The organism is Affinundibacterium danionis (assembly GCF_042432465.1).
Classification (GTDB): Bacteria; Pseudomonadota; Gammaproteobacteria; order Burkholderiales; family Burkholderiaceae_D; genus Undibacterium; species Undibacterium danionis.
In genome coordinates this window covers 57,672-152,589 of the sequence record NZ_JBHLXJ010000035.1, presented here as the reverse complement: position 1 = coordinate 152,589, position 94,918 = coordinate 57,672, and the positions used below count along the sequence as shown (strand labels likewise).

General features: G+C 45.4%; 72 protein-coding genes (1 of these 72 running past the window's edge). 45 read left to right on the top strand and 27 right to left on the bottom strand.

Features of this window, described 5'->3' with window-relative positions:
- The first annotated feature begins 856 nt into the window (after positions 1-856).
- From ACFFJH_RS19535 to ACFFJH_RS19485, 11 genes are all read left to right on the top strand, one after another.
- A complete protein-coding gene (locus tag ACFFJH_RS19535) occupies positions 857-1,225 on the top strand; it encodes an ArsR/SmtB family transcription factor (RefSeq protein WP_390214748.1) in 369 nt (122 codons plus the stop codon).
- Positions 1,226-1,303: 78 nt separating this feature from the next.
- Positions 1,304-2,005 carry an aquaporin gene (locus tag ACFFJH_RS19530; protein WP_390214747.1) on the top strand — a complete coding sequence of 234 codons (702 nt, stop codon included), beginning with the start codon at positions 1,304-1,306 and terminating at the stop codon, positions 2,003-2,005.
- Positions 2,002-2,481 carry an arsenate reductase ArsC gene (locus ACFFJH_RS19525; RefSeq protein WP_390214746.1) on the top strand — a complete coding sequence of 160 codons (480 nt, stop codon included), beginning with the start codon at positions 2,002-2,004 and terminating at the stop codon, positions 2,479-2,481. The genes ACFFJH_RS19530 and ACFFJH_RS19525 overlap by 4 nt, the downstream gene beginning before the upstream one ends.
- A 104-nt stretch (positions 2,482-2,585) precedes the next feature.
- Positions 2,586-2,954, top strand: a complete 369-nt coding sequence (gene arsD / locus ACFFJH_RS19520; RefSeq protein ID WP_390214745.1) for an arsenite efflux transporter metallochaperone ArsD — start codon at positions 2,586-2,588, stop codon at positions 2,952-2,954.
- A 76-nt stretch (positions 2,955-3,030) separates the two neighbouring features.
- Entirely contained in the window at positions 3,031-4,794 is a 1,764-nt protein-coding gene (gene arsA / locus ACFFJH_RS19515) for an arsenical pump-driving ATPase (RefSeq protein ID WP_390214744.1), read from the top strand.
- 405 nt (positions 4,795-5,199) lie between these two features.
- Complete coding sequence (locus ACFFJH_RS19510; protein WP_390214743.1) at positions 5,200-5,943, top strand: FadR/GntR family transcriptional regulator; 744 nt, start codon at positions 5,200-5,202, stop codon at positions 5,941-5,943.
- Between the two features lie 665 nt (positions 5,944-6,608).
- On the top strand, positions 6,609-7,520 hold the full coding sequence (kdgD, locus tag ACFFJH_RS19505; RefSeq protein ID WP_390214742.1) for a 5-dehydro-4-deoxyglucarate dehydratase: 912 nt from the start codon (positions 6,609-6,611) through the stop codon (positions 7,518-7,520).
- Between the two features lie 143 nt (positions 7,521-7,663).
- Complete coding sequence (locus ACFFJH_RS19500) at positions 7,664-9,247, top strand: aldehyde dehydrogenase (NADP(+)) (protein WP_390214741.1); 1,584 nt, start codon at positions 7,664-7,666, stop codon at positions 9,245-9,247.
- Between the two features lie 104 nt (positions 9,248-9,351).
- Positions 9,352-10,782, top strand: a complete 1,431-nt coding sequence (locus ACFFJH_RS19495; RefSeq protein WP_390214739.1) for an MFS transporter — start codon at positions 9,352-9,354, stop codon at positions 10,780-10,782.
- Positions 10,783-10,853: 71 nt separating this feature from the next.
- Positions 10,854-11,792 (top strand): SMP-30/gluconolactonase/LRE family protein, encoded by a 939-nt coding sequence (locus tag ACFFJH_RS19490; RefSeq protein WP_390214738.1) that lies wholly within the window; start codon positions 10,854-10,856, stop codon positions 11,790-11,792.
- Positions 11,793-11,891: 99 nt separating this feature from the next.
- Entirely contained in the window at positions 11,892-13,589 is a 1,698-nt protein-coding gene (locus tag ACFFJH_RS19485; protein ID WP_390214737.1) for a glycoside hydrolase family 43 protein, read from the top strand.
- Between the two features lie 343 nt (positions 13,590-13,932).
- Here the strand turns inward: ACFFJH_RS19485 and ACFFJH_RS19480 are convergent, their stop codons facing one another.
- From ACFFJH_RS19480 to ACFFJH_RS19460, 5 genes are all read right to left on the bottom strand, one after another.
- Positions 13,933-14,337, bottom strand: a complete 405-nt coding sequence (locus tag ACFFJH_RS19480) for a hypothetical protein (RefSeq protein ID WP_390214736.1) — start codon at positions 14,335-14,337, stop codon at positions 13,933-13,935.
- 160 nt (positions 14,338-14,497) lie between these two features.
- Positions 14,498-15,880, bottom strand: a complete 1,383-nt coding sequence (locus ACFFJH_RS19475; protein WP_390214735.1) for an MFS transporter — start codon at positions 15,878-15,880, stop codon at positions 14,498-14,500.
- A 95-nt stretch (positions 15,881-15,975) separates the two neighbouring features.
- Positions 15,976-17,178: a glucokinase gene (locus ACFFJH_RS19470; RefSeq protein WP_390214734.1), complete on the bottom strand. Its 1,203-nt coding sequence runs from the start codon at positions 17,176-17,178 to the stop codon at positions 15,976-15,978.
- A gap of 6 nt (positions 17,179-17,184) precedes the next feature.
- Positions 17,185-18,528 carry a GH1 family beta-glucosidase gene (locus ACFFJH_RS19465; RefSeq protein ID WP_390214733.1) on the bottom strand — a complete coding sequence of 448 codons (1,344 nt, stop codon included), beginning with the start codon at positions 18,526-18,528 and terminating at the stop codon, positions 17,185-17,187.
- Positions 18,529-18,808: 280 nt separating this feature from the next.
- Positions 18,809-21,256: a TonB-dependent receptor gene (locus tag ACFFJH_RS19460; protein ID WP_390214732.1), complete on the bottom strand. Its 2,448-nt coding sequence runs from the start codon at positions 21,254-21,256 to the stop codon at positions 18,809-18,811.
- A gap of 173 nt (positions 21,257-21,429) precedes the next feature.
- On the opposite strand from ACFFJH_RS19460, the gene ACFFJH_RS19455 reads away from it, so the two are divergent.
- Positions 21,430-23,019 carry a tryptophan halogenase family protein gene (locus ACFFJH_RS19455; protein WP_390214730.1) on the top strand — a complete coding sequence of 530 codons (1,590 nt, stop codon included), beginning with the start codon at positions 21,430-21,432 and terminating at the stop codon, positions 23,017-23,019.
- Positions 23,020-23,332: 313 nt separating this feature from the next.
- Positions 23,333-24,451 (top strand): LacI family DNA-binding transcriptional regulator, encoded by a 1,119-nt coding sequence (locus tag ACFFJH_RS19450; protein WP_390214729.1) that lies wholly within the window; start codon positions 23,333-23,335, stop codon positions 24,449-24,451.
- A gap of 26 nt (positions 24,452-24,477) precedes the next feature.
- On the opposite strand, the gene ACFFJH_RS19445 is transcribed toward ACFFJH_RS19450, so the two are convergent.
- The 7 genes from ACFFJH_RS19445 to ACFFJH_RS19415 all read right to left on the bottom strand — a co-directional run bounded on the left by ACFFJH_RS19445 (position 24,478) and on the right by ACFFJH_RS19415 (position 39,350).
- Positions 24,478-28,596: a response regulator gene (locus tag ACFFJH_RS19445; protein WP_390214728.1), complete on the bottom strand. Its 4,119-nt coding sequence runs from the start codon at positions 28,594-28,596 to the stop codon at positions 24,478-24,480.
- A gap of 133 nt (positions 28,597-28,729) precedes the next feature.
- Positions 28,730-29,653, bottom strand: a complete 924-nt coding sequence (locus ACFFJH_RS19440; RefSeq protein ID WP_390214727.1) for a diguanylate cyclase domain-containing protein — start codon at positions 29,651-29,653, stop codon at positions 28,730-28,732.
- Positions 29,654-29,962: 309 nt separating this feature from the next.
- A complete protein-coding gene (locus ACFFJH_RS19435; RefSeq protein ID WP_390214726.1) occupies positions 29,963-31,861 on the bottom strand; it encodes a glycoside hydrolase family 28 protein in 1,899 nt (632 codons plus the stop codon).
- 80 nt (positions 31,862-31,941) lie between these two features.
- On the bottom strand, positions 31,942-34,695 hold the full coding sequence (locus ACFFJH_RS19430; RefSeq protein WP_390214725.1) for a pectinesterase family protein: 2,754 nt from the start codon (positions 34,693-34,695) through the stop codon (positions 31,942-31,944).
- Positions 34,692-35,528 carry a rhamnogalacturonan acetylesterase gene (locus ACFFJH_RS19425; RefSeq protein WP_390214724.1) on the bottom strand — a complete coding sequence of 279 codons (837 nt, stop codon included), beginning with the start codon at positions 35,526-35,528 and terminating at the stop codon, positions 34,692-34,694. The genes ACFFJH_RS19430 and ACFFJH_RS19425 overlap by 4 nt, the downstream gene beginning before the upstream one ends.
- Before the next feature lie 209 nt (positions 35,529-35,737).
- On the bottom strand, positions 35,738-38,434 hold the full coding sequence (locus ACFFJH_RS19420; RefSeq protein WP_390214723.1) for a TonB-dependent receptor plug domain-containing protein: 2,697 nt from the start codon (positions 38,432-38,434) through the stop codon (positions 35,738-35,740).
- A gap of 226 nt (positions 38,435-38,660) precedes the next feature.
- Positions 38,661-39,350 (bottom strand): FadR/GntR family transcriptional regulator, encoded by a 690-nt coding sequence (locus tag ACFFJH_RS19415; protein ID WP_390214722.1) that lies wholly within the window; start codon positions 39,348-39,350, stop codon positions 38,661-38,663.
- A gap of 453 nt (positions 39,351-39,803) precedes the next feature.
- Here ACFFJH_RS19415 and garD point away from each other — a divergent pair, with 453 nt between their 5' ends.
- From garD to ACFFJH_RS19380, 7 genes are all read left to right on the top strand, one after another.
- Positions 39,804-41,399, top strand: coding sequence for a galactarate dehydratase (gene garD / locus ACFFJH_RS19410; RefSeq protein WP_390214721.1), 1,596 nt, complete (start codon positions 39,804-39,806; stop codon positions 41,397-41,399).
- 127 nt (positions 41,400-41,526) lie between these two features.
- Positions 41,527-42,351, top strand: coding sequence for an NAD-dependent epimerase/dehydratase family protein (locus tag ACFFJH_RS19405; RefSeq protein WP_390214720.1), 825 nt, complete (start codon positions 41,527-41,529; stop codon positions 42,349-42,351).
- Between the two features lie 699 nt (positions 42,352-43,050).
- Complete coding sequence (locus tag ACFFJH_RS19400) at positions 43,051-43,782, top strand: hypothetical protein (protein WP_390214719.1); 732 nt, start codon at positions 43,051-43,053, stop codon at positions 43,780-43,782.
- Positions 43,783-43,850: 68 nt separating this feature from the next.
- Positions 43,851-44,411 carry a papain-like cysteine protease family protein gene (locus ACFFJH_RS19395; protein ID WP_390214718.1) on the top strand — a complete coding sequence of 187 codons (561 nt, stop codon included), beginning with the start codon at positions 43,851-43,853 and terminating at the stop codon, positions 44,409-44,411.
- 249 nt (positions 44,412-44,660) lie between these two features.
- Positions 44,661-45,764, top strand: coding sequence for a sensor histidine kinase (locus ACFFJH_RS19390; protein WP_390214717.1), 1,104 nt, complete (start codon positions 44,661-44,663; stop codon positions 45,762-45,764).
- Between the two features lie 91 nt (positions 45,765-45,855).
- Positions 45,856-46,659: a LytR/AlgR family response regulator transcription factor gene (locus ACFFJH_RS19385; RefSeq protein ID WP_390214716.1), complete on the top strand. Its 804-nt coding sequence runs from the start codon at positions 45,856-45,858 to the stop codon at positions 46,657-46,659.
- 45 nt (positions 46,660-46,704) lie between these two features.
- Positions 46,705-47,160, top strand: a complete 456-nt coding sequence (locus tag ACFFJH_RS19380) for a GNAT family N-acetyltransferase (protein WP_390214715.1) — start codon at positions 46,705-46,707, stop codon at positions 47,158-47,160.
- Between the two features lie 315 nt (positions 47,161-47,475).
- Here the strand turns inward: ACFFJH_RS19380 and ACFFJH_RS19375 are convergent, their stop codons facing one another.
- A complete protein-coding gene (locus tag ACFFJH_RS19375; RefSeq protein ID WP_390214714.1) occupies positions 47,476-49,779 on the bottom strand; it encodes a carbohydrate binding family 9 domain-containing protein in 2,304 nt (767 codons plus the stop codon).
- 369 nt (positions 49,780-50,148) lie between these two features.
- Between ACFFJH_RS19375 and ACFFJH_RS19370 the strand changes: the two genes are divergently transcribed.
- From ACFFJH_RS19370 to ACFFJH_RS19335, 8 genes are all read left to right on the top strand, one after another.
- A complete protein-coding gene (locus ACFFJH_RS19370) occupies positions 50,149-50,730 on the top strand; it encodes a hypothetical protein (RefSeq protein WP_390214713.1) in 582 nt (193 codons plus the stop codon).
- Between the two features lie 286 nt (positions 50,731-51,016).
- Positions 51,017-52,774, top strand: coding sequence for a glutamine--tRNA ligase/YqeY domain fusion protein (locus tag ACFFJH_RS19365; protein WP_390214711.1), 1,758 nt, complete (start codon positions 51,017-51,019; stop codon positions 52,772-52,774).
- A gap of 49 nt (positions 52,775-52,823) precedes the next feature.
- Positions 52,824-54,008 (top strand): RNA-binding domain-containing protein, encoded by a 1,185-nt coding sequence (locus ACFFJH_RS19360; protein WP_390214710.1) that lies wholly within the window; start codon positions 52,824-52,826, stop codon positions 54,006-54,008.
- Positions 54,005-54,991 (top strand): ParA family protein, encoded by a 987-nt coding sequence (locus ACFFJH_RS19355; protein WP_390214709.1) that lies wholly within the window; start codon positions 54,005-54,007, stop codon positions 54,989-54,991. Before ACFFJH_RS19360 ends, ACFFJH_RS19355 begins: the two co-directional genes overlap by 4 nt.
- 158 nt (positions 54,992-55,149) lie before the next feature.
- Positions 55,150-55,368, top strand: coding sequence for an addiction module protein (locus ACFFJH_RS19350; RefSeq protein WP_390214708.1), 219 nt, complete (start codon positions 55,150-55,152; stop codon positions 55,366-55,368).
- Positions 55,365-55,652 carry a type II toxin-antitoxin system RelE/ParE family toxin gene (locus ACFFJH_RS19345; protein WP_390214707.1) on the top strand — a complete coding sequence of 96 codons (288 nt, stop codon included), beginning with the start codon at positions 55,365-55,367 and terminating at the stop codon, positions 55,650-55,652. The genes ACFFJH_RS19350 and ACFFJH_RS19345 overlap by 4 nt, the downstream gene beginning before the upstream one ends.
- A 330-nt stretch (positions 55,653-55,982) precedes the next feature.
- Positions 55,983-56,159: a hypothetical protein gene (locus tag ACFFJH_RS19340; RefSeq protein ID WP_390214706.1), complete on the top strand. Its 177-nt coding sequence runs from the start codon at positions 55,983-55,985 to the stop codon at positions 56,157-56,159.
- Between the two features lie 97 nt (positions 56,160-56,256).
- On the top strand, positions 56,257-57,021 hold the full coding sequence (locus ACFFJH_RS19335; protein ID WP_390214705.1) for a hypothetical protein: 765 nt from the start codon (positions 56,257-56,259) through the stop codon (positions 57,019-57,021).
- 333 nt (positions 57,022-57,354) lie between these two features.
- Here ACFFJH_RS19335 and ACFFJH_RS19330 read toward each other — a convergent pair whose 3' ends face one another.
- From ACFFJH_RS19330 to ACFFJH_RS19320, 3 genes are all read right to left on the bottom strand, one after another.
- Entirely contained in the window at positions 57,355-58,116 is a 762-nt protein-coding gene (locus ACFFJH_RS19330; RefSeq protein WP_390214704.1) for a tRNA(His) guanylyltransferase Thg1 family protein, read from the bottom strand.
- Positions 58,106-58,579: an AAA family ATPase gene (locus tag ACFFJH_RS19325; RefSeq protein WP_390214703.1), complete on the bottom strand. Its 474-nt coding sequence runs from the start codon at positions 58,577-58,579 to the stop codon at positions 58,106-58,108. Before ACFFJH_RS19325 ends, ACFFJH_RS19330 begins: the two co-directional genes overlap by 11 nt.
- 195 nt (positions 58,580-58,774) lie before the next feature.
- On the bottom strand, positions 58,775-59,287 hold the full coding sequence (locus ACFFJH_RS19320) for a hypothetical protein (protein WP_390214702.1): 513 nt from the start codon (positions 59,285-59,287) through the stop codon (positions 58,775-58,777).
- Positions 59,288-59,727: 440 nt separating this feature from the next.
- Here ACFFJH_RS19320 and ACFFJH_RS19315 point away from each other — a divergent pair, with 440 nt between their 5' ends.
- Positions 59,728-60,429, top strand: a complete 702-nt coding sequence (locus ACFFJH_RS19315) for a hypothetical protein (protein WP_390214701.1) — start codon at positions 59,728-59,730, stop codon at positions 60,427-60,429.
- Positions 60,430-60,766: 337 nt separating this feature from the next.
- On the opposite strand, the gene ACFFJH_RS19310 is transcribed toward ACFFJH_RS19315, so the two are convergent.
- Both ACFFJH_RS19310 and ACFFJH_RS19305 read right to left on the bottom strand, forming a co-directional pair.
- The gene (locus ACFFJH_RS19310; protein ID WP_390214699.1) at positions 60,767-61,786 is read right to left on the bottom strand and encodes an OmpA family protein; all 1,020 of its coding nucleotides are present in this window, start codon (positions 61,784-61,786) and stop codon (positions 60,767-60,769) included.
- Positions 61,787-61,945: 159 nt separating this feature from the next.
- Positions 61,946-63,487, bottom strand: coding sequence for a hypothetical protein (locus ACFFJH_RS19305; protein ID WP_390214698.1), 1,542 nt, complete (start codon positions 63,485-63,487; stop codon positions 61,946-61,948).
- 455 nt (positions 63,488-63,942) lie between these two features.
- Here ACFFJH_RS19305 and ACFFJH_RS19300 point away from each other — a divergent pair, with 455 nt between their 5' ends.
- The 5 genes from ACFFJH_RS19300 to ACFFJH_RS19280 all read left to right on the top strand — a co-directional run bounded on the left by ACFFJH_RS19300 (position 63,943) and on the right by ACFFJH_RS19280 (position 70,492).
- Positions 63,943-64,914 (top strand): hypothetical protein, encoded by a 972-nt coding sequence (locus ACFFJH_RS19300; RefSeq protein ID WP_390214697.1) that lies wholly within the window; start codon positions 63,943-63,945, stop codon positions 64,912-64,914.
- Between the two features lie 322 nt (positions 64,915-65,236).
- Entirely contained in the window at positions 65,237-67,204 is a 1,968-nt protein-coding gene (locus ACFFJH_RS19295; RefSeq protein WP_390214696.1) for a DUF4214 domain-containing protein, read from the top strand.
- Between the two features lie 346 nt (positions 67,205-67,550).
- Complete coding sequence (locus ACFFJH_RS19290; RefSeq protein ID WP_390214695.1) at positions 67,551-68,270, top strand: CPBP family glutamic-type intramembrane protease; 720 nt, start codon at positions 67,551-67,553, stop codon at positions 68,268-68,270.
- Between the two features lie 352 nt (positions 68,271-68,622).
- The gene (locus ACFFJH_RS19285) at positions 68,623-69,681 is read left to right on the top strand and encodes a phytanoyl-CoA dioxygenase family protein (RefSeq protein WP_390214694.1); all 1,059 of its coding nucleotides are present in this window, start codon (positions 68,623-68,625) and stop codon (positions 69,679-69,681) included.
- Between the two features lie 205 nt (positions 69,682-69,886).
- Positions 69,887-70,492, top strand: a complete 606-nt coding sequence (locus ACFFJH_RS19280; RefSeq protein ID WP_390214693.1) for a hypothetical protein — start codon at positions 69,887-69,889, stop codon at positions 70,490-70,492.
- Positions 70,493-70,635: 143 nt separating this feature from the next.
- On the opposite strand, the gene ACFFJH_RS19275 is transcribed toward ACFFJH_RS19280, so the two are convergent.
- From ACFFJH_RS19275 to ACFFJH_RS19260, 4 genes are all read right to left on the bottom strand, one after another.
- Positions 70,636-71,274, bottom strand: a complete 639-nt coding sequence (locus tag ACFFJH_RS19275) for a CatA-like O-acetyltransferase (protein ID WP_390214692.1) — start codon at positions 71,272-71,274, stop codon at positions 70,636-70,638.
- A gap of 368 nt (positions 71,275-71,642) precedes the next feature.
- Positions 71,643-72,320, bottom strand: a complete 678-nt coding sequence (locus ACFFJH_RS19270) for a hypothetical protein (RefSeq protein ID WP_390214691.1) — start codon at positions 72,318-72,320, stop codon at positions 71,643-71,645.
- Positions 72,321-72,427: 107 nt separating this feature from the next.
- Positions 72,428-72,967, bottom strand: a complete 540-nt coding sequence (locus tag ACFFJH_RS19265) for a PH domain-containing protein (RefSeq protein ID WP_390214690.1) — start codon at positions 72,965-72,967, stop codon at positions 72,428-72,430.
- A 138-nt stretch (positions 72,968-73,105) separates the two neighbouring features.
- Complete coding sequence (locus tag ACFFJH_RS19260) at positions 73,106-74,560, bottom strand: eCIS core domain-containing protein (RefSeq protein ID WP_390214689.1); 1,455 nt, start codon at positions 74,558-74,560, stop codon at positions 73,106-73,108.
- A 469-nt stretch (positions 74,561-75,029) separates the two neighbouring features.
- Between ACFFJH_RS19260 and ACFFJH_RS19255 the strand changes: the two genes are divergently transcribed.
- From ACFFJH_RS19255 to ACFFJH_RS19235, 5 genes are all read left to right on the top strand, one after another.
- Positions 75,030-75,626: a DUF3667 domain-containing protein gene (locus tag ACFFJH_RS19255; protein WP_390214688.1), complete on the top strand. Its 597-nt coding sequence runs from the start codon at positions 75,030-75,032 to the stop codon at positions 75,624-75,626.
- 14 nt (positions 75,627-75,640) lie between these two features.
- The gene (locus ACFFJH_RS19250) at positions 75,641-76,174 is read left to right on the top strand and encodes a glycosyl-4,4'-diaponeurosporenoate acyltransferase CrtO family protein (RefSeq protein WP_390214686.1); all 534 of its coding nucleotides are present in this window, start codon (positions 75,641-75,643) and stop codon (positions 76,172-76,174) included.
- Between the two features lie 75 nt (positions 76,175-76,249).
- Positions 76,250-76,963, top strand: coding sequence for a hypothetical protein (locus ACFFJH_RS19245; RefSeq protein WP_390214685.1), 714 nt, complete (start codon positions 76,250-76,252; stop codon positions 76,961-76,963).
- A gap of 192 nt (positions 76,964-77,155) precedes the next feature.
- Positions 77,156-78,097, top strand: a complete 942-nt coding sequence (locus tag ACFFJH_RS19240) for a phytanoyl-CoA dioxygenase family protein (protein WP_390214684.1) — start codon at positions 77,156-77,158, stop codon at positions 78,095-78,097.
- A 187-nt stretch (positions 78,098-78,284) separates the two neighbouring features.
- Positions 78,285-80,066 (top strand): eCIS core domain-containing protein, encoded by a 1,782-nt coding sequence (locus ACFFJH_RS19235; RefSeq protein ID WP_390214683.1) that lies wholly within the window; start codon positions 78,285-78,287, stop codon positions 80,064-80,066.
- A 159-nt stretch (positions 80,067-80,225) separates the two neighbouring features.
- Here the strand turns inward: ACFFJH_RS19235 and ACFFJH_RS19230 are convergent, their stop codons facing one another.
- Entirely contained in the window at positions 80,226-80,702 is a 477-nt protein-coding gene (locus tag ACFFJH_RS19230; protein WP_390214681.1) for an Lrp/AsnC family transcriptional regulator, read from the bottom strand.
- A 193-nt stretch (positions 80,703-80,895) separates the two neighbouring features.
- Between ACFFJH_RS19230 and ACFFJH_RS19225 the strand changes: the two genes are divergently transcribed.
- Positions 80,896-81,561 carry a glutathione S-transferase family protein gene (locus tag ACFFJH_RS19225; RefSeq protein ID WP_390214680.1) on the top strand — a complete coding sequence of 222 codons (666 nt, stop codon included), beginning with the start codon at positions 80,896-80,898 and terminating at the stop codon, positions 81,559-81,561.
- 233 nt (positions 81,562-81,794) lie between these two features.
- Positions 81,795-83,123 (top strand): NAD(P)/FAD-dependent oxidoreductase, encoded by a 1,329-nt coding sequence (locus ACFFJH_RS19220; protein ID WP_390214679.1) that lies wholly within the window; start codon positions 81,795-81,797, stop codon positions 83,121-83,123.
- Positions 83,124-83,261: 138 nt separating this feature from the next.
- Here ACFFJH_RS19220 and ACFFJH_RS19215 read toward each other — a convergent pair whose 3' ends face one another.
- Positions 83,262-84,461 carry a hypothetical protein gene (locus ACFFJH_RS19215; protein WP_390214678.1) on the bottom strand — a complete coding sequence of 400 codons (1,200 nt, stop codon included), beginning with the start codon at positions 84,459-84,461 and terminating at the stop codon, positions 83,262-83,264.
- A 4-nt stretch (positions 84,462-84,465) separates the two neighbouring features.
- On the bottom strand, positions 84,466-85,605 hold the full coding sequence (locus ACFFJH_RS19210) for a carboxylate-amine ligase (RefSeq protein ID WP_390214677.1): 1,140 nt from the start codon (positions 85,603-85,605) through the stop codon (positions 84,466-84,468).
- Between the two features lie 273 nt (positions 85,606-85,878).
- Between ACFFJH_RS19210 and ACFFJH_RS19205 the strand changes: the two genes are divergently transcribed.
- The 3 genes from ACFFJH_RS19205 to ACFFJH_RS19195 all read left to right on the top strand — a co-directional run bounded on the left by ACFFJH_RS19205 (position 85,879) and on the right by ACFFJH_RS19195 (position 91,027).
- Positions 85,879-87,039: a threonine aldolase family protein gene (locus ACFFJH_RS19205; RefSeq protein WP_390214676.1), complete on the top strand. Its 1,161-nt coding sequence runs from the start codon at positions 85,879-85,881 to the stop codon at positions 87,037-87,039.
- A 711-nt stretch (positions 87,040-87,750) separates the two neighbouring features.
- Complete coding sequence (locus tag ACFFJH_RS19200) at positions 87,751-89,913, top strand: metallophosphoesterase (protein WP_390214675.1); 2,163 nt, start codon at positions 87,751-87,753, stop codon at positions 89,911-89,913.
- A gap of 415 nt (positions 89,914-90,328) precedes the next feature.
- The gene (locus ACFFJH_RS19195; RefSeq protein ID WP_390214674.1) at positions 90,329-91,027 is read left to right on the top strand and encodes a DUF3108 domain-containing protein; all 699 of its coding nucleotides are present in this window, start codon (positions 90,329-90,331) and stop codon (positions 91,025-91,027) included.
- Positions 91,028-91,205: 178 nt separating this feature from the next.
- Here the strand turns inward: ACFFJH_RS19195 and ACFFJH_RS19190 are convergent, their stop codons facing one another.
- Entirely contained in the window at positions 91,206-91,757 is a 552-nt protein-coding gene (locus ACFFJH_RS19190; protein ID WP_390214673.1) for a porin family protein, read from the bottom strand.
- A 541-nt stretch (positions 91,758-92,298) separates the two neighbouring features.
- Here ACFFJH_RS19190 and ACFFJH_RS19185 point away from each other — a divergent pair.
- Positions 92,299-92,790, top strand: coding sequence for a GNAT family N-acetyltransferase (locus tag ACFFJH_RS19185; RefSeq protein ID WP_390214671.1), 492 nt, complete (start codon positions 92,299-92,301; stop codon positions 92,788-92,790).
- A 107-nt stretch (positions 92,791-92,897) separates the two neighbouring features.
- Here the strand turns inward: ACFFJH_RS19185 and ACFFJH_RS19180 are convergent, their stop codons facing one another.
- Positions 92,898-94,918, bottom strand: partial view of a S9 family peptidase gene (locus ACFFJH_RS19180; protein ID WP_390214670.1) — the 3' portion only. It continues 97 nt past the right edge of the window; only the last 2,021 of its 2,118 coding nucleotides appear in the window; its start codon lies beyond the right edge, outside the window; the stop codon is at positions 92,898-92,900.

Below are 94,918 nucleotides of genomic sequence, written 5' to 3'. Positions count from 1 at the left end.
GAAACCCAAGGGTGGGCTCGTCGTCCCATAGCAATTCCAAATAACTTTTACGCTGCAAATAATTGCATCGTAATCATTCAATTCTAACGGATTGGATGAACTGTTAAGATACAAGGGTGGGCACGCTCTTTGTGCCCACGCGAATCGACCAAAACCATTCGATGAGCTTCATACGCTATGCCATTCTGAACCGTAACGCGTGGGCACGATGAGACCGTGCCCACCCTACGCATCCGCAAAATAATTCGCATATTATTCCAATGCAAGCTGATTTTGCATCACATCCCACCTCGGAAAAACACAATTACTCGTAAATCGGTAAGGCAATTTTTCGTAGGACGTCAATAGCCGTAGGCGTATTGCGCCGGTTAGCGCGTAATCACGGCTAACTGACACTCATCAAAAAAATTTTGATTACGAATTAATTTCTCCGCCGTTTTTCGAGATGACGTCGGATGACGCAATATGTCTGCGGATATTGACGCCCTACTTCCGTGATCAACGCGCTAACGCGCGGCATTCCAGATAGCATTAAAATCCAATGACAGTTGGCGGTGATGTTTAATGAAGAGCAGATAAATGTGCGATTTGCCCTTTTTCGCTATCGGTGCATAGAAAATTAAATCTAACGCAAGTTGAATCCATTCTGGTCAAAGAAAGTCGCCTTGCTCTAATGTCACACAAAGCATGAACAAGCTTAAATCTTATGCGTCCCTTCCCCATCCCTAAAAAGGACAGAGTTCGTCACAAAATTCGCAATATGAAAGATCATTTGAATCGCAAATACGTCACTTGCTTCTATATTTCCATAAATATAGAATTATGGAAATGACTCAACGATTAGAAATTACAATTCATGAAAACCACAACTGCCATCACCGCACTAGCCGCACTAGCACAAGAATCCCGTCTCGCGATCTTTCGCTTACTGGTTGCTGTCGGCCCAGAAGGCCTAGCAGCGAGCAAAATCGCGGAAGAACTCGAAGTTCCTTCGTCGTCGTTGTCGTTTCATTTGAAAGAGCTATCACATGCCGATTTGATCGTGGCACGGCAGGATGGGCGATTCATTATTTACTCAGCGAATTTTTCTGCAATGAACGATTTGATAGGATTTTTAACTGAGAGCTGTTGCGGCGGTAACCCATGTGGACCAAGCGTCGCACCAAGATCAGCGACGAAAAAATCAGTACCCAAATCGGTCTCGAAGTCTGTGGTGAAGGCTTAATTCTTTTCCTCGTTTTTTACTATTTTTTTCTTTGAAACTTGTTCGATATTTCTTCAATACTTCTTTGACCACGCTTTTATGTCTTCAAAAAACATTTTACTGAAACGCATCGTTGCCGAGTTCCTTGGCACTGCCTTTTTACTCGCTGTCGTCGTTGGCTCTGGCATCATGGCGCAGACGCTTTCTGCTGGTAATGCTGCCATCGCTTTGCTCGCCAATGCACTCGCCACTGGCGCAGGTTTGATTGCCTTGATTTTGATGTTTGGCAATTTATCGGGAGCACATTTTAATCCTGTGGTGACGCTGTCTGAAGCGTGGCAAAAAAATCTTTCTGCACATTTCGTTCTTCCTTACATCATCGCGCAAATTGTTGGCGCTTTTGCAGGCGTCGCCGCCGCACATGGCATGTTTGATTTGCCGCTATTTTTCGCATCGACGCATGCGCGTACTGGCGTCTCACAATGGTGGAGTGAATTCATTGCGACCTTTGGTTTGATTGGCGTCATCATCAGCACCTCACGCACACGTCCAGCAACCACGCCATTTGCGGTGGCGGCGTATATCACGGCAGCGTATTGGTTCACTTCTTCAACCTCATTTGCGAATCCCGCTGTGAGTTTGGCGCGGGCAATGAGCGATACCTTTGCCGGAATACGTCCTAACGATGTGCCCGGTTTTATTGTGATGCAGTTGTTAGGCGCGGCATCTGCGACTGTGCTGTTTAACTGGTTATATCCATCATCTTCCCCATCTGCATCAGCTGAGGTCAGCTCATCATGAACGTCTTATTTCTTTGTACAGGTAATTCTTGCCGCTCTATTTTGGGCGAGGCGACTTTTAATCACCTAGCACCTGCTGGTTGGCGCGCAATGAGTGCAGGTAGCAAGCCAACTGGCCAAGTGCATCCACGTTCACTCGCTTTATTGGCGCGCGAAGGCATCGCGACCGATGGTTATTTCAGTAAATCCTGGGATAACTTGCCAGCGACGCCCGATATCGTGATTACGGTTTGTGCGAGCGCGGCGGGCGAAACTTGCCCTGCCTACTTAGGTCCTGTATTACGCACCCACTGGGGCGTCGAAGATCCGGCACACGCCACAGGCACCGATGAAGAAATTGACGCTAGCTTTATGCAAGCCTATCGTATTTTGCGAGCGCGTATTGAAGCGTTTTTTGCCTTACCACTTGCAAGCTTGCAAAACGATAAAGTGGCTTTAAAAGTAGAGATGGATAAGATCGCTAATCTCATGGCTTAAGTGAGTAAAAGCGAACAAGTATACGCCAGCGCAATGCGTTGCGTGCAATAAGTGCTGTAATGTAGTTGATAGTCACACCTCATCATCGATACTAGAAATAACATATGAAAACCCTACAAATATTTGATCCCGCTATGTGTTGTAACACCGGCGTTTGTGGTGTCGATGCAGATCAACAACTTGTCAGTTTTGCTGCCGATGTGGATTGGGCGAAAAAACAAGGCGCACAGATAGAGCGATTTAATTTGGCACAACAGCCAATGGCATTTGTTGAAAATACGGTAGTTAAAAGTTTTTTAGAGCGCTCAGGTCAAGAAGGCTTGCCCTTGATTTTGCTTGATGGCGAGATCGCGTTGACCAATCGCTATCCGCGTCGCGCAGAATTGGCGCGATGGTTGGGCTTAAGTATTCTGCCTGTTGCTGCTGGCAACGCGAGTTCTAAGCCCTGTTGCGGCGAAGGTCAGACTTGCTAAAGACCAATTTGCTAGCTGCTATTTTCGCTTTATCAATTCGCTGTATCAATTCGCTTTATGATGATTGGATAAGCTCGTGAAATTTCTTGAACAGACTCCTAAGTTTTTATTTTTCACAGGCAAAGGTGGCGTTGGTAAAACATCGCTGGCTTGCGCGACAGCGATGCATTTTGCTGATCTTGGTAAACGAGTGCTATTAGTTAGTACCGATCCTGCATCGAATGTCGGACAAGTATTCGGTATCACGATAGGTAATCACATTACCGCCGTGAGTGCGGTGGCGAACTTATCCGCTTTAGAAATTGATCCGCAAGCGGCAGCGCAAATCTATCGCGATAAAATCGTCGGTCCGGTACGTGGTGTATTGCCCGATGCGGTAGTCAATAGCATAGAAGAACAATTATCCGGCGCCTGCACTACCGAGATCGCTGCGTTTGATGAATTCACTGGCTTACTGACTAATCAAGCTGTGATCAGCCAATTTGATCACATCATTTTTGATACCGCACCGACAGGTCATACCATACGCATGTTGCAATTGCCCGGTGCGTGGTCTGACTTTTTAGAAGAAGGCAAAGGCGATGCGTCGTGCTTAGGTCCCTTGGCTGGTTTAGAAAAACAACGCGAGCAATATCATGCTGCGGTGGAAGCCTTGGCTGATCCGCAACGTACGCGCATGGTCTTGGTCGCTCGTGCGCAAACAGCTGCCTTGCGCGAAGCCGCCCGAACTCATGAAGAGCTGGCTGCGATTGGCTTCCAACGGCAATACTTAGTCATCAACGGTGTGATGCCTGAAGCCGAAGCGGTACATGACAAATTAGCTGCCGCGATTGCGCAACGCGAGCAAATCAGTTTGAATGCCATGCCTGCTGTGTTAAAAGAGGCACCGTGTGATCAACTTCCTTTGCTTGGTTTTAATTTAGTTGGTTTGTCGGCCTTGCGTGCCTTGCTCAATCCATCGCCTGCGGTGTCGTCTTCCAAGTCGATTACGGAAGCACCAGCCTGCCCAGATTTGTCGAGCCTGATTGATGATTTAGCGGCAGATGGGCATGGTTTAATTATGACCATGGGCAAAGGTGGCGTTGGCAAAACCACGGTGGCGGCGGCACTCGCAGTCGAATTAGCGCGGCGCGGTCATGCAGTGCATTTAACCACCTCGGACCCCGCCGCCCACGTGTTAGCAGCGCTAGGTGGTGAGGTTGAAAACATGAGCGTCAGTCGCATCGATCCACATGCAGCAACAGAGGCATATCGTGCGCAAGTGATGGCGAGTAAAGGCAAACATTTAGATGAGGCTGGGCGCGCTTTGCTGGAAGAAGATTTACGCTCGCCTTGTACCGAAGAGATCGCCGTGTTCCAAGCGTTCTCGCGCGTGATCCGTGAAGCAGGTAAAAAATTCGTCGTGATGGATACCGCGCCGACTGGACATACCCTGCTCCTACTTGACGCAACGGGTGCCTATCATCGCGAAATTGCGCGACAAATGGAAAGCACAGGCGTGCGCTTCAATACGCCAATGATGCAGCTACAAGATCCACAGCAAACTAAAGTGATCATCGTGACACTGGCAGAAACCACGCCGGTATTGGAGGCGGCTGGTCTACAAAAAGATTTGCGACGCGCAGGCATAGAACCATGGGCTTGGGTCATTAACAATAGCTTGGCACTAGCGCATCCGACGTCTGCTTTATTGCAAGAACGTGCGCAGAATGAATTAGCGCAAATTCAAACAGTCGCCGAACAACATGCCAAGCGTTGGGCGGTGATCGCTTTGCAAGAGCAAGAGCCGGTTGGGGTTGCGCGTTTGCAGGGCTTGTTGAGGAATGATGTGGCGGGGTAATGATCACGCCCCTCTCCTCCGTAGATTCCCGCCTCTTCAAGGCATAGGTATCTACACAAATTCGGGTTCGGTTAACAAAACTCATTCTCCCGCAAGCGGGGTAAGGCTGGGATGAGGGTGATTCAAGTTTGCGAAATCCAATTTCAATGTTAAATCCGATTTTGGAATACGTAACACAAACATGCTTCTCGCTTGTCAGCCGCCCTCACCCCAACCCGCTCGCGGGAGAGGGAGTATTAGTCATCGTACAACCAATACTCTTTAATCTAAATTTTCTCTTTTTCCCTAACATTCAAACCCATTTCAATAGTAAGGCCTTATCGGTTATCATACGAGAAACAACTCTACTACACGTGATCGCTCTGTAGACCACTAGATCACCTTCGACAAAGAATCGACACCGTTATGAATGCCTCAAACATCAATCCTATTCCCATCCGCAGCAAGCCACGCAATCTTGCCAGCGCTGTAGTTGAACATCTGACCGCGCGCATCAAAAGTGACGATTTACAAGTCGGCGAAAAGCTTCCGACTGAATCTGAAATCATGCAAGTGTATAGCGTCAGCCGGACTGTAGTACGCGAAGCGATTTCCCAATTAAAAGCTGCTGGATTGGTTGAAACCCGTCATGGCATAGGGACCTTTGTACTCGCGCCATCACATCATCTAGGTTTGCAAAATTCTTCTATCGTCACGGTCAGAGATGTATTGGACGTTTTGGAAGTTCGTATCAGCTTAGAAACCGAAGCCGCTTGGCACGCCGCAACACGTAGAACCGAATCCCAGGTTGATGAGCTACGTGAAGTATTGCAACAAATGCGCGACACGGTTGCAACCGGCGCGCATTCAGTGGAAGCCGATGTTCGTTTTCATTTATTAATCGCACGAGCCACTGGCAATCAATATTTTATGGAGTTATTAGGACACCTAGGACATACACTGATTCCGCGCGCGCGCTTGAATACAGCGCAGCTCAATCACGATGATCCGGGTGCGTATTTAGGTCGAGTACAACATGAGCACGAAGCTATTTTTAATGCGATTTTGCGTAAAGATTCAGAAGCTGCACGGGCGGCTATGCGTACTCATTTGAGTAATAGTCGGGAGAGATTGCGGTTGGCGCAGGAGGTGATTGAGGGTGGGGCTTGAGTTGATTTGTGTCTTTCACCTTATTAAATTCTGATTCTGCACTGGCAGCATATTTGTCACACATCATTCGTTCTCATCGTCTTTTGGTCGGCTGTGGCCCGACAGCTAATTCCCTTTTTTTCAGAAAAGAAGCGGCCTTAGATTCACACTATCGAATTCCATTTCTCCGCCTGCTGAAGTGAAATTTACCTTCATCCTTTCTCATCGTTTGCAGGTCGGGTGTGGCCCGACAGCCAATTACCTTTTTTGGCGAAGCAAAAAAGGTGACTAGCTGTTGGTCTACCACCGACCTACAGACCAATCAGCAACCAAAAAAAATTCACTCAATTCCCGAAAAAAAACCCATCCCCATCCCAGCCTTCCACCGCGCCGCTTGCAAGCGGCTTAGAAATTGGTGGCGCGAACCATGCTTTGTGAAACCCCACCAATTTCCCCTTGAAGGGGAAGGTGTAACGCCAATCACGCCACACATACAAAGCATCCGCTGGCAAATTCCCGTCCAATAGAATATTTCATTAAATACAAAAAAAGCCCCACTAACAATAAAAAACCAAAAACCCTTTGCAAATTCCAATTTTAAGTTGTACGATGACGTATCACTTAAACGTAATCACATAATTTTTTCTAACTCAACCCAATTTCCTGCCTTTACTACTGGAGACACTATGCATCCGCAAGACCTCAAAAAAATCCTCTCATCTGGACTCTTATCCTTCCCTATCACCGACTTCGATGAAAACGGTGATTTCCGTGCTGATACTTATGCTGAACGCTTGGAATGGTTGGCTCCATATGGTGCTAGCGCTTTGTTTGCGGCGGGTGGTACTGGTGAATTTTTCTCTTTGACACCTAATGAATACACGGATGTAATCCGCACTGCGGTCGAAACTTGCCGTGGCAAAGTACCTATTTTGGCAGGCGTTGGTGGACCTACTCGTACCGCGATTGCATTGGCTCAAGATGCGCAGCGTTTGGGTGCGCAGGGTTTGTTATTGTTGCCGCACTATTTAACTGAAGCTAGCCAAGACGGTTTGATCGAACACGTTGCCGAAGTCTGCAAATCCGTCAGTATTGGCGTGGTGGTATACAACCGTGCTAACTGCCGTTTGACACCGGATTCTTTAGAAAAATTAGCAGCACGTTGTCCAAATCTGATCGGTTTTAAAGATGGTATCGGTGATATCGAATTGATGGTATCTATCTGGCGCCGTATGGGTGATCGTTTTAGCTACCTCGGTGGTTTGCCAACCGCAGAAGTTTATGCGGGCGCTTACAAAGCGATCGGTACACCGGTGTATTCTTCTGCGGTCTTTAATTTCGTGCCAAAATTGGCGATGGATTTTTATCACGCTACAGCAGCGGATGATTTCGCAACGACTAATCGTCTGATCGATGAATTCTTCTTACCTTACTTAGAAATTCGCAACCGCAAAGCTGGCTATGCCGTGAGTATCGTAAAAGCGGGTGCGCGTTTGGTTGGTCATAGCGGCGGTCCAGTACGTGCGCCATTGACTGATCTGACAGCAGAAGAAGATGAAATGCTGTTGAAATTAATTCGTGCACAAGGTGCGCAATAGTTTCCTAATTGCTGGTAGTTGCTGGAAGCTGATTTACAGTTTTCAGCGCCTACATCAAGCTAAGTCGTAACAAAAACAGAAAACGGGCTCGCCCGTTTTCGCCACATTTTAAACAAGCACATAGGTTTTATCAGGAGTAATCAATGCAAATCACAGGAAGCATGATCATCGGTCAGCAAACAGTTTTTGGTAGTGCTGGTTCGGTCAAAGCGATTAATCCCGCCACCAATAGTGAATTCGAACCCGCCTTTGGCCTCGCTACTAATGCAGATGTCGAACGTGCATGTCAGTTGGCCAACGCCGCATTCGACACTTTCAGAGAAACCAGTCCAGAACAACGTGCGAGCTTCTTAGAAAAAATTGCCGACAATATTTTGGAATTGGGCAGTAGCCTAATTGACCGCGCAACCTTAGAAACGGGATTGCCAGTAGCGCGCTTAGAAGGTGAACGTGGTCGTACCATGAATCAATTGCGCTTATTCGCAAAAGTCGTTCGCGACGGTCGTTATTTGTCTGCGACTCTTGACTCAGCTTTGCCAGAACGCGCACCACCACGTCCTGATTTGCGTTTACGTAAAATTGGTTTGGGACCCGTCGCGGTCTTTGGCGCAAGTAATTTTCCTTTAGCGTTTTCTGTGGCGGGTGGTGATACTGCGTCTGCCTTAGCGGCTGGTTGCCCTGTTGTCGTCAAAGCACACAGCGCCCATCTTGGTACTTCAGAATTGGTTGCTACAGCGATCCAAAAAGCGGTGCGTGACGCTGGTTTGCCAGAAGGCGTATTTTCAATGGTGATCGGTGATGGCCGCCAAATCGGCCAAAGCTTGGTATCACATCCTGCAATTAAAGCGGTTGGTTTTACCGGTTCTCGTCAAGGTGGCATGGCGCTGGTTCGCACCGCGGCACAACGTCCTGAGCCTATCCCAGTTTATGCAGAGATGAGTAGTATCAATCCTGTGTTTTTGTTGCCAGGTATTTTGGCAGAAAAAGCGGCGGGCATTGCTCAAGCTTTTGTAGATTCACTGACGCTGGGTGCAGGCCAATTCTGTACTAATCCTGGCATGGTCATTGCAGTTGATAGTCCTACTCTACAGAGTTTTATTCAAGCAGCATCAGCAGCAGTTGAAGGCAAACCTGCCGCAACTATGCTGACACCAGGTATCCATCAGGCCTACAGCAGTGGCGTTAGCCGCTTGCACGAGATCGATGGCGTGACAACTTTAGCGCAAGGTCAGGAAAGCACAGGTAGCGCATGTGCAGCACGTGCTAATTTGGTGCAATGTAGTGCGCAACAATTTTTGTCGAACACCGCTTTGCACGACGAAGTATTTGGCCCGTCTTCTCTGGTCATCGTGTGTGCCGATCAAGCTGAAGTATTAGCGATCGCTGAACATCTAGAAGGTCAGTTAACGGCGACGGTACATGCTAATGCTGCAGACTACGCCGCGGCAGGGAAATTATTGACGATCTTGGAACGTAAAGCGGGCCGTATTTTGTTCAATGGTTTCCCAACCGGTGTGGAAGTTGCACATGCCATGGTGCATGGTGGCCCATTCCCATCCACTTCAGATAGTCGTTCTACCTCGGTAGGCGCGTCTGCTATTGATCGTTTCTTGCGTCCAGTTTGCTATCAAGAGGTGCCAGCTGAGCTGTTACCCATCAGTCTGCAAACCAGTAATCCACTCGGTATCCCGCGCGTTATCGATGGCGAATTGAAATTGCCTGCCTAAATAAAGAATGGCGCTGATACCACCCCATCAGCGCCATTTTTTACTGGTCTTGAGAAAAACATCCCAAAGAGCAAGCAGACAAAAATAAAACCGGAGACAAGAAAATGTCATCATCAACAAACGCAGACACAAAACTAGCAGAAAAAGACAGCGCACAACAGCAAACCACCGCGCAGGGTATAGGCAAATATCGCTGGACCATTTGCGCCCTGCTATTTTTTGCTACCACCATTAATTATCTGGATAGACAGGTATTAAGTTTGCTCGCGCCAGATTTAAGTAAAGAATTCGGCTGGACCAATAGCGATTACGCTAATATCACCGCCGCATTTCAATTCGTCTACGCGATCTCTATGTTATTTGCAGGTCGCTTTATCGACAAAATAGGTACTAAAAAAGCGTTTGTACTTGCGATTACGATTTGGTCTATCGGTGCCATTATGCATGCGTTTGCCATCGCATTTGGTACTGCCATTAACAGCGTATTTACCACACTAGGATTGGCAGCAGTGCCGATTTCTATCGCTGGCTTTATGATTTCTCGCGCAGTTTTAGCTTTGGGCGAAGCAGGTAATTTTCCTGCTGCAATCAAAGCGACCGCAGAATACTTTCCGAAAAAAGAACGCTCCTTCGCCACCGGTATTTTTAATTCAGGTGCTAATATCGGCGCGGTATTGGCACCCATCACCGTGCCTATGATTGCCGACGCCTGGGGCTGGCAAGCAACGTTTATTATCATTGGTGCTATCGGCTTTTTATGGCTGGGTGCTTGGTTGGTTTTTTATGACAAACCTGAGCAACAAAAACGCTTGTCCTCTGAGGAACTTGCATACATCAATCATGATCAAGTACGTGACGGCGTGATTGATAGCGGAAATGATGAAGGTCGAAAATTCTCATGGTTTCAATTACTCGCCTATCGTCAAACTTGGGCCTTCGCTTTTGGCAAATTTATGACCGATGGTGTTTGGTGGTTCTTTTTGTTTTGGTTGCCGAAATATCTCGCTTCCCAATATGGCATGAAGACAACTGATTTCGTTTTCCCTTTAGCGGTTTTATACAGTATGACCATGGTTGGTAGTATTGGTGGAGGTTGGTTACCAACTTACTTTATCAATCGTGGTGACGCTCCATATGATGGTCGTATGAAAGCCATGTTGATGATTGCTACTGTGCCATTGCTGGTATTGTTAGCGCAACCTCTAGGCTATCTGAGTTTTTGGGTCCCAGTTATTTTGATTGGTATCGGTGCGTCAGCACATCAAGCATGGTCAGCCAATATTTTCACCACAGTCTCCGATATGTTTCCGAAAAAGGCAGTCGCTTCTGTCGTTGGTATAGGCGGCATGGCAGGTGGTTTAGGTGGTGTCTTAATCACTAAGCTTGGCGGCTGGTTATTTGACTATTACGGTAGCCAAGGTCAATTGCAAACGGGCTACACTATTATGTTCGCCATTTGCGCACTCGCCTATTTAGTAGCATGGAGCGCAATGAAAACACTGGTTCCCAAATATAAAGTCATTAACGATTTGTAGATTCACGACCTTGTTATCTACCAACCAAGTATAACTAAGTTTAACTAAGCTCACACAAGCACGGAAAATTCATGTCAAACACCGTAGAACTCGTCGACATCACACGCGTTGGTAATTCATCTCACACTATCCGTTGTGGTGTTGGCGAGAGCCCGGTTTGGCTGGATAGTCATCAGGCTTGGTTTTGGGTTGATATTATCGGTAGAACGATTTGGTCATCTGACGCAACTGGAAGTCATCTACAAAGCTGGCAAACAGCGGAAATGATAGGCTGCCTGACGCCTACGCGAAGTACAACGGCAAACGCGGGGCAGCCCTTAGAATTTATTGCGGGCATGGAGAGTGGGATATTTACCCTTGTGCTCGAAAAAGAAGGCAAGCTTAGCTCACAGCATCTAGCCGCGCCTGCAGAATTACAGCCGGGCATGCGTTTTAATGATGGTCGCTGCGATCGTCAGGGGCGATTCTGGAGCGGTACTATGCTAATCGATATGAGCGAACCGCGCGCCGCAGGACATCTGTATCGCTATTCTGCAGAACAGGGAGTTTCAGCACCGGTAGTCTCGAATTTATTGGTACAAAATGGATTGGCATGGTCGCCCGATGGCCGCACTATGTATTTGTCCGACTCCCATCCCAATAGCCAACTAATATGGGCATTTGACTACGATACCGATAGTGGCACGCCACACAATCAACGCGTATTGGTCGATATGAAAAACTATGATGGCAGACCAGACGGTGCGGCAATTGACGTGGATGGTTGCTATTGGATTTGCGGAAATGATGCTGGGCGAATTTTACGCTTCACACCCGATGGCAAACTAGACCGCCAAATCGCTGTGCCTATGGCGAAACCTACCATGTGTTGCTTCGGTGGAGCCAACATGGATACTTTAATGGTGGCATCCATCGCGGCAGGCCAGTCTCAAGATGATGTTTGGGCTGGTGCGACCGTATTACTTCGGCCGGGCGTACAGGGTTTCGCTGAAACTGCGTTTGCGACTTAGTCTATAAGTGCTAACTGCACTCACAAGCCCCGCCGAACACTAGCAAGCACTAACGAGCGCTAACTCATTCCAGTTTTTAAAATAGGATATCCCATGATCATGATGGATAAAGTACTGCCCTGCCTGTTCCTCTCTTTACTATTACCAGCATTGAGCGACGCCGCACAAACTAACGGTCAAGCTGTGAGTCCTGCGCTATCCAACACGCAAAAAACCGTATGGGAACCCGACCTTGGTAATGGTCGCTACCGCAACCCCATCATTCATGCTGACTATTCAGATCCTGATGTCATCCGCGTAGGTGATCAGTATTATATGACCGCATCCAGTTTCAACAGTGCCCCAGGTCTACCTTTATTACAATCATCAGATATGATCCACTGGTCACTGGTCGGTCATGCTCTCCCCAATTTAGTACCAGCAGAGATGTTCAGTACCCCACAACATGGCAAAGGCGTGTGGGCGCCCAGTTTGCGTTTTCATGATGGGAAATTTTGGATTTTTTATCCCGATCCGGATGTCGGTATCTATGTCATGACGGCGAAGAATTTTGCTGGGCCTTGGAGCTCCCCGCACTTGCTCATCGCAGGGAAGGGGCTGATTGATCCCACGCCTTTATGGGATGATGATGGTAAAGCTTGGTTATTGCACGCTTGGGCCAAAAGTCGTGCAGGCTTTAATAATCAATTGAGCCTCAAAAGTATGAGCAGCGATGCTAGTCAAATTTTAGAGGACAAAGGCGTCGTCATTGATGGCAATCAATTAGCAGGCTATACCACGCTAGAAGGCCCTAAATTTTATAAACACAATGGCTGGTATTATGTGTTTGCACCTGCTGGCGGCGTTGAGCATGGCTGGCAAACTGTGTTTCGCGCTAAAAATATTCTAGGCCCGTATGAAGAAAAAATCGTTTTAGCGCAAGGTAATAGCAGCACCAACGGACCGCATCAAGGCGCCTGGGTAACAGCACAAGATGGCAGCGATTGGTTCTACCATTTTCAAGATAAACGTGCATATGGGCGCATCGTGCATTTGCAACCAATGACTTGGGAAAATGATTGGCCTGTCATGGGTGTGAAGAATGCAAAGACAGGCATAGGTGAACCCGTTGCTGAATGGCGGAAACCTCTCGGCAATGCGCTCGCTGCTGCAGTATCCAAAGCGACACCGGCTGAGTCTGATAATTTTTCACAACCACAACTTGGCTTGCAATGGCAATGGAATGCCAACTGGAAAGCTGAATGGTATTCACTAAGTGCACACAAAAATCATTTAAGACTGTATCCACAGACACTGGTAGAAAGCAATTCGCTAATTGATTATCCTGCGATCATTTTGCAAAAAATACCCGCACCAGAATTTGATGTAAGCGTCAAAATCAATTTAAACACGAATACAGACGGAGATCGTGCGGGCTTAATCTTGTATGGATTAAATTATGCGTGGCTAGGGATACAGCGACATCAAAGCCACTATGAATTACGTTACACGACTTGCACAGGTGCTGGTAAATGCCAGGAGAAAGTTTTGGAACAAAAACCGATAAGCAGCTCAGAATTACACTTCAAACTGAGTATGCGAGCTGGTGGTATCGCACAGTTTTATTACAGCGAAAATGCCGATCCAAGTGCTAAAGATTTCACCGCAATTGGTGCGCCTTTCGTGGCGGCGCAGGGGCGTTGGGTGGGCGCTAAAATTGGGCTATTTAGCACTACACCTGCTGCCATAGCTACTACCGCAAGTAATAAAAATAATTATGCTGACTTTTCAAAATTCATGATCAAAGCGGCAGACTAAGAAAATTGTAGGATAGGTTAGCTTTAGCGTAACCCGCCGCTCACACCTTAAAGCACGTATATCATGTGCTGAATTTTTATCGAATAAGGTAATGAGTTTTTTTGTTTCTAATTTATTTTTGTACTCCCTTGGCGTTCACAGGTCGGGGGTGGCCCGACAGCCAATTACCTTTTTTGCTTCGCCAAAAAAGGTAATCCAAAAAAGACGACCGTAGACTCGCCCCTTTGGGGTGCTTACGCTACGCTTCAGCATAATTTATGCATCACAAAAAATGGGAAAGTGTTGAAACTCGCCTTCGGCTCAAACAGCAACACTTTCTTATCCATTTTCTGTGAGGCACAAATTACATCGTCTCAAACGGGGGTAAGTCAAAGTCAAAAACAGAGTCAAAAGCAACACCAACACCAAAACATGCAGTCTCGACGAACGCATATTTTTCTACGGGCTTCTCGGATTCGCTGGTTTCGACTTTGTTTTTGACCTTCACCCACTTCTGACACTGCCAATTGTGCGGGACAGAAAATGGATAAAGAAAGTGTCGTGTTTGAGCGTAGCGAGTTTCGACACTTTCCCATTTTTTGTCTTGCTCAATTGGGAAGCCGAAGGCCAGTGGCAGCGTGGTCGCCTTTTTTGGATTACCTTTTTTGGCGAAGCAAAAAAGGTAACTGGCTGTCGGGCCACTCCCGACCTGTGAACGATGTGAACGTTTACTGGTCAGTATTGGGATGAAGATAAGTGACTTATTCACAAATAAATTGGCTATTTCTAGATGGGTAATGAAACCAGCCCACCTTACCGGCTACGTCACTGACTTTTAGCCAAGGGTTGGATGCAACCCGCACCGCCAGTCCGTCAAGTGTCTGAACAGCACGGGTTGCACCCGCCCTACGAGATGAATAAAGCTAAATCTAATTTGTATGCGCGACCGCCAAATTCTTACCATCTGAATTCTTCTCCGCCTCCAAACGCGCTTTTTCATCTTGATCTGCTACACGATCCGACACATGAAATGGTGCGAACCAGCAGGCTAAGAAAGAAGGAATCGTCGCGACCATCACCAAGACAAAATAACTAATGTAGCCGAGTTGCTGTTGTAAATGTCCACTTACCACGCCAGTCACTAAACCGCACAATCCCATAAGCCCAGTGCCGTAGGCATAATGCGTCGTCGTATATTTTCCGGGTGCGAGTTCTTGCATCAAATAAATCATAAAGCCGACCGAACCAAAGCCAAAAAAGAACTTCTCAACGATTACACCCGCACCTATCCAATACAAATTTTCGGGCAAGTAAATACTCATCAGAAGAAAAGTGACATTCGGAATATTGACCGCGCAGCACAACCAAAACAAGGTCGATTTCAAACCACGTTTTGCCACCAGCCAGCCACCGAGCAAAGAACCTAACAAGACCGCGGCCAAACCATAGGTGCCATAGATAATCCCCAGCAATTCATTGCTTAAACCCAAACCACCTTTACTGGCCGGATCGACCATAAAGAAAGGCCCAATTTTTTCTAAAAAACCTATGCTTAAGCGGAATAGGAAAGCAAACGCAATCATGCGCCAGACATCACGTTTTTCAAAAAAGCTCACAAAAGAATCCGCAATAATTCTGCCCGTCGCAGCAACGCTGGTCGGCGTGTTACTGGCGCGTTCGCCATCGGGCATTACACGCGCGTGCCATACCGCCATCAATAAAGTCAAACCTGCAACCAAGAAGAAAATGACGCGCCAAGATTCCATCCATTCTTCACCAAAACTGCCACTACTGTGATGGAATACACCCGTATGTAAGTGTCCACTGAGGTAAACCAAACCGCCTGCCGCAACGATGGGGCCGATATTCCAACTCAGACTTTGTACGCCACAATATAAAGATTGACTGCGCTGATCAAGCGAAGTCACATACACGCCATCACAAGCGATATCTTGCGTCGCACCGACAAAAGATAAAATCCAGAATAAAGGAATCAAGATTACCATGTAATTCGGCAAAGACATGGCTAAAGCGACACCGGCAAAACCCAAGCCAATTAACACTTGTGCACACAAAACAAAGAATTTTTTGGTGCGATACATTTCTACAAACGGCGCGAATAAAGGTTTGATTGTGTACGCCAAAATAAACATGCTCGAATACTGCGCCGCACTTCCATTATCCATGCCCAGATTCTTGAACATGATGGCACTGACATTAGTCAGCATCATGAAGCCCAGCGCCATGGTGAAATAACCGGTTGGCACCCATAGTAATGGAGAGCGTGTATTAAGTTGGTTTTGCATAATCATAGACCTCTTCTTTTTGTGCTTTTTGTATAGCCTGAACACCGATAGCGTCCGGCAAAGAGTGGTTGGCTACAAGTGTCTCTTCTTGTAGTGTGTTTTTAAGATTTACGAAAAACAGGCGATGACGTTATTGTGCTCGCCTCACCGTGCAAATGCACAGTCTTCGGCGCTACACTTAATCCACGCAATTTTACATAAGTCTCATTTTTCTTTGGCGCAATCTGCGAACTTATTTGCGAGCTCGTTTGCTGATTTTTCTGTAAATGCTGATTCAATAAAGCGGCTGCACCAATAAATGCAGGCTGTTGAGCGGTAATGACATAGGTAGGAATTTGTGCGGTGAAATCTGAAAAACGTCCCTTCTTTTCGAAGCGACTACGAAATGAAGAACGCGCAAAAAAATGACCTAATCGCGGCACCACACCACCACCAATATAAATCCCACCTTGGGTAAATAAAGTCACCGCCAAATTGGCCGCGAAAGTACCGAGCATACCGCAAAAACATTCTACGGTCTCTAGACAAATTGCATCACCATTGAGCGCGCGACTAACGATCATTTCAGTCGTCAAGGTATGATCCACAATCCGTCCGGCAGCCGCGGCTAAAGCGGCATGTATCAGACCAATGCCCGGGCCAGAAGCCAAACGTTCAGTCGATACATGTTCGTATTTTTCCCAGCAATAACGCAAAACCGTGATCTCTCGTTCGTCGCTAGGTGCGAAAGCAACATGTCCACCTTCACTTTGCAAAGAACGCCATCCACCAAGCTCAGGCACTAACATCCCAACCCCTAAACCCGTACCTGCTCCCAATATGCCGATGACCGCATCTGGCTTAGCCGAACCGCCACCAATTTGCTGCAATTCGTGAGGCGCGAGACTTGGCACCGCCATTGCCAAGGCAGAAAAATCGTTCACCATCAACAAGGTTTGCAAGCCCAATTCAGCTCGCGCTGAATTGACTGAAAATGCCCAGTGATGATTCGTCATCTTGATGGCATCCTGACCGACAGGATTCGCAATCGCGATGACAGCATGTTTGATAATTAGTCGCGCTTTTTGGTCTAACTTTTGGCCTAATTGTTGACCTAACTGTGGATCTAAATTCGGATCAGTATTCAAATAAGTAAGCTGCGTCAAATAGCTGAGTGCAGCATCTTCAAACCTCGGAAAATCTATCGTGGCCAGGGTTCGAACATGACTAATTTCACCTGAAGGCATTTCCAATGCAAAGCGCGCATTAGTGCCACCGATATCTGCCAGCAAACGTGGCTCATCAAGATAATCGTGCATAGGCATGATGATTTACCTCGCGACACGTAATTGTTTGACGTCACGCTGCTGTTGACAATAATCGCGATACCATAGAGCGCTATCTTTCAATGTTCGTTTTTGCGTTGCATAATCAACGTGCACGATACCAAAACGTTTTGAATAGCCAGAATTCCATTCGAAGTTATCCAACAAACTCCATAAGAAGTAGCCACGTACTTCAACCCCTTGCTCCATCGCGGCCGCCAAGGCAGACAAGTGATCACGCACGTAAGCGATACGTTGTTCATCAGCGATTTTTCCGTGCTCTAACTGATCCGCGCTTGCCATGCCGTTTTCAGTAATATAAATAGGAGGTAATGTATATTCCGCCTTCAGCGCCAATAGCAATTCGGTTAAACCTTGCGGGTAGATTTCCCATCCCATATCGGTCACTCCGTGTACAGCAGGTGCTGAACGCGGTGGATTTTCCGCGGAGCAGAACGCACGGAAATAATAATTGACACCTAAAAAATCGATTTTTTGCTGTATCACCTGCATATCCCCCGGATAAATAATAGGCGCTTTATCTCCATGTGCACGTAGTGCCAGTTCAGGATAATGTCCTTTAAAAATCGGGTCCATAAACCACTGCACAGAGCACGCATATTCCAATTCCGCCATATCACGATCGGCTTGGCTGTCGGTCGCAGGGTCGGCGGTCCATTGATTTAACACGATACCCAGCTGTGCTGGGACGTTCAACTCGCGCATGGCTGTCATCGCCAAACCATGCGACAGCAATAAATGATGTGAGACTTGAATCGCACTTTTAGCGTCGGCCACACCTGGCGCAAACTGCGCATTGCCATGGCCTAGATTGGCGGTACACCAAGGTTCATTATGGGTTGCGATACTGGCTACTCTATGCCCAAAACGACGTGCCACTTCACGCGCATAATCAGCAAAATAATAAGCTGTGCTACGTGCAAGCCAACCGCCTTCATCTTGCAAGGCCTGCGGCAAATCCCAATGATAGAGAGTTAAATGTGCTGCAATTTTCTTTTCGTCTAAGGCGTCGAGCAAGCGCTCATAAAAAGCGAAACCTGCTTCATTCCAAGCGCCTTTTCCTTCGGGTTGTACCCGCGCCCATGCCATTGAGAAGCGATAAGTATCTAGGCCTAGTGAGGCGATAATCTCCACATCTTCACGATAACGATGATAGTGGTCGCAAGCAATCAGACCATCACTTTGATCTTTAATATTCGTTGGGTCTTCACAAAACTTATCCCAGATGGATGGGCCTTTACCATCTTCGTAAGCAGCGCCCTCGATTTGAAAGGCACTAGTGGCAACGCCCCAGGCGAAGTCGGCAGGAAAGTGTGGTGCATGCGTCATAATAATAGTCAACTTCCAAATACTTGCGTACACCACACCACCATCAAACCTACTCAGCTAATAAATTGCTGATGTTCAGCTCATATTCAGCTCATAATTAGTTCGCAAGCTATCCTCCAGAATCATTTTGCATTCTGGAACACACTTGTCGAATATTGATGTATGGCGAGTGACGCGGATAATAAAAATAAAGACCTATCCAGCTACCCTGCATCGCCAGTAAAAGAACGATGCAGAGTGCTGAAATAAAAACTACCGAAAAGTAGTGTCAATCACCTGCTTAGAAATTAAACCCTGCATTCACACCAAAGGTACGTGGTGGCAGATATTGAGCAACCCAAATACCGCCAGTGTTACCATTCTGTGCGCTGGTTTTAACGTTGCCATTACCCACATTACGTACGAAGAAATCCATATAGAATTTATCGCCTTCATAGCGCAGGCCAAGATCGGTACGTGAGTACGCGCCTTGTTTATCCGGTGCACCAAAATAATCAGAGAAGACACTCAGATTACTTTCAGATTCGTAATGCACACTGATGCGTGGCGTCAATGTTGCGTTACCTAACTGTATCGTGTGCTGATATTGAATCTGCATTTGAATTTTAGGTGTATGCGCCATCGTGACACCCGTGACATCGACGCAATTTGATACCGTTTTATCGGCCACACAAGTAGGGATCACATAGTCATTGGAACCCGCCAAGAGCTTGCCCAATTTAGCTTTTGGTGTGTACGCTAAGGACACTTGTATCTTGTCATCCTTAGTCAACTTCGCAGCGATCTCAGTTTCAAAACCAGTGATCTTGGCACCTTCGGCACTGGTCGTTGCCAAAGTACGGCTACCATCAGGATTGGTCACAGGTGCAGAGAATTGGTAGTCTTTGAAGTTTTCATAGAACAGCGCATTGCTGATCTTCACAGCGCCATCCATCAAAGTGTGTTTAGTTCCGAACTCATAGTTGGTCAGGGTTTCTGCTGCATAAGTGCGGCCACCATCTTGTAAACCACCGGATTTATAACCGGTAGAAACGCTGGCGTACCACATATTATTTTTGTCCATGTCATAGCTAACACGAGCAAGACCCGTCAACTTACTTCCTGAATATACACCATCATTCAAACCTGGAGGACCAAAACCAGAATTGGGATCCCATGGATTAACATTTTGATTCACAGGAATCTGTGCCACCGTTGCTGGTGTCGCTGGGTAATTCGCCCAACCGTAGCCACGACCACCAATATTAGCGCGATCATCTTTGGTATAACGAGCACCACCAGTTAAATGCAGACTATCAGAGAGATTCCATGTTGCCTGACCAAAAATCGCTTTAGAGGCGACTGTTTCTTTTGGCTGAATGAATGAACCTTGCCAACCCACTGTACCTTGTTGCGTGCCGTTCATGATAGGTAAATCAAAACGGATGTCATTGGTTTCTGCCGCATAGTACAAACCGAGCAGCCAATCTACTTCTTTCTTGCCAGTCGATTGCACTTCCAATTCGTGACTGTAGTTCACATAATTAGATGAATTCGTATTATGTTCACGATGACTACCGCCAGTCGCAAAACTAGTTGGCACAACCACACCAGCATCACCATCAAAAGTTTGTGAACCGCTGAATTTTGCATAGCCAGCGATATAGGCCAAGGACACATCGTCGCTTAATGCGGTTTCGAAACGACTGCGCAGCGAATCAGAATCACGTTTAATGCTCGGTGCTGTATCAATCAAGGCTGACCACATTTTTTGTCCAGCACGTGGTGTTTGCATCAAGTTCATATTCGGTGCACCACGATCTGCAAATTTTTCGTATGACAAATCCCATTTGCTGGTGCTAGTTGGCTTCCACAACATAGATAGGCGCACAGCACTTTGTTTTTGCGCGCCGTATTTCATACCACCTGTCAAAAACAGATTGGTATTAATAGGTTGAAAATCAGCAGCTGCACCGCCACCCGCGATAAAAGCAGCGCGTTGGCTAGCCAAAGGAATGCTTGGCATAGTTTGGTAATCGACATAGCCATCATGCTGCTCATTGACGAAGGCAAAACGTAAAGCCATGGAATCGCTCACAGGTACATTGAACGCACCGCGCATACCCAAACGATTGTAACTACCTGCGCCGCCTTCTACTGTGCCGAAGGATTTGCCAATCACAGGTTTAGCTGTTTGCATATTGACGGCACCGACCGTTGCATTGCGTCCCCACAATGTGCCTTGAGGCCCACGTAATACCTCAATCGCTTCTAGGTCGAATAATAAAGCGGTCGCGCCTTCCGGACGCGGTGAATAGATACCATCAATAAACGAGGCAACCTCTGGATCGGCATATTCAGTTTTTGCACTGTCATTACCCACGCCGCGCATAGTCATGGTCATCACACCATGATCACCTTGCGCTGTCGCGGAAAATCCGGGAACCAAGTTGACGATGTCTTGCAAAGTCTGCACATGGTTATCTTCAAGGGAGGCCGCGCTTAAGGCGGTAATCGCAACAGGGGTACGTTGCAAAGAAGTCGTGCGCTTGGTACCGGTGACCAAGACTTCTAAAATTTTGTCTGAATTATTTGCTGCTGCGGCTGCTTGAGCGGCAGTAGGCTTTTGCGTATCGGCGGTAGCCGCATTTTGCGCTTGGGCGGCAGTGCTACCTGCCATTAAGACGAGCACGGCAAACTGTATGGGGGTAATCGCCCGCTGCTTCGTTTTTAATACGGTGGTTTTCATTGTGTCTCCATTAGGAAATTATTTTGTTTACAGGGTTTTAACAACTAAATTCGTCGTGAAAACGATTTCATTTACTGTGAAAACGTTTTCATGATACATTTGGCTTAAAAATGATGTCAACAGAAATTTCAAGTGGTATGGAAATTCATAAAAAATAATTTAGGAGATCTCTCATGCGTAAATGCAGCAATATACTGATCGTAGGTGGGGGCACAGCAGGCTGGTTGACGGCCGCTTTTTTAGCAAAAACACTGTCAACAAATGACAACAATAGTATAAAAATTCGCTTAATTGAATCGCCCGAAATCGGCATTATCGGTGTTGGCGAAGGTAGTTTTCCGTCGATACGCGGCACATTGGCAGCGATAGGCATCAGCGAAGCGCGTTTTATTCGCGAGTGCCATGCCACCTTTAAGCAAGGCATACATTTTTGCGACTGGGTACGCCCTGCTGGCGCGGATTCCCACCTCGGCGCCGATCATTATTTCCACCCATTTAGTCAACCTAGTCAACGGTCCGACACACCCGAATTACTCCCCTACTGGTTGCACGGCTTAGCCGGAAAAGAGTCAGCTTTTGCCCAAGCGGTCACTATGCAAAAGCGGATTGCCGATGCGAGTCGTGGCCCGAAACGCAGCAGCGATAAAGACTTTCTGGGGCCTATGAATTACGCCTATCATTTTGATGCGGGTCGCTTCGCGCTCTTATTGGCCGACCACGCACGCGAATTGGGTGTACAACATTTGCGCGGAAATGTGGACGCAGTACACTTAGACGAAACTGGCACAATCGCCAGCGTACAGACTAAAGAATACGGCGAATTACACGCCGATTTGTTTATAGATTGCACCGGTTTTCGTGCGCGCTTAATCGGTGAAGCCTTAGGTTCAACATTCAAGAGTGTCAGCGACGTGTTGTTTGTTGATCGGGCATTGGCAGTACAAATTCCCTATGCCAAACCAGATCAAGCGATTCCGTCCTATACGATTTCCACTGCGCATAAAGCGGGTTGGACTTGGGATATTGGATTACAAGAAAGACGTGGTATCGGCTATGTTTATTCGAGTCGTCATAGCAGCGATGAGGAAGCGGAACAGGTCTTACGTCAGTATGTAGGTGCTGGCATGGATCACCTGCAAGCACGTCAGCTCAAACTACAAATTGGTTATCGTCCAACTCAATGGATAAAAAATTGCGTCGCCATCGGTCTCTCCGGTGGATTTTTAGAGCCCTTAGAATCTTCTGGCATAGGTCTGATCGAAACCGCCGCTTATCTAGTCAGCTTTTTATTTCCCTACAACGGTGATTTTGAACCCATCGCGAAAACCTTTAATCACCACATGAATGAGCGCTATGAGCGCATCGTCGATTTCATCAAAATGCACTACTGCCTGAGTCAAAGACGTGACTCAGCGTTCTGGATCGAAAATACCGCCAATAACTCCATACCAGAATCGCTACAAGACAAACTACGCATGTGGCGCTCCCGCCCTCCTAGCCGCCTTGATTTCATTACTGATCTCGAAATGTATCCGCCATCTAGCTGGCAATATGTGTTGTATGGAATGGAGTTTTCTACCCAATTGCCCGCCAACCTCATCCACCCCGATCAGGTGGCGACTGCCCTACAAGAGTTTAAAAATATCGCACTGGTAGCGGAACATGCACTAAAAGATCTGCCCGATCATAGACAATTAGTCGACCATTTCTGTCGTAAGGCTGATGCTGAACAGCAGAATAAGAAAACGTTTTCAAACATTTAGAATTGAGATAATGCTGGGCTCAGATTCAAAGAAAAGCGGAGTTAAAGTGATTTTTATACAAATTATTCTACTTTTAACAGAAATTAAGCTCAAAACACTACCAAGAAAATGTTTAAAAAACATCACATCAATAATTGCTGCCAAAATTTTGTGGTATTCTTCAAAAAAAGCGCTTTGAAAAGGATTTCATTTGAATCTGACATAGATGCCAATTGAGTTCCGAGTGCATTTTTGTATGCTTAGTACCAAAATGATGTAAATCTAGCTACATCAAGTATCAATAAAGCAAGTAAAACCCCACAAGGAAGCAGCTTTGAGCGAGAATCACGACAGTCCGTCCAACCCACATTTGAACGATATGAGCACGCTCGATAAGCCAGACAGTAATAGCACTAAGCTAGGTAGCCCAAGCACCCTCGCCAGTGGCGATAATGATGCGCCCACTACCTTAATTGAAGTCGCACGCACGGCAGGCGTCTCCCCCAGCACGGTATCGCGTATTTTGAATGGCACGGCCAAAGTCTCAGACGAAAAACGTCAAGCTGTCATGGACGCCATTGCCAAGACCAACTTCGCACCAAATCAAATGGCGCAAGGTTTAAAAAAAGGTAAATCCATGACCATAGGGATTGTGGTGCAGGATATTTCCAGCCCCTTTTTCGATGAAACTTTGCATGGTGTTGACGATGCTTTAAAAGGCACAGGCTACGCCTCGGTGATTGTCAGTGGCCACTGGAATGCAGCGGAAGAGATAGAAAGAATACGCTTATTATTAGCGAGAAAAGTTGATGGCATTATTCTGTTATCAGGTCGCATCACGGATGAATCGGTATTGCAGTTTTCCCAGCATCGCCCTATCGTCTCCACGGGTCGCGACATTCATACCGATAAGGCGCTGGGATTTAAACTAGACAATGAATATGGTTCTTGGCTGGCGGTACGCCATTTAATCGAATTAGGTCATCGTCGTATCGCCTTCATTACCGGACCATCAAATAATTGCGATGCTGCCGAACGTTTAACGGGCTATCAACGCGCCCTACAAGAAGCGGATATTCCCTTTGATGACAAACTCGTAGTCGAAGGTGATTTCCATGAGAGTAGCGGTATGCGTGCTATCAATCATTTATTCGACACACAGCAACAATTCACCGCCGTTTGTGCCGCCAATGATTTAAGTGCCTACGGCGCACGCCTCAGTTTGTACCGCAAAGGGATACGTGTTCCTGAAGATATTTCTTTGGTCGGTTTCGATGACCTGCCTGGCTCTTCTTACACTACGCCACCGCTCACCACCGTCAAACAACCACTGTACGAGATTGGTCGAATCGCGACTAAGGCCTTACTCAATATCATTAACGGAGAAGTCGTCGAGACCAGCATCCCACCGCTAGAGTTAGTCGTTCGCGAAACAACACGCCGCACGCGCTAATTACTGATCGATAATGCAGGCGATAGCTATAGAGAAAATTCAGCCAATATTGCCAGCGCGCCTTGAAAATCTAAATCTTGTATTTGCTGTGACAGTTGCGCAAGACTAGTCGCGGGAATTTTATGGCTGAGGTTTTCTTTCAGCTCGGCAAACACATCTACCGCGGCGATATCGTTCTGACTCAAACAAGCGATTAATCTCTGCATTAATATTTGCGCTTCTTCAGTCGCAAGTATCGCTACCGATGCTTGCTTGTTATCGGCGCGCTTTTGCGCCAACCATAGTCCAGCAGCTGTCATGGTTTTTTGCAATTCCTGTTCTAAGTCATGTAACAGCTCGGCTATATGATCATCCTTGCCTTCACGAATTTTATTCTCAACTTGTAGACTTAAAACGGCAAAATCTTTTGCTCCCAAAGTCCCAATTGAACCGCGCATGGTGTGCAACAATCTGGCGGCATCATCGCTTCTACGCGCTTCCAAGGCTTGTTTCACCTCACCCATTTGAATACCAGCGCGCTCTACCAACGCGTTGATCGATGACAGAATTTTTTGCTGATTTTTAGGATCGGCGGCGGCCAACATTTCAAGCGAACGTGGATTAAAGCAAGCAGTGTTATCGGCACTTAATTGAACAGCTTCTAAATGAACAGCGTCTGAATGAGTAGCTTCTGAATCAGCTGCCCCTAAAATAGATGGGTCTGATTGATAGACGAGATTATCTGGAGAAGCTTCGGCAACTTGCACGACTACATTTGCAGCAACTGCTTGAGCCGGCTGTTCAGCGAGCTGACTTTTTTCAGTTAGTAATTCGTTAGGTAAAAATCGAATAATCGCAGCAAACATTTGTTCGACATCAATCGGTTTTGCAATGAAATCATTCATGCCTGATTGTAAGCAACGATCGCGCTCGGAATACATCACACCTGCGGTCATGGCGATAATGGGGATAGCTAGATGCAGCTCATTACGTATCATTCGAGTCGCACTGATACCATCCATAATAGGCATTTGAACGTCCATCAACACCGCATGATATTGGCTGGCATGACTGCGCAAATGTTCGACTGCGAGATAACCATTCTCCATGACCTCAACTTGAGCGCCGCCCTGTTCCAAAAAGCCCTTGGCAACAATTTGATTAAAGGGATTATCTTCCACCAACAGTAAGCGCGCGCCCATTATTTGATTGGCCCGCGTCAATACCGCTTTACTATAACGTGGCATGGCCTCCACGCCGGAACACAGCATAATCGCTTCATGCACAGTATCAAACACACTGGAACCGGTAATCGGTTTCATCAAAATCGCATCGGCAAATTCGGAAGCCTGCTCTTGCAACATGCGGTCGCGACTAAATGCACTCACCATAATAACTAGAGGAGTACGGCCAGCAGGTAATATCTCGCGTAATTTTTTTATCGTGACTAGGCCATCCATCATAGGCATCTGCCAATCAACAATGATCGCATCAAAATGTTGTTGCGCCGCTAGACGTGCACTCACTATATCAATGGCCTGCTGTCCATTACTGGCAGCCTCTACTTCCCAATTCCAGGATCGTATAGTGCGACAAATATAGTTATTACTGGTCGAATTATCGTCGACTACTAAAATCCTTAATCGCTTCTTCGTTACCTCACTAATTTCAGCTATGCCGCTACTGCACTTTTTCAGAGGCACTACAATTTGAAACTCACTACCGCGCCCGACCTGACTCAGTACACTAATCTCGCCCCCCATCAGATTCAAGATACTTTTTGATATCGACAAACCCAGACCAGTACCACCGTACTGGCGCGTAGTGGACGCGTCAGCCTGAGAAAACGGCTGAAATAAGCGCTGTAACTGCTGCTCATCCATTCCTATACCAGTATCGCGCACGCTAAATTTGAGATTAACTAGCGCATCGTCGGCTTGATTAAATTCGCTGCTGTGCTGACCGTTGCTGTGCTCGCCACTATCAGGCGCGATTTCAACGAATACGGACACTTCACCTTGCTTGGTAAATTTCAAGGCATTCGCTGTCAGGTTAGTCAAAATTTGTTGCAAGCGTAGCTGATCGCCGAATAGGCGTTTAGGTACATCGACATCCACACCGATAGCGACTTCAATGTCTTTATCGCCGACCGACACCGCCATCATACTGGCCAAAGCACCTAGCAAATCATCCAAGAAAAATTCGTTATTAGACAACTCCAAACGATTCGCTTCAATCTTAGAAAAATCCAAAATATCATTCAATATTCCCATCAATGATTGACCTGAAATTTTGATCATCTCAAGATATTTGCGCTGCTCAGAACTTAAATTAGTGGCCGCTAATAGTTGCGACATACCCAGCACAGCATTCATTGGCGTTCGGATTTCATGGCTCATATTGGCAACAAAATCACTTTTCGCACGGCTAGTTTGCTCTGCATTTTCCTTGGCACTGATTAATAATTTTTGTAATTCACGCTCAGCAGAAATATCATTCGCGATGCCCAAATAACCTGTCACCTGCTTCTGAGTATTGATGATAGGTGTTACCACCAAACGCACAGGAATGTGCCGTCCTGACTGATGAACATAAGTCCATTCACGGGTTTCACTAATACCTAATTTAGCCTTGGCCACAAACACTTCAAACCCAGTCACTGGACGGCCCAATTCACTGCTTATTTCAATTGCACGAGTCTCCATTTCACTTTTCAAGTGCAGGATCGCGGGTACTTTTTTTCCGACAAACTCATCCGCCGTATAACCCAACATTTTTTCCGCACCTTTACTGAATAAACTCACCACGCCACTCAAATCGGTTGTGATGATAGAAAATTCGGTCGCGGAATCAATGATCAATCGCAGCTTCTCTTGGGCTGCCCGCTCAGCACCTTGCGCCGCCTTGACGCCGCTAATATCACTAAGAATGGCATAGACACCATCAATTTTCCCATCTTGATAACATGGTACATACGAAGCCAGCGTCTCTTTTAATACACCGTTAGAGTCCGTAATTGTGCGTTCAAACATCTGCGGCTCACCACGCAGAGCCGCCTGCATATAAGGTAGATTTTGATTAAACAGAGCATCGCCCACGACGTCACGCACATGCATGCCAAGAATTTGATCGGCTGGCCAACCAAAATAATCAAGATACAGACGATTAGCAAATCGATTTCTCAAATTGAGATCCCAGCAGCCTATCAATGCAGGCACATTGTCCACGATAGTCTGGATTTCCATATGCTTACGCTGTAGCTCTTGCTCGATCTCACATTTTTGTTTGTCTTGCAAGCGGAATAAATTCATACTCGCAGCCAAAATTAAGACAGGGATAATGCTGATCAAGATGGGCAAATAGTTGAGAAAACTTAGACTACTTCCAGTATTTGGGACAGGACCAAATGCCCCCACATGCATCATCCCGCCTATCACTAATGACTGTAGAAAAACCACCCATGTGACGGTGCGTGTATCTGCCTCAACAGCTGCCAACAACAGAGGTATGATCAGATAAATAAATGGAAATGGCAGGCAATATAGGGCAATCACACTGGTAGCAAAAGCCACAAGGGTATAAAAAAGTGGGGATCGTTTAAGGGTAACAGATGAACTTTGCAATCGAAAGTCAGGGTTAAGCGTCAAGAGGAATGGCAGTAGCGAAACAGTACCTATCGATGAACTGACAAACCAAGAAGGTAATGCTTGTAAGAACTGTGTGTAGCCGGAATTTTCTAAAATGCTTGCACCAGCAAACGCGCCTATCCCGCATGGCAATAAACAAACGAAAAATATAAAGCGCAGCATACGCTTGGGGGACTGGTCAAAATCCTGAACGATATTAAAATGTCGAGCAATCCAAGTGGCAGTCAACATTTCTAGTACATTCGGTATTACAAATGCGATTGACAACCACCACGAGCTACCTGCCAACCAATTTGCACCTAAATTTGCGATGGCTAGTCCTGCGGCTAAAGGCCAGATATTTTTTTTGTCAAAGCGCAATAAAAAGAGAATTCCGATCGCATTCGGGTACCAAAAATGCGCTATCGTTTCGGCACCTCGCGAAAGATAGATAGAAATGAGTGCTAAGCCAAAATAGGCAAGCGCGATTAATAAGATCTGCACAAAAAAGAAATTACTTGAGGGGATTTTGTTCTTCATTTCTGAGCATCACTGTATTCATCATCTACGCGGTTTGATCATTGACCACCTCAGCTAACACGGAAAGTTCAACTATTAGATGGTTTCAATTTTGAAGCTTATTTTAAAATTGACATCTCGTCCGAACTCAAACCTAAGCTAGCTCAGCAAAAAACTGACAACGATTTCTACCATTATTTTTTGCCTGATACAAAGCTCGATCAGCTTGTTCTAAAAGCTTGCTCGGGGAGGTATCCTGACTAGGAGTCATCAAAGAAAGGCCTACACTGATAGTGATATGTTGAGAACAACGCGAGGCGGTGTGTGGTATCTGCAAGGCGCGTACTGTTTCGCACAGCATCAGTCCATATTGCAACAAAATGGATTTATCGACCTGAGGTAAAAGCACGACAAACTCTTCACCACCATAACGCGCCACCAATTCTCCGGGTCGCTTAGTTGCTAACTCTAATGCTTTTGCAACGGCTATTAAGGTTGCGTCCCCAGCTATGTGCCCGTAACTATCGTTGTAATTCTTAAAGTAATCAATATCAACTAGGGCGATACCCAAAGGTAGGTGATGTCGTTGCAAACGGCGATACTCCGACTCTATCGCCTGATTGAAATAACCACGGTTATACAAACCGGTCATGGCATCATGCTGAGCCAAAGACTCCAGTGCGGCTGAGTTGTGTTTTAAACGTAAATGAGTACGGACGCGCGCACGCACAACAGGAGGGTTAAACGGCTTGGCAATGAAATCAACTGCGCCAGCGTCGAGGCAAGCAACTTCTACTTCCATGCCCACATTGGCTGTCATAAAAATGATCGCACAATTACCAAAAGCGTCATCATGTTTTAAGCTGCGACAAACTTCGTAGCCATCCATAGGCGCCATTTCTACATCCAGCAAAATCAAATCTGGCTTTTGCTCTTTGGCGATTTCCAGTGCCTTTTCACCGCCAGTAGCAAATAAGATGCGACCAAAATCCTTCAGTATTTGACTCAACATATGAATCAAATTGATATCGTCATCAACAATAAGGATTGAACTTTGCTTGGATAAATAAGCCGGCATTGTATTAATTTTGTTAAATAAAAACTACAAGGTAGCTTTTAGAAATTAGGAACAATGTCGCACCAGAACGGTCAACGCAACACTAGTGTCGGTATTGCATAGGTCCTAGATTTAATTTCTAAAATTCAACAATACCTCAAGCCCCCCTTTTTATCCAATTTTTTTTAAGCAAAGCCAATACAAGTGATCGCAAGATCACCCAATAGCTCAAGTCATACCCATATGTTTATACTAATACAGACCTAGAGACCCAGCTGAGCTAGGAGCACTCTGCACCAGACAATAGATGGCAGATACTTTGCGCAAAAACTAAACACTGTGCACTTTATTTAATACTTCTCCATTGATCATCACATTTTTCAAATTCAAATCCTGGACGTTGTACAAATACAATGGATGTTCTCGATTGGCAGTGTTACCAAAATCGCAGTTTTCTATATGGACATCGCTCACAGGTAAAATCTTAGGTGTAGGAAGACTGCCGTTATAGTCAGAAGCTACCGGCCCTAGAATGACGATAGCCTGATAGCAAGAATGCTGACCTGTTTTAGATTTCACATTACCGACTTTGACGTTAGAAATATGCACATGACTCACCTCGGGCGGGCGAGTGCGCACATTATCGGCAACAGGTGCGTAATCACAATCGAAAGTCACCACCGCACCAGCCGCGGTCGCAACTGTGCGGGAGGCTATCGGAGAACCGGGCAAGGTGGCATAAAATGAAGGACTGGTTTGCACTCCATTTGGAATAGAGATGTTTCGGACGTAGAAGTGACGCAAAAATCCACCACGATTCATATTGGTTTTTAGGCGGATCGCTGTATTGAGTGGATTGGTCGCCCAATTGATATTTTCAAATAAGAGATTTTGCGCATAGACGTTTTGTATGCCACCCGCCATCTCACTGCCCAGAGTCACTGCACCGTGACCGCTTTGCATAGTGCAATTTTGAATCACGATATTTTGTGAAGGACCGTATTGGGTGTCGCGATTTTTACCTGCTTTAATCGCTATGCAATCATCACCCGAATCAAAAGTACAAGACTCGACCAACACATTATCGCAAGCCTCGGGATCGAAGCCATCGCTGTTGGGGCCATGACTTCTCACTAGCACTTTATCAATCTTCAGATCGCGACAATTCACTGGATGATGTACCCAAAATGGCGAATCCTTAACCTGATAGCCTTGCAGTAAAACTTTATCGCAAGCTATCAGCTGTATCATCGGTGGACGCAAATAATGGCCCTGACCAAAAACACGTTTTGGCAAAGGAACATTCGCTTCCGATAAAGCGGGTAAGTAAGCCGCATCAGCGCGCCAACGCTCCGCTTCACCCTGTATCAAAGCGGCGTCGTCTTTAGCTATCGTAGTGATGTCTTGTAGTGCTTTTGCATTCAGTGGGTTCACCGTATTTTCCGACATCTTTCCCGCCGTGAAATTCGGAGTCGTGCCCTGACCTATAGAATTAATGGTGCGCTGTTTGCCTTTCCAAGTCCACCAACAATCGCCGGCCTCATTAAACGGCACGCCACCCTGACCATTCAAAATACTAGTCCAATCTTCGCCAGTTATGGCGATATTGGTTTGACCAAAGGCATACACTAGAGGTGAATAATTCAAACAATCATTGCTTTGCCAGCGCGAGATAACGAGACGGCCTTTTGCTCCACAATCGACGCTCCCATACTTAGCGTAATCACTCGGTTGATTACTAAAGTAGATATGAGCACCCGCCAGCAAATGCACGTGTACATTCGAGAGCAAGACGATAGGCCCGGCACAATACCAATCGCCTTTGGGGATCACTACCCGACCACCGCCTGCTGCATGGCAAGCCTTGATTGCAGCCGTGATCGCCGGATATACATCGAATGACCCAAGCTTAGGACTAGGTAAAGAAGTTTGCTCTTCAAATGAGACCCAGCCTGGCACTGAATGCAACTCACAAGTCTTGGCACCGAATTCGGTAATCAAGAAATCTACATCGCGAAATTTTAGGGGTTGCGCGAATCGATCAACGATAGCTTGCGCAGCAGCCCACGGATCAGCCAGTGTCACATTCTTTGCTGAGGCAGTTTGCAATCCTAAAGTCGTGCTAGCAACACCGCCCAAAGTCGCTAGTGAAGATTGACGTAAAAAACGACGGCGACGTAGGTTAGTCGTCTTGGATAAATTGGATAAGTTCTTTGCTATATCTGACATCGTAGTTCTTTCGTCGAAATTATTTAGCTCAAATGTAGGGTGCGCCGTGCGCGTCCTACTTCATTAACACTTCAGCTTTTTTATTCTTGCGTATTATTAAATTCAGCTAAAAAGATAGCGGCGCTGCCACTCGCCAGTTGCTCAGGCGATGAGTAGCCGAGTTGCTTGATTGGATCAATGCCAACCTCACTCAAATTGCGCCAGTAGTCTGCAATCGCAAATTGCGCAGGACGGAACGCCAACACACTTTTCCGATTCCAATCCGCCCAAGGATGCTCTTTTTGAATATGCGCACCAATTTTTGAATTCAAGATCACCGATTTACCCACAGTCTCTAAAACATTTTTTGAGATCGTCCCACGTGGTGCTTGATAGCCATCGGTTTCAGCCAAAGTACAGCTATAACCGGGAACATTAATACCTGCGTATGGTGTGCATTTTTGAGTATGGAACCATTGACGCCCTAAATAGAATTTACCTGCTAAAGCATTAGCACTGCCGTCATGGGTGAAATTGCATTCATTAAATACGAAACCATACGGTGTCTTCACATTGGTATTGGGTGCGGTAACGTAGGAAGTGGTGCGATCACCCAATGACTTAATTTCTGAGCGATAGAAATAAGCGGTGGTATCACCGAAGATAAAATCCACGTTCCCTTCGACATAAGAACGATGAAAGAAACTACGCGAGGTATGCGCAATCGCACGTGATTTTAAAAATAAAGTATCTTGAAAACCGTGTACGCGAATATTTTCAAATTGCACTTTATCAGCGCCATCCACCATCAAAGCAACGGCTTGATGCTGAACCACCACCACTGGCGCGGTACCCGCGGTTGTACCGCAACTGGTGTTAGGGCATTCCGCCTTCAAATCCACTTTATCTTTGTTATAGGCGTTTTCAAATGTAATGTTCTTAGCTTGAAAACCATCGCCTTTAATCCAAGCAATGCCGGTACCGCTAGTACCGACCACAGGACGGTCTTTGAGCGATTGGAACATGGCTTGTATCGCACTATCAGCTTTTGCGAACTGTGGACCAAAACGCTCTGTGTAGACACTACCCAACAAAGCGGCATGAACACTGGCGGATATCTTGGTTTTACGCGCATCGCTCTCGTTCGAATACAAAGTAATAGGCAAGGCAGTCTCTGGGACATACATCAGTTCGTTATAGGTGCCTGGCTTTACTAAAATATACAAGCGGCGTTTGGAAGATTTTTCAGCGACGAATTTTCGTCCATCCAATAAGGCTTGATTAATGGCAGCCTGTACTGTTGCAAACTGGGTTTTACCATCGGCCACCGCATTCGCATCAACCACATAATCGACCGGCAGATTGGAATTAATAACCAAATCATCACTGAGCGGATTCCAAGGATCAATCACTTCTTTGCCCGCTGCACCGGTGGTACGCAAGACTTGTTCAATAGAATAATATTTGGCTTGTTCAGCGCTGAGCTGAGGTCTGAAATTAACGCTGGTCTTTTCTGGAAATGCGACAAATTTGGCCTGACATTCAGCCGAGGCAGGCGCCATCCAGCGTAATTCAGTCGCAGCTTCTGCCAATGCAATCTTTTGCTGATCCAACTCAACATTTGCAAATTGCAACGTCTGCGGTGACTGAGCCGCAACCGCAACTTGTTTGAATTGAACTGCCAGTGGATAGGCGACATTGTAGCCACGCACGATAATTTGTCCTGGGGTCAAACTACTGACGCGTTCGAATACGATATCGCGATACTGAGGAATTTTATTTCCCACTGCATTTTTATCATAGCGCGTATCGAGATCAATCGGACGTTTGCTGTTACGTATACAAACATCTTCATAACGCACTTGTTCAACCAAACCACCACGTGAGACATCGCTCTTAATTCTCAAGCCAGAAGTGGTGCCATCTAAACTCAGATCTTTAACCAAAATACTACGTACACCGCTATTGGTTTCGCTGCCTATCGACATGCCATGGCCGCTGTAGAAATGATTATGCAAAACCGATACATTTTCAGTTGCACCATTATTACCGCCCTTGATCGCGATATTGTCATCGCCAGTGCGGATATAACTATGTGCAATGGTAATGTTGCGCGAAGAAATAGGATCGATACCATCGGTATTTCTGGCGTCTGATGGTGTATCAATTTTTACGCCCCAAGCGGTGAAGCCATCAACACGATTTAAGGTCACATGAAAATTAGGCGAATTACGTAAAGTAATTTGATAAAACGTGATGTCTTCGGAGCGTATCACTTCAATAAAACGCGGAACATTATGTTCGTTCTTTTCTTTCTGAGCGCGTCGTGCCATCTGCCACCAGCTTTCGGTTTTACCGACCACCGTTTGCCCACCTTGACCATCAATCACACCGCTACCATAGATGCCGCTACCACGAGCATTTTCTATCGTGATAAATGGTTTGCAGCTACGTCCTTTTTCAGCATTCACACCACAAGTCTGATTACCTTTATCGTATAGCGCCGCATCATTACTCGCGTATAAAGTCGCATCACGATCGACTAATAAACTGACACCGCTAGGGATACGCAGAGGACCCGATTGAAAACTATCTTTCTCATTGTTGGCCGCCAATTGCACCGCCTGACCTTGTGGGCAGCTATCTAATGCGCTTTGTATCCTTTGCGTATCACTCGCTTTGCTATGCTCAGCTTGGGTCTGACTGGCCGTTAAAATCGTACAAACAGTGGGAATACGAGGCTCAATGACATTACGACTGTCTTGCGCGGAGGCGGATGTGGCAACAAGGATTGATATACCGAGACTCACTGCCGATAGCAGTGAATATTTAAATTTTTTTGGTAAGCATTTCATTTCGCGTCCTCCGTTTTAAATGCAGAACGAAATGCAGAACGAATAGCAGGTACATATTGCTTCAATTCTTGCTCTACCATATTTGCAAAAAAAGCTGCGCCTTTAACACCCACATGAGTACGATCAAAGGCAGACTTGGCTGCGCCTTGTGGCTCCAATTTGGCGATATCAGTGACATTGGATGCAGCAGTGGTTTCGACTTTAGGTGGCGGTGGTGCGACTGCCAGCGTATCTGCTTCCGCCTCGCCCATCGCTTGCACTGCAGCGTGACTTTCTGCATTCAAAGGTAATAAAATCGTCTTGGTTTCAAGGGCGACTTTCTCAGTCGCATCCGCCCAAGGTTTTAAATTATTTTCTAATACGCCGTCTTTAAAACTACGACGTGTCAATGGCGTAACCAGCACAGGAATCCCATTCAAGGCTTTTACTTCTGTCACATAACGCGCCATATTGACGGGAAACTCTGTGACTAAATCCGTAGAACGTCCAGGCTTACCTGGTTGATCATTGTGACCAAACTGAATCAAGACGTAACTTGTTGTGGTCGGGCTATCCGCTTGGCGCAATAGTTCTTGCACCTTATCCCACAAACCTTCGGCGCGAAAGCTACCAGAGCTGCGCCCACCGCGTGCCAGATTAATGCAATCCACATTAGGTTGAAAACGCTGGCACAAAGCATCACCATAACCGCTCTTAGTCGCCATGGTTGAGTCACCGACCAAGATCACGCGTACTTTGCTGTTTTCAGCATAGGCGTTTTGTGGAGATGAGAGTAAAAAACTAAGGGAGAGGGAGGCGCAAGTCAGCAGACTTACGATAGAAAATTTATTCATTGCATTTCACTTTTTCGCTGAAAGTTTCGCTGAAACTAAATAAAGGCGTGAAAATGGGCGGGTACTCACCGCGCTACTAAGGTTGGTACACCTGAGCAGCGCGGGCTTCACCCGCCCTACAAAATACGTAGCTCCCTCTCTCACTTACAGGAAAGGAAACTTTGATGCCTATCATCTGAGACAATCAGCCTCAGATGATCCGATTTCACTTAAAACGTATAAGTAAAACGTGTGTTGAAGGCGCGGCCTAAAGGACTAGCCGCACTACTCAAATAGCCGTTGTAACCACTGTGATTAGTGACTGGCGGATTGACATCAAACAGATTATTAACACCCAATACGATGGTGATATTTTTGAAGCCCTTATACGTCATCGTGAAGTTATACACGGTGTAAGGTTTGATATCACGGAAGTACTGAGCTGCCACCAGATTCTGATCGTGGTAACCGGTATTGTAGTTCTGCGTCAACTGGGTATTCCAATCGCCTTTAGCCCATGACAATGCGAGGTTATGTTTCCAACGGAAAGTGATGATAGGGAAACTGCTAGTCGTACCATTACTCGCTAAGCCGAAACGACCAATGTTGGACGCAAACTCCCCACCCTTTTCCAACTGATTATCAAACTGCGTCAAATAAGTACCATTCAATTGAACTTTGAAAGTACCCAAATCCGATGTTGGGAAAGTGTAGTTAGTCGCAACGTCAATACCAGCGGCTTTTTGTCCACCCAAATTCATCGTGGTATTTTTGATGTAGAGCAGCTTGCCAGTTTCATCACGCACGAATAAATTCGCGTATTTAACTGGATCTAAGAAGTAAACTTGCTCAGGCAAGTTGGCCAACATCTTATCCATATTGACACGCCAGTAATCGAAGGACATAGTCAGATTCTTCATAGGCTCAATGACCATACCTAAAGTACCGCCAACCGATGTCTCTGGCACCAATTCTGGGTTACTACCTGTTTGTTTTGGTAATTTCACATTACATACTGTGGACGCAACCAATCCTGGTAAAGGTTTACCTGTATTAGCGATCGCTGGCGTTGCACTTGGACATTGTAATGGATCATCCCATGCAGATGACGTGGTAGTAGTCGCACCTGGCAAACGATAGCCATAGCGATCAAACAGAGTCGGCGCACGGAAACCAGTATTCGCTGAACCACGGAACATAATGGTCGAATTTGGTTGATAACGGAAACTTGCCTTGGGGTTAATCGTATTACCGAAATCACTAAAATGATCGTCACGTACCGCCAAGTTGACGTTCAGTTCTTTACTGACAGGAATGTCCAATTCTGCGAACAACGCTGCTACATTGCGTGCACCCTGACCACGTGAAGGAGACGATGATGCGTAAGTAGCAGCGAGGCCGACATCCGTTTTCACGTCTTCTGTCGTATCGCGATGGAAATCAGCACCCAGCGCCAAACCCACTTCACCCGCCGACAATTTCATAATCGGCTTGTTCAAGGTTAACTCAAGGCCCGTAAATGTACTCTGCGAGATACGTAATTTTTGTCCGTTTAAAGAAATACTATCCAAGTAGGCTTTACCCGTTGAATCTTGTAATCCAAAAGGATTCAAAGTCCCATTAGTGATACCCGCCAATAATTTAGGACCATCCAAAGAGCCTGAATGCAAATAACCGACACGATCACTCACACCTATCACTAATCCTGCTTTGTAATCCCAACCGCCGATCTCACCTTCATCGGTAAAATTTAAACGCTGATTCGTTTGCACATCGCGAGTAATGTACATTCCCGCCTCACCTACGCTCCATGTAACTAGCAGCGGAGCACCTGTGACGCCAGCTACCGCAGGCACACCTCCTGCTCCACCAGGATACCATTTGCTAGTGGATGGCAATAATGCTGTGACGCCATTGGCTGCCAAGCTTGTAGTCGGCACTTTAGTACCAAAAATTTCTGCTTGTCCGCGTGAATAATCGACGGAGAATGTATGATCTTCACTAATTTTCTTGGTCGCTTTTGCAAAGAAAGTCAGCTGCTCACGACCATAAATCGCGGTGTTGTAGGTACTATTATCAATAACACAGGTATTCTTTCCGCCTTGTATGGAATACGGTGCCAAACATCCAGATGCATAGTAAGGATTCGCTGCAGCGAAATTTTTATTGCTTGGAATCGTAAAGTTAGCTGGAGTTGCGAAGCCGCCACTCGCCAAGGAAGGCGCGCGACCAATACTGGTCAACAACTCTGTCGAGGTCAATTCGGCACGATCAGAAGCTGCTAAACGACTGCGGCGCAAACCATCTAGAGTGGCATACACATTCCAGCCATCTTTTTGCAAATCGCCCGCACCCGCGATAAAGCTAAAGCGTTTTTCATCACCACCACCATCACGCTGTGGCTGCAATACTTGCGCCGTAATTGCGGCACCTTTGTAGTCACGTTTTGTAATGAAGTTAACGACACCACCAATCGCATCAGAACCGTAGATGGACGACGCACCATCGTTCAAAATCTCTACACGAGCGATCGCACTCATAGGAATTACGTCCAAATTGGCGTAACCGTCGGCAATCGCCTCATTCGCGAGACGACGTCCATTCAATAGTACCAAAGTACGGTTCACACCCAAACCACGCAAGTTGATGTTAGTGCCAGAACCAGCATTCGAGGGTGCCAAAGAATTTGACTGTGGTAAAGCCATCATCAAATCGGCCAAAGTAGTCATACCACGCTTTTCCATTTCATCGCCAGAGACTGCTGTGATAGGCAATGAGGCCTCGCTGGCTAAGCGCTTAATAGACGAACCTGTCACTTCCACGCGCATCGGTTCCTGTGCTGAAGCTTGTTGCATCAAGCCCAAAACAGCTAAGGTGATAGCAGATAAGCCTAATTGCTTAATCTGAGATTTTTTACTAGTTTGCATTACTGTCTCCTGCTCATTTTTGAATTAAAGTTCTCATACCTCAGAACTATGATCTTGGTCGGAATACCTCGCGTACCCGATGCCGTCACGACGAGGGTCAGGCGTCGCCTGTACCGAGGTCTGAACCGGTCAATTTACTCAACTCCATACTACTAATTCTTACCGCCAACTTTTACTATTTTTCTCTCAGCTTACTCAGCCAAACCGAGCCGACATACCAATTAACTTATCCACGAGAAAAAGTTCTGGTCACTCGTTCCAAATGGGCGCGCATTGCGCGACGCGCTGCCGCTGGATCATGCGCCACGATCGCCTCCAAAATATTCCGATGATCAGTTAAAGTTAATTGGCGCAACTCTTCCGTTTGAAAATGTTCTTTTAAGCGATGCCACAAACGACCACGCTGATTCCATAAATATTCCATCGTACCCACCAAGGCGCTGTTACCGGTGGCTCGTGCAATGGCCAGATGAAAATCACGATCTGCGTTTTCATTACTCGCGTAATTTTCGTGATGCTTTTCCATTGCCAATACGGCTTTCAAAATCGCGTCAATCGAGGCATCGGTTGCTACCCGCGCAGCAATCGCGGCAACTTCCGCTTCAATTAATCTACGTGCAGATAACACTTCGAAAGGACCAGGTCCAACTTCAGGTATATCTTCTTCAATTTTTTTCTCGCATATATACACACCTGAACCGCCACGCACCTCGACCACACCGCCTAGCTCCAGTGCCAAGACTGCTTCCCGTAACGAAGCACGACTAACACTTAATTTGGTAGCCAAATCGCGCTCAGACGGCAAGCGCTCACCCGCTGCAATACCTTCATCCTGTATCAAGGCCAGAATACGATCCGCCACCACGCGGTAAAGTCGCGGCTCATGTTCGCTGGTCGAATGTAGTTTCCTGCTCATCGCGGCATCTGTCTTTCTGTGCTGAATTTCTGCGCTGCTGTGCTACTGCGCTACGCCCGCACCTACTTTCAGGTGCTTTTACTCTATGACGTGTCGCTAATTTGCCGCATTTGGTAAGACCATTCTAATGTGGTTAGACCAATTTTGCAATGTGGACTAGCCAAATATTTTTTTTGGTGGCATACTCGCCACATATAAAAGCCCAATATAGGGTTGAAATTGATGTGCCTACGTGCTCATCTCTTTCTGAAACGCCACAAAAATTCACCAAGAAATAGCTCTAACAAGTATCAAAGAGCGAAAGAAAAAAGAGAAGAACACCAGCTAAATAGTGACTCGAATACATGGCATATATGGCATTAAAGACTCAATTAGATTTAGCAAAACTGGTCAGTCCAGTTACTGGTGAAATAAAGGCAAAGAAAAATAAAGAAACAGAACGAGAGGAACAAAATGGCTAGCGATACGACAACAACACCAAGCACAGTTAGCGCCCTATATATACGCATGCATGAGCATGATAATGTCGCGATTGTCGTCAATGATGGTGGGCTGCCGGCTGGTACCCAATTCGCGGATGGCTTGACGCTACTCGAAGCAGTGCCACAGGGTCACAAAGTTGCGCTAAGTAACATCTCACAAGGGGCTGCAATTACCCGTTACAACGTAACGATAGGTTACGCCCAACAAGATATTCCCGCCGGTAGCTGGATACAAGAAGCACTGGTGCAATTACCACCTGCACGCGAGCTAGAAAATCTCCCCATCGCTACCCGCAAAGCGCCTCAACTCCCTGCACTGGAAGGTTATACTTTTCAAGGCTTCCGCAATCCTGATGGAAGCGTTGGAACCCGCAATATTTTGGCGATTACCACCACCGTGCAATGCGTCGCTGGCGTAGTTGAGTATGCGGTCAAACGTATTAAGGAAGAATTGTTGCCTAAGTTTCCGAATGTGGACGATGTAGTCGGACTTGAACACACTTATGGCTGCGGTGTCGCGATTGATGCACCGGATGCCATGATTCCAATTCGTACGGTACGTAATATCAGTCTGAATCCTAACTTCGGCGGCCAGACCATGGTCGTCAGCTTAGGCTGTGAAAAATTACAACCGACCCGCTTATTTCCCAAGGCCGCAATTCCAATTCAACATCTGCAAAATCAACAAAATCTAGCTGCACAGCTAGAACCCGATGTAGTTTGCTTGCAAGACGCAGGACATGTCGGCTTCCAAAGTATGATTAATTCCATACTGCAAACCGCAGAAAAGCACCTGACCCGTCTCAATCAACGTCAGCGCGAAACTTGCCCCGCCTCGGACTTAGTGGTCGGTGTGCAATGTGGTGGCAGTGATGCGTTTTCTGGCGTGACCGCCAATCCCGCAGTTGGCTTCGCCACCGATTTATTAGTTCGTGCTGGCGCAACGGTAATGTTTTCAGAAGTCACCGAAGTACGCGACGGCATTGATCAACTGACCTCACGCGCCGCCACCCCAGAGATCGCCGAAGCAATGATTCGCGAAATGGATTGGTACGATAATTACTTAAAGCGCGGTGGTGTGGATCGCAGCGCGAATACGACGCCAGGTAATAAAAAAGGTGGCTTGTCAAACATCGTAGAAAAAGCCATGGGCTCCATCGTGAAATCGGGTAGCAGTGCCATTACGGGCGTACTGTCACCCGGTGAAAAATTAAGCCAAAAAGGTCTGATCTATGCAGCGACACCTGCCAGTGATTTTATCTGCGGTACGCTACAAATGGCTGCGGGTATGAATTTGCATGTATTTACGACGGGTCGTGGTACGCCTTATGGTTTAGCCGCGGTGCCGGTAGTCAAAGTCGCGACGCGCAATGATCTGGCGCGTCGTTGGCATGATTTAATGGACATCAACGCAGGTCGCATCGCTAGCGGAGAAGCAAGCATAGAGGAATTAGGCTGGGAGCTATTTCATTTCCTGCTTGAAGTCGCGAGTGGAAAGAAAACCTGGGCGGAATACTGGAAGCTGCGTAATGCACTAGTCTTATTTAATCCAGCGCCGATTACCTGATTGAATATCCCGAGGTCGCGGCGTACCTCGTTCATTAAAGCAAAGACAGATTAGACCCAATAAAGCGATCAATTCAGATTAAAGACCTTTCAGATTTAAGACATCATAGAGATCAAAGAGAAATATCATGACCACCACCACACCAACGAGTAAAGCCTTCAATCGCATCCTATTAACCGGCGCTGCGGGCGGCTTAGGACGCATCTTGCGTGAGCGTATCAAACCCTGGGCGAATATCATTCGCCTGAGCGACATCTGCGATATGAGCCCCGCACAAGAAGGTGAAGAAGTCGTGCAATGCGATCTTGCCGATAAAGCCGCCGTTCATGCTCTAATGGAAGGTGTAGATGTCGTGCTTCATTTTGGCGGTATTTCTACCGAAAATAGCTTTGAAGCGATCATGACAGCGAACATTCAAGGCACCTACAATATCTACGAAGCCGTGCACAAAGCAGGCGTCAAGCGTGTGGTATTTGCCAGCTCCAATCATACGGTCGGCTTTTATAAAACGACTGACTATATCGACGCCAATGATCCACGTCGTCCTGATGGCATGTACGGCATTAGTAAATGTTTTGGTGAAGATTTATCGCGCTACTACTATGATCGCTTTGGCATAGAAACCGTTTGCTTGCGCATAGGTTCATCCTTCCCAGAACCGATCAATAAACGCATGATGGTGACTTATTTTAGCTATGACGATTTAGTTGAAATGCTGCGTTGCTGTTTATTCACACCGCGCGTAGGACACACGATTGCTTTTGGAGCCTCCGATAATGCGGCAAGCTGGTGGGATAACCGCCTTGCTAGCCACCTTGGTTACAAAGCCAAAGACAGCTCGAGTCAATTCGCTCATAAATTCCCTGACAGTGGTGACTACCCTGAGAAAGACGACATCACAACGATTTATCAAGGTGGTGGATTTTTGTTGACCGGACCGCAGTACAAATAAGCGCAAGAATCAAAACGCAAAGCGACCGCGCTGCCCTCCAAAAAAACAGCGCTGCGCTGAAGCATCAGAGCACGGAAGCACAAAGAAAAATAGGCAAGAAGAACTCCCAAGACTTCCCTATTCCCCACACTCTTTGTGTTTCTGTGCCCCCAAAGTTTACATACATCGACACGCTATTACGATCAACTCGATAACATCGCATGTTTGGCATTTAGTTATTTCACGGTTATTTAGCTATAATGCGGCTGAAATAAAGAGTCATTCAAATCACTTAAGTTAAAGACCTAATCTGGCAGCTCAGCAAAGTCTGTTTGTATTAAAATTGAATCTCGCTCGCATCGCTCTCTGTCGCAAATCCGCCTCGTCCCACACTTAAATTTTCAGTAAAAATAGCTGTACCAAATAGTGACGAATAACGATTTTAATTCGGCACACTCTGCTCTTTCTACGCCTAATTCCAAACGATCACGCTAAGCTGCATGCAAATGATCGGTACCTCTAATTCCGACGCTAGCACTTCATATAATTCGTCACAGATCTTTTTCCCGCAAGGCGCACTCTGCGTTTTGCAAAATCACATCTAATACTTCGGCAGTTCATTTTTTCAATATGAGCTGCGACATCTTTCTGACTTCCGCGCTCTTCTTTCTCGGCATAGTGAAGCTCAGGATTTTCTGACATCCATCATGGAAAGAAACTATGAAAAATACATTCAACACCGTGCTGCTTGGCCTCGCCATTACGACCGTCTACGCCGCAAGCAACTCAGCTATAGCACAAAATACTTTACGCCCAACTTACGATGCCAAAGCCGTAGCACAGGCATCAGCAGCAAAAGAACCAGCAGGCTTGCGCAGCGCAGCAGAAGCAGGCCTGCGTAGCTTGATCACAGATATAACCAAGGATTTAAAGGCCAACAGCTTACCGGATGCTTTTCCATTCGATGTGAATGATTTATCCGAGTTAAAGAACGCCAAATTGGGTTTAGGTTTTGAAGTATTTAGCGCCCATCCACAAACTCTACTAGCTGGGGGGCGCCCTTTCGAACAAATGTTATTAGGCACTGGGGTTTGGAACTTCGTGGTGCTGAGCGATGACCATCCTATCGCTCTACTTGAGATGGAAAAAGTGAATGGTAAGTGGCAAGTGAACGGCGCTGGTGCGTCCAAGCTAGCCCAAGATGTACAAGCCACTAGCGTAAGTCATGCTGGTAAAAATGCCTTCCGCTTTGTACGCATTTATCAGGCAACTGCTGATTTTATGGAAGTCAAAGACATAGAAGGACGTGCCCGTTACGCGCCTTTGCTAGCCGCTCGCCAATCTTTACGGATGAGTGCGCCTAGCGCAGAGGTCTTGCCCGGTGCCAGTGCAGACGTTCTGCCAGAGCTACAAGAAGCGGTACGCGGTCATTTAGCGCGCTTTGGCAAATGATCCAACTACTCTGACCACCCACAACAACAGTAAAAAAATATAAATCACACTGTCTAGGAGACATAGCAATGAAAAAAATGACGACAATGAGTTTCCAAGCACTGGCATTCGCCAGCTTATTGGGTTTGAGCCAATTCGCTTCGGCTCAAACTTACAATCTAAACGTGCCATTAAAAGTTCAAGAACACAGCCAATGGTGCTGGGCCGGTACTAGTCAAATGGTGCTGAATTTTTTCGGCAAAACACCTAGCCAATGCGCCGAAGTGAATTATGCCAAAGGGATCAACTACGCCTGTGGCAACAGCACTTTCAATTGGAATAGCAATGCCAACCAGCCCAACACCACCAATTCCATCGCCTACATTCTGAACGGTTGGGGAGTTAGCTCCTCCGTTGTAGGCGTCTTATCGCAATCCAATTCCACCTCCCGCATTAACGCCAATCGTCCTTACATCATCTTATGGCAATGGACTGGCGGTGGCGGACACTTTGTCGTGGTCAAAGGCTATAGCGGCAACTACTTGTATATCAACGATCCATGGCCAGGCAACGGCGCCTACACCCGTACCTACGCCAGCACAGTGTCCGCCTCTGATCGCTATTGGTATAACACAGCGGTAACCAATTAATTTTTATCAGGTCGGTACCGACTCCCCTCTCTGTACCGACCTGTAATCGCAAGTATCAGATACTTCCAGCGTTCCCCTCTTCGCTCCAATCACGTCAATTTAAGCGAGCCTCGCGGCGAAAACACGCTACTTGGTCGCACACCACTTTATCCGACTCGAATTCTTGGCTAAGCTTTATACTTAGCGACAAAGATTCACCGTAAGACTTCGCCATATAACAAACTCAAATCAAAACCGGATATTCAAAGCATGACCACCAATTCAGTCCAAAAGCGATCCAAACCGCGAATTTTTACCCTGATGTTCGATATTGGCCAGCTTATTTTTGTCAACACGGCCATCGCCATCTTTTTGACATTCGTGATGAAAGTTGGACCTAGTTTCAGTATGACTTGGGTGTTTTCTATGTTGATCGGTACTTCTATCAACTTGACTATTACCACCATGCGTTGGGTTATCTGGCGTCACAACAAACCACATAGACCCAGTTTTTTACTCATGTGCGCGGCGTCCGCACCGATAGGCTATTACCTAGGTGGCGCGGCTGGCATGCTGATCTATGGTCAAAAAATCCCTAGCTTCTTTTCCATCATGAATCGCGGTAATCTGCCTATCGTCATCATGTGCGTTTTTATTAGTTTATTTGCTGGTATCTTTTTCTGGAACCAATCTAAACTTGCCGAGCTACAAGCAGAACAAGAAAAAGAAAAAGCCCGTACAGCCGCCGTGGAAAAACAAGCATTACAAGCGCAACTGCAATTACTACAAGCGCAAATTGAACCGCATATGCTGTTTAACACGCTCGCGAATCTACAAGGATTGATCGCCATTGATACAGCACGTGCACAACATATGTTGGAGCAATTGATTCGTTATCTGCGTGCTAGCCTAGATTCTTCTAGAACTAAAAAAACCACGTTAAAACATGAATTCGAACTCACCAATTCCTACTTAGAATTGCTAGCAATACGCATGGGAAAGCGTCTCAGCTATCGCACCGACCTACCCGAAACATTAGCCTCACAAGAAATTGCACCTATGCTGATACAACCGCTGGTGGAGAATGCCATTAAGCACGGAGTAGAACCCAAAATGGAAGGTGGCAGCATACAAGTCAGTGCCAGTTTAAAAGGAACAAACCTACAGATTCTGGTTATCGATACCGGTCTAGGCCTACCACCAGATTACAATGAGGCGTACGTCAGCAGTGACAATCGCAGCCATGTTGGCAATGCCAACGTGAGAGAACGCATACTCGCTTTATATGGTCCCGACGCCAGCTTAATTCTGCGCCCCAATCAAGTCGCGGGCGTGGTCGCGCAGTTGACCTTACCAATTACAGAAACCAACTAAATATAGTCGAACAACTCAATCAATCGCTCACTCATTTAATTTAAATTAAATTCAGTCTTACTCTGACCATCCTATTTTTCACACTACCATCATGAATAAAATACGTGCACTGATCGCCGAAGACGAAGAAATTCTCTCATTCACTTTAGTCAAAACTTTAGAAAAACTCTGGCCAGAATTAGACATCGCCTATGTAGCTGCGAATGGCGTAGAAGCTGTTAATCATGCGCTCAAAATTTTTCCTGAAGTGATTTTTCTCGATATTAAAATGCCGGGCAAAACTGGCTTAGAAGTAGCGGAAGAATTAGCAGAAGAATGGCCGGGCGATAAGCCTTTTCCATTGATCGTCTTTGTCACGGCGTATGATGAATTTGCGATTCAAGCTTTCGAACATCAGGCCACCGACTATGTCTTAAAACCGATCAACGACGCACGCATCGCCAAGACCGTGCAGCGTCTGCAAGCCAAGCTAGAAGATAAACAAGAGCGCCCATCTGAACTGGAACGCATGATCGCACAATTGGGCCAACTCAATCCCGCTTTTGCTGGCTTGAATAATCCCTCAGTAGAACGCTTGACCATGATACGCGCAGCGGTCGGCAATCAGATCCGCATGATACCGATAGGCGAGGTGCTGTATTTTGAGGCAACCGACAAATACATCAATGTCGTGACAGCCGATCAATCCAGTTTGATACGGATGAGCTTGCGCGAATTATTGCCGCAACTCGATCAACAACTGTTCTGGCAAATTCACCGCAGCTACATCGTCAATACCCAGCACCTACAATATGCGAGCCGCGATGAAACGGGCAAACTCAGCTTGCATCTCAAAGGCAGCACACAAAAACTACAAGTTAGCCGAGTCTATGCGCATTTGTTTAAGCAAATGTAGAATGCCACTTACCCATAGAACTTACGCACCATATAAAGACTTTTTATGCAAAATATCACTTGGCAGATCTGCCGTTTTCAAGAGCTTACAGTTCAACAACTGTACGCCATCTTACGCGCCCGCTCTGCGGTTTTCGTCGTTGAACAAAACTGCCCTTACCTAGACATGGATGACGCTGATCAAGACTCTCAGCATTTGATCGCTTGGAGCGACGATCAACAAGTCGCCGCGTATTTGCGTATCGTTCCACCTGGTTTGAAATATCCAGAAGCGTCCTTAGGTCGCGTCATGACTAGCCAATTTGCACGTGGTACTGGTATCGGTAAAGAGTTACTGAGACGCGGTGTCGCAGCTTGCCAGCAACTACATCCTGAGCATGCAATCCGCATCGGCGCGCAGCAATATTTGGAAAAATTCTATCAATCGTTTGGCTTTGTCACGGTCTCTGACATGTATCTGGAAGATGATATTCCCCATGTAGAAATGCTGTTGTCGGCTTAAGTAAAAATTTAATCCATGCATGATTTTGCATGAATGAGCTTAGTTGAAATTAACTTGAACTTTCGCAGTTTGTCATGAGAGTAATTTGAGAGATAAATTCCCTCCTCGTCTTTAATGGTAGGAGGAGCGCTAGGGTGAAGTTGGGTTTTATCGATGAATGTAAATCTAGCGAGCAAATGACTGAAACCCATCCCCATCCCAGCCTTCCCCTTGAAGGGGAAGGGGTTGCTTGAGAGTACTGCAGAGAGCGCTTCAGAGAGCACCTCAGAAACCACAAAGTCATCCAAGTCGCCTCAATAAGCAAGGAATCTGATCTTACAACTGGTACAAATAATTCAGCTTAATAAATGCCCTACGTCCTGTGCGCAAATTCACATCTTCTGTGCGTTGTACCTGTAACGGGTTTCCTATTAAAGCCAAGTTCTCCTGACGATTGCCATAGCCTGCAATCACACTGGTACCAGGACTCAACAAATAATTAATCTGAAAATCGGTGTTAAGTTGCTTGCCTGACGTGAGCGTGCTCAAGCGCGGATTGCTATCGAGCAGATGATAATCAACAATCAAACGCAAACCCAAAAAGCGATTATGCTGATAGCTCAATTTTGATCGGAGCATCAAATTTCGATACACCAATGCGTCACGACTCGTGGCGTCGGCGGAATTGCGTAAGTCATTCCACAATACTTTTTCTTCAATACGCCATTGCGCATGCGGCTTCAAGGTCACTGTCAAATCCACACTACGGCCTTGCCCCATGAGCCCAGAGATACCATTGGCGGGCGTGTAATTGATGCTATCCATCACGCCCACTTGTGTCATGACACTAAGCCAATCCCACCAACTGGTTCCTGCGTCAAGCATCCATCCCTGCTTACGATAATCACGTCCGGCATAAGTCTCAAAACCGCGTTTAGCGAAGACCTCAAACCAAGAATTGCGACTAAAATCCAGAAATCCTCCAGCACTCATCAACCAATCTTGCAACTGCCCATCTTGATTGCGCGCCGCCTCAGTATTAAAGACTGTACCGACTCTTTGTAAATGCTCGTAGCCCTCTAAATGCCATACATATTTGCCCTCTTGCTGAATTTGCTTCACGTCAGTACGCGGCAAAAATGCCAAGCTCGTCGCAAAATCAGCACTGACATCCAAATACTTCGCCAGCAGCTCTAAATGTTTGCCCTGATGTTTGGCTTCCAGATAATTGAGATGTCCGCTTTGCTTCTGATCACGCTCGTTGAGCTTGGTCTGGCGTTGGCTGCGCGCCAACTGACTTTGAAAAATCCAGTTTTCATCTAGTTGATAACGACCATCCAAACTCAACACTGAATCACGCTCCGCCAACTCGGCATGTTCACTAGATACACGCCTGTCCGTCGCCAGCACACCCACACTCACATCATGCGTCAGGTCATTTTGCACCCGCGCCATTGCAATATGCGCGTTGGCTTTCTTAAACTCCTGATCCTCACCTGCGGCCTGATCATCAATTAATAATCCACCATACGCCCATTGATCAACTCGACCCGTCACTCGCAAACCCGCTTTAGGTTGACTAATGCGACGCGAAAAAAACAAGGGATTTGGCGTCTGAAAAAAACTAGCATTTTCTAAAAAGAAGGGACGCTTTTCAGGGAACAGAACTTCATAACGTTTACCCACCACAATCTGTGGTTCGTCAGAATCAACTTCACTAAAATCAGGTTTAAGTGTGAGATCTATCGCCGTCGAATCACCCAAGACCCATTTCGCATCGAGCCCCACTTGCGCTTTATTATCTTGCTGCCATTGAGGATGTTTAAAATCCTCAGTATTGAGCCAACGAGAGTTACCTAAAAAGACAAAGGGATTAATTTGCGCATTGCGCCCTGCACTCAATTTCTCCGGTATCTGCATACTCGCAAATTGCGGTACGATGCCCGCAATTTTTCTACTAATAGGCGGCCAAAAAGACTCTTCATTCAAGCGTGAAATGATGCGACCTACCGCTACGCCCCAAGTTTGCACATCGCTAGTTTTAAATCGCAAACTCTTCAAGGGAATCGCCATACGTGTAACATAACCATCACTAGTTAGCTCGCCTTCAGATTCCCACTGCGTATCAAAATTATTGTCAGGATCTAATCCCTCGGTGCGCCTAGAATCTAACTGCACACCATAAGGATTTACAAAAAAAATGAAAGAACGGCGCTTGTCATGAAAAGTATCTAGCTCCAACACCACCAAATCATCGCCATCAAAATCCTCACGCTTGGCAATTCGTGCACGTATTAAAGAAGGATCATCCTTCGCCACAAACACCGCATAAAAATGCGTATCGTCATACGACAAATAAGCGGTAGTCGCTTGTGTCGCCGGCGCCCCGTCAGTGGGTGATCGCTGCGTGAATTCACTAATCGCAAAGCCAGCATCAGCAGGCACACCACTCGCATAGTCGCGCAATTGAGGCGGCGTTTTTGCACGCGGTATCGTCACCTTATTTTGCGTCGGCAATTGTTCCGCTGCTTTGGCCTTGGCCTCTGCCCTAGCCTCTATCGTTTTCTCTACCTGCGTCTGCGCATCAGCGCACGCACCAGCGAAACATAGATTCAACGCAATAACTAACTTTTTCAACATAGAATTCTCAACTCAAAATCGGCACGAACCGAAGATATCTCGCGCCCAACATAAAAGGCTGGCATTTTAAAGGATGTGATTAGAATATAAAAAAATATTAAAGTTCAAACAAGGACGTACTCCGACAGTGCAAGTGGCGTAAATAAGTCGTGTCGAACCAGAAAAAATCAAACTTTTAGGGCGGGTAGCGAATAGATTACAGATTGATTATCAGGTTGACCGTGCATATTAACTAACGCTACGATGCAGTGCGACCACATCCGCCTGAGTGTTGTATCGATTCAGTACGTCGCTACCCAAGGATGACTTATGGAAAGCTAAGTGCGTAGACAATTTAGCCCAAACTTAGCGAAATAAAGTGGAAAAATCATGAAGAACATTATCAAATTGATCGGGCTAATATACCTACTTCCGGCCTCGCTCTTGGTCTGTAACACAACATTCGCACAGAACAAAAGCTTCAGCCTAGGTGGCCTGCGCTTACACAGTAGCACAGCAGAGCTCAAAGCCAATTTTCCACATTCCGCGATTGATACACAAGAAAGAAGCACCTATATCCGCATCGACAAACGCGACGTCAAAGACAGCGTCACCAGTGCCAACTATACGATCCAAAACAAACGAGCAACCCACTTACAGCTGCGTTTTGAATACCAATTCGAAACACCCAAATCGGATGCCTTTCACCACAACGACTTCAACACCCATCCCCCCTGTGAACCACTGCTCAAGCAACTCACCCAGACTTACGGCAAACCCTACGGCCCATTTGATGGCAACGAAGAAGGCTTACGCTACAAGGAATATGTTTGGGATAATGACACAGAAAAATTGATCTACTTTTGCGCCCGTCACTTCCAAGACAGCAAGAAAAACCTATGGGCAGCGGGACTCGTCATTGCGCCCAACAAACCTGGTAACTGCATGCACAAGAGTTGCACGGAACCATAAACAAGCGCTTGATTTGAACGCTATTGTCCCAACTGCATTCGACTCTATTGCATCAAGCCTTCAAATTTCTGCGATTAAGGACGCTAAACAAGCGTTGAACAAGCGTTGAACATGCTTTAAACAAGCTTTAAGCGCAATATCTCAACAAAAAACCACTCAAGCCCCCAAGCAATACGCGTCAAATCCTGCCAAAAGCGCCTAAATTTGCTGCGCTACGGTAAAATGCTTGCCAATATTCAATCTAAACTTACCTCTAATTTGTATCCTTTTTGTAAAGAATTAAGCAATGAGCAACGACAAAAAAACTGATAACAAAAACACGGAAGCCCCAGTCATCTCCAACTTCTTACGCGGCATCATCGACCGCGATCTAGCCGAAGGCAAATACACACGCGATGGCTTACCGAATGTGATCACGCGTTTCCCGCCTGAACCAAATGGCTATTTGCACATCGGCCATGCCAAATCGATTTGCTTGAACTTTGGTTTAGCACGTGACTACCAAGGTCGCTGCCACTTGCGTTTCGACGACACCAATCCAGAAAAAGAAGATCAAGAATACGTCGACACCATCATGGACAGTGTCAAATGGTTGGGCTTCGATTGGAACTATGGCGAAAAGAATGGTGACGCATACACGGGCGGCAGCCACCTCTACTACGCCAGCAACTACTTCGACACCTTCTATGCGATTGCCGAATACTTGATCGAAGCAGGCCACGCCTATGTTGATAGCCAAAGCGCTGAAGACATGGCCGCGAATCGTGGTGACTTCTCCAAGCCAGGTGTGAACTCACCTTTCCGCGATCGCCCAACAGCTGAATCTCTAGATTTATTCCGCCGTATGAAGGCTGGTGAATTTGCCGATGGTGCTCACATCTTGCGCGCCAAGATCGATATGGCATCACCGAACATGAACATGCGCGACCCAGCGATCTATCGTATTCGTCACGCGCACCACCACAATACCGGCGACAAATGGTGCATCTATCCGATGTACGATTACGCGCATCCACTCGAAGACGCGATTGAAAACATCACGCACTCGATCTGTACTTTGGAATTCCAAGATCACCGTCCGTTCTACGACTGGATCATCGCCCGTGCCGCCGAAGGTGGTTTCTTCAAACAACCGGTGCCACAACAATACGAATTCGCGCGTTTGAATTTGACCTATGTCGTCACCTCCAAACGTAAGCTGCGCCAACTCGTCGAACAAAACATCGTCAGCGGTTGGGACGATCCACGCATGCCAACCATCGTCGGTATCCGTCGTCGCGGCTACACACCAGAAGCGATTCAACTCTTCTGCGACCGCATCGGTGTTTCCAAGTCGGACGGCTGGATCGACTACAGCACTTTAGAAGGTGCACTGCGTGACGACCTCGACCCAAAAGCACCACGTGCCACCGCCGTCTTGCGTCCACTCAAACTGATCATCGACAACTTCCCAGAGGGTGAAAAAGTCGGATGCACCGCACCTATCCATCCACACCACCCAGAGCTCGGCAACCGTGAATTCACGATCAGCAAAGAACTGTGGATAGAACAAGAAGATTTCATGGAAGAACCAACAAAAGGCTACTTCCGCCTCTTCCCTGGCAACAAAGTGCGCTTGCGTTACGGCTACGTGGTCGAATGCACCGGCTGCGACAAAGATGAAAACGGCAACGTTATCGGCGTGCATTGCAACTACTTCCCGGACAGTAAATCCGGCACAGAAGGCAGCGCCAATTACAAAGTCAAAGGCAACATCCACTGGGTTAGCGTGTCTGATTCCTTAGAAGTCGAAGTACGTTTGTACGACCGTTTATTCACCGATGCAAATCCAGATGCAGGCGGCAAAGACTTTATGGCTTTGTTGAATCCGTCATCGTTAGAAACGATCCGTGCTTATGTTGAACCAGGCATGGTCAACGTCGAACCAGATACCCGTTTGCAGTTTGAACGCCATGGTTATTTTGTGGCAGATCGTGTGGATTCTGTGAAGGGTAAGCCTGTGTTTAATCGGGTTACTACTTTGAAGGATTCTTGGGGGAAGTAAGAATAGTTAATTTATTCTCGATAAGCCAACGAAATTGATAAGGACGCATATGTTATCTCAGAACGAACTCCAATTATTGCTTACCGATATGGAGTCGGATCGAATCGAGCGAACAGAGTCGGTGAACAATACTGAAAAATTTTGCCAAGCTATCTGTGCATTTGCAAATGATCTTCCAAATCATCGAAAAGCAGGATACCTTTTGATCGGAATTAAAGACGATGGCAGTTTTTCAAACTTGAAGGTCACTGACGAATTATTGAAGAATCTTGCAGCAATCAGAGCCGATGGAAATGTCTTACCTCAGCCAGCATTAACGGTCTCCAAATTTTCTTTTGATGAAGGTGATATTGCAGTCGTTGAGGTGCGGCCTTCTGATTTGCCCCCTGTTCGATATAAAGGGCGCGTCTGGATCAGGGTGGGGCCACGCAAAGCAATTGCAAATGAACAGGAAGAACGTATTCTCTCTGAACGCAGGGTCGCATTAGCTAGGTCATTTGATGCTCGACCTTGCGTGGAAGCGAAGATAGATGATTTAGCCTTGGGTCAATTCGACGCATATCGTAGACAAACCATCGATCCCGAAACAATTCTCGCAAATCATCGCCCTATCGAGCTACAGTTGAGTTCCCTGAGACTCTTTGACCCAGATCGAAATTGTTCGACTTTTGCGGGCATCCTATTGTTTGGAAAAAATCCTAGATATTTCCTTCCCGGAGCATATATCCAATACTTGGAACTGAGTGGAACTAGCTTAACGGACATACCAAAGCAACAAGCGGAGATATCTGGCGACCTCGTTTCTGTGATGCATGAACTTAGCTTGCGACTTAAATCGATCATAAAAACAAAGATAGAGAAAGTTTCAAATATAAAAGAACGGCAAGTGTCAAACTATCCCGAAACAGCTGTGAGAGAATTACTTATGAATGCTGTGATGCATCGCAATTATGATAGTAATACGCCTATTCGATTCTATGTATTTAGCGACCATATTGAAATACACAGCCCAGGAGGGCTTTATGGCGAAGTGACAGTCGAAAATTTTCCAAATAGAAATAGTTATCGCAATCCAATTATTGCCGAAGCAATGAAATCCCTTGGTTTTGTTAATCGATTTGGGTATGGCGTACAAAGAGCACAAGCGGTACTTGCGGATAACGGCAGTTCACCTGCGGAATTTATTTTTGATGAACATACCGTCTTAGTGAAAATAACCGAGAGACCAGAATGAAAACGATTGCTTTTTTTAACAATAAAGGCGGTGTGGGAAAAACCTCTCTGGTTTACCATCTCGCCTGGATGTTCGCCGACCGTGGAATCAGGACAATTGCTGTAGATTTGGATCCCCAAGCAAATCTAACTGCAATGTTTCTAAACGAATCAAAACTCGAAAAAATATGGCCAGACAATGGACACCCTGAAACCATTTTTGGTTCTATTGAGCCGATTCAACGGGGGTTGGGAGACATCGCGAAACCTAATATCGAAAAGATATCTGACAAATTAGGTCTTATCCCTGGCGATCTAGCACTCTCTAATTTCGAAGATAAATTGTCTGAAAGCTGGCCTAAATGTCATAATCGCGATGAGGCTGCATTTCGAGTTATGACAGCGTTTTATCGACTAATTAGCGCAGCGTCTGATGAATTTAATGCTGAACTAGTTCTTATTGATGTCGGCCCCAATTTGGGCGCAATCAACCGAAGTGCAATTATCGCTTCGGATCAAGTTATTCTTCCGTTAGCACCAGATCTATTTTCATTGCAAGGTCTAAAAAATCTGGGGCCAACACTTAGGGCTTGGCGAAGTGCTTGGAGTGAACTTACTCCAAAAGCGCCAAAAGACCTCTTAATTCCAAACGGATCAATGGCTCCAGCAGGTTACATAGTCATGCAACATGGAATTCGCGATTCACGTCCAGTGAAAGCCTACCAAAGATGGTTAGATCGAATACCTACAATTTATCGGTCCGCGGTGCTTGACACTGATTTTTCTACTGTCCCAGCCATCGAAAACGACGAATTTAGCTTGGCGAAATTAAAACACTACCGAAGTCTGATGCCGATGGCAATGGAAGCCAATAAACCGATTTTCTTTCTAAAATCATCTGACGGAGCTATCGGTGCACATATGGAAGCGGTGAATGATTGTTATCTTGATTTCTTGGAATTAGCAAAAAAAATTGGTAAGGGTGTAGGCATCACTGTTAATTGAGAATATCAACAACCGCGATCAGAGTCACCCATTAACTCCCAGCCATGTACGAACGGGGTCAGTTCTAACATTACGACAAACCCCAAATAAATCGCCTTGTTCTATCCCAAGAAAAACCTTCTATAATCAAAAAACGCAGTGACAATCTAGGTGAGAAAATGAGCACTTTACTCGGCAAAATTAAACAACTCGATATCGCTGAACGGATTCAGTTAGTAGAAGATTTGTGGGATAGCGTTGCCACTCGTAGTTCTGACTTTCCGATTACCGAAGCACAAAAAACAGAGCTTGATCGTCGCTTAGCTAAGCGTGCATCAGCAAAGCCTGTAGGTATCAGTCTCGATCAAATAGCCCAAAAACTTGGCGTCAGCATATGAGTTTTTCGGTCGTTTTTGAACCGGATGCAGAACTTGAAATCATTGAAGCTTTTCAATGGTATGAAGAACAGTCCTTCGGCTTAGGCGGCGAATTTCTCAGAGCGGTAAAACAAAACGAAGCAGTGCTGGCACGTAATCCATTTCAATACCAAATTCAATACAGAGAAGTACGCCGCGCCTTCCTTCGACGTTTCCCAAATGCTTTGCATTATGTCGTTGAAGAAAATACGGTATCGGTGCTGGCGTGCTTTCATTTTCGTAGAGATCCTAAAAGCTGGGACTGATTTTTTGGATTTATTCGACATTTTCGAACCGCACTTTTTCAGCGTTCTTAATAAAGCTCCAGACTCAGGGTTATCTTAGCAATGTTTGTTAAGTTTGGCTCAGTAACATCGCATTCACTCAGGAGCTTATTGCCTTGGGAGTGAAGATGGGCGGCATAATTTTCCACCTGATGTGATTGCACGATGTTATGTGCGTAGTATACAAAACTTCCGTGATTTGTATTTGCCGCTTGTAGACAAGTGAAGTGTGTTCGACAACTCCGGCATTGATCATACAAAAATAGCAGCTGAAGCAGAAAATGGCGAGTTGAAAATTTATGAGGAAACGCTATGGAACAGCATCAAAAATCAATAGACGCCCCTATCGCAGCCAAGTTGCGTGATACCGCAGCACTTGAAAAAGTGATGCAACAAGCGGTCGCTGAAGCAGTAGAAAAAGCACGCAAACTATACTATCGACAGTCGCCTTCTGTTCAGGAAGATGCGACTGAATACAAACCTAATTAAGTCATGCAGAAGAGACAAGGACCGATATCGACTTAAAACGATGCAGCCCCTTTTTAATCATTTGCATATCCGGATTTCAATCGAGGTAAAAATTTAAATGAATAAAATTCTATTCGCATTTAGCTCACTTCTCGTCTTATTAATATCTGGTTGTTCAAGCATGCAAGACAACTATTTCCAGATAATTTGCCACAAAGATGCAGGCATAAAAATTCATCGAGTTGTGGAAAATGTCGATTCTATTTTCCTGATGCAATTACCCGATCAATATGGAAATCGTAGTTGCCCATTTTTATATGACAAACATGGCAATTGGAACGGTTCAATTAGCTGCTGGAACACCAGATATGATCGATGGCTGTTTGACTACCCGAGCAACATTCTGGTCACCAAACTACAAAACGGACGTTACGGAGAATTAACACCCGCTACTGGATATGTTTTTGAAAGCGTGGCCTTAAAGGAAACTATTGAACAATACGTTCGCATAGAGTCAGAAATTGTACTGACTAAAGAATGTAAAACTTTTTTTTGTTATAACGAACTTGAAATAAGAAAGGAAGTGTTTCCCCTTAAGGAAATATCCAGCAAATATGGATTTACGTGGAGGGAAATCCATCCGCCAAATTTCTCAAAGCGAATTGTTGGTATTGAAATGAATATTCTCGAAATTCAATCTGGCGAGGTCTTAGCTACAGCAAAAGACTACGTCTCAGACAGCGAAATCTTAGGTTACGGAAAAAGAGGAGGAAGTAGATCATCTTGCAAAAAACCAGACGGCTCCTATACACCGATACATGCAGAAGATTTAATATTACAAGTCCTTAAGCCACCATTGAAGCCGATGAGAAAAGTCTATTAATCCGAGAATCAGTCATGTAGGGCGGGTGCAACCCACGCTGCAACTACGCTCAAGGATTTATCGCTCCAATTTTCTTTCATGGTTCAAAGTCACCAATCGGCATTTTGAACCTGCTGGCGGCGCGGGTTGCACCCGCCCTACATTTTTCATCTTCATTTCACTCCCAGCTAAATTCGCTCATCTTTGTGTCGAGGACGGAAAGATTCACACAAATTTTGAGAAGCACGGGGTCAGGCCTTACATTTGACATTTCAAGTAAACCGACCCAGGCCCAAGTCTTGAAATGAAATGCGTTGGCACAAAGGCTGCCCGGATTGAGAATGAAGCGTGCACCTATATCGACGCAATGATTTTCGTCAAATAATCACGATACGCCTCGCTCAGAGGCAGTGCTTCATCTTTCACAAGCGCACGTCTAAGTACCGACACGGTTTCGCCCGTTTTTTGATTGACTCCTGAACTCACCTGCTCTTGCCAATAAAAACCCGTGCCGCGTTTTTGCCAAGCTGGTAAATCTTCGAAACAAATACCACGCTCGCTGAGTAAGTCACACTTCTGTTCTAAAGTGAGTTTGGCTATTTGCGCTTGCGCGACATTCGGCGCGACGCCTTCCGACCTTAGTCGCCAATAACAATGGGCATTGAGGCAGTTTCGATGCGCATCCTCGTGGCGCCAACTGAAATAATCCATCACCAAGGCCGCGTCATCCAACTGGCTCACACGCGAATCAAACGCCGCATGGACACCCATCGCTAATGAAAAACATGCGCTGGCTTCGCCTGCGGTGACCGACAATATTTTTCGTAACTTACGACCATAGGTATGGTCCTTGGGATGAAGTAAAATCGAAATCTCATCGCTTTGTACGTAGCCATATATTGCACGAAATCCCGCTTGCATCAGATGTGCGGTGGTGTGCCACATCGCGTCGCGAAATCGTTCATCGAAAGGTATCGTTAGCGGCAGCGTTTCTTTCGTTAAGCGTGTGAAACCACGACCATCTAGACGCACCACCATCCAGACATCAGCGGCTACCGTTTGATCATCCTGCGTCTCAAACAGGCGCATTTTTTTATCAAGATCATCAAACTTCATGTTTTACCTCAGAGATGCTCAGATCAATCGAGCGTTCCAAATTGTAACGATGGTGATCCAAAGTATGTACGCGGTGGATCTCATGAAAACCTTCTTCGTAACTCGGTGTTATAAATTGTTTGGCAATCGATGCGATACCGACACGAGACACCCTCGCCGTACCGGTTCGTAGATCATTGCGCGCGAGAGCTTCTTCAAATGGGGCACAGAACCAATAACAAATCACTTGGTAACGAGCCTGCAACGCCGCTTGAATATACAAACTTCGACTCAGCACATCAGGATTTGTATTATCAATCACCAGTTTAGCCTTGGCCTGAAGCGCCGCCTCCAACAGCAAGCGCTCGCGCTCACGCGTCTTCAACATATCGAGATTGAGACGAATGTGTGTGTCGACGTGATGTAATTTGTAGTAAGTCGATTTACCAGCCCCCGGCAAGCCGCAATACAGTAGGAGTTCCATGGGTACATATTAGTTTTAAATACGCCATCATATCTTACTAAAGCGTGTTTGAACGTGTCTTAGCGGGCTTTAACAAGTCCCATTCTCGACACGCTACGATATTTTTAGTCTTCATTTCACTCGCGGCTAAATCCGCTCATCTTTGTGTCGAGGACGGAAAGATTCACACAAATTTTGAGTGCTATAAATTCAAGGTTATTGGTAATACTTAACCACCGCATGTGACTCGACGAATTGAAGTTTGCCCCAGTTTGCTTTCACCACGTCGCGTTGGGTACTACGTGCATCGAGTAACGGTCTCTGCTCGGTTCCAATGCGCATCTCTAATAAGACTTCAACCTCTGCCGATTTTTTATCGGCCGCGACATTGACAGACTGTACTGTCATTTCCAAGTTGGTATAGAGCTCCTGCCCAACTTGAGCTTCTAACTTCTGTTTTGTCTCGCGAAATTCATCCACCGCTGCACAGGCCTTGGCTTTATTCAAGGTTTGAATCGCAGGGGTGACATGTGATTGATAACGTGCCTCACCAGTTAATTTTTCATGAAAAAAGTCACACACTGCCTTCGCATCACCACGGTCAAAGGCGGACATGTAGTCGCGATACATGGCTTGCACTTTGTCTTCATCGACTTTTTTTCCACCAACTAAGCCATACCATGCTACGGCGGCCGCACCCGCCAATACCAAAATCAACTTCGCAATCATTTACGCTTCTCTCACTTTTCAAAAAACATGATCATCAGACTTTCACTATTATGTTCAAGCTACACGATTTAGTGCTATCCGGCAACTGAGCACATACTTTATATCTCAGATCTGACGCTGCAACCGGTCAAAATAAGAAAGTAGAAGCATATAGAAAGTCGGGGCAGATTTTGGCATATAACATTTAATCAAAGACAGTCAATTTAAGACTTGATAGCACGCTCTTCCAGAGATGCTCTGCTAGCAGTTGGCTAGCATCAATGGTAGAACTTGACTAACATCAGAAATATCTTAGATCTGCATTACCCGACTGCGAGTTGCATTACCCCAGGAGATCAATGAGCATTTTTTGCTGGCTGGTTCACTAATGACTTTTTTATATTTAGCAATTAAAATGCCAAAAAATTTATTTTCACTCTCTTCATTTAACCGGAGTCAATATGAAATTGTTTCATCAACTTGCTGCTGTTTCGTTTGCGTTAAGTGTTACCAATCCTGTATGGGCAGCCGAAAAGCCTAGTGACATTGTTGGTGTCAAGCTAGGAATGACTGCTGATCAAGTCAGAATGGCTTTAAAAGCACACGACCCTAATATGAAAATTGTGGACTATGCGAGTTGGAAAGCTGCGCCAGGCGTGCCAGCTTCTTTGGCTAAAATTCGTGGCTGCGGCACACCTATGCCCGGCGGTGTCGGTCCATACGACGTTTGCAAGGATGCGGTCGACGTAAGTTTTGGTCACATATCTAAAAAAGCTATTTTTATTAAGCGCCAAGTTCGCTTTGATAACAACACCATGCTAGTAAAAAATGTAGTAGATAGCTTAGTTGAAAAATTTGGCGCGCCAAGCTTTACCAGAGACACTTCACATATATGGGCCTATGGCACCGATGGCGCCGCCATTAAAAGCATCGATTGTGCAATTTCAGATTTGAATCTTCCTTTCGCAGAGCATCGAGCATATTGTGCCAATGTTTATTCGGCCTACATCAGACAAGGCGCAGGCAACTTTGCTACGGAAATGCACGTCAATATCTACCAAAGTAAATTATTCTTTGAAGAACAAGCGGCATTCAATAATGCAGTTAACGCTGACCGAGCCGACAAAGAGAAAGCAGCGAAGGAAAATAAAGTTAAGCTCTAGGCTTTAGACTTAAAGCAGCAAGTTACAAACGAGAGGGTCAAAGCCCCTCTCTATCCATTCTTAGACTAGATTCTTGATCAATTATCAGAACCAAAAACTTTCGTTGAAAGACACAAACAACGATTGATAGCGACAAGATATTTAGATGAGTTTTGCGCTTGTCACAGTTCATTTTCTACCCCAATTAACCTAAACTCCGAGTACGATATTTCACGCTTTCCACAGGTTTAGGCCAAGCTGAATCTAGCTTGGCCATTTACATCACGCATACTTTTCAACATGCTCCCAGATTGCCTTAAGAAATTCAAATAAAGCTGAACGTAATCACTACGCAAATTTATTGCACCACAATCTCAACCCGTCGATTCATTGCACGTCCTTCTTCGGTTTTATTCGTCGCAATAGGTGCGAAGTTAGCCACGCCTTTGGCGATGAGGCGGCGCTTATCTATGCCAGCTTGAATTAAGGCCTGCACAATGCTTTGAGCTCTGGCTTGGCTTAAACTGAGATTGCCATCTATGCTGCCGATATTATCGGTGTGTCCGACAACGATGATATTCAAATTACTCTGCGCTTTGAGCGCATTGGCGAGCTCAGTTAATTGTGTTTGACTTTCTGCCTTCAACTCCGTCTTACCTGTATCAAACATCAATCCGTACAAGGATACATGGCCACTATTGACTAAGCTTTGTTTTAAAGCCTCAGCATTCACGTTGACCTGTCCCGTTGGCTGGGCTTTTTCTTCGATAATTTGGATAAAAGTTGACACCATAGGATCGACTTTTTTGCCACCACCGAATGCGAGCGAGTTATACACGAGCACATGGGTCTTCGACACTTTACCGCTGGCCGGAAAACTGCCGACAATCAGGCGCCCTTCTTGATTATCGATCGCATCATAATGACTAAATCCATTGTGATGTCCGTTATCCCATTTGAACTGACGCTCAAAGGGTTTCGCTTGATCACGCCAAGCACGGTACAGGTCTTCACATTTTTGATCGCAGGTGACGCTGACTTGCATACCCGCTTTCAGCAAAGCATCGCGATAATTACGATGAACTTCTAGCGTTGTCTTACCTACAGGCGAAAGATAATGTAGGCGCGTTTCTTTGCCTTCTAGCAGTTTCCACTCCGCCGTTTTAGCACCATCTAGCTTAGCGACCTTAGCTTGAGGTATCGCCGCTTCAGTCCATTCTGTCTGTAAATACCCTGTCATACGAGAACCCTGAAAGCGCTGTATTAACGGATGATCTTGCCCTTTGGGGATATCGCCAATCTGGGCAAAACTTAAAGAACTTACCGAGGCAACAGAGGCCAGTACTACGATTAACGATGCGGTACGCACAACATTCATTATTTTCTTCTTCATAATCAAATAGAGAGTGAACAATGTGGTTATTTTAACAAAATATTTACGATGCTATCATTGTGCATTTAATTAAAAGCCTTAGTGCGTAAAAACATAAAAGACAATGCGAGTTTGAACACAGCGAATTGCTTAAAAACGTCTGACTTAATCAAGCGGATCCTCGAATTCATCAGAGCCATCGTAAAAGTTATCATCGTCGCTAAGGTAGAAATTTTCCTCGTCTTCCTCGTCTTCCTCGTTTTCCTCATACTCATCACCGCCAGACATTACGCTAATGAGTTGCTCGGCCGCCTCTTTTTCTTTTAAATTAGCGGCAAAAAGATTTTGCAAAGTCTCGTCATCAAGTTTTTTTTCACCTAAGGCATCGCTCACAAGCGCAATCACGTTCTTCTGCCAATTGGAAAAAGATCTCTCCTCAAGATCCCCTGCAAGCATGTCCTCCATCTCAAAGTCTCCTTCTTCCTCGAAGATATCTTCCTCCTCCACAACCGTGGGTAGGGAAGTGCTAACTTTTCTCTTCTTGTTGACGTGCTCTTCGATATCCGACCCCTCAGATAAATATGCATTATCTCCGTATTGTTCTTTATTTACCTTTCGCAAAGCATCTACTCCACCAGGTGCTTTGGCACCAACATACTTATTTTCTTCTCCTAACAATTGGGTAAAACTAAAATTCCCTGAGGTAATGGTTTCTCGAATGTATTTAGTGGCGTCAGGGACACGGCCTTTATCTAGGCGAAGAATGGCCGCACATTCGTTCATGATTTCGAGTTCATCTTTTTTGTACTCGATGCTGCCTTCGACATTAGAACCTCGAGTTAGTCGATCTAAGTCTTTCCCAATTCGAATACGCGTCTCCTTAGAATCATTTTCCTCGGTAATACAGCGATCAACGATTTGATCGATTTTTTTTCCAAACGACTTATAGGTCTGCGCTTTTCCATCGCGTTCCATAGGAAGGATTTCATTACCTTCTTGCAGACTAGGTAGTATCCGCGTTGGTGTTAATCCTATATCTGTTCCTGGCTGTAGAACGTAGTGATGGCTGCCTAATCTCATCACTTGCGTTTTAAATTGACTGCGCTTTCTGTCGCTAAAAATTTTCTCGGAATAACTTTTAGCGTTGTCAATATCGAGTTTAAAAATATTTAAGTCACTGAACTCTCTCTTGTTATTTTTTTTCGAGGTCTTATAGACCCGCGCTTTACTGGTAGTGGGGGGCACATAATCATTATATTTACTACCTATTTGTTCTTCGTATTTGCGCTTTTTTTCATTCTTAAGTTGCTCTTTTTTTTCGTCCTCGCGTTCAAAGCAAATCTGTAGTTTTTCCTCTTTTAATCTGAGATCGTGGTTCTTCGCTTCTTCTTCTGTAACAAAAAATTTACCAACTTCATGGCTAGAATACCAAACCGCGTCCTCTTTCGTTTTTACACGATCACGATTCCTATGTACCGTACGTTGAATGACCGTTTGACTGTTTTTTTGCATCTGCGCATACGCTTGCAATTGCGCTGTTTGCGGGCTAGATCGCTGTAAATCTCTCTGTGCCTGCAAAGTGGATTGGGCAGTATTGAGCGTACTAGAATCGAAAGCCGATGCCTGTGATTGCTCAGCCGGAACAGCAAGCGCAGTTGGTGTCACTTGCGTGGTCCCCTGAGATGGAAGCGGGCGTAATGAATACATCTTAATCTTCCTTCACTTATTCACCTAATACCGTAAAATAACTGTCTAAACCGGAAATGCTCATGATCATTTTCTCTTCTTCATCGTCCATGTCAACATTTTTCAGGCACCTCGCCGTATCGCTCAGCAGCTCGCGCTGATATCCCTACAAATAAATTACTTAACTGTTATTAGCGCGAGCCGCTATGGGTGCCATATACCTTAAATTATTGCACACTAGTCGATCCATAGCATATGAACGCACACAAGCAACTCGTTCTGCCTTGGTAAGCCAAGAAACATGAAGCGCAACAGCAGAAACCAGTCTCGTCATAATAGATTTCTAAACAAGACATTATTTGGCCCAATGTAAACTATTCAGTGTAGGCTGAATTCCGAGTCAGTTTGCGAGCACAAAAATGTGAGCATAGCAGGCCATGTATTTCAATCCTAATCAACCTACCTCTCGACATTAAATGAATAACACCGACAACGACATTGAAGTAATTGGCTTTGACTCCGAAGGCGAACCTAGTATCGGACTGCAAGACGATGGCAGTATTCATATCATGTTTAATTTCATGCCGCCTTCCTACGCACATGAAACAATTTACGCACGTAACTTCGAAGATTTTGAAGAACAATTAACTGCAGCAGTCGACAGCAAAGTCAATTGGGAAGATAGAGAACTTTTCATCATTGAAAAACCGAATACCGACACCCAGCAAAAGTTGATCGAATTCCTTTCCACCTATGAAGCGCAAGAATCTTATAAGAATATCGAACGCAAACTATTAGGACACGCAGCTTTTCGCCTCATACATACGGAACTAGAAGATACCGTTTTCAAGAAACTTCTCCAATCAGGGTTTCATGAGCGCCTTCCTCGTGACGGTGTATCACGCACTTACAGGAAAGAAATTAACGGCTGCGAGCAAAAGTTCTATTTCACTTACGATTCGAGATATCGTGAATATGCATGTTCACTTGAGATGCGAGTTGAAGCAGTCGAAAAAATTTACTATCAATTCAAAGGATTTTTCATGAGTGGAATGACTGAGCAAAACACCTGCACACTGCGCCCCAATTTGGAGCACTTCCTTCCATCAGTAAAACCGAGTTCTTACCCACAGAGCATCCGCGCTGTCGATTCCACTCTGGCCGATGTTCGGGCATTAGTCTTGGATTTTGGCATTCCCTTTTTCAAGCAAAACAACAACTTAAAAAACGTCGAAGAAACGCTCAACGGCAATCTCGACTTGCCCATAGATGCGAGAAAGAATTTCATGAATGGACAAGCGATTCGTGGTGCGATCTTAGCGACGCTGGCAGGCGGCGCAAGACTGGAAGAGGTACGTACTTACTATGAAAAAGATATGCCCAACTGGAGCGAGGCAGCAATTGAAAACTGGAACCAACTTCTCGAACATCTCGAGAAAGGTTGTTGACAGTTTCAAAGTACCGGCCTGCGACAAAGCTAATGTTAGTCAAAATCGGTTATGTCTTAAATTTGCCTTACTCGAATACTCTATATTAAGTCACATTATGCGCGGACTGCTCGAATCTAGTATCGTTAGAGTTGATCTTTTAAGCTCGGTACTGAGATCAAAGAGAAAGCTTCACTAGCGACCAACAAAGATATAATGTCTAATATTTTTATTATATTTCTTCGTTTAGCAGGAATCTCCTACGCAATTATTCGTCGAATATTGCACTTTAAAATACTTCTCGATCAATACGTAATCAACTCTCAGTATAGGAATTGCACTAATGGGCACCAATGCCAGCACAATACAAAAAATTTATATTGCCTACTTTAACCGTCCTGCGGATGTCGCTGGATTGGCGTATTGGGAAGGGCAACTTAGTGCAAATAAGATTTCGATGGAGGGGCTTGCTCAATCATTTAGTGAGCAAGTCGAATATCGGAATACCTACGGAGGAAAGAATACTTATGACGTAGTTAGCGCCTTATATCAGAACTTATTTGGCCGTGCACCAGATAGCGCAGGATTGGCGTATTGGGTAGGGCAAATTGATAACGGCACGATTAATCTAGGAATAACCGCATTGGCTATTCTGAATGGTGCCTCACCTAGTAGCAACGATGGTATTTCGATTGCCAACAAGCTTAGCTTTGCTCAAAATTTCACAGCTAGCCTCGATACTCAAGCAAAAGCCGCGAGCTATACGACCTCATCAGGGATAGACGCCATCAAATTAATCATGTCCAAAGTGCTCGCTGGAACGCCAGTTCCCACACTGACCTCCCATTCCAATTTGAGCTTTCCTTCTGGCCACAATACAGTTAACGCGATTGAAGCTTTACGAGGTTTTAAACTTGACTTAAGTCTGAGTGACTTAGCTGTCTCAGTAGGCTATAAACTTGAACTCATGATCAATGGAGAGCCACTCGGCACACCTGTTATACATACATTATCGATGGCTGAAATACAGGCGCAGAAAGCAAGCATCCTAGTACCAGCCTCCATTTTCTGGGGGATCGATGGAGATAAACGCGCAAGTATCAAAGTCAGCGATATTTTCGGAAATACCGGTGAAATAGGCGCCGAAACAAAGTTTCTACTTGATAGAGTATATCCGGAGAAGGGAAGCTCCTTTACAGTGAGAAAACAATCCGACAACCTATATCACCTAGAAATGATCATTCCTCAAGGCCAATTGAATGGTGGACATATCACCTTGGGACTTTGGGAAACAGATAATTCGGTGAGAGTCGATACGATCTCAGCTACTGACAAAAAAGTTACTTTTAAACTCAATGAAGATCAATATAGGGATATGCACTTCAGCAGTCACTTTGTACGTGAATATGATCTTGCAGGTAATTCCATCATGTTCGATATTTGGGATTTACCCAATGCGCTGCTAAAAGGATCAGACACCGAATTAACAACCCCAAAAAATATCAAATTCACCGCGGTAGGTGGAAAAGTGGATGCCGACGCCATCAATGCAAGCAATTCTAGTCTCATCGTAACCGCTGATATCGTTGCGGGAGAAGCAACGGGCGGTCACGCTGAACTAAGCTTCAATGGATCTTCAAGATATTTTTTAGTGTCTGACTCAGAAATTCTCGCTACAGATACAAAGCTCACATTTGAAATAAAAACAGATAGCCCGTTCGCATTGAAAAGCCTGTTGGGAGATGGTGGAAAGGCTTACGTTACCTTGTATACGGCGGCAGGTTCCTCTTCACTCTCGTTGAATGGATTGACATTGACAACCAAATATATCGCTGGAGAAGCAATACAAGGCAGCCTAAGTGCTCCGACTAACATAAAAATAACGCCACTAGGAGGGATAGTAAGTAATAGTAATCCTGGTTCTGTGGTCTTAAATGGCACCAATGTGGCATTCACTGCAGAAGCAACAATAGTCCCAGGACAAGTTACCTCGGGTTATGCTGAACTATGGATAAATAATAAGCTAATGGCTAAGGATCAATACATTTCACTCACAGATACACAGGTGACATTTAGTGTTACATCGGCACCTCTAAGTGCTTACAGTCCTTGGTACCTACAATCGATTGTACCCAGCGGAGGGGAGGCTGTCGTAAAACTATTTGATCTGGCTGGGCATGAAGTAGTTAGCGTTGATAATTTTACTGTGATTACAAATTATTCTTCCTTAACAGGCTATGACGCATCAAGTGACTTGCCTACTTCTGACTTAATTCAGATTATCGGGAGCCAGCAAGAGACGATATTCTGAAAATTACTGGTACAAGTAATGGCCAATAGCACTCCCGAGTTTGCGCTTGTTAGTGAGGAAGTCGAACACAACAATCGAAAAGCTCGGAGTCAGGTCTCACATTTAATATAGCCTCATAATTGACACGTTAAGACGCTCCCACAATAACAAAGCGCAATTCAACATCGGAAAGCATTGGAGTCAGTTTTGACATTCGACAGTGACATATAACCTCTTCCCACATAGGCACGATCACAAAATCTGCGCCACCACTTCCCTCAGCTAAAACGAAACCAAACAAAATATGATACCGCCGCGGGATATTAATTCGACTGTAGAGAAAAATGTACAGAGTGACTCAACCACAATGACGACAGCACCGACAAAACAAAGCTGGCTGGGGCAACACAGTACATTTATCAGAAAAGAAATTACCGAATTACGCCATTTCTTTGCGAAACCGGTTCGACGTTTTTCTAGTAAGTCTAATTTTTATGATCGCTGGAAACGGATAATCCTCATCGCAGGTATAGGTTTAACATTTAACGTCATCTACCTTATGTCGATCGGCCTAGCCTTGCATAATTGGACAACCATAGAGAATGTTCAAGATGTAACCAGTACCAGCGCAATATTTCTTGTGCTTGTGTTTGCGCCATTGATGGAAGAAATAATTTTTAGAGCTGGACTAAGAAAGTTGCCTTACACCCTGTTTGTGGGCCCGGCCTTGATCAGTCTACTTTTCGGTCAATGGCAAATTGCAGCAGGATTGTTTTTCTTAACTACGTCTATAGCAGCCTATCTCTATATGCTTGGTGTAGACGGAGGGGGAAAGTTTCGTTTAGGCCGACAGTTTATCCAGCATTATCCTAAAATCTTTTGGTTATTTGCCGGAGCTTTCGCGATCACCCACATCACCAATTTCAGATTCAGTGATGCCAGTGGATTACTCGTTATTTTTGCTGTAATGCCTCAATTGTCCATGGGGATGCTATGGGGCTATATAAGACTAAGAGACGGCCTGAGCAGCTCGATTACACTACATTTTGTGAACAATCTGACGATGTTGTCTTTGATTTTTATTTAATAAAATTTTATGTAAAACATTGGGACAGTTAGCGCATTTCTATGATTTGAAAAACTATTCTTCAGTCTTCAGTTTAGGCGACGAATTTCTTAGATCGGTAAAACAAAACTTTTTTAGCACATAAACGGTTTCGACATTAAATCTAAATCAGAAACATAGCATCACCGGATAGCCCAATGCGGGCGCCTCAAAAACGCGGTCAAGTATGTATGAAGTGCTACATTGCTCGACTCTCCGAGCGAGTTACAACTTAAAATTACTGTGCTTTTCCTGCCTCACAGTTATACTGATAACAAGACCATTCCGGGCGATTAGCATCGTTCGATTCAAATAGACTTGACTCAATTAATATATGAATCAAAATTCTGTATCTAATCTCCGTCGTTTGCTACCGGGTGTACCGAACATTGAGTCACCATTTTTTGAGTCTCTATTTGCTAACGCGGAACCTCACGTACAACAAATCGCCAAACAACTACACACTAATGGTGTTGCTGCCTTCAAGTTTCCAGAGGCAGAATTTGACCAACTAGCAGCCGATATCAAAGCGTCCCTGAGCAAAAGTTTTAACGAACAGAGTTGGGCGCGATTTCGTGCTGGAGGTGGGGCGGATCTGCGCCTGCTCAATGCTTGGCAAGTCGATGCGAATGTACGTCGTATCGCTGCCAATCAGAGCGTCATTAACTTATTGAGTAAGCTCTATGGCGCACAAGCATGGCCTTTCCAAACGCTGAATTTCCCAGTTGGTACGCAACAAGCACTACATTCTGATGCAATTCACTTTAATTCTGTGCCTGAGCGTTTTATGTGTGGCGTATGGGTGGCATTTGAGGATGTGACGGTTGACAATGGCCCGCTATTTTATTATCCAGGCAGCCATCGCCTGCCCATCTACACCAACGAACACCTAGGGCGCTGCGTTTCGACTTTGCCTACCAGACCTGATCAAACCATGTATGAGCCTATGTGGCGAGCCTTAGTAGAGGCACATGGTATGAAGCCCAAACGCTTTCTTGCAAAAAAAGGGGATGCACTGATTTGGGCGGCCAATTTATTGCATGGTGGCAGCCCACATATCAATCGTGAAGCGAGCCGTTGGTCGCAAGTAACCCACTACTTCTTCGAAGATTGTGCTTGGTATTCACCTTTATTTTCTGATCCATTTTACGGGCAAATTTATTTCCGAAAATTGATCAACATTCAAAATGGGCATTTCATGCCGAATCGCTATGCGGGATGGGATATTCCAGATCAATTTATTGATTCGACGCGCTCAACTCAACCAGACGGCCCCTATCACTTTGATGCGAATGCCTATTTAGAAGCCAATCCAGATGTAGCACAGGCTGGGGCAGATGCCTTACAGCACTATATACTTCATGGACATGCAGAAAGACGACGCCTACGCTAGCCAACCAACTTCTAGCTTAGTGTTTCTATAGACTTACGGGCGAAGGCTGGTTCAATACAGCACAAGCAGTGGTCAGGCATACCTTTAGCATTTCCACATTTTCGGTGAGAACCTAAATTCGAATTCGCGGCGAGGCCTACACATTTCATTCGTCAAAACCACCATTTACTGCTAGGATTTAGCCCTATTCTTCTAGGTTACTCTTATGTTAAAAAATATCGCCCTCCTCGCATTGTTATGCTCTGTAATCGCTCAATCAAACGCCCAAGAATATATGGATAAGATTGCAAAGCGAGCTTGTGAATGCTCAGAAACCATCATCAAAAATAACAATGAAAAAACACGTAATATGGAAGTCGGCTTTTGCATTTTGAACGCTGCCGATGCCGAAGATAAAAAGAGATTTAAAAAAGACTTCAACTTAGATTTCAATGAGATTGATAAAAATGGCGAGAAAATCGGCAAACTGATAGGCATGAAAATGGCGCCAATTTGCCCAGCTACCATGATGGCTTTAGCAAATACCGAAGCAGAGAAGGATAAAACGAGCAATCCTCTCCAAGTTATTGTTGGTGAAGTCATCAAAATAGAAAAAGACTTTTTTGTTTCATTTGTAGTGCGTGAATCAAACGGCAATTCGAGTAAGTTACTTTGGACCAGTCCTATCGAGACCAATATCGATATGGCGAACCAATATCTTTCATTACAAGGCAAGACTTTGCAGTTTTCATTTGAGAACCAAAATATTTTTGATCCAAAAATCAGCGAGTATCGTGCATTTAAGATCATTAAGAAAATCAACACGAAGTAAACGCCTTATGCGTTTATAGAAGATCTCGTCTTTTAATCATCACCATTAGTATCATTAAGTGTGATCAAACTCACGGACGAGATCTTCGATGAGCCTTTGCTCATCGAGAAGTTAGCGCTAATTAGGTCAATTCAAAAATCAACTTAGCTCGACTCACTAAGGCACTTGAGTTGTTTAGCGAATTCTTCAAAAAAACGACCTACGTGCAAGCCATCAACAAAAACATGATTAACACGAATATTAAAAGGCAGCATCGTTTGCCCACCATTATTCACATATCGCCCCCATGAAACCCGTGGGATTGCGTCGTCTCTATCGAGGCTCAGAGTGTGGTCTAAACCAGTGAACGAAATCCAAGGCAAAGACGACATGAACACTAAATCATCGCGCCCCGCCGCCTTACTAAAATCAAAATAACCACTGGATTCTTCGACCGCTTGTTTTAGCTTGCGATCAAACCGAATCACATCACTGTCCATATCCATCGTGATGATTCTAAACAGCTCTTCGCCTTTTTTGAGATGCGTAAAAGATGGATGCACTGCGTCGTGTAAAACCACTTCATCGTCACGAATCCGATACCGAAAATTATCAATCTGATTCATCGCGTGTATCGTCAAAAAAATCAAAGTGCTATTGAGAGAAATCGATTTTGACTTCGCCAATTCGGGAAGTCCAGTGATATCAACTTGCGTGTTGACATTGTAAAAAGGCAGATCGACCTTTCTAAAAAAGACAAAATGTTCGCGTCTATTCCAAGTGCTGATATCAATTTTTTTCATGTAAGTTTTATGCTAGTAGTAGTCATCAGAACTCTTTTTATCTTAAGAGCACGACATTAAATATAGTTGTACGATTCCATCATACGAATCTGCCGGAGCGAGCAAGCGCATTATGATACCGAAAAGTTCTGAGGGATGACACACACTAGCTTATTTAAGGTTCAGCTCAGAACTATGACCCGCATGATGAATTTTTTTTATGCTGTGTGGGGTAGGAGAGGAAAAAATTTACAAGAAACTCAAATATAGAATGGGTATCAAAACGTATACTTGAGCAGACTCAAAAAATGGTTCACGTAACCCGTACTAGGTCGAACCGCTGGGCATCAAATATTTGCTTCCTAAATGAATGGTAGCAAAATTCAACTTTACACAAAAAGATTTTTAGACTCTTTCTCAAGCTTACCAAATGAAATATCATCGCCCATCAAGGCGGCTTCAAATTTTACTTCCGTATCCTCGTCTGCAACGTCAAGCGCTCGTCTCATTGGATTTTCAAAATAAGTTCGATATGGGCCATTGTTGACACCGCCATCTTGAGCGAAAACGTTATTCGGATCACTTCCTTTACCACCATTTTGTTGCGCTAAAATATGGCCGGATTGGGCGACAATAAATTTATTATTAAATGTGCCGCCAGGCGCTATCACAGTGTCTCCAACTTTCGCTTTTACCATATAGGTTTCTACACCATTCCAACCGTAATCACCCGCATCATCACCATCCTTAAACTCAGACGCTAGCCCTTCCGCCTCCACATACACATTTCCTTCATATTGCATTGCGTTGATGTTGACAGCACGTTGGACTGGAAAATTGGTAGAGGGCGCCTGTTGCTGTATGCCGTTCTTCATTCGCAATTGAAGTGCCTGCAAATTTTTTTGTTGTGGGCTACTTGTCATCATCGCCCCTTGACTTTTCAACTGCACAGATACATGACGAGTATCGTCATGATGTTGAGACCATGTATCTGAATCCACATGCTTTGTTTGCGCTGTGTCGCTTTGCCGCGGTTGAGCTTGAGACGCCAGTGTAAAAGTTTTCATGACAAACGATCCTTTTTTCGAAATCAAAATGCATGGGTAAATCGAAGCACATACTATTTTTCTTCAATCAACATTAATATGCTCAACATCAAAACCATATCTGTCATTTAAGGCTGAATAATAGCAGTCACCCGACGTCTAGCGCGTTCACGCATGGAGCATTCGCGCAGTGTGTCCGAGAGCGCTTCTAGGTTCTTCACACCATATAAATGTAGCTGTGGATAGCTGGTATCAGACGATCTGAGTTGCAATATGCAATAGCCTAGCAAGCGCATGCCGAATGGCGAATTTAAATCAAAATGTTCTATCGTAAAAAGCTCAACATTATCTTTGACTTTAGAAAAAATGCCGCGCTCTAACTTGACCCTTTGCGTGGTGATTTCATAATGTAACCCGCGTGCTTTAAACCAGTAAAATGCATAGCCTATGCCTAGTGTTAGTACGACCACTATCCATTGCCAAGCGCTAAAAATGGTGGCGGGACGACCAGCGAATAAGATTTTCTCCGCATCATGTTCAACATGCGCGGTATATGCTTGCAAGTCGGTATTACAGAAGCGGCACTTAATCGCAACGGCTTTGATGGTCTCGCCACAAACTGGGCAGTCTTTGGTTTCGCGATTATCGGGGGAAAGATTGGCACTCATGGTACTTTCTTATCGTGGCTAGGCTAAATAAAGTGGGTAGTCTGTCATAAAGTTTTGTTGATAGCTAATGCGCTGGACGACCAGTTGACAATAATCATGCGTAGTTTGTGGTGCGTAGTGCTGACGATATGACTGGGCTTAGGCTTTGCCGAATTTCATATTGTTTCCATTGTCTACCTTTTTTCCAGTCACGAGCGCCTTCAATTCGTCGGACTGTACCGCAGGCGCAGTGCCTGTGAAGCTTACCTTGGCCGTGATCGCAGGATCATTGATGGCAGTGTCTTTTGCCGTTTTAGTATTATGTACTTTATCAATTGAGTTACTATAATCAAAACTGCAAGCATAGGTAAAACCATGCGTTGCGGTACCACCGCTAAATAGCTCATCTTTCACGTACTTTTCTGCTTGATGTAGATGACGGGAATTGAGATATTGTGAGCCTGGTCCAATATTGCCCTCAGTCGGACCACCGTCTCCACCTAACAGACGATTGACGACATGAAGTTGCGTCGCGTTGTTGAGCGTGCCGGCATCAGTAAGCCATCCTGCCCAAGAAGCAGTCCCGGTTCCAGATCCGGTTCGCTTGGCATCATTAGCTGCATACGTGACAGAATTATTGGTGCAAACGTCAATGTCGGTCTGACTTGTTCCATTCGCATTGATTAAGGTGACTTTTTTAGTCGTACCAGGAGCATAGGCATACAGCTGTGCGATAGGACCGTTTATTTTCCTTTGCGTCAAGTTACTCGCCACATCAACACTTTGACTCAGCTTCTTCGCGTGAATCAGACTGCCAGAATTAGCTTTCGCCCCCATCACATCAGCTTCGTGCTCCAATCCAGCATCATCATTCACGGGCACACCTTCTTTCATCTGCATGGTTGGCTGTACTCGTCCTTGCGCCTGCTGCACAACATGCCAGGCCTCGTGCGGCACATGATGCTCTTGCCCTGGTGCTACATGAATATCACTACCTTGCGCATAAGCGTGGGCATTCAGTTGAGCGGGTTGCGATGAGTTGTAATGGACTTTGACGTGATCCATGCTCATACCTGATAGTGATTCAATACCGACTTTAAGTTGATTGGGGAGACCTGTGTTATTCGGTTTTGCTTTTTCTGCTAGCTGTGCTGTGCCAAATTTACCTTGTAATAAAGCTTCGTCTTCAACACGCTGCGTAGTCGCCAGTTTTGCTTGAACGGTTGACGGTTCATCCTCTTCGACTCTTTGCGCTGTGTCGAACTTCCCTTGCAGTGCCTCCTCGTCCTCTGCACGTTGTACACTAGCAAACTTGCCCTGCAAGGTTTCATCTTCTTCGACGCGCTGTACTGTGCAGAATTTACCCTGTACCAGCTCATCTTCAACACGTTGCGTGACCTCAGCTTTAGCTGCCATTTTTGTCTGTAGGAATTTAAGTTGGCTCACCGCCGAACTTTGACTGGCAATACTTTGTACTTGGCGTTGTATGGATTGGGTTTCACGGGTATCGAGGACTTGCGCCGCATTCGCTTGTCTTAACTGAGTCGCCGTTGTGACACGCGCTGGGTGCCGTCCAAATGATGGATCTGCTATGCGAGATGTACGCGTTTGCATGTTGTTTCCTTTCAATTTCCGTGTATTTAGACTACCCAGACTTATCTTAGGTCAGTATAACCAGTTCACATTTATAACAAAACAGTTATTTTTTTACATGTAAATTAGTGCTAATCCCTAGTCATACCGCCTCTCTGTGAGTTATGCATAATCCGCGCCAGCTCATGAAAGTTGTCCTCATTTCTATAAAGCTCGTCTTGCGCTGATGCAATCTATGAACAAAAACTATTTTTTGACGGTCAATGAAAAATCCCTCACACTTCGACGTAATGACAATATTTGTAAATCATTCCGGCTAAAGCTTCTTAGAAATTGCCAATAAGAACACTCAAGGCTACGCGACCAAACAACTATGAACTGTAAAAATTGTACAAGTAAAATCCACGGCAACTATTGTGCTCAATGCGGACACGCGGTAAAACTAAAGCGAATTGATAGCCATTTTATTTTGCATGAAATTGAACACGTTTTGCATTTGGAAAAAGGCTTCTTTTTCACCATCAGAGAATTACTGCTTCGCCCCGGAAAATGCGTCAGAGAATACGTCAATGAGAACCGTAGCCGCTTGGTCAAACCGATTATTTTTATTATCGTCAGCTCCCTAATTTATACCCTAGTAGCACACTACTTTCATATCGAGAAAGGGAATTTGGCCGCGAGTGACAACAAAACCATCACCGCAGTTGCCATTTCAAATTGGGTACACACGCACTATGGCTATGCCAACATTATCATGGGCTTATTTATCGGGTGTTGGTTGAAAGTTTTCTTCAGAAAGCACGATGTCAATTTTTTTGAAATCTTGATATTGCTATCTTTTGTGATGGGCATAGGTATGCTTTTTTTGGCCTTAGGCGTTTTTTTAAATGGTATAACTGGATTCAATCTTACCCAAGCTTACGGTGTCATTATCTTCCTTTACCTAGCTTGGGCAATAGGCCAATTTTTCGATCCCCAAAAAGCACTCAGTTATATTAAAGCAGGTAGCGCCTATGTTTTAGGCTTTGTCACATTTAATGGCGGTGCATGGTTAATAGGTCTTGGCTACGATACCTTCATTAGATAGCAAAACATTGAACAATGAAAAAATATCTCACTCTGATTTTGATCTGTGCAATAACGATAGGATTAACACTCGCTCTGATGCGCTACATGCGGCTCGATAGTTTTGCCTTCGCGTGGGCACTCAATTTCATGTTGATGCTGTGCGTGCATATCTTTATAGATGCATTAAAAAGCCAGCTCAAGCTTACTTATTTCGATGACAGAAAGTGGGAAAGAAAGGGCAAGATATACGAATACATTGGAATCAATTTATTCAGGAAATTATTGGTTTTAATCGGTTGGGAAAAATTAATTCGAAAGGGAATTCCCATAGAAAAAAGCGCCGAAGCTATGGCGAATTTATATTACCAAACCAAAAAATCTGAGTTGGGCCACCTAATTATTTGGTTCATCGTTTTAGGATTTACTATTTTCGTTGCAGTGGAATTTGGCGTGATCAAATCTTTATGGTTATTAAGTTTTAATACCCTGTTCAACCTTTATCCCGTGCTATTGCAGCGCTATAACCGACCACGTATTGCACGAGCGATCAAACCCGAGCATAAGTAGAATAATCCGCAAGGATAATCAAACTCGCATAGATAAGCATCTCACATAATTGCTAAGATTTTTTAGGAAGCCAGCATGAAAGATCGTATTGAAAAATTAGGCCAAATAGCAAAGCAATCCGCCAATAGCGCGGGGCGTAATCTACTACAAGTGCAACATCTGGCGCACGATGTTACTCAGACAATTAGTCAGACTGTTTCTAAAACTGTTTCTAAAACTGTTTCTCAAACGCTCTCTCGAACCCTTAATCAAAACACTAAACAAGAAGCCATAAATAAAATCAGCGCGGCTACCAATGCCACCCTCTCCACAGCAATTACAGCGAGCAAATCCTTACAACAATCTGTGCAGCAATCTATCAGTGACGTGATCGAACATGAAACAACACAAGCACTAATGGTACAGGTTAAAGAAACTAGTCAGCACATCGCTGAAAGCGCCAGCGAAGGCGCAAAATTTGTCAGCCACCAAATCGTAGATGGTGTCAAAAAAATTGATGACAAACTAGAAGAAAACCATATTGAGATCAAAGAAAAAACAGAAACTGTCTCTATGGGTTTAGGAATCGCTGCCGGCGTTGCAGCAGGTGCGGCGATTGTAGGACCACCTATAGTCGTCGCGGCGGCACCGGTAATCGGCGCAGCCGCAACGATGACAGGTGCGGTCGCTGGCACTGCTTATTTTTATTCCAAATGGAAGAGTAAAAAAGCGCAGGAACAAATGAATGAAAATAGACAAGACGACACAGTGGCATCAAAAAATCTTACTCAAGATGCAGATCAGAAATAGCTGACCCCAGTTCTAATTCAATTACTTGCATGATCCACACTCGACTTCCTATTGCTGTAGGGAAAAGAATTAAGTGAATATATCTCGAAAAATATTTTCACGATTTTCGACTTTTGCATGCCCCTTCCGACTTGCACGCGGCACCAACTATCCTTACACTAGCCGCCGACGAATCACAATAAGAGGCAATATATGCAAGATTGGTGGGCTTTAGAAAAACTGTGGCAAAAACATTGTGATCCTGCCCATCAAGAAGTTGCGCACGACATCAAGCTATGGCATCAACAACTCAAAGCGCTTTACGCCAATCATTTAGCACACCCTGCAGTCATCAAATTCCTACTAGAAATAAGACCAAGCTTGCCAGAGTTTAAGGATTGGCTGCTACAAATGCGCGAAGCCTATCAAATTTTAGAAAGCGCAGAACAGGCCGCTGACGCTGATGCAGACGATAATCTGACTCAAGAACAAATCGATTTTTGGAACAAAAATGGCTATCTTGTTTTATCCAATGCGATTGATGCAAAGGCCTGTGCAGCAAGTCGGGACGCTATTTGGCGCTTCTTAAATGCAGATATCAACGATCCCGCCAGTTGGTACCGCGCTCAGCATTTACAGCAAGGGTTAATGCTGCCTTTTTACAATCACCCTCAGTTAAATACCAATCGTGCGTCCAAGCGTATCCGCACTGCCTTTGAACAACTGTACGGCACCAAAGCCATCTATAAAACCATAGATCAGACCAGCTTTAATCCACCTGAAACGAATAACTTTTCATTTCGGGGTAACGGCCTGCATTGGGACGTGAGCCTCACACTCCCTATTCCAGAACGCTATCAAGGCTTACTCTATTTGAGTGATTGTGATGAGATGGACGGCGCGTTCCACTGTGTACCTGGCTTTCACCACCAAATCACACCATGGCTGGAGCAACTCGCGCCGCACGAAGACCCGCGTGAATGCGCGCTTCGAGATCTACAAGCGCAGGCTGTCACAGGCAAAGCTGGAGACTTCATCATATGGCATCAGGCTCTTCCCCACTGCGCAACCGCCAATCGCGGAAAGACGCCACGCATGGTGCAATATTTAGCCTACATCCCCGACGATCATGTCGATCAAAGTGTGTGGCGTTAAATAAAACTTGGGAACTGCCGGCGCATGAGTCAGAAACATAGAGGCAATACTGCGAAAAACCGTCTTAGATGGAATGGCCAAATATAATTTCTACCAACCCTAGTTATAAGCTAAGTTTATAGCTAAAATAGATATTCACTTCAAACACTCCGTTGTTCTTCCCATGTAAGAAACTAAGAGGCAAGTCATGAACTCCAGCGCGACATCGCAATACGCTAGATCTAAGCACCGTCAGAACATCATACAAGCCCAGAATAAGAATAGCCGTGTCGATACACATGAGTCAGCCACGGATCTTCGTTCGCAAACTCAGCAATTACGCGCCATCCAACGGATGACACAAAATAGTCTGCAGACACAACAACTCCAAGCAAAAACAGCATTCATGGGACGGCCAGTTGCACAAAGAGCCGAAGATGAAGAAGCACTACAAGCAAAATTAAACACCACACAGTGTGTCGCTGATGAGGAGCTCACTCAAAAAAAATCCGACGCTGACAGCAGTCACACCAACCACACAGGCCTCCCCCTACAACTCAAAGCCGGTATCGAATCCATTTCTGGTATGAATATGGATCACGTCAAAGTTCATTACAATTCAGCCCAACCGGCACAGCTCAACGCTCACGCTTACGCGCAAGGCGGCGATATACATGTCGCACCGGGGCAAGAACAGCATCTCCCCCACGAGGCTTGGCACGTGGTTCAACAAGCGCAAGGCAAAGTCAAACCGACCATGCAAATGAAAGCAGGCGTGCCTATCAACGATGAAGTGAGCTTAGAGCACGAAGCCGATATGATGGGTGCACAAGCGATGCACGTTGGACTGAGCCACGCAAATACAAGTCAACACAGTGTGAGCGCCATCTCAGCGCCGGCACAACTCACAAACAAGACAGCCCTACAACGTAAAAGGTATGACCCCAATGGTGCCACCTATCAAAATGATTCAGAAAATGTGTGGCTCGACAAGAACCTCGCAAAGATAGGTCATGTGTTTACACAAGATGCAGGAACTCAGGGCACCCGGGTTGAGCTAATAGAAAAGTTCGCTGATGCTGGAGAAGCCGTAGGTAGCGCTGTCGCTGGCAGTACCTGGATCACTGCCGCAATCGATTATGACAAACCAGAAATTGACAACAAAATTGACCCTTTCCGTTTGCGTGTATCGGGTGTCCATTCTGTCAACAAGAATCTGGCACTTGATTATCATTTTGGCCCCTACAATTTAGGTTACGTGGTCAAGGTCAATGACAATGGCAATGTCAGCAGTATGGCGACTCGTGACCAACTCACTGGCAACAAAAAAGGAATCGCAGCCAGCTATAGCAATCAACATCACGATACGGGCGACAGCGATTTAGAAAATACCGCAAATGCAATCGCCGTAGGTCGTAAGCAATCCGACAATGAAGCGAGCTTGGATGCCAACACCAAAATGGCAGGTGAGGCGGCTCGCTTTAACTGTGTCAAAAATCAACTCCTTAACCTGCGAGATAACACTTATTTCTTCACGCATACAGACAAACGCGATGTACAGTGGGTGACATTTGCAGATCTTTGGCTGACCTGGTCAGCTACCTTCGATAAAGACTTTGGCATCAGCGACGAGCGGGTGAAAACCGCCGTTGCTTCCGATTCTCTAAAAAAATTAGCTGGAAAAATTGCGAGAGGCAGCGGCGAGCCAAATAAAATCACCACACTGGTTGATTACAATCTAGATGAATCTAGACAGGCCAACGAGACTGATAGACATAAGTTCGTAGAAACAACCGTCACAGACAATCTAGGTAAAATAAACGCTACACGTAAAGCGCTGGTAACCAGAGCCCTTACTAACTGCGACGCCGTAGTTTACTTGCCCACCGTCTCAAAAACAGGAAAAACCCATACGATTACGATGTGGCAGGATGGCGCAGCTCAAGTCAAGGCGGCCTTGCCTGAAAATACGACCCTAAATGAAGTATGAAAAACTACAGGATTATAAAAATAATGGCGAATAATGGTGAATAATCGCTGAAACATCACCACATAAGTACAGGAAAGCAAATAGAAAGCGATGCAGAATACCGCTATGAATGAGGCAAGCAGAAGCGCCTTACTTTCTGTTTCGAGAGATAAATTCGCGTTAATCGACAGCGATAGGCACGGGTATTTGTAAGCCTACTTTAACGGTCTCCATCACCACGGTGGTGTGAAATTTTTGTACCGCCTCATTACTGTGGAAAAGACGATGCGTCAACACTTCATATTCGTACATGTCCATCACAGAGATAATGAGGATGAAGTCTTGATCCCCTGCCACCGCGTAGCACTGCTGAACTTCTTCAGCCGCCATCATAGTAGATTTAAACTGTTCATTAATTGAGGCGCGTCCTATTTTCAGACTCACCGCAACGATTAAAGTAAGCGACCGCCCCAGCGCTTTAGGATCAAGCACTGCATGTTCGGCGACAATGACGTGCTCATCACGTAATCGCTTAATACGCCTTTGTATAGCCGTCGTTGACAAGGCAATTTTTGCAGTCAATTGTTCTGCACTTTGACGACTATCTCTTTGCAATTCACGCAATAAAATTAAATCAAAATTATCTAGCTTATTCATTTTTGCAGTGGGACGGCGTTTATCAAGAAAATCAGAGGGGAAACAGCGTTTTAGGCTATCTTTTTGCTGCACACAAGCGACGCTCGCCAATTATGCTTACGCTGTAATTGACTGCTCCATTTGGGATACATCGCAAATTGTACCTTGCACTTTTCCCGCCTCATTAAATTATTAAACACAGGATGAACATATCATGAAGTTGACACTCTATTCAGGTACCAAAAACGCATCTAGTTGGGCCATGCGTGCCTGGCTCGCTTTGAAAGAACAAAACTTAGCATTTGAAGAACATGTCGTCGATATCCGAAGACCGCAGCGCTTTAAAAATCTTGCGAAAATCGGTGAGTTTTCTCCCCCTGCTGCAGTTCCAGTCTTACTTGTGGATAGCCAAGTCATTTTTGATTCATTGGCGATAATGGAATTCGCCAACGAAATAGGTTCTAAATCTCTACTCCCGCCTGATTCGCCGACTCGAGCGCGTGTTCGATCCATGGTTGCCTGGCAACATGCTGGGCTCTCAAATTTATGTCCTCATTTATTTTTTGAAAGTGCCTTTTATCCCGACAAGCGCGCACTTAGTGAAAATGAGAAAAAACAAATCAAGTTCCTCTTCACGGTCTGGGAAAAACAATTAAGTGCTAGCAACGGACCATATTTATTTGGCGACATATCTCTCGCAGATCTCTCATTGGTTCCAACTATAATTCGAATATTCCGACATCAACCTGACTTCACGCTCTTTCCTCGAGTAGCGAGCTGGGGTAGCCAATTAATGCAACGTGCTAGCGTACAAGAATGGCTCTCGGACGCGGATCGACTTGAGCCGGTCTGGTATGACGATTATTTGCTCTCTGACTAGGGCGTATAGACCTACTATATAAACCTATTATTTAGACCTACTATTTGGGCTATCCACATAATCTTCTCAGCAGGAGTAGAATTCTGAATCAGATGCCACCAACGATAATTCGCTAGTGGCATAGACTCGTCGTAACTTGAGTCGAGAATCTATTTCAAGAAGATATTATCTTTACCGGCTCGCGCTCATCGTAGTGCTTCTTGAAATAGCTTTTTAAACTTCAAGGAAATGAGATGAACGCACAAAGAGGAGAAGCACTGCATCAAATCGTGATTGTTGGTGGTGGCGCAGGTGGTTTGGAGTTGGCCGTACGTTTAGGTAAGCGGCTCGGCAAAAAAGGCAAAGCCCGCATTACCTTAATTGACGCCAGCCGCACGCATTTATGGAAACCTTTATTACACCAAGTCGCTGCTGGCACTTTGGACAGCCATGCTGATGAACGTGAATATTTCGCTTTGGCGCGCAGTAAACACTTTGAGTTTCGGCTCGGTCGCATGCAAGGATTATCGCGTGAGAAAAAAGAAATCTACCTCGCGCCCACTTTAGATGAAGACGGCAACGAACTCTTGCCGCAACAAGCTATTCATTACGACCAATTAGTGATTGCCCTAGGCAGTCAGACCAATGATTTTGGCACTCAAGGCGCCAAAGAAAACTGCATCATGCTTGACTCGCTGCAAGCCGCAGAACGCTTCCATCACAAACTGATTAATTGCTGCCTGCGAGCACAATCCCAAAACCAACATGCAGGCGAAGGACGTTTTACCGTGACCATTATTGGGGGTGGTGCAACCGGTGTCGAGTTGGCGGCAGAGTTACACATGACCACCAAAATTCTATCCAGCTATGGATTGGTAAATTTCCATCCTGAAAAAGAACTCAAGATCGTCATCGTTGATGCCTCTCCTCGCCTACTACAAATGCTGCCAGAACGCTTGTCGGATGCTGTAGCGAAAGAACTGCGTAGCATTGCGATAGAAATTCATACCAATGAAAAAGTAGTCGAAGTCAGTAAAGAGGGCGTGGCGATGGCCAGCGGAAAATTTATTCCTAGCGGTATCGTGGTGTGGGCGGCAGGAATCAAAGCACCAGACTTTTTGAAAAATCTCGATGGCTTGGAAACCAATCGGCTCAATCAATTAGTCGTGCAACGCAATTTACAAACCACACTGGATCCCTCTATTTTTGCAATCGGCGATTGCTGCGCCTGCCCGCAAGGCGAAGGCTTACCTAACGTACCGCCACGCGCGCAATCAGCGCACCAGCAAGCCACTTGCCTAGCCGATTCTTTGTGTCGTTCATTGGCAGGAAAATCACTCAAAGACTTCGTGTACAAAGATCATGGTTCACTGGTCTCGCTCGGTAACTACAGTACCGTCGGTAGCTTAATGGGAGCGATTGCCAGCGGCTCTGTATTCATCGAAGGCACATTGGCAAAATGGATGTACTGGTCACTGCACAAACATCATCAAGTGGCAGTCAACGGCTGGTTTCATACCTGGTTATCAACTTGGGCGGAGACTATTGATAGAGTGCGCAATCCTAGGATTAAGTTGCATTGAGTATTTTTATTTAAGAGCAAGCCGCGCAATGGTAGTAGTGCTCACAATGACCAAGTAACGTGGTCATTGTGAACACCACCACTCTCGACTTACTTCCAACTGATGCTTTCGCCCCGACATCGGTGCGCATCGCGCACCCTACGCACTTGGTGGTCTGTGAAGAATATTTGCGCCTTCACCTTCGCGCCCTTGAAAGAAACTCGCTGATGCTTGCTCTGCGCAATACATGCGCACAATTTGCATCGCGATCCAAGGTTGCGCCTCTGCTCTTAGCTGCACGATCAAACGTAGCTCGGCATAAACTTTTTCACCTGCTTGACTCGTCATAACAGGATAAGGTCGATAACGTGGTTGTATCAGCCAATTCTCAGGCTGATCAAGTTGATCTAACTCTTGGGCGCCGACACCGATGCGTAAATCCTTGCCACCACAAGAAAAAATATTCTTCGCTACCAGATCATGGGCAGGCAAATTTAAATCACGCCATTGATGTCCTCTAACATTAATAGGTTCAAACGGTATCTTGATTTCTGACGCCAATCCCTTATGTACCAAAAAATACCAAGCGGGGTGACTATGCCATTTGACGTCAGCACTTTGTAGTTGATAAGCAAACCGTCCGCCATCTTTTAGCTCACTCAAAATCAAACGATTGAGCACTTTGTCGTGCAAAGTTCGCTGACCGTTCTGATTTGAGATGAGGCGCCCACTTTTATCGATTTCGATTTGATGCGGCTCTATGATAGGTAAATTCCATAGCACTGAGCTCGCATGTAAATCAAATAGCGTCCCACGTTGCCAAGGCTGATATTCCAACAAGGCTGGATTATTCCCACCCGCCAGCCATGGCCGACAAGCGTTTAACCAATCTTGATCTTCAGCATAGGTTTGCCACGGTGGACAACTTGCCAATTGTGGCCACAATTGACTATGCGCTTGATGCAGTCGATAGCCCATAGTCAATAAAGAAGTAAACGCTTGAAATTCGACTAAGCGTATATCCCACCCATCGGTGCCGTGCTCTCCGTCAACGATGATCGCGTAATCGACGGTCAGTACATCTGCCGCCTGCGGGTGTTGCCACCCCTGCGTTTGCACAAGCTCGGCTTTTAACTTAGGTTGAAGAACCTTACATAAGGCAGTGACCCGCTGCGTCAATTTGTCTTGCAAACGCTGCGAGGCAATCAGCGGCCATTCAGAAAATAACACGGGTTCGGCAGGTACATGGCTGGTAGCTGCCAAGTTAGCCCAAAGTTGATGAATGCGCGCTTTCGACTGTGGTGCTTGTTTTTGAAGCTCAAACGTCAAATCATGAAAAGGATGCTGGTTTGTCGTCATCAGCTTATTGCAAGTAAGGTGTGGGAGCAAACTGTGCTTCTTCAGTCTGATGGATCAAATGCTGCACCAAGGTCTGATAATTCTCGGAACGCTTAAAAATTCCACGTTGGATATCGGCGGAAGCGCCGTGGATAAACAAAGCCGCAACTTTTTCGTGCAAACCTTTTAGCAAGTCTAATTCCTCCGCCGCGGGAGTCAGGCGCACCAGCCATTGATCGAAGTATTCATGCAAACTGACTGGCACCTCACTATGCCAGTCAATCAGCGAAGCTCCCAGACCGCGCCGACGCACTCGCCATTTATTCTCTTCCAAACAAGCACGTGATAAGGGTTTTGGCAGGCGTCCACGTTGATAATCCTGTACCAAAGTAGCGACCTCACATTGCAACAGAGCGGTGATTAGCCAGATGTGTTCCAAGGACGGCGTAGCATCGCAAATCCTAACTTCTAAAGTGTGATAACGATGGTGCAAACGTAAGTCTTCCCACATACCGTGTTGGGCTTCCAAAGTGCCCACTTTACGCAATAATTGTATGTGTTCGAAATAGGCCTCTTCGGTTTGCCAGATATCAGGCGTTCCCATACGTGGTAAGCGATCTAACATAGAATGACGCCAACTCTGCATGCCCGTATCACGGCCTTCGTAAAATGGTGAACTCAATGAAATCGCTAACACAGGCGCCAGACTATTGCGCAGAGAATTAAAAATTGCCATTGGCGGAATGCCTTTAGGCAAACCTAAATGCACGTGAAATCCATAAGACACTAGGCTACGCATAATGTCGGCATACTCATCAACCAAACGGATGTAGTGTTGATGCTTGTCGAAGTCTTTATTGATCTCTTGCTCTTTCCAATTCGAAAATGGATGCACGCCAGCCGATAAAATTCTCTGCCCCTGAGCTTGGGCGCGCAAACGAATAATCTCACGCATATCACTGACACTAGCGACGATCTGATCGGGCGTATGACAAATCGGTGTCTGTAATTCAACCACCGCTTTATGTAACTCGCAAGAAGAACTACCGTTCCGATCGGGAAAATCAGACTGGCCTCGTTCGAAATCATGCGTAGCCAACTCCAAGCTGTGCTCGTCAACAATCTGTAATTCTTCTTCCGCGCCTAATGTAATCAAATTCCTCATCTCTCATGCCCTTACGCAAGCTTATAAACAGTGACTAAACAGTGACATCGCTTTCAACTATGGCTATATTCCAAAAGGTGCAGATAAATTTAATTAGCTGGCTCGGAAAATGAGCTTTATATGCATAACAAACATGGAAATAGTCTTTGCAACACTTTAGATGCTCTACGGCAAAATCAATTCGCGTATTAAAGGCGCATTTAGCTTCTTGTTTGTGCTTTTGAATTTCAGGTTTTCCATTTGAATACAACTACTTAACAACCTATCCACGCCATGACACTTAATCGCCGCCAATTTTTAGGGTCCACGCTACCGCTCGTTGCGCTTGGCTCTAGTTCCCATGCCAATGCTAATATCTACTCGTTTGCAAAGCCACCTATCGCCTCCGATGCTGACACGCAAATATGGTTAGTGGGTGACTCGCTACCTTACCCCGCTGAGAACGAAGCGAACCGATTACAAGCTTTATTAATCAAACACGCTAGGGTCAACGACTCTTATTTAAGCGGTGGAGCGGTTGCTGCCTTGGAAGAAAAATTTTCTAGCTTGTTAGGAAAAGAATCTAGTGTATTTATGCCGACGGGAACAATGGCAAATCACATTGCCATCCGTATTTTGTGCGGCGAAGCAAAACACGCATTAGTACAACAGGAAAGTCATGTGTACCGCGATGAGAGCAATTGTGTCACGACACTGAGCGGTATCAATATGGTGCCACTGGCAGCAGGAAAAACGGCTCCCACTTTAACGGAACTCAGTGATGCGATTAGTCGCGCAGAGATCGGACCTTACCCCATCAAGGTCGGCGCAATCTCGCTGGAAAGTCCGGTACGCCGCACCCAAGGTGGAACTTTGCACATGAGTCAGATTGAAGAGATCGCAAAACTAGCGCGCAGCAAACGTATTCCCATGCATCTGGATGGCGCACGTCTGTTTCTGATGTTTGGCATGCCAGGCTTTGATATCAAAAATTATTGCGCTCCGTTTGATACGGTCTATGTCTCACTCTACAAATATCTAGGCGCAGCGTATGGCGCCATACTTTCCGGAACTAAAGCACAAATGGACAAAGCACGCGAGCTGCGACATATTTTAGGTGGTACGCAGTCGTCTGGATGGCAAGCAGCACTGCCAGCCTTGGATGCATTGGAAGGAGTTGAACAACGCTTTACCGCCGTCCGTCATGCAGGTCAAAACCTGCTTTCTCGGCTAGAAAAATTAGAGGGATTCAAAGTGCATAGAATCGAACAAGGCAGCAATATCGCGACCTTAGAAATATCGGCTCAGCGTCAATCGGGCTTAGAGCAAAGACTCAAAGACGCCAACATACGCACCAGAAAAATTATTGATGGCAAACTACCTCTTCAATTCAACGAAAGCCTATTACGGCGCGACACCGATTTTCTAGTGGATGCGTTCGCAGGAAAAAATTAAAAGCCCTATCTACTACAAAATCGGACATAGGGTGCGCACTAATAGGCGCTCAGCAAAATCAGAATATCCCTGACATTGCCTGCGGTTTAGAGTCGGAACACCCTTTCCCGCTCCTTGGAAGCATGGATATCTACATAATTGGAGCACTGATAACACTCCCTCTCCCGCAAGCGGGAGAGGGCTGGGGTGAGGGAGCTTGGCAAGTGAGAAAAAATCTCGATTGCATGAGTTCTAAATACCGAACGTGGCTTTAGAAAATGCATTTCCTTAATCTGAACTGCCCTCATCCCGACCTTCTCCCGCTTGCGGGAGAAGGCGCTTTATACACATTTCAACTTATGTAGATACCTATGCCTTGAAGTGGCAGGAATCTAAGATCTACCATCAACAACTATCACATCTTCCGATAAAAAATCACACCAACCAATCACACGATACGCGATTGAATCTCCCTGCTTGCCCTCTCATTTGTATGACGTCATAAGTCTGTCATGAAGCCAAACTAAAATGCCACAAGGCAATCATGGAAAGCTTTCCTTATTTGCTGTAACTCACACTTTGCCCGAACAAAGTTCACACGCTATCTAGCTCAATACAGACGCATGTGCGCTCAGCGTGCTCGGGGCAGTGTGCCTACTATTTTTTAAAAAAACTGATTTTGACAAACTTCTTGCACCGCGCTTTATGGGATGCAAGCTATTGAGGTTGACTATGAATTTTGATTTTTTTTACGCGAGCAAAACGACCAAGCACTTGCTCACACTATGTTTACCACTCGCGCTAATCGCTTGTAGTAACAACAAAGACAGCGCGAGCACCCTCGCTCCCGAGGCTGAAACGCCTGCTGTCGCAGTCATGTCCGATGTCCACTTTGAAAACGTCTATGGCGATTTGAAGAATGCAAAGTTCTCCGGCATCCCTACTGGCGACGGTAAGTTTGCGACGATACGGACGATGTATGCGCAATTGACTTCAACCCGTTTATTTAACGAAAACTACTTTGCATTTCGCGGTGCTTTGGATGATGCGTACAGCAAAGGCATACGCTTAGTCGCACTCTCCGGAGATTACTCCGACGACGCGCAACCTATCAATATTGATGGTATCGCCGCTATCATGAAAGAGTATCAAGCCAAGGGTATGCGCTTCTTCATTGCACCTGGCAATCATGATCCAAATGAACCCTACGATGATGATGAAGCTGGTAAAAATGATTTTTTAACGGCTGAAGGAAAAGAGCAAAAAGTCTATGCGACAGGCTACAGCGCTTGTAAAAATCAAGATGCCAATGTGACTTGTACTAACCAGTTAATGGAATTGGGCTACGAAAAACTGATCTCACAACTGGGTGAATTTGGCTATATGCCAAATAAAGCGGATGTCCATTGGGAGACACCGTTTTCTACCTACACCACATCCAATTATAGTTATGACGCCGCAGTAGTCAGTGCAGAGGCAAAAAACCGCCAGTTTGAAATTTGTGCCGAAGGTGAAGGCGGTAACTATAAAGCTGAAGGTGAAAAGAAACTCGGCAAGCCATACACCAAATGCACTAGCATTATCGACTCCAGTTATTTGGTAGAACCCGTTAAAGGCATTTGGTTATTATCAATCGACGCCAACGTGCATATTCCTAATGCCGCATTCGATCCATTTAATCCTAAGATATTTAAAGGGTTTGATGGCGCAGGTAATGCTGGCTGGAATAAGGTATTGACACACAAGAAGCATTTATTGGATTGGATAAAAACCGTCAATGCTCGTGCTAAAGCGCAAGGCAAACGCCTGATCGCCTTTTCGCATTATCCGACGATGGATTTTTATGCTAACCAAACCGACGCCATGAAAGCGGTTTTTAAATCAGGTGCATTTCAAGTTGCTCGCGTACCAGAGCTAGCAACCACTACGGCATTAACTGCTACAGGCTTGCAATTACATTTAGGTGGTCATATGCATTTTAATGGCACCAATGACTACAAGGATGCATCGGGAAATTACCTAGTCAACGTACAATCGCCGTCCCTCGCGGTATTTGGCGCATCCTACAAAATCGTTAAATATAAAGATCAAGACACGGTCGATATCGAGACGATTTCATTGAACAATGTTGCACGCTATAACGAATTATTTAAGTTTTACCAAACTGAATATGACTATCTGCAAAACAGCACGGCAGCGGCAGATATTAGCAAACGTTGGAGCAAGGATATTCTGAATACAAAATCGTACGGCGAATTTACCCGTTACTATTTTGGTGAATTATCACGCTTACGCTTCATGGATGAATACTGGCCCTGCGAAATGAAAGAAGCAGCAAGCATGCTCGACGCTAAACAGATGCTAATTCTGTCGCAATTGCAAACTCAAGTAAGCTTCGCTCAATTAAAAGATGTCCCAGGTGTATTGCCACTGACTGCTAACTGCATGTCAAAAGGAAGTGCAACTGGAACACCAGTACCAGCGACACAATTGAGTGCAGATTGGGCCACAGCCACGGCCAAAGCAACGCAACTCGCAACAGCGGCTGGATTTAAACTGGATGATTTTGCCAAGATTAGCGCCTATGAATTTTATGGTGACTTCCATCGTACCGTCTATGCAGGTGAACTTGCACTGCGCGACATGGGCATAGATAGAGTCAAGCAATATAAAGTCTTAATGAATGCCTTTCCTTCTGCTCCAAGCAGCATTAGCATGTTAGACGGTAAGCCATCAGATCAAAATCTAGTGCATGTACTGTTCCAAAACCAATTCAAACAAGTGTTTGCTATTTTCAAAGGCTTAGGCTCAGGAAAACCTAGCGACAAATTCACGATCAATTTCAAGACACAGACGCTCACCAACACTAATAGCGCTGCCGCTAGTTTCAATTAAATCAGTGCGCAGTTAGCAACTAGCCGAAATTGATCCACTTATCTTGATCCACCTATCCTTCCGTTTATTTCTATATGATATGAACGGAAGGATTGTTACTTATTGACTGTTAATTATTGATCGTTGATTATTGATCGTTGATTATTGATCGTTGATTATTGATCGTTGATTATTGATCGTTGATTATTGATCGTTGATTACTGAGTCAGCACAAAACCTCCACCTAATTCTGTCCCATAAAACAGCCATTTGATACGTCAATTCAGATGGTTTATCACATCATAGCCATACGCTGATGCAGTGCATTACTATGCCTAACATCCTTGTCTCTACAAGGCGAACTATCCACCTTAGATTTTGATAGAGAACTGTGAATAATTAACAGCAGTTCTCTCACCAACTTTGAAAGAGAATCATGCTTATAGCACCCCTACTCTCAGCCCTGCTCTTAAACTCACTCTCGACAACGCCTAACGGCGCGCTAATCCAGAACGAAACGACCTGCTACACCACGACGGCGCAAAAGGGCGACAAAATTGAAGTGATCGGTTATACCTTGCAATCGATTGAGCGCGGAAAAAAAGAGGATCGCGACATTTTCAAAATCGTCATACATCAACGCATGTTCGGCAGCAAATTCGATATGCGCGACAGCTTTATCGTCGATGCACTAGATCTCCACGCGATTGAATTTATCAATGAGCGCCAAGGCAAGCAACACGTGCTTTTGAACTATGGTAGCAACAAAATCAGCGGTACACGTATCGCATCAGACGGCTCAAAAGAAAGCATAGAAGTGGCGACTCAAGGGCCGATTTGGGATGCTAATTTATGGGGTGTCACATTTGCGGCGATGCCACTTACATCTGGTGCACAATTGCGGCTTCCGACTTTTCATTACGATAAGGGTCTGGGTGAATTTAATATCCAGGTTAAGGGCTTAGAGGCCAATATCTGGCAACTCGACATCGGCGAAGAAGGCAAACCAAAGGCGCACTATCAAATTGGACAATCGCCCAGACGCGAACTCGGTGTCAAGGCAGGTTTTTATACCACTTTTATCGGAGGCGATTGCGCCGAATTAGCTCGACCAGCAAATCCTAACAACAAGTAAGCTAAAGTAGAAAAATCGCTACTGCACTTACCCAATATGCCGCGCAATAAAAAAGGCACTTAACAGCGTTAGCCCACTATTATGTGCATTCAACTAGACCTCAATCGCTTGCAGATAAAACTTATAAGTTCACCTCAGCACACATCAACATATCTACATCGCAATCCCGTCGAGTGAATTAGAATTTAAATCTAATAGACGCCGTCAAGCTGCCGTTTTTAGAATAAGTAGAACTTTGTCCGTAGCGCTCCCATTCTAGCGACAAACCCGACTGTTTATTCAATGCGAATTCAGCTCCCACTGAACCGTACAATCCTGTCTTACTTTCATCGCCACCAGATGGAAAACCACTTTGCTTGAATTTGCTATGCGCTACACCCAGCTTGCCAAACAATGCGAACTGATCATTGATCGTTGCCGTTCCCTTTCCCGCGGCATAAAACGATTGCACATCCAATTTGGCGGTCCCGTTCCTACCAGAAAATGCCCACGCAATATTACTCGAACCCAAGTCAGCATAGCCTGCCTCAACCGCCCAAGTTTTATCAAGCTCATAGCCAGCAAATAATTTAGCGCTGACGCTGGTATTACTCGTATGATTGGCAAAAGACCCTAAATTGATATTGACTTCATATCGACTAGAAGTCGCACCCACACCGACGTAAGAGTCACTCGCATAAACTGCCATCGCGAAAGATGAAGCCAACAAGGCAAAAATAATTTTTTTCATAGTGATCCTAGAATGTTATTTAAATAAAGATTTTTTTACCTGGTAGTATATTATCAAGCACAACTTGCATGACCGTACAGCTGATTTTCTATTTATTTACTATTTACAGAATACAGAAATAAAAGTTTAAAAACTCATCTAAAGCATTTTGATAGACTAGGGTCTGTTAACATTTAAATTGGGAAGTGCGTTCGAGCCAAAAGGTGGGATGGCAAGGCGTAGTTCGACGCCGAGGCTGATGCCTCGGCAAGGGCTACAACGCTGTCCATCGCGCGTTTTGGCTTGAACCCTTCGGGAATGGGTAAAATGGGCACATGGCGTTGTTGCAAGCCGCTTACAGTGCTCGCAATGCAGCGCGTCTTGACGGTAAAGTCAGGGTTTCGAGCAGCATGCTGCTCGCTGACGTAACGAAGCATCTTTGCAAAGATGCTTTCCTTCAGCGATAGCCTAGCCCTGCGCCCATTTTTCCGCATTCGCACTCCCAATTTGAATGTTAACAGACCCTAAGCAAACCGATCAGCACACTTAGAAAGCACAAGCTATGATACGCCCCGCTCAAATGGATGATTTTGATTTCATCTATGCGCTTTACATGCATCCAAGTATCAATCCGTTTTTACTGTATGAGTTCATGTCGGCTGACAGCTTTAAGCCGATTTTTGAAGCGCTATTAGCGGACGAGGTACTGTATATCTTTAGCGTGTCGGATGAGCGCCAGAACACACCAGCGGGTATGTTCAAATTAATTCAACTCAAACATCGCACCTCGCACATTGCCTACCTAGGTGGTGTTGCCATAGACCCCACATTCGCGGGCAAAGGCCTTGGTCAAACCATGATGCAAGAAATTATCAGTTTAGGCGCATCTAAAAATTTGAAGCGCATAGAATTAAGTACCAGCGTACACAATCTACGAGCAGCGGCACTGTATGAAAAATGTGGGTTTGAACGCGAAGGTATTTTGCGTAATTACACCTATCTCAAACATGAAGATCGTTACCTAGATGAGATTCTGATGTCGTATATATTTTAAATGACACACTTCATAAAAAAGCATCATAAAAATCCACCATAAAAAAAGGGGCTACAAAGCCTTGTAGCACCTGCACTTAATTCATCAATCAAAAATAATCGAGTTATCTAAAACTTAGGCTGCGTCAAAGTGGGCGTACCTCCGATATACCTTTGCAGCCAGTTTTGTACTTCCCAATTCCAATGTATAGAATTTTGTGGTGACAAAATCCAGTGATTTTCATTTGGAAAAATCACTAAGCGCGAAGGAATTTTCATGCCTTGCAGTACGCCGTATAAGGCGGTGCTATTCACATAAGGGACACGATAATCCATTTCTCCATGAATCAGCAGCATAGGTGTTTTGAAATTTTTAGCATAGCTCATAGGATTATTCTTTTGCATAATCTCCGCGTTACTCCAAGGATTACCGCCCAAAGTAATTTCGAAAGAATAATTGGTCGCATCTGAGCCATATTGCGCCACCAAGTCATTCACACCGGCGTGATCAATAATCGTCGCAAATCTATCGGTATGCCCTGCCAACCAAGCAGCCAAATAGCCACCATAACTCGCGCCTGCTGCGGCGATACGCTTTGAATCAATAGTGCCCAATTTCTGTATCAAATAGTCCGTAGAGCGTAATACATCTTGAGTCGGCATTTCTCCCCACTGATAATTAATACTACGTGCAAATTTTTCACCAAAGCCGGTCGAACCATGGCGATTGACCCAGCTCACGATATAACCTGGCGCTGCCATCACGTGCGCGTTCCAGCGGTAGTTAAACGCATTGCCGACCATAGTGTGCGGCCCCCCATGCATCAATTGAAGTAATGGATAAGATTTTGTTTTATCGTAATCGGGTGGCAGTATTAGCCAGCCTTGCACCTGTTCGTCATTGGCACCTTTAAAGGTATAAGCCTCTACTTGACCCAATTTAAATTTGGTCATTAACTCATCATTAAAATGGGTCAGTTGACGCAAATTTTTGCCGTTGAGGTCCATACTAAATAATTCATTCGGGCGATCAAAACTGCTACGCAAAAAAATTAGTTGATTACCTACTTGTTTGAGCTTAGACAAACCTGCATCACGCAAGACGCGCTCAAATTGCGTGCCATCTGATTTACTGGTAAAAATACTAGTTTCACCCTGATCTTCTGCCACGCTCCATAACTTATTATTATCTTTGCTAACAACAAACTCGGCGATGGCATAATCACGCGTCTCTGTCACGGGTATATTTTTTCCTGTAGCCAGATCATAACGCCACAACTTACTGGAGCTACCATCATAAATTGGGGTAGCAGTTCGCGTGTAATAAAGACTTTTTCCATCCGAAGAAAAACTAGGAGATGTATCGGGCCCGCGATTGTCGATAGTAATATTTTTAGCTACACCACTTTCGCTTAAGCTAATCAAAACAATATCGGCATTATCAGCATCATGATGCGGTGCTGGAATACTATTCTTGCTCAATGCAATAGTGCGACCATCCGGCGAAATGTGGAAATCAAAAGCACCCGCCACATTAAAAAGTTCTTGCGAAGTAGGTGTCAAATCTTTCAAAGATCGACTGTCTAAATCGAATTGCAACAAATGACTAGAAAGCCCATCAGTCAACCAATGATCAAAGAATCGGTAGGTCCTATCTTCAGTCACTTTGGCCGTCATTTTACTGTCGCGACGACGTTTAATTTCTTTTTTCATATTGGCCAAATCATCCGCACGCCAATTAGCTTTCAAAGCAGGAATCGCATTGCTACCAATAATCAAGCTATTGCCATTTGGCAGCCATTGGGGATTCGCAACACCGTAAGGTAGCTCCAACACTTTCTCAGCTTCGCCGCCATCTAGACGCAAAATATATAAGGCCGCAGCTTCATCATCGGCACGCTTCGAGGTAAAAGCAATGCGCGTACCATCGGGACTCCAAACTGGCGCACTATCGTTCGCATCGGCAGTAGTTAAACGGCGTTGATTGCCACCTTGAACATCCATCAACCAAATATTGGTTTGCGGGCGATTTTTCTCTATGGACCAACTTTGCACCGTGAAGGCAATACGTTTTTGATCAGGTGCGACCGTCGGATTATCAATACGCTTAATTGCCCACAGATCTTGAGGCGTTATTGCACGTTGCGAGG

What these genes read in the sequence shown, in the direction of transcription:
- ACFFJH_RS19535 (WP_390214748.1), top strand. Translation starts at nt 857, where the DNA reads ATGAAAACCACAACTGCCATCACCGCACTAGCCGCACTAGCACAAGAA.
- ACFFJH_RS19530 (WP_390214747.1), top strand. Translation starts at nt 1,304, where the DNA reads ATGTCTTCAAAAAACATTTTACTGAAACGCATCGTTGCCGAGTTCCTT.
- ACFFJH_RS19525 (WP_390214746.1), top strand. Translation starts at nt 2,002, where the DNA reads ATGAACGTCTTATTTCTTTGTACAGGTAATTCTTGCCGCTCTATTTTG.
- arsD (WP_390214745.1), top strand. Translation starts at nt 2,586, where the DNA reads ATGAAAACCCTACAAATATTTGATCCCGCTATGTGTTGTAACACCGGC.
- ACFFJH_RS19510 (WP_390214743.1), top strand. Translation starts at nt 5,200, where the DNA reads ATGAATGCCTCAAACATCAATCCTATTCCCATCCGCAGCAAGCCACGC.
- kdgD (WP_390214742.1), top strand. Translation starts at nt 6,609, where the DNA reads ATGCATCCGCAAGACCTCAAAAAAATCCTCTCATCTGGACTCTTATCC.
- ACFFJH_RS19500 (WP_390214741.1), top strand. Translation starts at nt 7,664, where the DNA reads ATGCAAATCACAGGAAGCATGATCATCGGTCAGCAAACAGTTTTTGGT.
- ACFFJH_RS19495 (WP_390214739.1), top strand. Translation starts at nt 9,352, where the DNA reads ATGTCATCATCAACAAACGCAGACACAAAACTAGCAGAAAAAGACAGC.
- ACFFJH_RS19490 (WP_390214738.1), top strand. Translation starts at nt 10,854, where the DNA reads ATGTCAAACACCGTAGAACTCGTCGACATCACACGCGTTGGTAATTCA.
- ACFFJH_RS19485 (WP_390214737.1), top strand. Translation starts at nt 11,892, where the DNA reads ATGATGGATAAAGTACTGCCCTGCCTGTTCCTCTCTTTACTATTACCA.
- ACFFJH_RS19475 (WP_390214735.1), bottom strand. Translation starts at nt 15,880, where the DNA reads ATGATTATGCAAAACCAACTTAATACACGCTCTCCATTACTATGGGTG.
- ACFFJH_RS19470 (WP_390214734.1), bottom strand. Translation starts at nt 17,178, where the DNA reads ATGCCTATGCACGATTATCTTGATGAGCCACGTTTGCTGGCAGATATC.
- ACFFJH_RS19465 (WP_390214733.1), bottom strand. Translation starts at nt 18,528, where the DNA reads ATGACGCATGCACCACACTTTCCTGCCGACTTCGCCTGGGGCGTTGCC.
- ACFFJH_RS19460 (WP_390214732.1), bottom strand. Translation starts at nt 21,256, where the DNA reads ATGAAAACCACCGTATTAAAAACGAAGCAGCGGGCGATTACCCCCATA.
- ACFFJH_RS19455 (WP_390214730.1), top strand. Translation starts at nt 21,430, where the DNA reads ATGCGTAAATGCAGCAATATACTGATCGTAGGTGGGGGCACAGCAGGC.
- ACFFJH_RS19445 (WP_390214728.1), bottom strand. Translation starts at nt 28,596, where the DNA reads ATGAAGAACAAAATCCCCTCAAGTAATTTCTTTTTTGTGCAGATCTTA.
- ACFFJH_RS19440 (WP_390214727.1), bottom strand. Translation starts at nt 29,653, where the DNA reads ATGCCGGCTTATTTATCCAAGCAAAGTTCAATCCTTATTGTTGATGAC.
- ACFFJH_RS19435 (WP_390214726.1), bottom strand. Translation starts at nt 31,861, where the DNA reads ATGTCAGATATAGCAAAGAACTTATCCAATTTATCCAAGACGACTAAC.
- ACFFJH_RS19430 (WP_390214725.1), bottom strand. Translation starts at nt 34,695, where the DNA reads ATGAAATGCTTACCAAAAAAATTTAAATATTCACTGCTATCGGCAGTG.
- ACFFJH_RS19425 (WP_390214724.1), bottom strand. Translation starts at nt 35,528, where the DNA reads ATGAATAAATTTTCTATCGTAAGTCTGCTGACTTGCGCCTCCCTCTCC.
- ACFFJH_RS19420 (WP_390214723.1), bottom strand. Translation starts at nt 38,434, where the DNA reads ATGCAAACTAGTAAAAAATCTCAGATTAAGCAATTAGGCTTATCTGCT.
- ACFFJH_RS19415 (WP_390214722.1), bottom strand. Translation starts at nt 39,350, where the DNA reads ATGAGCAGGAAACTACATTCGACCAGCGAACATGAGCCGCGACTTTAC.
- garD (WP_390214721.1), top strand. Translation starts at nt 39,804, where the DNA reads ATGGCTAGCGATACGACAACAACACCAAGCACAGTTAGCGCCCTATAT.
- ACFFJH_RS19405 (WP_390214720.1), top strand. Translation starts at nt 41,527, where the DNA reads ATGACCACCACCACACCAACGAGTAAAGCCTTCAATCGCATCCTATTA.
- ACFFJH_RS19400 (WP_390214719.1), top strand. Translation starts at nt 43,051, where the DNA reads ATGAAAAATACATTCAACACCGTGCTGCTTGGCCTCGCCATTACGACC.
- ACFFJH_RS19395 (WP_390214718.1), top strand. Translation starts at nt 43,851, where the DNA reads ATGAAAAAAATGACGACAATGAGTTTCCAAGCACTGGCATTCGCCAGC.
- ACFFJH_RS19390 (WP_390214717.1), top strand. Translation starts at nt 44,661, where the DNA reads ATGACCACCAATTCAGTCCAAAAGCGATCCAAACCGCGAATTTTTACC.
- ACFFJH_RS19385 (WP_390214716.1), top strand. Translation starts at nt 45,856, where the DNA reads ATGAATAAAATACGTGCACTGATCGCCGAAGACGAAGAAATTCTCTCA.
- ACFFJH_RS19380 (WP_390214715.1), top strand. Translation starts at nt 46,705, where the DNA reads ATGCAAAATATCACTTGGCAGATCTGCCGTTTTCAAGAGCTTACAGTT.
- ACFFJH_RS19375 (WP_390214714.1), bottom strand. Translation starts at nt 49,779, where the DNA reads ATGTTGAAAAAGTTAGTTATTGCGTTGAATCTATGTTTCGCTGGTGCG.
- ACFFJH_RS19370 (WP_390214713.1), top strand. Translation starts at nt 50,149, where the DNA reads ATGAAGAACATTATCAAATTGATCGGGCTAATATACCTACTTCCGGCC.
- ACFFJH_RS19365 (WP_390214711.1), top strand. Translation starts at nt 51,017, where the DNA reads ATGAGCAACGACAAAAAAACTGATAACAAAAACACGGAAGCCCCAGTC.
- ACFFJH_RS19360 (WP_390214710.1), top strand. Translation starts at nt 52,824, where the DNA reads ATGTTATCTCAGAACGAACTCCAATTATTGCTTACCGATATGGAGTCG.
- ACFFJH_RS19355 (WP_390214709.1), top strand. Translation starts at nt 54,005, where the DNA reads ATGAAAACGATTGCTTTTTTTAACAATAAAGGCGGTGTGGGAAAAACC.
- ACFFJH_RS19350 (WP_390214708.1), top strand. Translation starts at nt 55,150, where the DNA reads ATGAGCACTTTACTCGGCAAAATTAAACAACTCGATATCGCTGAACGG.
- ACFFJH_RS19345 (WP_390214707.1), top strand. Translation starts at nt 55,365, where the DNA reads ATGAGTTTTTCGGTCGTTTTTGAACCGGATGCAGAACTTGAAATCATT.
- ACFFJH_RS19340 (WP_390214706.1), top strand. Translation starts at nt 55,983, where the DNA reads ATGGAACAGCATCAAAAATCAATAGACGCCCCTATCGCAGCCAAGTTG.
- ACFFJH_RS19335 (WP_390214705.1), top strand. Translation starts at nt 56,257, where the DNA reads ATGAATAAAATTCTATTCGCATTTAGCTCACTTCTCGTCTTATTAATA.
- ACFFJH_RS19330 (WP_390214704.1), bottom strand. Translation starts at nt 58,116, where the DNA reads ATGAAGTTTGATGATCTTGATAAAAAAATGCGCCTGTTTGAGACGCAG.
- ACFFJH_RS19325 (WP_390214703.1), bottom strand. Translation starts at nt 58,579, where the DNA reads ATGGAACTCCTACTGTATTGCGGCTTGCCGGGGGCTGGTAAATCGACT.
- ACFFJH_RS19320 (WP_390214702.1), bottom strand. Translation starts at nt 59,287, where the DNA reads ATGATTGCGAAGTTGATTTTGGTATTGGCGGGTGCGGCCGCCGTAGCA.
- ACFFJH_RS19315 (WP_390214701.1), top strand. Translation starts at nt 59,728, where the DNA reads ATGAAATTGTTTCATCAACTTGCTGCTGTTTCGTTTGCGTTAAGTGTT.
- ACFFJH_RS19310 (WP_390214699.1), bottom strand. Translation starts at nt 61,786, where the DNA reads ATGAATGTTGTGCGTACCGCATCGTTAATCGTAGTACTGGCCTCTGTT.
- ACFFJH_RS19305 (WP_390214698.1), bottom strand. Translation starts at nt 63,487, where the DNA reads ATGTATTCATTACGCCCGCTTCCATCTCAGGGGACCACGCAAGTGACA.
- ACFFJH_RS19300 (WP_390214697.1), top strand. Translation starts at nt 63,943, where the DNA reads ATGAATAACACCGACAACGACATTGAAGTAATTGGCTTTGACTCCGAA.
- ACFFJH_RS19295 (WP_390214696.1), top strand. Translation starts at nt 65,237, where the DNA reads ATGGGCACCAATGCCAGCACAATACAAAAAATTTATATTGCCTACTTT.
- ACFFJH_RS19290 (WP_390214695.1), top strand. Translation starts at nt 67,551, where the DNA reads ATGACGACAGCACCGACAAAACAAAGCTGGCTGGGGCAACACAGTACA.
- ACFFJH_RS19285 (WP_390214694.1), top strand. Translation starts at nt 68,623, where the DNA reads ATGAATCAAAATTCTGTATCTAATCTCCGTCGTTTGCTACCGGGTGTA.
- ACFFJH_RS19280 (WP_390214693.1), top strand. Translation starts at nt 69,887, where the DNA reads ATGTTAAAAAATATCGCCCTCCTCGCATTGTTATGCTCTGTAATCGCT.
- ACFFJH_RS19275 (WP_390214692.1), bottom strand. Translation starts at nt 71,274, where the DNA reads ATGAAAAAAATTGATATCAGCACTTGGAATAGACGCGAACATTTTGTC.
- ACFFJH_RS19270 (WP_390214691.1), bottom strand. Translation starts at nt 72,320, where the DNA reads ATGAAAACTTTTACACTGGCGTCTCAAGCTCAACCGCGGCAAAGCGAC.
- ACFFJH_RS19265 (WP_390214690.1), bottom strand. Translation starts at nt 72,967, where the DNA reads ATGAGTGCCAATCTTTCCCCCGATAATCGCGAAACCAAAGACTGCCCA.
- ACFFJH_RS19260 (WP_390214689.1), bottom strand. Translation starts at nt 74,560, where the DNA reads ATGCAAACGCGTACATCTCGCATAGCAGATCCATCATTTGGACGGCAC.
- ACFFJH_RS19250 (WP_390214686.1), top strand. Translation starts at nt 75,641, where the DNA reads ATGAAAAAATATCTCACTCTGATTTTGATCTGTGCAATAACGATAGGA.
- ACFFJH_RS19245 (WP_390214685.1), top strand. Translation starts at nt 76,250, where the DNA reads ATGAAAGATCGTATTGAAAAATTAGGCCAAATAGCAAAGCAATCCGCC.
- ACFFJH_RS19240 (WP_390214684.1), top strand. Translation starts at nt 77,156, where the DNA reads ATGCAAGATTGGTGGGCTTTAGAAAAACTGTGGCAAAAACATTGTGAT.
- ACFFJH_RS19235 (WP_390214683.1), top strand. Translation starts at nt 78,285, where the DNA reads ATGAACTCCAGCGCGACATCGCAATACGCTAGATCTAAGCACCGTCAG.
- ACFFJH_RS19230 (WP_390214681.1), bottom strand. Translation starts at nt 80,702, where the DNA reads ATGAATAAGCTAGATAATTTTGATTTAATTTTATTGCGTGAATTGCAA.
- ACFFJH_RS19225 (WP_390214680.1), top strand. Translation starts at nt 80,896, where the DNA reads ATGAAGTTGACACTCTATTCAGGTACCAAAAACGCATCTAGTTGGGCC.
- ACFFJH_RS19220 (WP_390214679.1), top strand. Translation starts at nt 81,795, where the DNA reads ATGAACGCACAAAGAGGAGAAGCACTGCATCAAATCGTGATTGTTGGT.
- ACFFJH_RS19215 (WP_390214678.1), bottom strand. Translation starts at nt 84,461, where the DNA reads ATGACGACAAACCAGCATCCTTTTCATGATTTGACGTTTGAGCTTCAA.
- ACFFJH_RS19210 (WP_390214677.1), bottom strand. Translation starts at nt 85,605, where the DNA reads ATGAGGAATTTGATTACATTAGGCGCGGAAGAAGAATTACAGATTGTT.
- ACFFJH_RS19205 (WP_390214676.1), top strand. Translation starts at nt 85,879, where the DNA reads ATGACACTTAATCGCCGCCAATTTTTAGGGTCCACGCTACCGCTCGTT.
- ACFFJH_RS19200 (WP_390214675.1), top strand. Translation starts at nt 87,751, where the DNA reads ATGAATTTTGATTTTTTTTACGCGAGCAAAACGACCAAGCACTTGCTC.
- ACFFJH_RS19195 (WP_390214674.1), top strand. Translation starts at nt 90,329, where the DNA reads ATGCTTATAGCACCCCTACTCTCAGCCCTGCTCTTAAACTCACTCTCG.
- ACFFJH_RS19190 (WP_390214673.1), bottom strand. Translation starts at nt 91,757, where the DNA reads ATGAAAAAAATTATTTTTGCCTTGTTGGCTTCATCTTTCGCGATGGCA.
- ACFFJH_RS19185 (WP_390214671.1), top strand. Translation starts at nt 92,299, where the DNA reads ATGATACGCCCCGCTCAAATGGATGATTTTGATTTCATCTATGCGCTT.